Annotated in this window: 79 protein-coding genes, 3 pseudogenes and 1 riboswitch; of the genes and pseudogenes, 42 read left to right on the top strand and 40 right to left on the bottom strand. The window is 76.0% G+C overall.

Features of this window, described 5'->3' with window-relative positions; all coding sequences use genetic code 11:
- Positions 1 to 156 precede the first annotated feature (156 nt).
- On the bottom strand, positions 157 to 1,275 hold the full coding sequence (locus ACFVQZ_RS03835) for a glutamate--cysteine ligase (RefSeq protein ID WP_383619401.1): 1,119 nt from the start codon (positions 1,273 to 1,275) through the stop codon (positions 157 to 159).
- 193 nt (positions 1,276 to 1,468) lie between these two features.
- Here ACFVQZ_RS03835 and ACFVQZ_RS03840 point away from each other — a divergent pair, with 193 nt between their 5' ends.
- The gene (locus ACFVQZ_RS03840) at positions 1,469 to 2,134 is read left to right on the top strand and encodes a UdgX family uracil-DNA binding protein (RefSeq protein WP_383619403.1); all 666 of its coding nucleotides are present in this window, start codon (positions 1,469 to 1,471) and stop codon (positions 2,132 to 2,134) included.
- 25 nt (positions 2,135 to 2,159) lie between these two features.
- On the opposite strand, the gene ACFVQZ_RS03845 is transcribed toward ACFVQZ_RS03840, so the two are convergent.
- From ACFVQZ_RS03845 to ACFVQZ_RS03870, 6 genes are all read right to left on the bottom strand, one after another.
- The gene (locus ACFVQZ_RS03845; RefSeq protein WP_030497877.1) at positions 2,160 to 3,170 is read right to left on the bottom strand and encodes a DNA topoisomerase IB; all 1,011 of its coding nucleotides are present in this window, start codon (positions 3,168 to 3,170) and stop codon (positions 2,160 to 2,162) included.
- A gap of 86 nt (positions 3,171 to 3,256) precedes the next feature.
- Complete coding sequence (locus ACFVQZ_RS03850) at positions 3,257 to 3,493, bottom strand: DUF6213 family protein (RefSeq protein WP_051788402.1); 237 nt, start codon at positions 3,491 to 3,493, stop codon at positions 3,257 to 3,259.
- A gap of 158 nt (positions 3,494 to 3,651) precedes the next feature.
- Entirely contained in the window at positions 3,652 to 4,512 is an 861-nt protein-coding gene (locus ACFVQZ_RS03855; protein WP_383619405.1) for a MerR family transcriptional regulator, read from the bottom strand.
- 52 nt (positions 4,513 to 4,564) lie between these two features.
- The gene (locus ACFVQZ_RS03860; protein ID WP_383619406.1) at positions 4,565 to 4,972 is read right to left on the bottom strand and encodes a hypothetical protein; all 408 of its coding nucleotides are present in this window, start codon (positions 4,970 to 4,972) and stop codon (positions 4,565 to 4,567) included.
- A 78-nt stretch (positions 4,973 to 5,050) separates the two neighbouring features.
- Positions 5,051 to 6,898: a hypothetical protein gene (locus ACFVQZ_RS03865; RefSeq protein WP_383619408.1), complete on the bottom strand. Its 1,848-nt coding sequence runs from the start codon at positions 6,896 to 6,898 to the stop codon at positions 5,051 to 5,053.
- Positions 6,883 to 7,725 (bottom strand): ABC transporter ATP-binding protein, encoded by an 843-nt coding sequence (locus tag ACFVQZ_RS03870; protein ID WP_383619410.1) that lies wholly within the window; start codon positions 7,723 to 7,725, stop codon positions 6,883 to 6,885. The genes ACFVQZ_RS03865 and ACFVQZ_RS03870 overlap by 16 nt, the downstream gene beginning before the upstream one ends.
- 283 nt (positions 7,726 to 8,008) lie before the next feature.
- Here ACFVQZ_RS03870 and dhaK point away from each other — a divergent pair, with 283 nt between their 5' ends.
- From dhaK to ACFVQZ_RS03920, 10 genes are all read left to right on the top strand, one after another.
- Positions 8,009 to 9,001: a dihydroxyacetone kinase subunit DhaK gene (dhaK, locus tag ACFVQZ_RS03875; RefSeq protein ID WP_383619542.1), complete on the top strand. Its 993-nt coding sequence runs from the start codon at positions 8,009 to 8,011 to the stop codon at positions 8,999 to 9,001.
- 7 nt (positions 9,002 to 9,008) lie between these two features.
- Entirely contained in the window at positions 9,009 to 9,626 is a 618-nt protein-coding gene (dhaL, locus tag ACFVQZ_RS03880; protein ID WP_051788406.1) for a dihydroxyacetone kinase subunit DhaL, read from the top strand.
- On the top strand, positions 9,623 to 10,030 hold the full coding sequence (locus ACFVQZ_RS03885) for a PTS fructose transporter subunit IIA (protein WP_030497885.1): 408 nt from the start codon (positions 9,623 to 9,625) through the stop codon (positions 10,028 to 10,030). Before dhaL ends, ACFVQZ_RS03885 begins: the two co-directional genes overlap by 4 nt.
- A 196-nt stretch (positions 10,031 to 10,226) precedes the next feature.
- Positions 10,227 to 10,449: riboswitch (cobalamin riboswitch) on the top strand.
- A 28-nt stretch (positions 10,450 to 10,477) separates the two neighbouring features.
- A complete protein-coding gene (locus ACFVQZ_RS03890) occupies positions 10,478 to 11,173 on the top strand; it encodes an energy-coupling factor ABC transporter permease (protein WP_030497886.1) in 696 nt (231 codons plus the stop codon).
- A complete protein-coding gene (locus ACFVQZ_RS03895) occupies positions 11,173 to 11,541 on the top strand; it encodes an energy-coupling factor ABC transporter substrate-binding protein (RefSeq protein ID WP_383619413.1) in 369 nt (122 codons plus the stop codon). The genes ACFVQZ_RS03890 and ACFVQZ_RS03895 overlap by 1 nt, the downstream gene beginning before the upstream one ends.
- Positions 11,542 to 11,547: 6 nt before the next feature.
- On the top strand, positions 11,548 to 12,297 hold the full coding sequence (cbiQ, locus tag ACFVQZ_RS03900; RefSeq protein WP_030497888.1) for a cobalt ECF transporter T component CbiQ: 750 nt from the start codon (positions 11,548 to 11,550) through the stop codon (positions 12,295 to 12,297).
- Positions 12,294 to 13,136, top strand: coding sequence for an energy-coupling factor ABC transporter ATP-binding protein (locus tag ACFVQZ_RS03905; RefSeq protein WP_383619415.1), 843 nt, complete (start codon positions 12,294 to 12,296; stop codon positions 13,134 to 13,136). Before cbiQ ends, ACFVQZ_RS03905 begins: the two co-directional genes overlap by 4 nt.
- Before the next feature lie 242 nt (positions 13,137 to 13,378).
- Positions 13,379 to 15,403: an FAD-dependent oxidoreductase gene (locus tag ACFVQZ_RS03910; protein WP_383619417.1), complete on the top strand. Its 2,025-nt coding sequence runs from the start codon at positions 13,379 to 13,381 to the stop codon at positions 15,401 to 15,403.
- 46 nt (positions 15,404 to 15,449) lie between these two features.
- On the top strand, positions 15,450 to 15,989 hold the full coding sequence (locus ACFVQZ_RS03915) for a PadR family transcriptional regulator (protein ID WP_030497891.1): 540 nt from the start codon (positions 15,450 to 15,452) through the stop codon (positions 15,987 to 15,989).
- A 147-nt stretch (positions 15,990 to 16,136) separates the two neighbouring features.
- A complete protein-coding gene (locus tag ACFVQZ_RS03920) occupies positions 16,137 to 17,531 on the top strand; it encodes an FAD-dependent oxidoreductase (protein ID WP_383619419.1) in 1,395 nt (464 codons plus the stop codon).
- A gap of 30 nt (positions 17,532 to 17,561) precedes the next feature.
- Here ACFVQZ_RS03920 and ACFVQZ_RS03925 read toward each other — a convergent pair whose 3' ends face one another.
- Positions 17,562 to 18,902, bottom strand: coding sequence for a DUF2252 domain-containing protein (locus ACFVQZ_RS03925; protein WP_030497893.1), 1,341 nt, complete (start codon positions 18,900 to 18,902; stop codon positions 17,562 to 17,564).
- 182 nt (positions 18,903 to 19,084) lie between these two features.
- On the opposite strand from ACFVQZ_RS03925, the gene ACFVQZ_RS03930 reads away from it, so the two are divergent.
- Positions 19,085 to 19,969: a GntR family transcriptional regulator gene (locus tag ACFVQZ_RS03930; protein ID WP_383619421.1), complete on the top strand. Its 885-nt coding sequence runs from the start codon at positions 19,085 to 19,087 to the stop codon at positions 19,967 to 19,969.
- Between the two features lie 19 nt (positions 19,970 to 19,988).
- Here the strand turns inward: ACFVQZ_RS03930 and ACFVQZ_RS03935 are convergent, their stop codons facing one another.
- The 3 genes from ACFVQZ_RS03935 to ACFVQZ_RS03945 all read right to left on the bottom strand — a co-directional run bounded on the left by ACFVQZ_RS03935 (position 19,989) and on the right by ACFVQZ_RS03945 (position 22,720).
- A complete protein-coding gene (locus ACFVQZ_RS03935; protein WP_030497895.1) occupies positions 19,989 to 21,524 on the bottom strand; it encodes an amino acid permease in 1,536 nt (511 codons plus the stop codon).
- An 84-nt stretch (positions 21,525 to 21,608) separates the two neighbouring features.
- A complete protein-coding gene (locus tag ACFVQZ_RS03940) occupies positions 21,609 to 22,592 on the bottom strand; it encodes a hypothetical protein (protein ID WP_383619423.1) in 984 nt (327 codons plus the stop codon).
- On the bottom strand, positions 22,592 to 22,720 hold the full coding sequence (locus ACFVQZ_RS03945) for a hypothetical protein (RefSeq protein ID WP_321193433.1): 129 nt from the start codon (positions 22,718 to 22,720) through the stop codon (positions 22,592 to 22,594). Before ACFVQZ_RS03945 ends, ACFVQZ_RS03940 begins: the two co-directional genes overlap by 1 nt.
- Before the next feature lie 295 nt (positions 22,721 to 23,015).
- Here ACFVQZ_RS03945 and ACFVQZ_RS03950 point away from each other — a divergent pair, with 295 nt between their 5' ends.
- From ACFVQZ_RS03950 to ACFVQZ_RS03970, 5 genes are all read left to right on the top strand, one after another.
- Positions 23,016 to 24,476 carry an FGGY family carbohydrate kinase gene (locus tag ACFVQZ_RS03950; protein ID WP_383619425.1) on the top strand — a complete coding sequence of 487 codons (1,461 nt, stop codon included), beginning with the start codon at positions 23,016 to 23,018 and terminating at the stop codon, positions 24,474 to 24,476.
- Between the two features lie 20 nt (positions 24,477 to 24,496).
- Complete coding sequence (locus tag ACFVQZ_RS03955) at positions 24,497 to 25,918, top strand: FAD-dependent oxidoreductase (protein WP_383619544.1); 1,422 nt, start codon at positions 24,497 to 24,499, stop codon at positions 25,916 to 25,918.
- Positions 25,915 to 26,967, top strand: coding sequence for an FAD-dependent oxidoreductase (locus ACFVQZ_RS03960; protein WP_383619427.1), 1,053 nt, complete (start codon positions 25,915 to 25,917; stop codon positions 26,965 to 26,967). The genes ACFVQZ_RS03955 and ACFVQZ_RS03960 overlap by 4 nt, the downstream gene beginning before the upstream one ends.
- A gap of 46 nt (positions 26,968 to 27,013) precedes the next feature.
- Positions 27,014 to 27,490, top strand: coding sequence for an NUDIX domain-containing protein (locus tag ACFVQZ_RS03965; protein ID WP_030497900.1), 477 nt, complete (start codon positions 27,014 to 27,016; stop codon positions 27,488 to 27,490).
- Positions 27,491 to 27,552: 62 nt separating this feature from the next.
- Entirely contained in the window at positions 27,553 to 27,828 is a 276-nt protein-coding gene (locus ACFVQZ_RS03970) for a hypothetical protein (RefSeq protein WP_030497901.1), read from the top strand.
- Positions 27,829 to 27,931: 103 nt separating this feature from the next.
- On the opposite strand, the gene ACFVQZ_RS03975 is transcribed toward ACFVQZ_RS03970, so the two are convergent.
- Entirely contained in the window at positions 27,932 to 29,191 is a 1,260-nt protein-coding gene (locus ACFVQZ_RS03975) for a cytochrome P450 (protein WP_383619429.1), read from the bottom strand.
- A 242-nt stretch (positions 29,192 to 29,433) separates the two neighbouring features.
- On the opposite strand from ACFVQZ_RS03975, the gene ACFVQZ_RS03980 reads away from it, so the two are divergent.
- On the top strand, positions 29,434 to 30,669 hold the full coding sequence (locus ACFVQZ_RS03980) for a serine hydrolase (protein WP_030497903.1): 1,236 nt from the start codon (positions 29,434 to 29,436) through the stop codon (positions 30,667 to 30,669).
- An 18-nt stretch (positions 30,670 to 30,687) separates the two neighbouring features.
- Here the strand turns inward: ACFVQZ_RS03980 and ACFVQZ_RS03985 are convergent, their stop codons facing one another.
- Positions 30,688 to 31,251: a CGNR zinc finger domain-containing protein gene (locus tag ACFVQZ_RS03985; RefSeq protein WP_383619431.1), complete on the bottom strand. Its 564-nt coding sequence runs from the start codon at positions 31,249 to 31,251 to the stop codon at positions 30,688 to 30,690.
- Between the two features lie 183 nt (positions 31,252 to 31,434).
- On the opposite strand from ACFVQZ_RS03985, the gene ACFVQZ_RS03990 reads away from it, so the two are divergent.
- A complete protein-coding gene (locus ACFVQZ_RS03990; RefSeq protein WP_383619433.1) occupies positions 31,435 to 32,649 on the top strand; it encodes an MFS transporter in 1,215 nt (404 codons plus the stop codon).
- On the opposite strand, the gene ACFVQZ_RS03995 is transcribed toward ACFVQZ_RS03990, so the two are convergent.
- Entirely contained in the window at positions 32,558 to 32,785 is a 228-nt protein-coding gene (locus tag ACFVQZ_RS03995) for a DUF5133 domain-containing protein (protein WP_036416966.1), read from the bottom strand. The two genes, ACFVQZ_RS03990 and ACFVQZ_RS03995, sit on opposite strands and share 92 nt — an antisense overlap.
- Positions 32,786 to 32,934: 149 nt before the next feature.
- Between ACFVQZ_RS03995 and ACFVQZ_RS04000 the strand changes: the two genes are divergently transcribed.
- Complete coding sequence (locus ACFVQZ_RS04000; protein ID WP_030498716.1) at positions 32,935 to 33,972, top strand: SDR family oxidoreductase; 1,038 nt, start codon at positions 32,935 to 32,937, stop codon at positions 33,970 to 33,972.
- 9 nt (positions 33,973 to 33,981) lie between these two features.
- On the opposite strand, the gene ACFVQZ_RS04005 is transcribed toward ACFVQZ_RS04000, so the two are convergent.
- Positions 33,982 to 34,857: a glutathione S-transferase C-terminal domain-containing protein gene (locus ACFVQZ_RS04005; RefSeq protein WP_383619436.1), complete on the bottom strand. Its 876-nt coding sequence runs from the start codon at positions 34,855 to 34,857 to the stop codon at positions 33,982 to 33,984.
- A 585-nt stretch (positions 34,858 to 35,442) separates the two neighbouring features.
- Here ACFVQZ_RS04005 and ACFVQZ_RS04010 point away from each other — a divergent pair.
- Positions 35,443 to 35,898 carry an Rrf2 family transcriptional regulator gene (locus tag ACFVQZ_RS04010; RefSeq protein ID WP_030498714.1) on the top strand — a complete coding sequence of 152 codons (456 nt, stop codon included), beginning with the start codon at positions 35,443 to 35,445 and terminating at the stop codon, positions 35,896 to 35,898.
- Between the two features lie 234 nt (positions 35,899 to 36,132).
- Positions 36,133 to 37,398, top strand: a complete 1,266-nt coding sequence (locus tag ACFVQZ_RS04015) for an acyl-CoA dehydrogenase (RefSeq protein ID WP_383619438.1) — start codon at positions 36,133 to 36,135, stop codon at positions 37,396 to 37,398.
- 141 nt (positions 37,399 to 37,539) lie between these two features.
- Here ACFVQZ_RS04015 and ACFVQZ_RS04020 read toward each other — a convergent pair whose 3' ends face one another.
- Positions 37,540 to 38,409 (bottom strand): hypothetical protein, encoded by an 870-nt coding sequence (locus ACFVQZ_RS04020; RefSeq protein WP_383619440.1) that lies wholly within the window; start codon positions 38,407 to 38,409, stop codon positions 37,540 to 37,542.
- Between the two features lie 196 nt (positions 38,410 to 38,605).
- Here ACFVQZ_RS04020 and ACFVQZ_RS04025 point away from each other — a divergent pair, with 196 nt between their 5' ends.
- Positions 38,606 to 39,535, top strand: coding sequence for a universal stress protein (locus ACFVQZ_RS04025; protein WP_383619442.1), 930 nt, complete (start codon positions 38,606 to 38,608; stop codon positions 39,533 to 39,535).
- A 171-nt stretch (positions 39,536 to 39,706) separates the two neighbouring features.
- Positions 39,707 to 40,549 carry a CAP domain-containing protein gene (locus ACFVQZ_RS04030; RefSeq protein WP_383619444.1) on the top strand — a complete coding sequence of 281 codons (843 nt, stop codon included), beginning with the start codon at positions 39,707 to 39,709 and terminating at the stop codon, positions 40,547 to 40,549.
- 7 nt (positions 40,550 to 40,556) lie between these two features.
- Here ACFVQZ_RS04030 and ACFVQZ_RS04035 read toward each other — a convergent pair whose 3' ends face one another.
- The 7 genes from ACFVQZ_RS04035 to ACFVQZ_RS04065 all read right to left on the bottom strand — a co-directional run bounded on the left by ACFVQZ_RS04035 (position 40,557) and on the right by ACFVQZ_RS04065 (position 48,334).
- Complete coding sequence (locus ACFVQZ_RS04035) at positions 40,557 to 42,071, bottom strand: sigma-70 family RNA polymerase sigma factor (RefSeq protein WP_383619446.1); 1,515 nt, start codon at positions 42,069 to 42,071, stop codon at positions 40,557 to 40,559.
- A 151-nt stretch (positions 42,072 to 42,222) separates the two neighbouring features.
- A complete protein-coding gene (locus ACFVQZ_RS04040; RefSeq protein ID WP_030497472.1) occupies positions 42,223 to 42,513 on the bottom strand; it encodes a hypothetical protein in 291 nt (96 codons plus the stop codon).
- Positions 42,514 to 42,611: 98 nt separating this feature from the next.
- Positions 42,612 to 44,831 (bottom strand): NADP-dependent isocitrate dehydrogenase, encoded by a 2,220-nt coding sequence (locus tag ACFVQZ_RS04045; protein WP_383619448.1) that lies wholly within the window; start codon positions 44,829 to 44,831, stop codon positions 42,612 to 42,614.
- 43 nt (positions 44,832 to 44,874) lie between these two features.
- Complete coding sequence (locus ACFVQZ_RS04050) at positions 44,875 to 45,945, bottom strand: phosphatase PAP2 family protein (protein ID WP_383619450.1); 1,071 nt, start codon at positions 45,943 to 45,945, stop codon at positions 44,875 to 44,877.
- Positions 45,946 to 46,025: 80 nt separating this feature from the next.
- Entirely contained in the window at positions 46,026 to 47,060 is a 1,035-nt protein-coding gene (locus ACFVQZ_RS04055) for a LacI family DNA-binding transcriptional regulator (RefSeq protein ID WP_383619452.1), read from the bottom strand.
- A gap of 103 nt (positions 47,061 to 47,163) precedes the next feature.
- Complete coding sequence (locus ACFVQZ_RS04060; protein WP_030497476.1) at positions 47,164 to 47,493, bottom strand: putative quinol monooxygenase; 330 nt, start codon at positions 47,491 to 47,493, stop codon at positions 47,164 to 47,166.
- Positions 47,494 to 47,539: 46 nt separating this feature from the next.
- A complete protein-coding gene (locus ACFVQZ_RS04065; RefSeq protein ID WP_383619454.1) occupies positions 47,540 to 48,334 on the bottom strand; it encodes an IclR family transcriptional regulator in 795 nt (264 codons plus the stop codon).
- Positions 48,335 to 48,528: 194 nt separating this feature from the next.
- Here ACFVQZ_RS04065 and ACFVQZ_RS04070 point away from each other — a divergent pair, with 194 nt between their 5' ends.
- From ACFVQZ_RS04070 to ACFVQZ_RS04080, 3 genes are all read left to right on the top strand, one after another.
- Positions 48,529 to 50,268 (top strand): VanW family protein, encoded by a 1,740-nt coding sequence (locus ACFVQZ_RS04070; protein ID WP_383619456.1) that lies wholly within the window; start codon positions 48,529 to 48,531, stop codon positions 50,266 to 50,268.
- Positions 50,269 to 50,399: 131 nt separating this feature from the next.
- A complete protein-coding gene (locus ACFVQZ_RS04075; RefSeq protein ID WP_383619458.1) occupies positions 50,400 to 51,437 on the top strand; it encodes a serine hydrolase domain-containing protein in 1,038 nt (345 codons plus the stop codon).
- A gap of 118 nt (positions 51,438 to 51,555) precedes the next feature.
- Complete coding sequence (locus tag ACFVQZ_RS04080; protein ID WP_030497480.1) at positions 51,556 to 53,001, top strand: glyceraldehyde-3-phosphate dehydrogenase; 1,446 nt, start codon at positions 51,556 to 51,558, stop codon at positions 52,999 to 53,001.
- A gap of 81 nt (positions 53,002 to 53,082) precedes the next feature.
- Here ACFVQZ_RS04080 and ACFVQZ_RS04085 read toward each other — a convergent pair whose 3' ends face one another.
- The 8 genes from ACFVQZ_RS04085 to ACFVQZ_RS04120 all read right to left on the bottom strand — a co-directional run bounded on the left by ACFVQZ_RS04085 (position 53,083) and on the right by ACFVQZ_RS04120 (position 62,879).
- On the bottom strand, positions 53,083 to 53,799 hold the full coding sequence (locus ACFVQZ_RS04085; protein ID WP_030497481.1) for a GntR family transcriptional regulator: 717 nt from the start codon (positions 53,797 to 53,799) through the stop codon (positions 53,083 to 53,085).
- Positions 53,800 to 53,887: 88 nt separating this feature from the next.
- A complete protein-coding gene (locus ACFVQZ_RS04090) occupies positions 53,888 to 54,892 on the bottom strand; it encodes a proline racemase family protein (RefSeq protein WP_383619460.1) in 1,005 nt (334 codons plus the stop codon).
- Between the two features lie 18 nt (positions 54,893 to 54,910).
- A complete protein-coding gene (locus tag ACFVQZ_RS04095; protein WP_383619462.1) occupies positions 54,911 to 55,810 on the bottom strand; it encodes a dihydrodipicolinate synthase family protein in 900 nt (299 codons plus the stop codon).
- An 81-nt stretch (positions 55,811 to 55,891) separates the two neighbouring features.
- Positions 55,892 to 57,286 carry an NAD(P)/FAD-dependent oxidoreductase gene (locus tag ACFVQZ_RS04100; protein WP_383619464.1) on the bottom strand — a complete coding sequence of 465 codons (1,395 nt, stop codon included), beginning with the start codon at positions 57,284 to 57,286 and terminating at the stop codon, positions 55,892 to 55,894.
- Complete coding sequence (locus ACFVQZ_RS04105; protein WP_383619466.1) at positions 57,267 to 57,584, bottom strand: (2Fe-2S)-binding protein; 318 nt, start codon at positions 57,582 to 57,584, stop codon at positions 57,267 to 57,269. Before ACFVQZ_RS04105 ends, ACFVQZ_RS04100 begins: the two co-directional genes overlap by 20 nt.
- Positions 57,581 to 58,753, bottom strand: a complete 1,173-nt coding sequence (locus ACFVQZ_RS04110; RefSeq protein WP_383619468.1) for an NAD(P)/FAD-dependent oxidoreductase — start codon at positions 58,751 to 58,753, stop codon at positions 57,581 to 57,583. The genes ACFVQZ_RS04105 and ACFVQZ_RS04110 overlap by 4 nt, the downstream gene beginning before the upstream one ends.
- Positions 58,754 to 58,823: 70 nt before the next feature.
- Positions 58,824 to 61,196 carry a collagenase gene (locus ACFVQZ_RS04115; protein WP_383619470.1) on the bottom strand — a complete coding sequence of 791 codons (2,373 nt, stop codon included), beginning with the start codon at positions 61,194 to 61,196 and terminating at the stop codon, positions 58,824 to 58,826.
- 228 nt (positions 61,197 to 61,424) lie between these two features.
- On the bottom strand, positions 61,425 to 62,879 hold the full coding sequence (locus ACFVQZ_RS04120; RefSeq protein WP_051788316.1) for a tetratricopeptide repeat protein: 1,455 nt from the start codon (positions 62,877 to 62,879) through the stop codon (positions 61,425 to 61,427).
- A gap of 265 nt (positions 62,880 to 63,144) precedes the next feature.
- On the opposite strand from ACFVQZ_RS04120, the gene ACFVQZ_RS04125 reads away from it, so the two are divergent.
- Both ACFVQZ_RS04125 and ACFVQZ_RS04130 read left to right on the top strand, forming a co-directional pair.
- On the top strand, positions 63,145 to 65,100 hold the full coding sequence (locus ACFVQZ_RS04125; protein ID WP_383619473.1) for a bifunctional serine/threonine-protein kinase/glutamate ABC transporter substrate-binding protein: 1,956 nt from the start codon (positions 63,145 to 63,147) through the stop codon (positions 65,098 to 65,100).
- 63 nt (positions 65,101 to 65,163) lie between these two features.
- The gene (locus tag ACFVQZ_RS04130) at positions 65,164 to 65,652 is read left to right on the top strand and encodes a GNAT family N-acetyltransferase (protein ID WP_383619475.1); all 489 of its coding nucleotides are present in this window, start codon (positions 65,164 to 65,166) and stop codon (positions 65,650 to 65,652) included.
- Positions 65,653 to 65,664: 12 nt separating this feature from the next.
- Here the strand turns inward: ACFVQZ_RS04130 and bla are convergent, their stop codons facing one another.
- A complete protein-coding gene (gene bla, locus ACFVQZ_RS04135; RefSeq protein WP_383619476.1) occupies positions 65,665 to 66,594 on the bottom strand; it encodes a class A beta-lactamase in 930 nt (309 codons plus the stop codon).
- A gap of 155 nt (positions 66,595 to 66,749) precedes the next feature.
- On the opposite strand from bla, the gene ACFVQZ_RS04140 reads away from it, so the two are divergent.
- The 6 genes and pseudogenes from ACFVQZ_RS04140 to ACFVQZ_RS04165 all read left to right on the top strand — a co-directional run bounded on the left by ACFVQZ_RS04140 (position 66,750) and on the right by ACFVQZ_RS04165 (position 71,611).
- Complete coding sequence (locus ACFVQZ_RS04140) at positions 66,750 to 67,538, top strand: IclR family transcriptional regulator (protein WP_383619477.1); 789 nt, start codon at positions 66,750 to 66,752, stop codon at positions 67,536 to 67,538.
- Between the two features lie 241 nt (positions 67,539 to 67,779).
- The gene (locus ACFVQZ_RS04145; protein WP_383619478.1) at positions 67,780 to 69,168 is read left to right on the top strand and encodes a rhodanese-like domain-containing protein; all 1,389 of its coding nucleotides are present in this window, start codon (positions 67,780 to 67,782) and stop codon (positions 69,166 to 69,168) included.
- A gap of 49 nt (positions 69,169 to 69,217) precedes the next feature.
- On the top strand, positions 69,218 to 69,790 hold the full coding sequence (locus ACFVQZ_RS04150) for a rhodanese-like domain-containing protein (protein WP_383619479.1): 573 nt from the start codon (positions 69,218 to 69,220) through the stop codon (positions 69,788 to 69,790).
- Positions 69,787 to 70,527 (top strand): annotated as a pseudogene (locus ACFVQZ_RS04155) (sulfite exporter TauE/SafE family protein); the annotation flags it as partial. The gene ACFVQZ_RS04150 and the pseudogene ACFVQZ_RS04155, both read left to right, overlap by 4 nt.
- A gap of 129 nt (positions 70,528 to 70,656) precedes the next feature.
- Entirely contained in the window at positions 70,657 to 70,899 is a 243-nt protein-coding gene (locus ACFVQZ_RS04160; protein ID WP_383619546.1) for a metal-sensitive transcriptional regulator, read from the top strand.
- 121 nt (positions 70,900 to 71,020) lie between these two features.
- A complete protein-coding gene (locus tag ACFVQZ_RS04165; RefSeq protein WP_383619481.1) occupies positions 71,021 to 71,611 on the top strand; it encodes a TetR/AcrR family transcriptional regulator in 591 nt (196 codons plus the stop codon).
- Between the two features lie 20 nt (positions 71,612 to 71,631).
- Here ACFVQZ_RS04165 and ACFVQZ_RS04170 read toward each other — a convergent pair whose 3' ends face one another.
- Entirely contained in the window at positions 71,632 to 73,488 is a 1,857-nt protein-coding gene (locus ACFVQZ_RS04170) for a BCCT family transporter (RefSeq protein WP_081959584.1), read from the bottom strand.
- Between the two features lie 206 nt (positions 73,489 to 73,694).
- Here ACFVQZ_RS04170 and ACFVQZ_RS04175 point away from each other — a divergent pair, with 206 nt between their 5' ends.
- Both ACFVQZ_RS04175 and ACFVQZ_RS04180 read left to right on the top strand, forming a co-directional pair.
- Positions 73,695 to 74,408, top strand: a complete 714-nt coding sequence (locus ACFVQZ_RS04175; RefSeq protein WP_030497499.1) for a hypothetical protein — start codon at positions 73,695 to 73,697, stop codon at positions 74,406 to 74,408.
- Positions 74,409 to 74,459: 51 nt separating this feature from the next.
- Positions 74,460 to 75,218: pseudogene (locus ACFVQZ_RS04180) on the top strand (DUF817 domain-containing protein); the annotation flags it as partial.
- Here the strand turns inward: ACFVQZ_RS04180 and ACFVQZ_RS04185 are convergent.
- Entirely contained in the window at positions 75,212 to 75,865 is a 654-nt protein-coding gene (locus ACFVQZ_RS04185; protein ID WP_383619483.1) for a transcriptional regulator, read from the bottom strand. The pseudogene ACFVQZ_RS04180 and the gene ACFVQZ_RS04185 sit on opposite strands and share 7 nt — an antisense overlap.
- A gap of 175 nt (positions 75,866 to 76,040) precedes the next feature.
- Here ACFVQZ_RS04185 and ACFVQZ_RS04190 point away from each other — a divergent pair, with 175 nt between their 5' ends.
- Positions 76,041 to 76,292: an EF-hand domain-containing protein gene (locus ACFVQZ_RS04190; protein WP_383619485.1), complete on the top strand. Its 252-nt coding sequence runs from the start codon at positions 76,041 to 76,043 to the stop codon at positions 76,290 to 76,292.
- On the opposite strand, the gene ACFVQZ_RS04195 is transcribed toward ACFVQZ_RS04190, so the two are convergent.
- From ACFVQZ_RS04195 to ACFVQZ_RS04210, 4 genes are all read right to left on the bottom strand, one after another.
- The gene (locus ACFVQZ_RS04195) at positions 76,243 to 77,151 is read right to left on the bottom strand and encodes a hypothetical protein (protein WP_383619487.1); all 909 of its coding nucleotides are present in this window, start codon (positions 77,149 to 77,151) and stop codon (positions 76,243 to 76,245) included. The genes ACFVQZ_RS04190 and ACFVQZ_RS04195 overlap by 50 nt on opposite strands.
- A 77-nt stretch (positions 77,152 to 77,228) precedes the next feature.
- Positions 77,229 to 78,644, bottom strand: coding sequence for an amidase (locus ACFVQZ_RS04200; protein ID WP_383619489.1), 1,416 nt, complete (start codon positions 78,642 to 78,644; stop codon positions 77,229 to 77,231).
- Between the two features lie 121 nt (positions 78,645 to 78,765).
- A complete protein-coding gene (locus ACFVQZ_RS04205) occupies positions 78,766 to 79,845 on the bottom strand; it encodes a chitinase (RefSeq protein ID WP_383619490.1) in 1,080 nt (359 codons plus the stop codon).
- A 207-nt stretch (positions 79,846 to 80,052) separates the two neighbouring features.
- Entirely contained in the window at positions 80,053 to 81,258 is a 1,206-nt protein-coding gene (locus ACFVQZ_RS04210; protein WP_383619492.1) for a cytochrome P450, read from the bottom strand.
- A 382-nt stretch (positions 81,259 to 81,640) separates the two neighbouring features.
- On the opposite strand from ACFVQZ_RS04210, the gene ACFVQZ_RS04215 reads away from it, so the two are divergent.
- From ACFVQZ_RS04215 to ACFVQZ_RS04230, 4 genes are all read left to right on the top strand, one after another.
- Positions 81,641 to 82,159 (top strand): toxin-antitoxin system HicB family antitoxin, encoded by a 519-nt coding sequence (locus ACFVQZ_RS04215; protein WP_383619494.1) that lies wholly within the window; start codon positions 81,641 to 81,643, stop codon positions 82,157 to 82,159.
- An 89-nt stretch (positions 82,160 to 82,248) separates the two neighbouring features.
- Complete coding sequence (locus tag ACFVQZ_RS04220; protein WP_383619496.1) at positions 82,249 to 83,091, top strand: DUF4097 domain-containing protein; 843 nt, start codon at positions 82,249 to 82,251, stop codon at positions 83,089 to 83,091.
- 70 nt (positions 83,092 to 83,161) lie between these two features.
- A complete protein-coding gene (locus ACFVQZ_RS04225; RefSeq protein WP_383619498.1) occupies positions 83,162 to 84,172 on the top strand; it encodes an ATP-binding cassette domain-containing protein in 1,011 nt (336 codons plus the stop codon).
- A complete protein-coding gene (locus ACFVQZ_RS04230; protein ID WP_383619500.1) occupies positions 84,169 to 84,960 on the top strand; it encodes an ABC transporter permease in 792 nt (263 codons plus the stop codon). The genes ACFVQZ_RS04225 and ACFVQZ_RS04230 overlap by 4 nt, the downstream gene beginning before the upstream one ends.
- A gap of 92 nt (positions 84,961 to 85,052) precedes the next feature.
- Here the strand turns inward: ACFVQZ_RS04230 and ACFVQZ_RS04235 are convergent, their stop codons facing one another.
- Together ACFVQZ_RS04235 and ACFVQZ_RS04240 are read right to left on the bottom strand one after the other, a co-directional pair.
- The gene (locus ACFVQZ_RS04235; RefSeq protein ID WP_383619502.1) at positions 85,053 to 89,306 is read right to left on the bottom strand and encodes a HEAT repeat domain-containing protein; all 4,254 of its coding nucleotides are present in this window, start codon (positions 89,304 to 89,306) and stop codon (positions 85,053 to 85,055) included.
- Between the two features lie 93 nt (positions 89,307 to 89,399).
- Positions 89,400 to 89,631: pseudogene (locus ACFVQZ_RS04240) on the bottom strand (DEAD/DEAH box helicase); the annotation flags it as partial.

Genomic DNA, 89,631 nt, shown 5'->3' on the forward strand with positions numbered 1-89,631 from the left:
CCCGCGTGGGGTGCCCCCGGGGGGGCCGCGGGCGCCCCCGGGGGGCGGTGACCCCCGCGGCCAGGGGGGGGGGGGCGCCCCGCCCCCGGGGGGGGGGGGCGGCGGGGGGCGGGCCCCCGGGGCCCGCCCGCCGCTCAGCCCCGCATCCTCTGCCGCTCAGCCCCGCATCGTCGCCGCCGCCAGCGCGTCGACCACCGCGCTGAAGCGGCCGTACCGGTGGAGGACGGCCCGCTGGCGCGCGGCGCCGCCGCCGTCCTGGCGGATCCGGGCCCACTGCTCGCACGCCCACTCTGTGTCGCCGGTGGCGTCGAGCCCCGGCCGGGCGAAGGCGATCAGATCGTCCAGGAGCTCCGCCGCCGGGCGCTCGCGCCCGTCCACCGGGTCCAGGCCGAGGCCCGTGATGCCCTGCGCGGCGGCCAGCCGGTGCGCCCGGAGCAGGCTCGGCCCGGGGATCCGGGGCGGCGGCAGCCCGGCGTCGACGCGGGTGAGCAGGGTGGCGGCGAGTCCGCGCACCAGGATCGCGAACAGCACGACCGTGTCAAGGTCGGCGTTGGCGTCGGCGACCCGGATCTCCAGGGTCGGCACGTGTTCGGAGGGGCGGGCGTGCCAGTACACCATGCGGCTGTCGAGCAGGGTGCCCTCCCCGACGAGCCGGGCGACGTGCGCGAGGTACTGGGCCTCGTCGAGGACCGGTGTCGGTCCGACGGTCGGCCAGCGGGCGTGCTCGACGGCCCGCCAGCTCTGGTAGCCGGTGTCGCGGCGCTGCGCGAAGGGCGAGTTGCCGGCGAGCGCCTGGAGCACGGGCAGCCAGGGCCGCATCTGCTGGGCCAACGCGAGGGCCCGGCCGCGGTCGAGCGTGCCGACGTGGACGTGGCAGCCGCAGACGAGACCGTCGTCGCGGGTGACGCCGTCGGCCCGGGTGACCAGGGGCGCGAAGCGCCGGGCCATCAGCCGGTACCGGTCGGAGTCCGTCACGGTCAGCGGCTCCTCGGGCGGCAGGACGGGCGTCCCGCAGGCGACCGTCAGACAGCGGACCTCCCGGGCCGCCGCGCCCACCACGGCGCGCAGCCAGGCGAGTTCGTCGCCGAGGTCCCGGCGGTTCGCGGTGGCGCGGGTGCAGATCTCGACCTGCGCGTTGAAGAACTCCGTCTGGACCTGTTCGCCGAGTTCCCGGCCGGCCCGCCGGATGACCTCCGGCGCCCGGTTCACGGGGGCCCGGGTCACGCGGTCGACCAGGACGAACTCTTCCTCGACACCCATTGTCAGGATCTTCATCTCCGGCTCCTCGCCTCGGCGCGCGACTACCCGCCCCCGGGGCCCGCCATGCCGGGGCACGGGCGCGCGGGGCGGGGGCCGGCGCCGGCCGGGCGTTTCGGGCGGGCCGGGGCGGGCAGACGCGCGCACGTCCGCGGCGCCGCCCGGCGGGCGAGCCGGGCCGGGTCGCCGTGAGGCCGCGAGGAGGTGCGCCATGCCCGGAGGCGAGGAGCGGGAGGCCGCGTACGACGCCACGCCGTATCTGCCGGAGCGCGGCGGGCTCCCCGCGCACGGGCGGGCGGCGGCCGGCTGCCGGGGCTGCCCGCTGTACCGCGACGCGACCGGGACGGTCTTCGGGCGCGGCGGGACGGACGCGCGGGTGATGATGGTCGGCGAGCAGCCCGGCGACCAGGAGGACCGCGAGGGCGTGCCCTTCGTAGGTCCTGCCGGCCGGCTGCTCTTCCGGGCGGTGGCCGAGGCCGGGATCGACGAGGACGCGCTGTACGTCACCAACGCGGTCAAGCACTTCAAGTTCACGCGCGAGGAGACCGGGAAGCGCCGCATCCACAAGGCGCCGAGCCTGCGCGAGGCGCTGGCCTGCCGGCCCTGGCTGGAGGCGGAACTGCGGCTGGTCTCCCCCGAGCTGGTCATCACGCTGGGCGCGACGGCGGGGCGGGCGCTGCTCGGTCCGTCGTTCCGGGTCGGCACCGACCGGGGCGTGCCGAGGCCGCTGCCCGGTGACGGGAACGGCGCCCGGGTCCTCGCCACCGTGCACCCGTCGGCCGTCCTGCGGTCGCCGCGCCGCGAGGAGATGTACGCGGGGCTGGTCGCCGACCTGCGCACGGCGGCGGGCCTCTTCTCCGGCGCCGGCGACCGGTGAACGCCTCCGGCGCGGCGCCTCGCCTTCAGGCGAGGAGCCGGAGCACCGCCCGCTCCACCGGGCCGCGGGTCGCCGGGTGCCCGTAGCCGCCGTCCTCGCCGAGGTGGCGTAGGGCGGCGGCGACGGTGACGCCCTGCTCGAAGCGTTCGATGACGAGCGGGTCGATGTACGAGGCGCGGCAGACGGCCGGGGTGTTGCCGAGGTACTCGCTGACCTCGTGGACGGCCCGGCGGACCGCCTTGGCGCGGGCGGTGCGCGACGCGCCGGCGACCGGTTCGGAGACGGCGAGCGCGACGGCGGCGAGGACGGTGGCGTGCCAGGTGCGGAAGTCCTTGGCGGTGATGTCGCGCCCCGCGTTCTCCCGCAGGTAGGCGTTCAGGTCCTCCGCCCGCACGTCGTGCCAGGCGCCGCCCTCCCAGTACGCGAACAGCCGCGGGCCGCCGTTGCGGCGCGCGAGCAGCGCGCGGACCACCCGGTAGGTGGGCTCGTCGACGAGGGTGCGGTGCTGCCGGCGGCCCGCCTTGCCGGGGTAGCCGAGGCAGATCTCGCCGCGCGCGCAGGTGGCGTGCTCGCGCAGCAGGGTGGTGAGGCCGTACGAGGCGTTGTCCCGCAGGTGCCGTTCGCCGCCGATCCGGAAGAACCCCAGGTCGAGGAGGCGGGCCGCGCAGGCGAGCACCCGGTCCCGGCAGAGTCCGCGCAGGGCGAGGTCGCGGGCGACGGCTCTGCGCAGCCGGGGCAGTCCGCGGGCGGCCTGCCGGACGTGCGCGTGCTTCGCCTGTTCCTGCCGGCGCCGGAACTCCTCGTGGTACAGGTACTGCCGCCGGCCCGCCGCGTCCGTGCCGACGGCCTGGATGTGTCCGTTGGGCCAGGGGCAGATCCAGACGTCCCGCCAGGCGGGCGGGATGACGAGCGCCACCACCCGGGCACGGTCCTCCGGGCCGAGGGGCGCGCCGGAGGCGTCGAGGTAGCGGAAGCCGCGGCCGTGGCGGACCCGCCGCCAGCCCGGCCGGTCCGGATCGCTCGTCCGCAGCCGCATCCTTCCACTATGCCGCGCCCCGGTCGGCGGGGCCGTGCGCGCGGGCCCGTGCGAACGGCCGGCCCGCGTCTGCCCGGGCCCGTTCCTCAACCCTCGTCCTCCTTCACCGGCAGGAGCGCGATGCACTCGGCGTCGATGTTGTCGGCGACCTCGGAGAGCGCTCCGACCAGGGCGGCGACGGTCGCCGGCTCCAGGTCCGAGTCGTCGGCCTCGGCGGACTCGACCCAGAGGGCCGCGAGGTACCGGAGGAGATCGGTCACCTCGGAGGCGGGGAGCAGGAGGTGCCCGTCGGGGAGCCTGAGGAAGGACGTGGTCATGCGCATGAAATCCACCTCCGCGGGTGCGGTGCGGGCAGGTCGGGCGGTGGTGCGGGGGCTCCCTTCGAGGACCGTCGCGCCGGGGCGGGAGGGCGCCGGTTCGCCGCGGCGGCGCCCGTCGACGGCCCGCGCCGGTCGCGTGCGCGTCTCCCTCCTCCCGACCGCTACCCGGCTTCGGCGGCCGTACGCGCGGCCTCGGCGGCGGAGCGCGGGCGGAAGGGGACGGCGACGTCCGCGACGTGGTCGCCGGGCACGGCCGTGGCCCAGTTCGGGTAGTACACCTCCCGGTGGGAGCCGGCCCGTGCGTGTCCGCGCGCGGCGAGCCAGGCGGCGACGGCGTCGTGGGCGGGCACGGTCGGCGGGTGGCCCTCGGGCCGCATGACGAGGGCGGTGTACGCCTCGCGGTGCGCGGGTTCGCCGCGTACCGCGACCTGCCCGTCCGCCGCGACCTCGTTCCGCGTCGGCGCGCAGACCTCGACGGGCCCGTCGGAGTCCTCGCCGACCAGGCCGTGGTAGACGGCGAAGAGCGGTCCGGACAGGCACGCACCCGCCTGCCGCAGCCGGTCGAGCAGCAGGTCGCTCGCCTCCGCGAGGAAGCCGGGCAGCTCGGCGGCGGTCACGTTCCGGCGGACGCACAGCACCGTCCGCTCCGGCACGTCGCGCTCGGCGATCGCGTACGGCGCCGTACTCCGTCCCGTCAGGACCTCGCGGGCGTAGGCCAGCGCACCGAGGCGGGCGGCGTGCGCGGACTCCTGCTCGCGCCGGTACGTGTCGAGCAGCCGGTCCGCGTCCGCGCCGCCCGCGTCGAGCACCTCCGCGATCCGGGCCAGCGGCATCCCGGCGGCCCGCAGCAGCGCGATGCGGCGGGCCCGTTCGACCTGGGCGAGCCCGTACCACCGGACACCGGTCCGCGGATCGGTGCGGGCGGGCGGCAGCAGCCCCCGGTCGCCGTACAGTCGCAGGGCCTTGGGGCTGAGCCGGGTCCTGGCCGCGAGCTCCCCGATGCTGATCACGTCCTTCTGCACGCCGCCACTGTGCCCCCTGCCCCTGGGGCAGGCACAAGCCGCGGCCGTGGGCTCACGGCGCGGCGGAACCCCCGCCGAACGGCGCCTCGCCGTCGCGCAGCGCCCGGAACCGCAGCGCCGACCAGCGGTCGTCGACCGCGACCTGGGCGTTGGGGCGCAGCCCGAACGCGGCGGCGAGGGGCCAGAGCGTGTCCCGGTTGATGTCCGAGCGGTTGCCCTTGGGGTAGGCGATCCAGGCGACCGGCGCCTGCCGGAGCGCGTCGGCGTGCCGTGCCAGCAGCGCCCGGGCCGCCGCCTCGTCCTCGGCGAAGGCCAGGGCCACGTCCGCGTCACCGGGACCGGCCGCCGTGTCCGCGTCCGCCGGCAGCCCGGCGACGAGGGGCAGGTAGGCGGGGTCCGAGATCCACACCCGGGATCCGGGTCTGACGAGCAGCTTCTGCGCGACCGACTTCGTTGCCATGCGCTCATCCTCCCTCAGCACCGGCGCGCCCGCCGGGGGGCGTGGTACGGCCCCACGGGCCGGCCGGTCCCCGGCCGGTCAGCCGACGCGGTTCTTCTCGGCGCGGTAGAGGCGGTGCGCGGCCCAGAAGCCGGTGGCGCCGGTCAGGGCCATGGCGGCGATCACCGGCCACTGCCACGGCTCGGCGACGTGCAGGGCGAGGAACCACACCTTGTCCGGGGTGCCGCTGAGTTTGATGCCCAGCGGCACCAGGCTCTGCGGGAGGAGGCCGACGACGCCGACGGCCAGGGCGGTCCACATCAGCGTCTGGCGTCCGGCGGACATCGTCTCGAACGGCGACGGGCCGCTCTCCTCGGGGGCGGCGGCCGTCGACGCGGGCGCGCCCGAGCGCATCAGGTGCAGCAGTTCCGGCCCCTCGTCCCGCAGTCTGCGTGCCGCGACCGAGCCGAGCAGCACGTGGCTGAGCGTGCCGGTGAGCAGGGCGGCCGGGACGCTCGCCCACAGCAGGGCGGGCCGTTCCAGGGCGTGGCCGGCCCAGGCGACCGCGAGGGCGGGGCACAGGGAGAGGGCGACCAGGAAGAACATGAGGAACGACTGGCCGGTGACGTCGCCGTGGTCCATCGGCGCGTTCTTGCTCCGGTGCGGGTCCGGGCCGGGCACCAGGAACGCGACGGAGGCCCAGATCAGCAGGCCGGAGCCGCCGCCGAGCGCGGCGACGGTGGCGGCGAGCGCCCACGGCAGCAGGCCGGGGTCGCCGTGCAGGAGCACTCCGGCGCCCGTCAGCAGCAGCGTGAGCGGGCCGAAGACGATCAGCCAGGCGAGCTGGCGGGCGCGGACGTCGGCCTTCTCCTTCCCGGGCACCGTCAGGGTCAGCCACAGCGCGGTGCCGTCCTGGCCGTAGAGGTTGGCGCAGGTCGCGGCGGCCATCAGCGCGCCGGCGGCGCCGGTGAACGGGAACGCGGCGGTGAAGCCGAAGACCAGCGGGAACAGGGCGGTGATGACCGCGAAGGCGGGGCCGAGCACGATGCTCTGGGTACGCATCGGATCGCGCCACCAGGTGCGCAGTTCCTTGCGGCAGATCGTCCCCACGTCGCCGCGGAACAGCCTCGGCCGCCGTACGGCCGCCCGGGCGGAGGAGCCGCGGACGACGGGCCGGGCCCGCCGCTGCGGGCCGAGGAGCGCGCTCCACGCGGCGAACAGGGCCGCCACGACGGCGGCCAGGGCGACCAGCGGGCCCACCGTCCCGAGCCGGTCGCCGCGGCCCGCCGCCTCGACGGCGAGCAGGCCCCAGCTGGACGGCAGTGCTCGTACAGCGGTGGACACGGCGGGCGGCAGGCCGTGCTGGAGGAGCAGGGACACGCCGATCATCAGCACCCAGGAGAAGGAGCACAGCGAGACGATCGCGGCGGTGACGGTCGCGGTGACGGCGCCGCCGACGCGGGACCGGGCCAGGGCCCGGAACAGCAGGCTGACCACCCGGGACAGGATCACGGCGAAGAGCAGGAGCAGCAGCACGGCGGGCACCGACACCACGACGGCCCGCCAGTTCAGCCGGGCGGCGAAGGCGGTCGTCGCGCCGAACGCGAGGAGGGTGACCGCCGTGGTGCCGGCGAGCAGCGCTGCGGCCAGCAGCCCCGTGGCCAGGGTGCGGCGCGGGATCGGCTGGCGGTGGAAGTGCTCGCCGTTGAGGACCGGTTCGCCGGCGAACACGGGGCCGGCGACCCAGCCGAGCGTCCACAGCGCGAAGGTGACCGCGAGGACGTCCGTCAGCATCCGCGGCTCGGAGAAGTCGAGGAACGCCAGGACGACGGTGGCGACGGCGAGGCAGAGGCCGGCGGAGAGGCCGAGGCCGCTCAGCGCCCGCTTGGTGTCCGTGGCGCTGTGGCGCAGCACGGCCAGCTTCATCCGGATCAGGACGCCAACCACGACAGCCCCTCCCCGCCGCCGACGGTCTCGCCGACCAGGTCGACGAAGGTCTCCTCCAGCGAACGGCTGCCCCGCACGTCGTCCAACGGCCCCTCGGCGACGACGCGGCCCCGTGCCATCACGCCGACGGTGTCGCAGAGTTGCTCGACGAGCGCCATGACGTGACTGGAGATCAGCACCGAGCCGCCGCCGTCGACGAACCGCCGCAGGATCCGCTTCACGGTGGCGGCGGACACCGGGTCGACCGCCTCGAAGGGCTCGTCCAGCACCAGCGTCCTGGGGGCGTGCAGCAGAGCGGTGGCGAGGCCGATCTTCTTGCGCATGCCGGTGGAGTAGTCGACCACCAGGGTGCATTCGGCGGAACCGTCGAGCTCCAGCACGGCGAGCAGTTCCTCGGCGCGCCGGTCGGCCTCCGTGGCGTCGATGCCGTGCAACTGGCCCAGGTAGACGAGGAGTTCGCGGCCGGTGAGCCGTTCGGGCAAGGCCAGGCCGTCGGGGAGGACGCCGAGCAGGCGGCGCGCCTTCAGCGGTTCGTCCCAGATGTCGACGCCGTGGACCTCGGCCGTGCCGGCGTCGGGGCGGAGGAGGCCGACGGCCATCGAGAGGGTGGTGGTCTTGCCCGCTCCGTTCGGCCCCACGAGCCCGTAGAAGGATCCGGGCCGGACGGTGATCCGCACCCGGTCCGCGGCCGTGTGGTCGCCGAACACCTTGTGCAGGCCGTCGAGGCGGAGAGCGGGCACCTCCGCCGCGGGGGCCGGGGAGGCGGCGGAGGCCGTGGCGTCCGCGTCCGTCGTGGTCCTGTGCTGCTGCCGAGTGACGTCGTCCACCGCGTTCCTTCTCGTGCTCCGGCCGGCGAGCGCGCTCGGGCCGCCGTTCGGTCTCCGGGCGCGTGACCATGGTCGGGGGGCCGGGCCTCCCGCGTCGAGGGGCGCGAGGGAAAGAAGTGACGGCGGTGACCGCCCCTCCGGCAGGGACGGCGCTCGACGGGCCCGCCGGGGCCGATCCCCGTGCCCTCGTACCGGACGCGACGCACCGGTGCGCGGCCCCGCCCTCGCGCCGATAATTGCGCCATCATGCACCCATGCGACGAGCACGCACCGGGAGATGCCTGTGAAGATGCTGATCAACGTGCCCGAGACCGTCGTGGCCGACGGGCTGCGGGGGCTCGCCGCCGCGCATCCCGAACTGACCGTGGACGTGGAGCGGCGGGTGGTGGTGCGCAGGGACGCGCCGGTGGCGGGGAAGGTGGCGCTGGTGTCGGGCGGCGGGTCCGGGCACGAGCCGCTGCACGCCGGGTTCGTGGGGCCGGGGATGCTGGACGCGGCCTGTCCCGGGGAGGTGTTCACCTCGCCGGTGCCGGACCAGATGGTGCGGGCCGCCGCGGCGGTGGACAGCGGCGCGGGGGTGCTGTTCGTGGTGAAGAACTACACCGGGGACGTGCTGAACTTCGAGATGGCCGCCGAACTCGCCGAGGACGAGGGGATCCAGGTGGCCCGGGTCCTCGTCGACGACGACGTGGCGGTGACCGACAGCCTGTACACGGCGGGGCGGCGCGGGACCGGGGCGACGCTCTTCGTGGAGAAGCTGGCCGGGGCGGCGGCCGAGGAGGGCGCGCCGCTGGAGCGGGTGGAGGCGCTGGCCCGGCAGGTGGTCGCGCGGTCACGGTCGTTCGGGGTCGCGCTGAGCGCGTGCAGCACGCCCGCGAAGGGCGGTCCGACGTTCGATCTGCCGCCGGGCGAGCTGGAGTTGGGCGTCGGCATCCATGGCGAGCCGGGGCGGGAGCGGCGCGGGATGATGACGGCGGGGGAGATCGCCGAGGTCGCCGTCGAGGCCGTACTGGACGATCTGCGGCCCTCGGATCCGGTGCTGCTGCTGGTGAACGGGATGGGCGGCACGCCGCTCCTGGAGCTGTACGGCTTCAACGCGGAGGTGCGGCGGGTGCTGGACGCGCGCCGGGTGCCGGTGGCGCGGACGCTGGTCGGGAACTACGTCACCTCCCTGGACATGGCCGGCTGCTCGGTGACGCTGTGCGCGGCGGACGAGGAGCTGCTGCGGCTGTGGGACGCGCCGGTGGCGACCGCCGCGCTGCGCTGGGGCCGGTGAGCGGGCCATGACGGAGACGGCGGAGACGTACGGGGCCGGGGTCGTGGTGCGGTGGATGGGCGCGGTCGCGGCGGCGGTGGAACGGGAGGCCGGGCGGCTGACCGAGCTGGACGCGGCGATCGGCGACGCGGACCACGGGGCCAATCTGAAGCGCGGGTTCGCCGCCGTGGCGGCGGCGCTGGCGAAGGAGCCGCCCGCGACGCCGGGCGCGGTCCTGGTGGCCGCCGGGCGGGAGCTGATCTCCACGGTCGGCGGGGCGTCCGGGCCGCTGTACGGGACGCTGCTGCGGCGGGCGGGCAAGGCGCTCGGCGACGCGGAGGAGGTCACCCGGGCCGGGCTCGCGGACGCGCTGGGCGCCGGGGTCGCGGCGGTCGGGCAGCTCGGCGGGGCCGTACCGGGCGACAAGACGATGCTGGACGCGCTGGTTCCGGCGGTGGCGGCGCTGCCCGGGTCCTTCGCCGCGGCGCGGGCCGCCGCCGAGGAGGGCGCGCGGGCGACCGTCCCGCTGCGGGCGCGCAAGGGCCGGGCCAGCTATCTCGGCGAGCGGTCGGTCGGGCACCAGGACCCGGGGGCGACGTCGGCGGCGCTGCTGTTCGCGGCGCTGGCGGAGGTGACGGCCGGATGAGCGGAGGCAGGGTCGGAATCGTGCTGGTCTCGCACAGCGCGGCCGTCGCCGCGGCGGTGGCGGAGCTCGCGCGGGGCCTGGCCGGCGGCGGCGACCTGGCGCCGGTCGCGGCGGCTGGCGGCACCCCGGACGGGGGGCTCGGCACGAGCGCGGAGCTGATCGCCGCGGCGGCGGAGGGCGTCGACGCGGGGGCCGGGGTGGCCGTCCTGGTCGACCTGGGGAGCGCGGTCCTCACGGTGAAGGCGCTGCTCGCGGAGGGCGACGAACTCCCGGAGGGGACCCGGCTCGTGGACGCGCCGTTCGTGGAGGGCGCGGTGGCCGCCGTGGTGACGGCGAGCGCGGGCGGCGACCTCGACGCGGTGGCGGCGGCGGCCTCGGAGGCGTACGCCTACCGCAAGGTCTGACACCGCAAGGTCTGACACCGCAGGGTCCGACGCGGGTCCGAGGGGTGCCCCGGCCGGGTTCCACGCCGCCGGGGCGCCCCTCGTCGTCCGAGCAGCAGCAACGCACTGGGACGGGGTCCACGCTAGTGCGGGGGTCTGACAACGCGCCCTCTCCCGCCCCGGCCGGCGCCCCGCGGCGGAGCGTGGGTGACCGATGCCGCATTGTGATGAGGCAGGTCAACCCACTACTGTCGCAGGGCCTTGGTGTTCGGGAAACCGGTGCAGTACCGGTGCGGCCCTCGCCACTGTGATCGGGAGGTCCGGCTCCATCCCCCAGGGGAAGCCACTGCTCCGCCGCGGGAGACCGTCGTGGGGTGGGAAGGCGGAGTCGGGCGGCACTACCGTCAGCCAGGAGACCGGCCAGGGCGCGTTGTCCATCCACGAGGTGCTGGAGAGGGTCTCCCGATCATGCATATCGCCGAGGGGTATCTGCCCCCCGTCCACGCCGCCGCCTGGGGCGTCGCGGCGGCTCCGTTCGTCGTCCACGGCGTCCGCGCGCTCACCCGCGAGGTGCGCGCCCACCCCGAGTCCACCCTGCTGCTGGGCGCGTCCGGCGCCTTCACCTTCGTCCTGTCCGCGCTCAAACTGCCGTCGGTGACCGGCAGTTGCTCCCATCCGACGGGTACGGGCCTGGGTGCCATCCTGTTCCGGCCGCCGATCATGGCGGTGCTCGGCACGATCACGCTGCTGTTCCAGGCGCTGCTGCTCGCGCACGGCGGACTGACGACGCTGGGCGCCAACGTCTTCTCGATGGCGATCGTCGGCCCCTGGGCGGGATACGGGACGTACGCGCTGCTGAAGCGGTCCGGGGCGCCGCTGATGGCGGCCGTGTTCTGCGGCGCGTTCGTCGCCGACCTCTCCACGTACTGCGTGACCAGCGTCCAGCTGGCGCTCGCCTTCCCCGACCCGGGCAGCGGGGTGGCGGGTTCGCTCGCCAAGTTCGGCGGCATCTTCGCGCTGACGCAGATCCCGCTCGCCGTGAGCGAGGGGCTGCTGACCGTCCTGGTGATGCGGCTGCTCACCCAGTCCAGCAAGGGCGACCTGCTGCGGCTCGGGGTGCTCGGCCGGCCGGAGGAGAAGCGACGCGAGGGGGCGGCGGCGTGATGAGCCGGAACGCGAAGATCAACACGCTGCTGCTCGCGCTGGTGGCGGCGCTGGCGGTGCTGCCGCTGGCGCTCGGCCTCGGCGACCACAAGGAGGAGCCGTTCGCCGGCGCCGACGCGGAGGCGGAGACGGCGATCACCAAGATCGAGCCGGACTACGAGCCGTGGTTCAGCCCGCTGTACGAGCCGCCGTCCGGTGAGATCGAGTCGGCGCTGTTCGCGCTCCAGGCGGCGCTGGGCGCCGGTGTCCTCGCGTACTACTTCGGGCTGCGGCGCGGTCGGCGGCAGGGCGAGGAGCGGGCGGCGGCCCGGGGCGAGGGCGGCGCGCCGGGCGCGGACGCCGGCGCGGACGCGGACCGGGGCGCGTAGCCGCGGATGCTGCCGATCGACGCGGCGGCGCACAGCAGTCGCTGGCGCCGCCGCCATCCTGTGGAGAAGGCCGTCCTCGGTTTCGGTCTGACGCTGTGCGCGGTGTGCCTGCCGCCGTGGCCGGGCGCGGTCCTGGTCGCCGCGGCGGCGCTCGCGGTGCTGCTCGGTCCGGCCGGGGTGCCGGGCCGGCAGCTGTGGCGGGCCTTCCGGATCCCGCTGGGCTTCTGCGTCACGGGCGCGGTGCCGCTGCTGTTCGCGGTGGGCGGTGCCGGAGGGTTCGTGGCCTGGGCGCCGGACGGGCCGGTCCGCGCCGGTGAACTGCTGCTGCGGACGGCCTCGGCCTCGCTGGGGGTGCTGCTGTTCGCCTTCACCACGCCGGTGTCGGACGTGCTGCCGCGGCTGGTGCGGGCCGGGGTGCCGGCGCCGGTGGTGGACGTGGCCCTGGTGATGTACCGGATCGTGTTCCTGCTGCTGGACGCGCAGGCGAAGGTGCGGCAGGCGCAGGCGGCGCGGCTCGGGGCGACGACCCGGGGCGCGGTGTGGCGGTCGCTGGCCGGGCTCGGCGCGACGTCGTTCGTCCGCGCCTTCGACCGGGCGCAGCGGCTCCAGACCGGTCTGGCCGGGCGGGGGTACGACGGGACGCTGCGGGTCCTGCTGCCCGAGGCGCCCGTCTCCCGTCCGTTCCTCGCGGCGACGGGCGGTCTCCTCGCGGGGCTCGTCGCCCTCACCCTCGTCCTGGAAAGGTTCCTGCCGTGACGTCTCCCACCCCGGTCGTGGAGCTGGTGCGCGCGGGTTTCGCGTACGAGGACGGGCCGCCCGTCCTCACGGACGTCGGGTTCGCCGTGCCGGCGGGCCGGGCGGTCGCGCTGCTCGGGCGGAACGGCGGCGGGAAGACGACGCTGCTGCGGCTGCTGAGCGGCGGGCTGCGGTGCGGGAGCGGGACGCTGCTGCTGGACGGCGCGGAGGTGGTGTACGACCGGAAGGGGCTGACACGGCTGCGGACCTCGGTGCAGCTGGTGACGCAGGACCCGGACGACCAGCTGTTCGCCGCGTCGGTGGCGCAGGACGTGTCGTTCGGGCCGATGAACCTGGGGCTGCCGGAGGAGGAGGTGCGGCTGCGGGTCGCGGAGGCGCTGGAGGCGCTGGACATCACGGCGCTCGCGGACCGGCCGACGCACCTGCTGTCCTTCGGCCAGCGGAAGCGGGCGGCGATCGCGGGCGCGGTGGCGATGCGGCCCCGGGTGCTGATCATGGACGAGCCGACGGCGGGACTGGACCCGCACGGGCAGGAGCGGCTGCTGGAGACCCTGGAGCGGCTGCGGGCGGCGGGCACGACGGTGGTCATGGCCACGCACGACGTGGACCTGGCGCTGCGCTGGGCCGACGACGCCGCGGTGCTCTCCCCCGCCGGGCTGCGCACCGGCCCGGCGCCGGAGCTGCTCGCGGACGACGCGCTGCTGGAGGCGGCCCGGCTGCGGCGCCCCTGGGCGGTCCCGGTCGGCCGGCTGCTGCGGGCGCGGGGTCTGCTGCCGGAGGGCGTACCGGCGCCGCTGACGGCGGAGGAGCTGGATCTGCTGCTGGACCGGGTGGGCTGAGCGGGGCGGCGGCCTTCAGTCGTCGGCGCCAGGAGCCGAGCCGCCGGCTTCCGGCCGACGGCCTCGCGAAGGCGCCGTCCTCGTGCGTGAGCGTCGTGCCCGTGAGGCCCGGGAGGACAAGGCGGGGAGCCGCCTCTACCGAGTAGTAACCATCACACCCCGAACCTTCTGCAACTAGTTGCATAAGCAGGGGCGCGCCCCGTACAACAGGATTCGACGATCCCTGCGCGAGGAGGCGCCCCGTGACCGCCACGACCCCGTACCCGCATCTGCTCAGCCCGCTCGACCTCGGCTTCACCACCCTGCCCAACCGGGTGATCATGGGGTCGATGCACGTCGGCCTGGAGGAGACCGAGCACGGCTTCGAGCGGATGGCCGCCTTCTACGCGGAGCGCGCCCGCGGCGGCGCCGGCCTCATCGTCACCGGCGGCATCGCCCCCAACGAGGCCGGCCGGCCGTGGGACGGCGGCGCCAAGCTCACCACCGCCGAGGAGGTCGCCGAGCACCGGCTGATCACCGGCGCCGTGCACGCTCAGGGCGGCCGGATCGCGATGCAGATCCTGCACTTCGGGCGGTACGCCTACCACCCCGGCCTCGTCGCCCCCAGCGCGATCCAGGCCCCCATCAGCCCCTTCGTGCCGAACGAGCTGACCGACGCCGAGGTCGAGCAGACCGTCGAGGACTACGCCCGGTGCGCCGAGCTCGCCCGCGAGGCCGGCTACGACGGCGTCGAGGTGATGGGCTCCGAGGGCTACCTCATCAACGAGTTCATCGCCGCCGCCACCAACCAGCGGACCGACCGCTGGGGCGGCTCCTACGAGAACCGGGTCCGCTTCCCGATCGAGATCGTGCGCCGGATCCGCGAGCGCGTCGGCACCGACTTCATCATCGTCTACCGCCTGTCCATGCTCGACCTCGTCCCCGGCGGCTCCACCCTGGAGGAGGTCGTCCGGCTCGCCCGGGAGATCGAGGCGGCCGGCGCCACCATCATCAACACCGGCATCGGCTGGCACGAGGCCCGCATCCCCACCATCGCCACCTCCGTGCCGCGCGGCGCCTACACCTGGGTGACGAAGAAGCTCATGGGCGAGGTGAGCGTCCCGCTCGTCACCTCCAACCGCATCAACACCCCCGAGGTCGCCGAGGCGATCCTCGCCGACGGGCGCGCCGACCTCGTCTCCCTCGCCCGGCCGTTCCTCGCCGACCCCGCCTTCGTGAACAAGGCCGCCGCCGGCCGCGCCGAGACCATCAACACCTGCATCGGCTGCAACCAGGCGTGCCTCGACCACACCTTCAACCTCAAGATCACCTCCTGCCTCGTCAACCCGCGCGCCTGCCACGAGACCGAGCTGGTCCTCTCCCCCACCCGGCTCGCCAAGCGCGTCGCGGTCGTCGGCGCCGGCCCCGCCGGCCTGTCCTGCGCCGTCTCCGCGGCCGAACGCGGCCACCACGTCACCCTCTTCGACGCCGCCGACGAGATCGGCGGGCAGCTGAACGTCGCCAAGCGGGTCCCCGGCAAGGAGGAGTTCGACGAGACCCTGCGCTACTTCCGCGTCCAGCTCGCCGAGCACGGCGTCGACGTCCGCCTCGGCACCCACGTCACCGCCGCCGGCCTCGACGGCTACGACGAGATCGTCGTCGCCACCGGCGTCACCCCCCGCAGCCCCGGCATCGAGGGCCAGGACCACCCCAGCGTGGTCAGCTACCTGGACGTGCTCCGCGACGGCGCCCCGGTCGGCGAGCGGGTCGCCGTCATCGGCGCCGGCGGCATCGGCTTCGACGTCGCCGAGTTCCTGACCGACGGCGGCGAGGGCGCGAGCCAGGACCCCGAGACGTACTTCCGCCAGTGGGGCGTCGACACCTCGTACGAGAACCGCGGCGGCCTGCGGAAGCCTGAGCGGAACGCCCCGCCGCGCCGGGTCCACCTGCTCCAGCGCAAGACCACCAAGGTCGGCGCCGGGCTCGGCAAGACCACCGGCTGGATCCACCGCACCGAACTCAAGCACCGCGGCGTCACCATGGTCGCCGGCGTCACCTACGACCGCATCGACGACGAGGGCCTGCACCTCACCGTCGACGGCGAGCGGCAGCTGCTGCCGGTCGACACGATCGTCCTCTGCTCCGGCCAGGAACCCCAGCGGAGCCTGTACGACGAGCTGGTCGCCGCCGGCCGCACCGCGCACCTCATCGGCGGGGCGGACGTCGCCGCCGAACTGGACGCCAAGCGGGCCATCGACCAGGGCACCCGGCTCGCCGCCACCCTGTGACGCCCGCACCGTGAGCACCGCGGCCGGCCGATCCTAGGATGCGTGCATGTCCCTCCCGCACGCGATCCTCACCGCGCTGCTCGAAAAGCCGTCCTCCGGCCTCGAACTGACGCGCCGCTTCGACAAGTCGATCGGCTACTTCTGGTCGGCGACCCACCAGCAGATCTACCGTGAGCTGGGGCGGCTGGAGGAGGCGGGGCAGATCCGCGCCCTGCCCTCCCCGGTGCCGGTGCGCGGGCAGCGCAAGGAGTACGAGGTGCTGCCCGCCGGCCGGGAGTCGCTGCGCGCCTGGGTCGGCGCCGCCGAGGACCCCAAGCCGCTGCGGTCCGCGCTGCTGCTGCGGATGCGGGCCGCCGCGGTGGTCGGCTCGGCCGGGCTGCGCGCCGAGCTGGAGCGCCACCTCGCGCTGCACCGTGCCCAGCTCGACGCGTACCACCGCATCGAGGAGCGGGACTTCCCGCCCGAGCGGCGCGCCGCCGAACCCGACCGGCTGCGCCACCTGGTGCTGCGCGGCGGCATCGACCTGGAGCGCTTCTGGGTGGAGTGGCTGACCGCCGCCCTCGCCGAACTCGGCCCCGGGGACTGACCGGAAACGGACCCCCGGCCGGGTCCCACGCGTCTCCCGCGCCCCCGCTCCGCGCCCTTCCGCCCCCGCCGCGCGCCCGGCCGCGCCCCCGTCGCCGTGGATACTGGACGGTACAGCTTTCACGGTCCACGACAGGAAAGGGCGGGTATGGCCGACGACTTGGGGGGCCGCCGGACGCGTCACGCGGTGGTCATCGGGGGAAGTCTCGCCGGACTCCTGGCGGCACGGGTCCTCGCCGAGCACGCGGAACGGGTCACGGTGGTCGAGCGCGACCGCCTGCCGGAGGGGCCGGACGCCCGGCCCGGCGTGCCGCAGGGCCGGCACCTGCACGTCCTCATCGAGGGCGGCCGGCAGGCGCTCGACGAGCTGCTGCCCGGATTCACCGACGAGTTGCGGGGGCTCGGCGCGCCGAAGGTGGCCATGCCGACGGACATGGTGCAGTGGCAGTCCGGCCAGTGGTTCACCCGGCTGCCCGCCTCCGCGCACTTCTACAGCGGCCCGCGGCCCCAGCTGGAGTGGCTGGTGCGGCAGCGGGTGCTCGCCGATCCGCGCGTCGAACTGATCGAGGGCACCGAGACGGTGGGCCTGACCGGCACCGCCCGCCGGGTCACCGGGGTCCGGCTGCGCGAGCGCGGCGCGGGCGCCGGGCGGGAGCCCCGTACCCTCGACGCCGATCTGGTGGTCGACGCCTCCGGGCGGTCCACGAAGGCGGCGGACTGGCTGGCGGCGATCGGCGCGGAGGCGCCGCACGAGGAGACCCTGGACACCGGCCTCGCCTACAGCTCGCGGGTGTACCGGCCGACGGACGCGGTGCCGGACACCGACGCGCTCGGCTACTACGTCGTACCCGGGCCCCGGCAGCCGTACGGCGCGGTGATCGTCCCGCTCGGGGACGACGGGCGGCACATCGTCACCCTGTCGGGGCTGCGCGGCGACGAACCGCCCACCGACGAGGGGGCGTTCGAGGAGTACGCCAAGCGGATGCCGCACCCGGTGATCAGCGAGTGGCTGGCCGCAGCGGAGCCGGCCGGACCCGTGCACGGCTTCCGGCAGACCGCGAACATCCGCCGCCGGTACGACCGTCCGGGCCGCCGCCCGGCCGGCTTCCTCGCCACCGGCGACGCGCTGTGCGCCTTCAACCCCATCTACGGGCAGGGCATGGCGGTGGCGGCGCTCACGGCGGTCGCGCTGCGCCGGGCGCTGGCCGACCCCCGGCGGACGCCGACCACGCTGCGGGTGCAGCGGGCGCTGCTCGACGCCTCCCGGCAGGCGTGGGACATCTCGGCGGGCGCCGACAAGAAGATGCCGGGCGCGACGGGCGACGCGGCCCGGTCGAAGCCGGCGGACCGGGTGGCCGGCTGGTATCTGGCCCGGGTGCAGGAGCGGGCGGCCGGCGACGCCGTGGTGGGCGTGCCGTTCCGGGCGGTGCTGACGCTCACGGCGCCGTTCTCCCGCCTGTTCGCGCCGGACGTGCTGCGGGCGGCGCTGTTCGGGCCGGTCCCGGAGACCCCGGCGGAGCCGCCCCTGCGTCTCGGCGGGTGAGGCGGGCGGCGGCTCCGGGCCGGGGCGGGATCAGAGGCCCGGGGCCGCCGTGACGACGCCCGCGGCGATGGCAGCGCCGAGGCTCGCGTAGTCGTCGGCGTTCTGTCCGGCGTAGGCGAGGGCGAAGTCGGCGACGGCGCGGTCGAAGACGTCGGAGGAGCCGAGGTAGGCGGCGATGGCGATGCGGTCGCCGGAGCGGGCGTGGGCGCGGGCCAGGGCCCGGCCGCAGAGCCGGGCGTAGTCGCGCAGCAGCGACGGCGTCATCGTCTCGACCTCGGCCGAGCCCTTCATGTCCCGCAACTGGCGCCAGTAGAAGTGGCGCTGCTCGGGCCCGGTCATCCAGCCGAGGAAGATGTCGCTGGCGGCCTGGGTGAGGCGCTGGCCGCAGACGACCCGCCGGCCCTGGTGGGGGTGGACGGTGGGCGGCAGGTACGCCTCCAGGACGGAGCGGCCGGCCTCCTTGACCTGGAGGATCAGCGGGTCGCCGTCGTCGCGGCCTTCGAGGAGGACGACGAAGCAGCGGGTGCCGACGCTGCCGACGCCGACGACCTTGCGGGCGGCGTCGCGGAAGGTGTAGCGGTCGAGGAGGATCCGGCGTTCCTCGGGGAGCGAGCCGCGGTAGTCGCCGAAGACCGCGCCGAGGGTGATCCGGTCGAGGTCGGTGACGCGTTCCAGGAGCGGCGGGTCGTCGGCGAGGCGCCGTCCGCCTGCGTCGTCCCGGACGGTGAGCTTGTCGAGCGCCTGGAGGCTGGTGCGGCGGCGGGCCTTGGCGAGGCCGCGGGCGACCCGGTCGCGTGCGCGGGGGCGGGCGAGGGCGGCGATGTCGTCGGCGTCGATGCGCTCGTACCAGACGGCGAGTTCGCCGAGCCCGGCGAGGCGGCGCATGGTGGCGCGGTACGACTCGGCGGCGGTGAGCGCGGCGCGGTGGGCCTTGGCGCGGGGGCAGCCGTTCTGGAGGGCGGCGACGGTGACGCTGGCGGCGAGCCGCTTGACGTCCCATTCGAAGGGGCCGGGCAGGGTCTCGTCGAAGTCGTTGACGTCGAAGAGGAGCGTCCGTTCGGGTGACGCGTAGACGCCGAAGTTGAGGAGGTGGGCGTCGCCGCAGAGCTGCACGGTGAGGCCGGTGTTGCGGGTGGCGGCGAGGTCGGCGGCCATGACGGCGGCGGCGCCGCGCAGGAAGGCGAAGGGGGAGGCGGCCATCCGTCCGTACCGGACGGGGGCGAGGTCGGGGAGGCGGTCGGCGGCCTGCTTCTCCAGGACGGTGAGCGGGTCGGGGCGCTGGGAGCTCGGTATCCATCGTCCGTGGGAGGAGCGCGGGACCCTTTTGCGGGCCGCACGGCCGTGGCGGGCGCGTTCCGAGGGCGTCGTCATCCGGCCTCACCCCTGTTCCACCGCCGGCATCGGCCGGTCCTGTCGCCTGGTCCCCATTACAGGGCGCGACGCGGGTTTCGGCCACTCTGCACGGCCGCACTGGCGGAATGGTTTAGACCAATGATAGGAAGTGATCACCCATACGGCCCACGCTGTCACGCTGAGCGAAGAAGGGGTGGATCATGGCCGTACCCGATGCCGTACCCGACGCTGTATCCGACGCTGAATGCCACCGCGCCGTACCCGACGCCGTACCCCACCGCGCCGTACCCGGCGCCGCGTCCCACCGCGCCGGCGCCGGCGCCGGCGCCGAACCCCCGGACGGGGAGGTCCCGCGCTATCTGCGGGTCGCCGCCGCCCTGCGGGACGACCTCGTCCGCCGCACCCTGGCCCCCGGCGGCCGGCTGCCGTCGGAGCGGTCCCTGGCGCAGCGGTACCACGTGAACCGGCAGACCGTCCGGAGCGCGCTCCAACTGCTGCGCGAGGAACGGCTGGTGGTCACCGACCGGCGCGGCACGTTCGCCGCGGACGGCCCGGCCGACGACGGACTCCCGCCGTCCGGGCCGCCGTCGGCGCCCGCCGCGGCCCGGCCGGTCTTCCCGGGCGGTTCGCGCGCGGCGGACGCCCTGGTGCGGGCCTCGCTCGGCTGGGAGCCGCCGCCCGCTGCGCTGGCCCCGCGGCTGCACCTCGCGCCGGGCGAACCGACGCTGGTCCACCGGCACCGGGTGCTCGCCCCGCAGGGCCGGGAGCTCCAGCGCGCGGTGTCCTGGTTCTCCCGGCCGGCGCTCGACGAGATCCCGCAGCTGGCCCGCTACCGGCGGACCCGGTCCTGGGGCGGCCGGCCCGACCTGCGGCTCCTGTACCACTGGATGCACCAGGCGGGCCTGCGGGCCACCCACCGGGAGTCGGTCCGGGTCCCGGCCGGAGCCGCGGGGGCGGCGGCCGGCGGAGCGGCCCGGCTGAGCGTCCACCGGGTGGTGAGCGACCAGCACGGGCACGTCCTGGAGGTCACGGACATCGACTTCTCCGCCCAGGAGGCGGCCTGGACGTACGAGTACAGCCTCTGAACGGCCGGACCCGCGGGGCTCAGACGAGCCCGTCGGCGATCTCCGCCTCCTCGCGGGCACTGCCGCCGTACGCGGTCGGCGTGCCGTACGAGCGCCGGGCGGCGTACCACCACACGGTCGCCAGCAGCAGCACGGCGGCCAGGGCGATCACCGCGTAGTTCATGGTGTCGACGGTCACCGGACTCTTCTGGGGCAGGCAGAAGAGGACGGTCACCACCGCGACCCAGGCGACCGCGGTCCAGCCGATCGGCCTGCTCCAGCGGCCGAGGCTCCACGGGCCGGGCGTGAACGCGCGCCCGGCCCTCAGCCGCAGGAAGATCGGGATCGCGTAGGCGGGGGTGATGCCGATGACGTTGATCGCGGTGACCGCGCCGTAGGCGGTCGCCGAGTACAGCGACGGCAGGGCGAGCACGGCCGCGGCGCCGACGGAGAGCCAGACGGCCGGCACCGGGGTGCGGGTGCGGCGGCTGACCTTCCGCCAGGTCGCGGACGCCGGAAGGGCATTGTCGCGGCTGAAGGCGAAGACCATGCGGCTGGCGGCGGCCACCTCGGCGTTGCCGCAGAAGAGCTGGGCGACGATGACGACGAGCAGCAGGGCGGTCGCGCCGCCGGTGCCGAGCGCGTCGAGCAGGATCTGCGCGGGCGGCACCCCGGTCGCGCTGCCGACGGTCCCGGCGTAGTCCTGGATGGCGAAGGTGAGTCCGGCGAGGAGCGCGAAGCCGGCGATCCAGGAGACCCAGATGGCGCGGACGATGCCCTTGGCCGCCGCCACCGAGGCATTGGCGGTCTCCTCGGAGAGGTGGGCGGAGGCGTCGTAGCCGGAGAACGTGTACTGGGCGAGGAGCAGGCCGATCGCGGCGACGTAGAACGGGTTGGCCCAGCCGGTGTCGTTGACGAACTCGGTGAAGACGAAGGAGGCCGGCTGGTGCCGGTCGGGGACGATCGCGAGCGCGCCGACGATGACGGCGACGCCGGCCAGGTGCCACCAGACGCTGATCGAGTTGAGCACGCTGACGAGGCGGACGCCGAAGAGGTTGAGGGCGGCGTGCAGCAGCAGGATCGCCAGGAAGATCAGGAAGGTGGAGCCGGGGGTGGGCTCGAAGCCCCACTGGAGGTTGAGGAAGGCGCCGGTGAAGAGGGCCGCGCCGTAGTCGATGCCGGCGATCGCGCCGAGCAGACCGAGCAGATTGAGCCAGCCGGTGTACCAGCCCCAGCGCCGGCCGCCGAGCCGGTCGGCCATGTAGTAGAGCGCCCCGGAGGTGGGGTAGGCGCTGGTCACCTCGGCGAGCGCGAGACCGACGCAGAGGACGAAGAGGCCGACGCCGGCCCAGCCCCACAGCATGACGGCGGGGCCTCCGGTGCCGAGCCCGAAGCCGTACAGGGTCATGCAGCCGGAGAGGACGGAGATGACCGAGAAGCTGATGGCGAAGTTGCCGAAGCCTCCCATCCGGCGGGCGAGCACCGGCTGGTAGCCCAGCTCGCGCAGCCGGGCCTCCTCGTCCGGTAAGCCGGCGGGCGGGGTGGTCGGCGCGTCCGCGGGGGTGGTGCGGGACATCGGGGCACCTTTCGGAGGGGGACGGGACGGAGGGACGAGCGGTACGGGCGGGGGCCCGGCCCCCGGCGGCGGGAGCGGGCGGGTTCAGCCGGCGAGGCAGCGGGCGCGGGCGCGCAGGAAGACCTCCTCGGCGAGGGCGCGGTCGTCCGGGCGCGGGGTGCGGTACGCCCAGGGCGCGGGGGTGTAGTACGCGCCGAGGGCCTCGAAGACCCGCGCGGCGTCGGTGAAGCGCAGCGCGCCGAAGAGGGCGTGCGCCAGGTGGTTGAGGTCCAGCTGGGACGCCTCCGGGGGCGCGCAGAACAGGAACCAGGCGTCCATCGCCCGCTGCGCCTCGCGGACCGCGTCCTCGGCGACCCAGTGCAGGTCCAGCGCGTGCTCGTACCCACGGTCGCGGCGGTAGCGCTCGACCCGCACATAGAGCGGCAGGGCGTGCAGGGCGGAGCCGCGCGGCGCGGAAGAGGTCGCCCACTGCGCGTAGTTGACGGCCTCGGTGAGCGGCCCCTCGCGGCGGGCACAGAGGTACTGGAGCATCCGGTGGTACGCCTCGCGGTTGTACGGGTCGCGCTTCTGGACCTCGGCGAGCAGCCCCCAGGGGCCGGGCGGCAGCATCGGCGCGGGCGGCGGGACGCGGTGGGGTCCGGCGCCGGGGGCGGCGGCGTCGAGCGCGGCGAGGGCGAGGAAGCCGATCCAGGGCACCGGGTCGGCGGGGGCGCGTTCGGCGGCCTCGCGGCAGGCGGTCCACGCCTCCTGCCGGAGCGGGCGGGAGCGGGCGTGCCCGGAGCGGTGGGCGCGGACGGCCCGTTCGACGGCGACCCGGCCGTGCATGACGGCGGCGGCGGGGCTGTCGGGCTCCTCGGTGCGCCAGGCGTGGACGACGTCGGTGCCGGCGGCGACGGTGGCGAGGATCTGGGTGCGGCGGGTCCAGCTGTCCCAGCCGGTGCCGGCGGCGTCCGCGAGCAGGCGGGCCATCTCGCCCCAGCGGCCGGTGCGCAGGTCCTGGAGGGCGTGCCGCAGGGCGTGGTCGTGACCCGCCGGGTGGAAGACGGGCCGGAAGGCGGGACCGGGCATCAGCGGGCGGTGCGGCGGGCCCGCGCCGGCCGGGCGGCGCCGGGCGGCGGGGACCCGGCGGGCCGGACGGGGCGGCCGGGCGGGGTGGTGCGGCCGGACGGGGCGGGCCGGGCGGTCGGCGTGATCATCGGTCCTCGGTCGGGCGCGGGGTGGGGCGCGGCGGTGTGGGGCGGGTGGTGCGGGTGTGGCCCGCCCCTCGGCGAGCGCGCTCACTATAGGCGCGACCGAAGGTGATCGTCCGTATCGCTGCGGTGATCGCAACTATCCGGCCAGAGTCGTTATTTGAGCTACTCTCAGGTACTGGTGCCCTACCTGACAGGTTCACGGGGACGCACTTGACGGGCGGGCGGCGGGCCGCGAGCCTGACCCCTTTCCGTGACCCGGTGATCACCGGGCGGTGGACTCCAGGACGGGAGCAGGTTCATGACGGGCGGCCCGGTACTCGCCGTCGACCAAGGCACGTCCGGCACCAAGGCGCTCGTCCTGTGCCCCCGGCGCGGGGTCCTCGGCAGCGGTACGGCGCCGGTCACGCCCCGCCATCTGCCCGGCGGGCGCGTCGAGGCCGACCCCGGCGAGCTGTACGGATCCGTCGTCGCGGCGGGCCGCGCGGCCCTCGCCGACGCCGGCGTCCCGGTGGTCGCCGTGGGCCTCGCCAACCAGGGCGAGACGGTCCTCGCCTGGGACCCGGCCACCGGCGCGCCGCTCACCGACGCCCTCGTCTGGCAGGACCGCAGAGCGGCCGGCATCTGCGCCGAACTCGGGGCGCATGAAGAGGAGTTGACGGAGCTGACGGGCCTGCCCGTCGACCCGTACTTCGCGGCCCCGAAGATGGCTTGGATCCGCCGCCACGCCACCGGCGCCGGCGTGGTGACCACCAGCGACGCCTGGCTGGTCCACCGTCTGACGGGCGCCTACGTCACCGACGCCGCCACCGCCGGCCGCACCGGACTCCTCGACCCGGCCGCCGTCGCCTGGTCCGCGCCCGCCCTCGACCGCTACGGACTCGGCGGCGAGCGGCTGCCCCGGATCGTCGACTGCGACGAACCGGTCGGCGTCACCACGGCGTTCGGCCCGCCGCTCCCCCTCACCGGGCTCGTCGTCGACCAGCAGGCCGCCCTCCTCGCCCAGAGCGCCACCGCGCCCGCCGCCGCCAAGTGCACCTACGGGACTGGCGCGTTCCTCCTCGCCCGCACCGGACCGCGGCCCCGCCGCACCACCACCGGCCTCGTCGGCTGCGTCGCCTGGCGGCTGCGGGGCCGTACCGAACACTGCCTCGACGGGCAGGTGTTCGCGGTCGCGTCCGCCGTCCGCTGGCTCACCGACCTCGGCGTGATCGGCGGCGCCGGCGACCTCGACGCCGTCGGCGGCTCGGTGCCCGACAGCGGCGGCGTCGCCTTCGTGCCCGCGCTCGCCGGGCTCGCCGCCCCCTGGTGGCGCGGCGACGCCCGCGGCACACTCACCGGTCTGGGCCTCGACACCGGCCGCGGTCACCTGGTGCGGGCCCTGGTCGAGGGCATCGCCGCCCAGGTCGTCGAACTCGCCGGGGCCGCCGCCACGGACCGGGGCGCGCCCCTGGAGTCGCTGCGCGCGGACGGCGGCCTCACCCGGTCGGCGCTGCTGATGCAGACCCAGGCGGACCTCCTCCAGCTGCCGGTGGAGGTGGCCGCGCTGCCGGACGCGACGGCGCTCGGCGCCGGCGCGCTGGCCCTCCTCGGCCACGACCCGGACCTCGCCGTCCCGGAGGCCGTACCGCCGTGGAAGCCGTCCGCCGTGTACGAGCCCGCGATCTCGGCGGACGAGGCGGCGGACCGGCTCGGCCGGTTCCGCGCGGAGGTCACGGCCCTGCTGGACCGTCCGGCGCCGGCCCCCGAGGGGGCGGCGTGACCACGGCCCGGGCGGGCAGGATCACCGACGGCCGGAGCCGGGCCCCGGACGGAGCGGGAGCCGCGTACGACGTCGTGGTCGTGGGGGCCGGTGTCGTCGGGTGCGCGATCGCCCGCGCGCTCGCCCGGTACCCGCTGCGGGTCGCGCTCGTCGAGGCGGCGGACGACGTCGGCGAGGGCACTTCGAAGGCCAACACGGCGATCCTCCACACCGGTTTCGACGCCGTGCCCGGCACCCTGGAGGCCGGGCTGGTCCGCGCCGGCCACCGGCTGCTCACCCACTACGCCGCCGAGACCGGCATCCCCGTCGAACCCGTCGGCGCGCTGCTCGTCGCCTGGGACGAGCAGCAGCGGGCCGCGCTCCCCGGGCTCGCCGCCAAGGCGGCCCGCAACGGCCACCACGCCACCCGGATCCTCGGCGCGGCCGAACTCCGCCGCCGCGAGCCCCACCTCGGCCCCGGCGCGCTCGCCGCGCTGGCCGTGCCGGGCGAGTCGCTGATCTGCCCCTGGACCACCACCCTCGCGTACGCCACCCAGGCGGTGCTCTCCGGCGTCGACCTGCACCTCGGCCGCCGGGTGACGCACGTCGCCACCGCCCCGGACGGGCACCGGCTGACGACCACCCGCGGCCCGCTCACCGCCCGCTTCCTCGTCAACGCCTGCGGGCTCGCCGCCGACTGCTTCGACGCCCTGCTCGGCGTCGGCGACTTCACCGTGACGCCCCGCCGGGGCCAGCTGCTCGTGTACGACAAGGCCGCCCGCGACCTCGTCCGCCACATCCTGCTGCCCGTGCCCGGCCCGCTCGGCAAGGGCGTCCTGGTCGCGCCCACCGTCTACGGGAACGTCCTGCTCGGCCCGACCGCCGAGGACCTGGACGACCGCACGGCGACCGGCACCACCGCCGACGGTCTCGCCGGGCTGCGGGACCGGGGCGCCCGGATCGTGCCCGCGCTGGTCGAGGAGGAGGTGACGGCCGCGTACGCCGGGCTGCGGGCCGCCACCGGCCGGGACGACTACGCGTGCGCCGCCCGACCCGCGCTGCGGTACGTCACGGTCGGCGGGATCCGCTCCACGGGCCTGTCCGCCTCCCTCGCCCTCGCCGAGCACGTCCTCGGCCTGCTCGCCGAGTGCGGCCTGCGGACCGGACCCGAACAACCGCTGCCGCCGGTCCGGATGCCGAACCTCGGCGAGGCGTTCCCCCGCCCCTACCGGGACGCCGCGGCCGTCGCCCGCGACCCGGACTTCGGGACGGTCGTCTGCCACTGCGAGCACGTCACCCGCGGCGAGGTGCGCGCCGCACTCGCGTCGGTGGTGCCGCCGGCCGGGCTCGGCGGGCTGCGCCGCCGCACCCGCGCCGGGGCCGGCCGCTGCCAGGGCGCCCACTGCCGGCCCGCCCTGCGCGCCCTGTTCGAGGAGTACCGGAAGGGGGCCCGGGCCCGGTGAACACGCGGCACCCGGACGGGAGGACGGTGGGCTCCGTCGACGTGCTGGTCGTCGGCGCCGGCCCGGCGGGGCTCGCCGCGGCGGCGGCGCTCGCGGCGGCGGGCGCCGGACGGGTCGAGGTGCTGGAGCGCGAGCCGGAGGCCGGCGGCGTGCCGCGCCACTGCCCGCGCCCCGGGTTCGGCGCCGACGCGCGCGGCCGCGCCCTGGACGGCCCCCGGTACGCGCGGCGGGCGGTCCGCGCGGCGATCCGGTCCGGCGCCGTCGTGCGCACCGGCGTGTCGGCCACCGGCTGGGCGGGCCCGCTGCGGCTCGACACGACCGCGCCGACCGGCCTGGGGACCGTCGAGGCGCGCGCGGTGGTCCTGGCGACGGGCGCCCGCGAACGGTCCCGCGCGGCCCGGCTGCTCCCCGGCACCCGCGCGCCGGGCGTCCTGACGACCGGTGAGCTGCAGCGGACGGTGGCCATGACCGGCGCCCGCCCGGAGCAGGTCGGGCGGCGCGCCGTGGTCGTCGGCGACGGTCCCGAGGCCGGACACGCCGTGCGGCTGCTGCGCCGGGCGGGCGTCGCGGTGGCGGCCGTGGTGGCGGAGGCGCCGCGGGCGGCGGCCGGCGTCCGGGGCGTCCCGGTGCTCACCCGCACGACGGTGACGGAGCTGACGGGCCGGGGGCGGTTGGAGGGGGTGACGGTACGGGACCGGGACGGGCGGACGCGGAGCCTGCGGTGCGACACGCTCGTCCTCACCGGCGACTGGGTCCCGGAGCACGAACTCGCCCGGGCGGCCGGCCTGGCGTCCGCGCCCGGCGGGCGGGGTCCGGCGGGCCCGCCGATGCCGGGCGTGTTCGCGGCCGGCGGCCTGCTGTGCGGCGGCCGGCCGGCCCTGCGGGCGGCGGCCGACGGGCGCGCGGTCGCCGCGGCCGTCCTGGCACACCTCGCGGGGCAGGCCCCCGGACCGGGCCCAGGACTGGGCTCCGTACCGGGCTCCGTACCGGCGGAAGACCGTGGACAGGGCTCCGTGCCGGCGGACCGCCCCGGGGACGCGCCCGCCTGACCCCTCCTCGGCTGCGGGGCGGGGCCCGCGCGGGCAGACTGACGGCATGCCGGTCACACGCAGTGCGGGTCTACTCCTCTTCCGACGGACGGCGGACGACGGGATCGAAGTGCTCGTCGGGCACATGGGCGGGCCGTTCTGGGCGCGCCGCCACGAGGCCGCGTGGACCGTGCCCAAGGGCGAGTACGGGCCGGAGGAGGATCCCCGGGACGCGGCGCGGCGCGAGTTCCGGGAGGAGCTGGGACTGCCGGTGCCGGACGGCGACTGGCTCGACCTCGGCGAGGTGCGGCAGGCGGGCGGAAAGACCGTCACCGTGTGGGCGGTGGAGGGCGACCTGGACCCGGCGGACGTCGTGCCGGGCACCTTCACGCTGGAGTGGCCGCCCCGTTCGGGGGCGCGGGTCGAGTTCCCGGAGCTGGACCGGGTCGGCTGGTTCGCGCCGGAGGCGGCGGAGCCCCTGCTCGTCGCCGGGCAGCGGGTGTTCCTGGAACGGCTTCTCACGCGGCTGCGCGGGCGGGCCTGAGGGGCGTTGTCAGACCCGTACGAGAAGGTGGGGTGCGTCAAGCCGTCGAGAGGGAGCCCGACATGACCACGACCATCAGCGCCACCGAGCGCGCCGCGGCCCAGGCGTATCTGCGCCTCCTCGAATCCACCCAGGCCGTGCTGACGGACCCGCGGCTCGCCCCGTACGCGGGGATGATGCTGACGAACCCGATGGCGGAGGCGGACGCGGCGCTGCGCGCGGCGGGACTCGCCGGGAACGAGGACCGGCTGCTGCGCCTCGTCTCCGCCCTCCGGGCCTCCCCCGGCTCCCCTCCCGGCGCGGCGGCCCCCTCGGCGGACCGGCGCCGCCGCGCCTGAACGGCCGCCGCCCCGGGGGCCGGACGGCCCGGGCGAGGGGCGCCGCGCCCGGCCGTCGGCCCGCCGCCGACGTCCTCGACCGGCCGGCGCCGGGTCCGGCCGGCTACCGGGCGGGGGTTCCTAGCCGGACGGGCAGGGCGCGCACGCTGTTGCCGACGAAGCCGGCGTGCCGCGCCAGGCCGGTCTCGGGGACGGCCAGGTCGAGCGCGGGGAAGCGGGTGAAGAGCGCTTCGAGCGCGATCGCCGCCTCCATCCGGGCCAGCGGGGCGCCCAGGCAGTAGTGGGGGCCGTGGCCGAGGGAGAGGTGCTTGGCGGTCCCGGCGCGGGTGACGTCGAAGCGGCCGGCGTCCGGGCCGTGGGCCGTGGTGTCGCGGCCCGCCGCCGCGTATCCGGCGAGGACGGGGGTGCCCCGGGGGATCGGGGTGCCGTCGATCGTCAGGTCCCGGGTGGGGTAGCGGAAGGGGAAGTAGCTGACGGGGCTGTCCCAGCGCAGGGTCTCCTCGACGGCGTCCGCCCAGGTCGCCCGGCCGTCGGCGATCAGGGCGAGCTGGTCGCGGTGGGCGCACAGGGCGCGGACGGCGTTGGTGACGAGGTTGAGGGTGGTCTCGTGGCCGGCGACGATCAGCAGGAGCAGGGTGCCGATGAGCTCCGGCTGGGTGAGCCGGTCGCCGTCCTCGTCGCGGGCGGCGAGGAGCGCGCTCGTCAGGTCGTCGCCGGGCGCCGCCGCCTTCGCGGCGGCGATGCCGGCGAGCAGGTCCAGCAGCTCGCGGTTGGCGGCGACGGCCTGCTCGGGCGGGGTGTCGGTGGCGACGACCAGGCTGGAGAGGCGGTGCAGCCGGTCCTGGTGGGCGGGGTCGACGCCGAGGAGTTCGCAGATGACGCCGAGCGGCAGCGGCAGGGCGTAGTGGCGGCGCAGGTCGGCGACGCCGTCGCCGGCCGCGGCGGCGCCGGCGAGGCCGTCGAGCAGACCCTCCGTCACCGCCTCGACGCGCGGGCGCAGCTCCTCGACGCGGCGGGCGGTGAAGGCGCTGCTGACGAGGGTGCGCAGCCGGCGGTGGTCGGCGCCGTCGGCGGTCATCATGCCGGGGAGGGTGGCGAAGGTGCGCAGCGGCCACCCCTCGGGTATGCGGCCCTCGGCGAGCGCGGTGAAGTGCCGGGGGTCCTTGGCGACGTCCGGGTGGGCGAGGAAGTCGCGGAGGGCGTCGTGGCCGAGGACGGCCATGCCGTCGATGCCGCCGGGCAGCACCACCGGCGCGACGGCGCCGCGGGCGAGCAGCCGGGCGTTGGCGGCGTGCGGGCATCCGCCGGCCGGGTCGAGCCGGTACGGACCGGGGGCGGGGGCGGCTCCGGGACGTGCGTCCATGTCCATCCACTCCTGACGACGGGTGAGGCCCCCGGGCGGTCGCCCGTTCGGGGCAAGCCCGCATCCTAGGGTCAACCCGGTTGTCCGCGCGCCGGGTTAGGGGCGCGTACGGCTCCACCGGAAGGGCCGCTGACTGTCCGTCACCCGCCCGGCGGCACGACGCGCCGCCGGGCGTCGCGTTCGCTACGCCGGGTGGCGCACTTCGTCCTGCGGGCTCCTCCGCCGCTTCCTACGGTGGCCGAATGATCGTCACGTCAGCTCTTCGCCATGCCGCCGCGGGCTCCGCCGCGATGCTGCTCGTGCTCTCCGCCCCCGTGGCCGGCGCCACGCCCCCGCTCCGCACCGCCGCGTCCGCTCCCGTCCTCGGCCCGGGTGCCGCCGGCGAACCGACCCCTCCCGCGCGGCGGTTCGTGGACCCGGCGCGGCTCGACCGGCCCGGGACGCAGGTGCAGCGGCTGGCCGGCGCGCCGGCCGTGCCGGCCGTGTCGGCGCTGTCCTGGGTGGTGGCGGACGCCGGTACGGGAGAGGTGCTCGCCGCCCGTTCGGCGCACCGGAAGCTGCCGCCGGCCAGCACGCTGAAGGCCCTGTTCGCGCTGACCGCGCTGCCGCACCACAAGGCGGACGCGCGGCACACGGTCGCCGACGAGGAGCTGAGAGGGATCGGGGAGGGCAGCAGCCTCGTCGGGGTGAAGGAGGGGTACACGTACCGCGTCTCCGACCTGTGGAACGGCGTCTTCCTCAGCTCCGGCAACGACGCCGTGCACGTCCTCGCGGCGATGAGCGGCGGCTGGGAGTCGATGGCCCGCCAGATGCAGGAGAAGGCCCGGTCGCTGGGGGCGCGGGACACCCGGGTGGTCTCGCCGGACGGCTACGACGCGCCGGGCCAGGTGTCGTCGGCGTACGACCTGGCGGTCTTCGGCCGGGCGGGCCTCCAGGACCCGGAGTTCACCCGCTACTGCTCGACCGCCTACGCGGACTTCCCGGCGGGCTCCTGGTCGTACGGCATCGCCAACACCAACCGGCTCGTCACCGGCGCGGACGGCGTCGGCCGCTACCCGGGCATCATCGGCATCAAGAACGGCTACACCAGCAACGCGGGCAACACGCTCGTCGCCGCCGCCCGCCGCGGCGACCGCACCCTGGTCGTGTCGGTGATGAACCCGCAGTCGGGCGGCGGGCTCGCCGTGTACGAGGAGGCCCGCTCGCTCCTCGACTGGGGCTTCGCGGCGGCGGGCAAGGTGCAGCCGGTCGGCTCCCTGCTGCCGCCGAAGTCGCCGCCGGCGGCCGAGTCCGGCACCCGGCCCGTCACGGTGCGCGGCGGAGCCGGCGCCCCGCCGGCCGCGGCGCCCGGGCCGGCCCCCGCCGCCGCGCCCGCCGGGGAGACCCCGTCGGTGGCGCTGCCGCTCACCCTGGTCGCCTCCGCCTGCGTCTCCGCCCTCGCGCTGTGGGCCTGGCGCCGCCGGGCGGCCCGCCTCTGACCCGGCGCCCGTCCGGACTCACGACAACCTCGGTGCGCGGGCCCGCCGGTGGGCGGCGACGCGCTCGCGGGTGGCGCACCGCCGCGAGCAGTACCGGCGCTCGGGCCCGCTGCCGTGGGCGACGAACACCCGCCCGCAGGCCGGGGAGGCGCACGTCCGGCCGGGCGGGGCCTGCCGCTCCCACAGCAGGACGGTGAGCGCCAGGCAGACGGAGGCCAGGAACCACGGCGTCCAGGGGGCGTCGTCGGAGGCGTCCGCGTGCGGGTGCCAGGGGGCGGTGCCGGCGTGCGAGGTGAGCCGGAGGGGCCCGGTGTGGGCGGCGAGGAGGGTGTTGAGGAGGGCGGCGGCCTCGTCGGCCGAGCCGGCGGCGAACACCTCCCGGAGGTGCACGGCGGCGCCGCGCATCAGGGTGACGTCCTCGGCGGTCACCTCGACGGGGGCGGGCTCGCCGTGGGCGAGGAGCACGGCGGCGATCTCGGCGGGGCCGGCCGCCGGGTCGGCCAGCGCGTTGACGAGGGCGGCAGTGCGCAGGGCCATGGCGACGGTGGAGTGCCGGGTGGACCGGTCAGGGAGCACGGGCATCCGTGGAATGTAACGCATATTGCGCGCTTTTGAGTTACCTCCGTAGGGTCCGGCGCCATGCGCATCCGTTCGCGAAAGCCTCGCCGCCCCTCCCCTCGCCGTCCCTCGCCCCGCCGTCCCTCGCCTTGCCGAGGAGTCGCCGCCCATCTGGCGGGGGCGCTCGCCGCCCGCACCGGGGACGAGATGTCCGGGCCGGCCCTGGCGCTCGCCGGGTTCGCGGTCGCCGGCTCGACGGCCCGCGCCGGGACGCTGCTGGCCTGCGCCACCGTCGCGGCGGCGGTCGGCGGCCCGCTCCTCGGGGCGCTCCTGGACCGGTCGCGGTGGCCGGGGCGGCTGCTGGCCGGCGCGCTCGTCCTGTACGCGGCAGGGCTCGGCGCCGTGCTGCTGGGGCTCGGCCGGCTGCCGTTCGCGGTGACGGCGCTGCTCGCGGTGGCCGCCGGGCTGACGGGTCCGGCGCTCGCGGGCGGGTGGACGGCTCAGCTGCCGCGGCTGGCGCCCGCCGGCCGGATGGCCCGGCTGCACGGCCTCGACGCGCTGACGTTCTCCCTCGCGGCGCTCGCCGGCCCGGCGCTGGCCGCGGTCGCGGCGCTGCTGCTCGGGGCGCCGGCCGCCCTGGTCCTCGCGGCGGCGCTGGTCGCGGCGGCGGCCCCGGTCGCCTGGACCCTGCCCGCCGCCGCCCCGCCGCCGCGCGGTGCGGCGGGCGCCGAAGGCGTCGGCGCCGTGTTCCGGCGCGGGCCGCTGCTGCGGGCGACGCTCACGTCGGTCGGCTGCGCCACCGCGCAGGGGATGGTCGCCGCCTGTCTCCCGGCGCTCGGGGCGCGGGCGCTCGGCGGTTCCGGGCGGGGCGCGCTGCTGCTGTCGGTGGCGGCGGGCGCGGGGCTCGCCGCCACGGCGGCGCACGCCCGGTGGGGGTGCGCGGTGCCGCCGGGGCGGCTGCTGTGGGGCGGGGCGCTGGCGCAGGCGGCGGCCTGGGCGGCGGTGGGCGGGGCGGCGGGCGGGACGGGGCCGGCGGGCGGGGCGGTGGCACTGGGGGCGGCGGCGGTCCTCGGGGTGGCGTTCGCGGTGGCGGGGGCGGCCGAGGGCCCGCAGCTGACGGCCCTGTTCGCGGTCCGGCACGCGGAGACGCCGTCGCGGCTGCGGGGCCGGGTGTTCACGACCGGCGCGAGCCTGAAGATCACCGGCTTCGCGGTCGGCGCGGCGGTGGCCGGTCCGGTGGCGGCCGGCTCCCTGTCCGCGGTCCCGCTGCTCGCGGCCGCGGTCTGCGCCGTGTCGGCGCTGCCCTACGCGCCGCGCGCGGGCGGCGCCGTCACAGGGGTGCGCGGGGAGCCCGGGCGGTGCCGGGGGCGACGTAGCGTTCGGCGGCGTGCAGGGCTTCCTGGATGGAGCGGACGCCCATGAGGACGCAGAGGGTGTAGGCGGTGTCCTCGAAGCGCCGCCGGACGGTGAGGTCGCCGGGGGCGGCGCGGACCGTGCGCTCCTGGTCGCGGTAGTGCCGGAGGAGCCGTTCGACGGTGTTCCGGTCGGGCAGCAGCATGGGGTTCCTCCGTGGCGGGCCCCCCGGTCTCGCGTGCGTCGCTCCATGGTGCTCAGGGACGGTCACTTGCGCTACCCAGATGGTCACGTTCCGTCACCTTCGGGCGGGTCGAGGTGCGGACACCGCCCGGATGGCGGAGTGTCGAAGACATGAACCCGAGTTCGCGACTGAGGGTGGTCGTCACGGGCGCCACCGGGAACGTGGGCACCAGCGTGGTGCGTGCCCTGGCCGCCGAGGAGCGGGTCGGCTCCGTCCTGGGGCTGGCGCGCCGGCTGCCGGGCCTGGAGGTCCCCGGCGTCGAGTGGGCGGCCGTCGACCTGTCCGACGACGGCGACGGGCCCCGGCTCGCCCAGTACGTGGCCGACGCCGACGCCGTGGTGCACCTGGCGTGGCGGTTCCAGCCCACGCACGATCCGGTGACGACCTGGAGCACCAACGTGCTGGGGACCCTGCGGGTCTGCGACGCGGTGGCGGCGGCCCGGGTGCCGGCGCTGGTGTGCGCGTCGTCGGTGGGGGCGTACTCCCCCGGCCCGGAGAGCGGCGCGCCGGTCTCCGAGGCGTGGCCGACGCACGGCTGGCCGGACGCCGCGTACAGCAGGGAGAAGGCGTACCTGGAGCGGGTCCTGGACACGTTCGAGCGCGACCACCCGCAGACCCGGGTGGTACGGATGCGGCCGGCGTTCCTCTTCAAGGAGGAGGCGGCGAGCGAGCAGCGCCGGATCTTCGCGGGCCGGTTCCTGCCGGGGCAGCTGGTCCGGCCCGATCTGCTGCCGGTGCTGCCCGAGCCGGCGGGCCTGCGCTTCCAGGTGCTGCACACCGACGACGCCGCCGACGCCTACGTGCGGGCGGTGCTGCGGGACGTGCGGGGCGCGTTCAACCTGGCGGCGGACCCGGTGGTGGACGCGGCGCTGCTCGGCGAGATGTTCGGGGCGCGCCCGGTGCGGGTCCCGGCGGGTGCGGTGCGCGGCGCGCTCGCGGCGGCCTGGCACCTGCGGCTGGCGCCCGCCTCCCCCGGCCTCTTCGACCTGCTCCGGCACATCCCGGTGATGTCCACGGACCGGGCGCGCGAGGAGCTGGCCTGGCAGCCGGAGGCGACGTCGGTGGAGGCGCTGGAGGCGTTCCTGCGCGGGGTGCGCTCCGGCGGGGGCGACGACACGGCGCCGCTGCACGGGCGCCGGGTCGCCTGAGCCCCGGGGTCAGCGGCCGGCGCCTCCCCAGTCGACGATGCGGATCGCGGCGCCGGCCGCCTCGCGTCCCCGGCAGTGGGCGCGGTGGCGGCGCAGCACCGCGTCGACGTCGAGGTGGCGCGCGAACGCCGGGTGCGCGGCGAGCCGTTGGACGTACGCCCAGAGCGCGCGGGGCCGGGCGACCCGGTGGAGGGCGGCGGCGTCGAGGTGCCAGCGGTGGACGGTGTCGAGCCGCAGCAGGGCGCCCCACACGTGCACGTCGGCGAGGGTCGGGGCGGCGCCGAGGAGGTAGGGGCGGCCGGTGAGCCGGGCGTCGAGGGCGTCGAGCGCCGCGAAGAGCGTGCCGAGCGCCCGGTCGGCCTCCCGCCGGGCGTCGGCGTCCGGGTGGAGGCCGAGTTCGCCGGCGCGCTGCGCCGCCCGGTGGACGCCGTCGGCGCAGAGCGCGGCGAGGGCGTCGATCTCGGCGCGGTGCTCCTCGGGCAGCAGGTCGGGGCCGTCGCCCCGGAAGCGGAGGGCGAGGTCGCGGAGGATGTCGGGGACGTGGTTGCTGACGATCCGTCCGGTCCAGGCGTCGGCGAGGACGGGCGCGGTGGCGGGGCCGGTGTAGAGGTGGGCGCCGGCCTCGTAGAGCGGGCGGAGGGCGGTGTACGAGCCGTCGGCCGTGTCGGGGACCTCGGGGAGGAGCCGCAGCGGCAGGACGGGGTCGAGGCCGAGGAGTCCGTGGGTGACGGCGAGGCTCAGACAGCCGGGGTCGGCGGGGGCGAGGTGGAGCCGGTAGCGGTGCGGGACGGCGTAGTGGCCGCTGTCGGCGGACGGGCCGATCCGGCCCCGGAAGGCGGGTGCGGCGGAGGCGGGCAGCAGCGCGGCGGGGACGACGACGGACATGGTGCTCCCAGGGTGGCTCGGTGCTGGGTCCGGAGGGGCGGAGTCCACGGGGAGGCGGCGGAACGCCCGTACGGCGGCAGCGGAGTGACGGGAAGACGGAGGGCCCGTGAAGGCGGCGGAGCGGAGCGGGAACGGCCCGGGACGGGCGTGCCGCCGGTGCCCGGAAGAACGGTGCCGGGAAGGACAGGGCACGACGGGCGGGGCACGACGGCGGGGGCGTTCCGCGACGGGTGGGACCGGGTGCCGGGCGCGGTCAGGCCGCGCTGCACACCCGCAGCAGGTCGATGTGGCGGCGCGAGGTGAGCGACAGGGGGCGCGGCAGGGGGCGGGCCGGGTGGCCGTCGAGCCCGTCGCCGTGTCGCATGCCGTTCCCTACCTGTCCGCTCGGGTTTCCTGTCCCGAGTGTCCGGCGGCCGGCGGACGCCGTCAAGGGTGCGGACCGGACGTCCTCCGGCGCCGCGACGCCGCCCCGGGGACCGGCCGCGCGCCCCGCGGACGGCCGCCGCCGGGCCCGGTACCCGGGGCCGCGGGGCCCGCGCGACCGCTGTCCGGCGCCCCTCGGAGCCGTACGGAATAATGCACCGCATGCGCATTTCAGCCAGGGCGGACTACGCCGTGCGGGCCGCCCTCCAGCTCGCCGCCGCGGGCGACGCGGGGCCGTTGAAGGCCGAGGCGATCGCCGAGGGGCAGGGCATCTCCCACAAGTTCCTGGAGGGCATCCTCGGCGACATGCGCAAGGGCGGCCTGGTCGAGAGCCAGCGCGGCGGGCGGGGCGGCTACTGGCTGGCGCGGCCCGCCGAGTCGATCTCGGTCGCGGACGTGATCCGCTGCGTCGACGGCCCGCTCGTGTCGGTGCGCGGCCAGCGTCCGCCGGACCTCGCGTACACGGGCCCGGCCGCGTCGCTGCTGCCGCTGTGGATCGCGCTGCGGGCGGAGGTGCGCGACGTGCTGGGCGTCTCGCTCGCGGAGGTCGCGTCGGCGCGACTGCCCGCCGAGATCGCCGCGCGGGCGGACGACCCGGACGCCTGGACCAACCCCTGACAGGACCGCCACACCGCCGCGCGGGCGGACGACCCGGATGCCTGGACCAACCCCTGACCGCACCGCCACACCGACCACCGGACGCCGTCAACACCCCTCACCTGCGGCGATCTGACACCGTCTCACCCTTCGAACCCTCGCCATCCACATCGCGGACGCCCCTTGGGGCCCCGGCTTCCGCTCTGCCACTATCCCTACTGATCCAGTGGGATTACGGAGAGCGGGTGGGACGGTATGAGCGCGCAGCAGAGGACGCCGAGGGACGACACGCTCTGGCGGCGGGTCGTCCGAGAGGTCGCCGACGACCTCGCCGTCGACGCGTTCGCCCGCGACCGGGCCGGCCTGACCCCGCGCGACGAGGTGGAACGGCTCCGGGAGGCGGGCCTCCCCGCCTTCCTCACGGCCGCCGACCCCGCCGCCGGCCGGGGCGGGCACGGGACCGGCCTGCGGACCGCGTGTTCCGCCGTACGGGAGCTCTCCGCCGCCGACAGCTCGGTCGGCGAACTCCTCGCCCACCACTACGCCCTGTCCTGGACGAGCCGCCTCCTCGCCGCCCCGGCGGGACGGCCCGCCGGAACGTTCCCGCCCCTCGAGGCGCGGACGGCGGCGGAGGGCTGGCTGCTCGCCGGCGCGACCGGCCCCGGGCCGGCCGGCGACGGCCTCACCCTCACCCGCGCCGACCGGGGCGGCTGGCTCCTCGACGGCCGGCGCGCCTTCGACTCCGCCGTGACCGTCGCCGACCGGCTGGTGGTCGCCGCCCGCCCCGCCGGCACCGCCGACCAGCTGGTCGTCCTGGTGGACCCGGCCCGTCCCGGGGTGTCCGCCGAACCGGCGGCGGACCGGGTCGGGCAGCGGCTGACCGGCGCCGGGACGGTCGTCTTCGACCACGTCCCGGTCCCCCGCGCGCGGGTCCTCGGCACGCTGCCGGCGGACGAGCACGCGGTCGCGCCGTTCACCGCGCTCGCACCGCTCGTGCTCCGGCTGCTGCTCGTGCACGTGGCGCTCGGCATCGCGGAGGGAGCGCTCGCCGAGGCGCGGGACGTCAGCCGCGCGGTCGCCCCGGAGCCGGGTGCCGCGCCGGGCGGCCGGGCGCCCTCGGGCGACCTGCCGGACCGGGACGACGACCCGTACCTGCTGCTGTCCTACGGCGAACTGGCGTCGGCCGCCCACACCGCCGCCGCCGTCGCCGAACGCGCCACCGACGCCCTCACCCGCGGACTGCGGTCCGGCTGGGCGCTCGGCTTCGAGGAGAGCGCCGACCTGGCGGTCCTGGTGGCCGCCGCCGAGACCGTCACCGGCCGCGCGGCGGTCCAGCTGACCACCCGCATCCTGGAGCTCGTCGAGGGCGCCCCGCCCGCCGGGGGCGGCGGCCCCGGCTTCGACCGCTTCTGGCGCAACGCCCGCGCGCTCACCGCCCGCACCCGCCCCGCGCACCGCCTCCGCGACATCGGCGACCACTACCTCAACGGCACCCACGCCCGTCTGGCCCGCAGCGCCTGACCGGCCCGCGCCGCCCGGGACCCGCCGGACGAACCGGCAGCCGCCGGACGAACCGGCACCCGCCGGACGGCCCGGGACCCGCCGGACGCCCCTGCGGCCGGCGCCGGACGCCGGGCGGCCCCGCCCCTCACGGCACCCGGGTCAGCTCCACCGCCCGCTGCCCCTCGTGGTCCCACCGCACGAGGACGAGCCGCCCGTCCGCGCCGTCCAGCTCCCACGGGGTGTCGTCGCAGCCCGGGAGACCGATCGCCACGACCCTGTGGCTCCCGCACCGAGCGCGTACCGCCAGACGCCGGACGCCGTGCACGTCCGCTCGGCGTCGTCCGGGCGCGGCACCTCCCGGGACGGGTCCCGGACGCCCCGGGCCGTCGCCGTGCCGTCGACGGCCAGCTCCAGGGTGCCGCCGCGCCCGTCCGTCCAGGCGCCGACCAGATGCTCCCGGGAGGCCGGCGGCCGCTGCTCCGCGCCGAACGCGCCGCTGCCGAGCAGCAGCACGCCCAGGACCGCGACGCCCGCCACGACGACCGTTCCCCAGAGGGCGATCCCGCGCAGCAGCCACCGCCGGCGGAGCCGGGCGACCAGCGCCGCCGGCACGATCAGCGCGACGAGCGCCGCCCAGACGGCGAAGGCCGTACCGGCGGAAGCGCCGGCGTGCAGGACCGGCAGCACGCCTGCGACGGCGACGGGCGCGGCGGCGGCCGGGACGCACCACCACGGCTCGGGTCCCGTCTCCGGCGGGTGGCCGGTCCACGCTCCCAGGGCCATCGCGAGCAGGACCGCCGGCACGACGAGGACCAGCGCGGCGAGGACCACGACGAGCGACGCCTGCAGCGCCACCGCGGGCAGCATCATCACGGCGAACCCGTAGCCGTCGGTCGACTCCGCCCACACGGTCACCGTGCAGAACGCCGACACCAGCGCGGCGAGCGTCAGCTCCAGCATGAGCATGCCCGTCGCCACCATCAGGATCCGGCCGAACGAAGGCGGGCCGGTCCGCGTCGCCGTCGTCATGGCGATCACCCCCGCGAGCATCCTGCCACGCGCCTTGAACGCGTTCAACACTGCTCCCCCGAGGGCCCCGGGGCGGACAGACCGGCATGTCGGGACCTCCGGCCCTCATCCGGGACGGCCGATGGCCCCAAGCTGGAGGTGAGCGGGGAACGGCCGCGCGGCCGGACCCCACCGCCACGACCAGGGAGGACGTCAGATGACCCGTCACGACACCCAGCGGACCGAGGCAGGGACAGCGGCCGGGGAGGCGCGCGCGGGCCGGGAGATCGTGGCCGGGGTGGACGGCTCGCCGGAGAGCCTGGCCGCCGCCGACTGGGCCGCCCGGGAGGCCGAGCACCGGGACCTGCCGCTGCGGCTCGCGCACGCGTGGCGGTGGGAACCGCTCGACCTGCCGCTCGTGCAGGAGCGGGAGTCGCAGGAGCGCGCCGCCGAGGAGGTCGTCCGGAACGCCGCCGCGGAGATCACCGCCCGGCACCCGAAGCTCGCCGTCACCTCCGACGTGCTCCCGGACACCCCCGTCGCCGCGCTGCTCGACACGATCGGCGCGGCGGAGATGCTGGTCATCGGGTCGCGCGGGCACGGAGCCGTCGCCGGCTTCCTGCTCGGCTCGTACGGCCAGCAGGTCATCGCCGCCGCTACCGTGCCGGTCGTCGCCGTCCGCGCCCGCGACGACCGGGCGGCCGAACCGCCCACCGGCGAGATCCTGGTGGGCCAGCAGGGCACGCCGGAGGACAGCGAGGCCGTGCTGCGGTTCGCGTTCGAGACGGCGCACGCCCGGGGCGCCGCGATCCGCGCCGTGCGCGCCTGGAGCCTGCCGCCGCTCTTCGCGTACAGCCCGGCGTCGCTGCGGCTCGCCGACGACGCCGGCGGCCTGGTGCCCTTCGAGGAGAAGGCGCTTCGCGACGCGCTGGCCCCGTGGCGCGAGCGGTACCCGCACGTTCCGGTGACCGAGCACGTCGAGCTCGGCAGCGCCGGCCAGGTCCTGCTCACCACCTCCGGCAACGCGCAGCTCCTGGTCGTCGGCCGGCGCGCGAAGCGCGGCGCGCTCGGCGGGCGGATCGGCTCGGTGGCGCACGCCGCGCTCCACCTGGCCCCGTGCCCGGTCGCGGTGGTCCCGCAGGGCTGAGGACGGACGGGGGCGGCCCGTCAAGCCGGCGCGGCGGGTTGACGCAGGGAGTTGACCCGCCGGGTTGACACGGGGTGTCGGGGCGGCGGACCGCGGAAAGCCTTGACCCCGTCGCCCCGGCGGCCCGCCCGGGCCCCGGACCGCACGGCGACGCGAGCAGAGCGGAGCCCCATGCCGTACGACGCCCCCGCCCCTTCCACCCCGTCCCCCGACCCCTCCGACCGTTCCGCCCCGTCCCCCGACCCCTCCGACCCTTCCGTCCCCTCCCCCGCCGCTTCCTCCGGCCGCCACCGCCGCGGCGGGCCGGTGCGCCGCCGCGCGCTGCCCCGGCCGGGCTTCGCCGCCGCGGTGCTCGCCACGGGCACGACGGCGGCCGTGGTCACGATCCTGCTCGGTCTGTACGCGGCCATGCCGCCCTCCGCTCCCGCCCCCCGCGCGGCCCCGCCCCCGACCCCCCAGGCCCCACCCCCCACCCTCCCCACCCCGGCCCCCACCTCGCCCCGGGCCCTCGTCGAGGCCCCGCGGGCCCCGGCCGCCGCCCGGGGAGACGGGGCCGGCACGGCCGCCGGCGGGCTCGTCCCGCAGACCGGCACCGCCCTGGCCGCACCCGTGAAGACGCCCTCCCGGGCGACGCGTTACGGCCAGGAGGTCGTCGCGCTCGTCAACGCCGAACGGGGCCGGGCCGGCTGCGGCCCGCTGCGCTCCGAGGCCCGGCTGGCCAGGGCCGCGCAGGGCCACGCCGACGACATGGCGGCCCGTGACTACTACGCCCACGCGAGCCCGGAGGGGCGGGACGGCGGCGACCGGATCAGCGCGCACGGCTACGACTGGTCGGCGTGGGGCGAGAACATCCACAAGGGGCCGAAGACGCCGGAGCGGGCGATGGAGGAGTGGATGGGCAGCGCGGCCCACCGGGCCAACATCCTCAACTGCTCGTTCCGCGACATCGGCGTCGGCGTCGCCCTCACCGCCGACGGGCCGTGGTGGGTCCAGGACTTCGGCACCCGGGGCTGAGGCGCGGTCAGGGCGCGGGCGCGGCCAGCTTCTGCACCCAGACCGTGCCGGACGGGCCGGGGACGGCGGCCACGCCGGTGTCGCGGTAGGAGCAGTCGAGGAGGTTGCGCCGGTGGGCGGCGTCGCCCCGCCAGCTCGCGACCACGTCCGCCGGGTCCCGCTGCCCCTGGGCCAGGTTCTCCGCCCAGGCCGACCAGCGGTACCCGGCCTCGGTCATCCGGGTGTCCGCGAACTCGCCCTCGGGGCTGGCGTGTCCGTAGTAGCCGCGGTCCGTCATGTCCCGGGCGTAGGCGCGGGCGGCGGCCGTCAGCCGGGCGTCGGTCCGCAGCGGTCCGCAACCGGCCTCCGCCCGCAGCCGGTTGACGAGGGCGGTGACCCGCTCGCCCGGGTCGGCCGGGGCCGGCGCGACGGTACGGGACGGGGTCGGCGCGGCCGTGGTGGGCGCCGGGCGGGTGGCGGTGGCGGTGACCGGCGCGGGCGTCGGGGTGGGGGTCGGCGTCCGGGACGGGGTGGGGGTCGGAGCGGGGGTGGTGGCGGGCGGGGCGGCGGCGGGCCGGGTGGGTGCGGGGCCCGGGTCGGCGGGTTCGGGCAGGGTCAGCACGAGCGCCCCGAGGACGGCGACGGCCGCGACTCCGGCGGCTCCGGCCCCGGCCCGGCGCCCGGCGGTCCAGGCGGGCGCGGTCGGCGGTATCGGCTCCGCCAGGCCGACCGGTTCGGCCGCGTGGGCCGGGGCCGTACCGGCGTCCAGGAGGACGGCGACGGGCGGGACGAGGCCGATGCCGGCGAGCAGGCCCTCGACGGGGGCGAGGCCCCGGCGGTCGCGGCCGGCCGCGCAGGCGCGGCAGTCGCGCAGGTGGCGGGCGAGCCGCTTGCGCCACAGCGGGGAGGGGCGGCCGTCCCACGCGGTGAGGGCGGCGGCGAGATCCGGGCAGCGGGGGCGGGCGTCGAGGGCGCCGACGACGGCGCGGCCGGTCTCCAGGCGTTCCTTCATGCGCTGCACGCGGACGGCGGCGTGCGCCGGTTCCAGACCGAGGGCCTCGGCGAGTTCCGCGCGGGTGAGTTCGCCGGCGGCCTCCAGCCACCACAGGGACAGCAGCTCGCGGTCGTCCTCGTCGAGCCAGCGGGTGGCCCGGGCGACGTCGCGGCGCTGGCCGGTCAGGCCGAGGCGCAGGATCGTGAGGTCGGTGAAGTCGCCGGCCGGGTCGGCGAGGCCGACGGCCCGGTCGAGGCCGGGCACGGGCGCCTGCCGGCGCTCCCGCCAGCGGCGGCGGACGCCGTTCATGGCGATGGCGACGAGCCAGGACCGGAAGCGCGCCGGGTCCCGCAGCGCGGGCAGCCCGTCGAGGGCGCGGACCAGGGTCTCCTGGACGATGTCGTCGGTGTCGGCGTGCCCGTCGAGGGCGCGGCCGACCACGTTGTGGACGAGCGGCAGGCAGGCGCGGACCAGCTCCTCCCTGGCGTGCGGGTCGCCGTCGCGCGCCGCCTCCACCAGGGCGGTGGTGCGCTGCTCGTCGCTGTGCATGAATGGTGCTCCCTTGTCCCCGGTTCCGCGTCCCCGTCCTGGTGGAGACCCGTGGGACCGGGCAGGGGTAACACTTTTTTCCGGCTCCGGCCGGCTCCGGAAGCCTCAGGCCGGCCCCGGAAGGGTGTGGCCGGCTCCGCTCCGGACGGCTCTAGCCGGTCGGATGGGGCAGCCGTGGGACGGTCGCCCCGTGGCCCTCTCTGACGGCTTCCACCACGACGTCGTGGAGGTCTCGGCTCTCCTCCTCGGAGGCGCAGGGGACGGGACTGCCCGACATGGTGAACCAGTCGGATGCGCCGCTGTACTGCACGGCCACGCGTGCCTCACCGTCGGCGAAGGTCGTGTGCACGGTCAGGTCGCCCGTGACGATTCCGCCTTCGACGGTCAGCACCCCACCACGCCCGGTGTAGACACCGGCGGTCGTCCAAGATGCCCAGCTCATGCCCTCCAGGGTCACACCCGGATGGCCTACGCGCCACCGACGGGGCCGCCCCGGCCGGAAGGGGTTCCGGCCGGGGCGGCGACGCGTCGGGTGCCGGATCAGGCGAGGGACGCGACGGCCTCGTTGAACGTGGCGGACGGGCGCATGACGGCCGCGGCCTTGGCCGGGTCGGGCTGGTAGTAGCCGCCGATGTCGGCCGGGGAGCCCTGGACGGCGTTCAGCTCGTCGACGATCTTCTGCTCGTTCACCGTGAGGGTCTCGGCGAGCGGGGCGAACGCCTTGGCGAGCTCGGCGTCGTCGGTCTGCGCGGCCAGCTCCTGCGCCCAGTACAGGGCCAGGTAGAAGTGGCTGCCGCGGTTGTCGATGCCGCCGATGCGGCGGGTCGGCGACTTGTCCTCGTTGAGGAAGGTGCCGGTGGCGCGGTCCAGGGTGTCCGCGAGGACCTGGGCGCGGGCGTTGCCCGTGGTGGTGGCCAGGTGCTCGAAGGAGGCGGCCAGGGCGAAGAACTCGCCGAGGGAGTCCCAGCGGAGGTAGTTCTCCTTGACGAGCTGCTGGACGTGCTTCGGGGCGGAGCCGCCGGCGCCGGTCTCGAAGAGGCCGCCGCCCGCCATCAGCGGGACGACCGACAGCATCTTGGCGCTGGTGCCCAGCTCCAGGATCGGGAAGAGGTCGGTCAGGTAGTCGCGGAGGACGTTGCCGGTGACGGAGATGGTGTCCTCGCCGCGGCGGATGCGCTCCAGGGAGTACTTGGTGGCCTCGACCGGGGCGAGGATCTTGATCTCCAGGCCCTCGGTGTCGTGCTGCGGCAGGTACTCCTTCACCTTGGCGATGAGCTGCGCGTCGTGGGCGCGGTTCTCGTCCAGCCAGAAGACGGCCGGGGCGCCGGTGGCGCGGGCGCGGGTGACGGCGAGCTTGACCCAGTCCTGGATCGGGAGGTCCTTGGTCTGGCAGGCGCGGAAGATGTCGCCCTCGGCGACCTCCTGCTCCAGGACCGTGGTGCCGGAGGCGTCGACCAGGCGGACGGTGCCGGCGGCGGCGATCTCGAAGGTCTTGTCGTGGGAGCCGTACTCCTCGGCCTTCTGCGCCATGAGGCCGACGTTCGGGACGGAGCCCATGGTCGCCGGGTCGAAGGCGCCGTTGGCCTTGCAGTCCTCGATGACGGCCTGGTAGACGCCGGAGTAGCTGTGGTCCGGGAGGACGGCGAGGGTGTCGGCCTCCTGGCCGTCCGGGCCCCACATGTGGCCGGAGGTGCGGATCATGGCCGGCATCGAGGCGTCGACGATGACGTCGGACGGCACGTGCAGGTTGGTGATGCCCTTGTCGGAGTCGACCATGGCGAGGGCCGGGCCGTCGGCGAGCTCGGCGTCGAAGGACGCCTTGATCTCGGCGCCGTTCGGGAGGGCGTCGAGGCCGTTGAGGACGGTGCCGAGGCCGTCGTTGGCGGAGAGGCCGGCGGCGGCGAGGTCGGCGCCGTAGGCGGCGAACGTCTTCGGGAAGAAGGCGCGCACGACGTGGCCGAAGACGATCGGGTCGGAGACCTTCATCATCGTGGCCTTGAGGTGCACGGAGAAGAGGACGCCCTCGGCCTTGGCGCGGGCGACCTGCTCCGAGAGGAAGGTGCGCAGCGCGGCGGCCCGCATGACGGCGGCGTCGACGACCTCGCCGGCGATGACCTTCAGCGGGGCGCGCAGCTCGGTCACGGTGCCGTCGGCGGCGACGTGCTCGAAGCGGAGGGTGGTGTCCTCGGCGGCGACGAAGGACTTCTCGGTGCCGGCGAAGTCGTTCTCGCTCATGGTCGCGACGTTCGTCTTGGACTCGGAGGTCCAGGCGCCCATGCGGTGCGGGTGGTTCTTGGCGTAGTTCTTCACCGAGCCGGGGGCGCGGCGGTCGGAGTTGCCCTCGCGCAGGACCGGGTTGACGGCGGAGCCCTTGACCTTGTCGTAGCGGGCGCGGACGTCCTTGTCCTGGTCCGTCTTCGGGTCGTCCGGGTAGTCCGGGAGGGCGTAGCCCTGCGCCTGCAGCTCGGCGATCGCGGCCTTCAGCTGCGGGATCGAGGCCGAGATGTTCGGCAGCTTGATGATGTTGGCCTGGGGGGTCTTGGCCAGGTCGCCGAGCTCGGCGAGGGCGTCGCCGATGCGCTGGCCCTCCTCCAGGAACTCGGGGAAGCTCGCGATGATGCGGCCCGCGAGCGAGATGTCACGCGTCTCGACCGTGACGCCGGCCGTGGAGGCATACGCCTGGATCACGGGCAGGAACGAGTACGTCGCCAGGGCCGGCGCCTCGTCGGTGTGGGTGTAGATGATGGTCGAGTCAGTCACCAGGTGCTCCGCTCCACGTCTGCGTATGCGAGATTGCTCGACATCAAGATATCTCGTGATCGCGGTTCTCCGTAAAGGGCCCCACGAGCTCTCCTTGCTCGGGGGCTCCGGAATCCTCGATGAGGGGTCCGCCGAGCCGGTACGAGGCGGGGCCGCCGGACAGGTCGACGTGGCGGACCAGGAGGAGCAGGGCCAGGCCGCAGGCGGCGCCGACGCCGGCGGCGAGGGCCTGGCCGCAGCGGTGGGCGAGGCGCAGCTCGTCGGGGTCGTACGGGGCGGTGGCGGGCAGTCCGAGGGTGTCGCCGAGCAGCAGGAACCCGGTCGCGAGCCCGCCGGCGGCGAGCAGGGCGAGCGGCAGCGTCACCGGCAGGCCGCGCGCGGTGGTGCCGTGCCGGATGCCGGGGCGGACCTTGCCGCGGCGGGCGAGCAGGGCGATCAGGCCGCACTGGACGGCGAGGGCGAGCAGGGCGGCGGCGATGACGTCACCGGGGCGGTGGTCGCCGGCGGCGACGGAGTACGCGCCGAGGACGACGGCCCACAGGGTCGCGGCGCCGACGACGAGCTCGCGGGACCGCCGGGGCACGACGAGCGCGAGGGCGAAGGCGGTCCCGAAGGCGAGGGTGGCGGTGACGCTGGGGAAGCCGCTGGGCACGAGCGCCCCGGCGGTCTCGGCGGCCCGGGGGCGGGGCGCGTACCGCTGGAGGAGTCCGGCGACGGCGACCGCGACGGCGACGGCCCCGGCTGCGGCGCCGGTGGGCGCGTACCGTCGGCGCACCAGGCCGAGGCCGAGGAGGAGGACGCAGGCGAGGACGAGGGACAGGGTGGCGGCCCCGTCGAGGGAGGGGTGGTCGCGGAGGAAGGCGGCGATCCGGGTGTCGGCGCGCCGGCCGGTGACGGCGGCGTCGCCCCAGCGGCGGCCGGTGGCGGTGAGCACGAGGCCCGCGTAGACGACGGTGAGGAGCAGGACGGCCCCGAGGCAGGCCCGCCGGGTGCGGGCGCGGACCCGCGCGCTGAAGGAGCCCGCGGCCTCGCCGGCCACGGCGGCGTACCACCAGGTGTCACCGGCTCGGGGCGGCTTCGGGGAGCCGCCCGTGCGCCTGTCGTTGGAAGCCATGACCCGATTCGAACCCACGGGCGGCCGGGGCGCCTGCTGGGATCACCCGAACGACACGCCGGGGCGGTGGGCGGCCGTCGTCAGGAGGATCTGCGGACGACGAGGTCGGTGGGGAGCATCCGGCGGGGCTGGTCGTCGGGCTCGCTGGGGGCGGCGATCTCGGCCAGCAGCAGCCGGGCCATGGTGCGGCCCATCTCCTCGATGGGCTGGCGGACGCTGGTGAGCGGCGGGTCCATGAGGCGGGCGACGGCGGAGTCGTCGACGCCGACGAGGGCGACGTCGTCGGGGACCCGGCGGCCGGCCTCGCGCAGCACGGCCAGGGCGCCGGCCGCCATCACGTCGGAGGCGGCGAAGACGGCGTCGAGGTCGGGGGCGCGGCCGAGGAGTTCCCGCATGGCGCGTCGGCCGCCCTCCTCGGTGAAGTCGCCGGTGGCGACGAGGGCGTCGTCGGCGGGGAGGCCGGCCTCGGCCAGGCCCTCGCGGTAGCCGTCGAGGCGGCAGCGGGCGCCGTACATGTCGAGGGGGCCGGTGATGGTGGCGACGCGGGTGCGTCCGCGGGCGGCGAGGTGGGCGACGGCGGTGCAGCCGGCGCCGGTGTTGTCGGAGTCGACGAAGGCGACCGGCTCGTCCTCGCGGCGGCGGCCGTTGAGGACGGCGGGCAGGCCGAGGGCGCGGACCTGGTCGGGCAGCGGGTCGTCGGCGTGCACGGAGACCAGCAGGACGCCGTCGACGCGCTGGGCGGCGAGGTACTGCTCGAAGCGCTGCCGCTCCTGGTCGCTGCGGATCAGGGTGAGCAGCAACTGTTTGTCGGCGTCGGCGAGTTCGGTGCTGACGCCGCGGATGATGTCGAGGAAGTACGGTTCGGCGAAGAGCCGGGCCTCGGTCTCGGGGACGACGAGGGCGACGGCGTCGGTGCGGCTGCCGGCCAGGGCGCGGGCGGCCCGGTTGGGGACGTAGCCGAGTTCGGCGACGGCCTTCTCGACGGCGGCCTTGGCCTGTGCGCTGACCTTCGGGGAGCCGTTGATGACCCGGGAGACGGTGCCGCGGCCGACGCCGGCGCGGGCCGCGACCTCCTCCAGGGTGGGCCTGCCGGTCTGTCGCCCGCTCACCGCCATCTGCCGCTTCTCCCCTCGGCCCCGGGACCGCCGCCCGCCCGTGCTGTGCGGCGAACCTATCAGGCGGGCGGGCGGGTGCCGGTGGGTTCGGCGAGCGCCGGGATCAGGCGCCGGCGGGGGCGAGCTCCGCCATCGGGCCCCACCCGTCCTGGTCCGACTTCACGTGGATGATCTCGGGGGTGGCGGCGACGGCTCCGGCCATGGCGGCGAGTCCGGCGGTGAAGTGCGCGGAGGCGACGTGGGCGGCGCCGGCCTCCTCGTCGGCGAAGCCTTCCAGGAGGGTGTAGACGTTCGGGTCGTCGACCCCGCGGGACCAGTCGAAGAAGAGGTTGCCGGGCTCGGCGCGGGTGGCAGCGGTGAAGTCGGCGACCAGGTCGGGCCACTGGTCGGCGAGGTCGGGGCGGACGGTGAAGCGTACGGCGATGAAGATCATGCCGTCAGGCTGCGCCGGGCGGCCCGGCGCGGGCCAGGCGGGCCGGTCAGGTTTCCGGCAGGGCCGGAAAGTCCGGCACCGCGCGGGCCAGCGCGGCCCGGACGGCGCCCTGGCGGCGGGCGAAGTCGGCGGTGGGCAGGGAGACGGACAGGGCGTGCACGATGCCGTCGCCGCGGTCGGGCACGGCGACCGCGAGGCAGGTGTACGCGAGGTCGGCCTCGCCGACGGAGACGGCGTAGCCCTGGCCGCGGACGGCGGCCATCTCGGCCTCGAAGCGTTCGGCGCCGGTGATGGTCCGCTGGGTGAAGCGGGCCATGCCGTGCTCGGCGAGGTAGCGGCGGCGCCGGGCGCGCGGCAGGGCGGCGAGGAGCGCCTTGCCGTGCGCGGTGGCGTGGGCGCGGGCCTCGGGGCCGGGGGTGAAGGGGTGGGCGGTGTCGGTGACCGGGGCGGTGGTGTCGACGACGGTGATCAGCCCGTCGCGGTAGGCGGTGTGGTACGCCTCCGCTCCGGTCGTCCGGCGCAGCCGCCCGAGCAGTTCGCCGGTGGGGGCGCCGAGGCCGTGGTGGCGGAGGTGGGCGCGGTGCAGGGCGGGGACCCGGGGCCCGGGCGCGTACCCGTCGGCGGTCCGGACGAGGTGGCCGCGCGCGAGCAGCGGCCCGGCGAGGTGGTACACGGTGGACAGCGAGCAGCCGAGCGTCCGCGCGAGCGCCTTGGCGCTCACGGCCCGTTCCGCGTCGGCCACGAGGTCCAGCAGCTGCAGCGCCCGCTCCACCGACCGCGGGCCGCCGCCGCTCGGGGGCGACGCGGACGGCGGGGAGGGGAGCGGGACGTCGGCGGGCATCCGCCCAGGGTAACCGCGTCCGGCGGGGACGGGCGGGGCGGGTCCGGGGGCCCGGCGCGGGCGGGCGGGCACGCTGGGTGACGGGGACGTTCCGGGGCGTATCATCGCAGGTCAGCACAGCTTTATGTGCATTTGGCACTCTTTCGGCGTACCGTCGTGAGGATCCCCCGTCCCCGACGCACCCGGGAGAGCGTGTGCCCCGCCCCAGGACCGACCATGCCCCGACGACCTCGGCCGGTGACCGCCCACGCCGGCGGACGGCCGTGATCGCCGCGGGTGTCGTCGCCGTCGCGGCGGGCGGGCTGTACGTGGCCGGTCTCGTGGCCACCGGCGACGACATATCCGCCGGCACCCGGGTCGCCGGCGTGGACATAGGCGGCCTGAGCAAGTCCGAGGCCGCCGAGCGGCTGCGGGCGCAGGCGCCCGCCGCGTGGACCGCGCCGATCCCGGTGCGGATCGGCGAGCGGGCGGAGAGCGTGGTCCCGGCCGCGGCCGGACTGTCCGTCGACGCGGAGGCGACCGCCGAGCGGGCCGCCGACCCGTCCAAGGACCCGGTGACCGTCATCGGCCGGCTCTTCTCGCCCGGCGACCGCGAGATCGAGCCGGTCCTCGCCCACGACGCCGCGAAGACCGACGCGGCCGTCGCCGCGCTGGCGAAGGAGAACGACCGGGCCGTCAAGGAGGGTTCGGTGGCGTTCCGGGACGGCAAGGCCGTCGCCACCCGCTCCGTCGCCGGGCAGAAGCTCGACACCGCGAAGGCCGCCGAGGCGCTGCGGTCCGCGTATCCGGCCGCCTCCGGCGCCGCCGCGGTCAGCCTCCCGGTGTCGGTGACCCAGCCGAAGCTGCCCGACGCCGAGATCACCCGCTTCCTCGACGCGTACGCGAAGCCGGCCGTCTCCGGTCCGGTGACGCTGACCGTCGGCGACGAGCGGCTGCGGATCACCCCGGAGACCCTCGGCGACCACATCGCCGTGAAGAAGAAGGACGGGCGGCTGTCCGGTTCCCTCGACACCACCGGCCTGCTGCGCGACCCGGACGTGGCGCGTCCGCTCGCCGCCATGACGGGCGCGCCGGTGGAGGGCACCCTGGGCGTGCGGGACGGCAAGGTCGTCGTGGTGAAGGAGGGCCGGCCGGGCCGCGAGGTGACCGAGCGGGCGCTGGGCACCGCGGTGGAACCGCTGCTCACCCGGACCGGTGACGCGGCCCGTACCGCCGCCGTGGCGACCAAGGTCACGCAGCCGCAGGTGAGTTCGGCCACGCTCGCCTCCCTGGGCCTCAAGGAGCAGATGTCCTCGTTCACCGTGAACTTCCCCACGGCGCCGTACCGGACGGTGAACATCGGCCGGGCCGCCGAGCTGATCAACGGCTCGCTGGTGCAGCCGGGCGAGGTGTGGAGCTTCAACGAGACGGTGGGCGAGCGCACTGAGGAGAACGGTTTCGTCGACGGCACGATGATCCTCGACGGCCGGTACCAGGAGGCGCCCGGCGGCGGCGTGTCCGCGGTGGCGACCACGGTCTTCAACGCGGTCTTCTTCGCGGGCGTGCAGCCCGTCGAGTACGGCGCCCACTCCTTCTACATCGAGCGCTACCCGGCGGGCCGGGAGGCCACCGTCGCCTGGGGCAGCCTCGACCAGCGGTTCCGCAACGACACGGGCAAGCCCATCTACATCGCGGCGAGCGCCACGGACTCCTCGGTGACCATCACCTTCTACGGCACGAAGAAGTACGACTCCGTGGAGGCCGTCGCCGGTCCGCGCACGAACATCACGAAGCCGGAGAAGCGCGAGGCCACCGGCGAGAAGTGCGTGCCGCAGGCGCCGCTGGAGGGCTTCGACATCGCGGTCGACCGCGTCTTCAAGAACGGCGGCGAGGAGGTCAAGCGGGAGACCTTCAAGACCCACTACACCCCGCGCGACGAGGTCGTCTGCAACTGACGCCGGCCGCCGGCCGCCCGCCGTGCCTCCCCGCGGGCGGCCCGCCCGGAACGGTGTCCTCCCCGTCGCGGGCGGGCATGCATCCCGGGTGCGGCCGGACCGGGCCGCTCCGAGCCCTGCCGGAGGCGTCCGTGGCGGAGCGCAGCGAGGTTCCCCCCTACGCCCGGCTGCTCGCCGGGGCGGTCCGCGACGGCGTGTGCCCGGGGGCCGTGTGGGCGGTCGGTGACGCCGCCGGCACCCGCTCGGCCGGCGCGGTCGGCCTGCTCGACCCGGCGCGCCCCGAGGAGCCGGTCCGCCCGGACACCCTCTACGACGTCGCCAGCCTCACGAAGATCCTCTCGGTCTGGGCGGTGACCGGGACCCTGGTCGACGCCGGGAAGCTGGACCTGTCCGCGCCGCTCGGCACCTTCTGGCCGGCGGCGGCCGGCCGGCCCGTCGGCGCGGTCACCGCGCACCACCTGCTCACCCACACCGCCGGGATGCCGCTCCGGGCCAATCTGCGCTTCCTGTACGGCTCCGACCCGCAGGACGTCCGGGACGGGGTGCTCGCGGAGCCGCTGCGGCACCCGCCGGGCGCGGCCGTCGCGTACACCGACCGGGCGGCGCTGGTGCTCGGCTGGCTGGCCGAGCACCTGACGGGCCGGCCGCTGGCCGCGCTCGCGCGCGAACGGGTCTGGGGGCCGCTCGGCATGCGCGACACCCGCTGGGGTCCGCTGCCGCCCGCGGAGGCGGCGCGCTGCGCGCCCACCGAGTACGACGAGGAGACCGGCCGGCACCTGCGGGGCACGGTCCACGACTTCTCCACCCGGCTCCTCGGCGGGGCGTGCGGGATCGCCGGCGTCTTCACCACGGCCGGCGACACCGGCCGCTTCCTGCGCGGGGTGCTGTCCCCGCCGCCCGGCACCTTCTCCGCCGCCTGGACGGCCGCCTCCCTGCGCGTCGGCACCGGCGCCCTCGCCCCGCCGCGCGGACTCCTGTGGCACCCGGCGCCCGGCACCGGGCCGGCCGACGACGTCTGGGCCCACTTCGGCTTCACCGGCACCGCGATGTGGGTCTCCCCCGCCCGCGCGCGCTGGGCGGTGCTGCTCACCAACCGCCTGTACGTGACCCGGGACCCGGCGCCGCTGGCGCGCGTCCGGGAGGCCTTCCGCGCGTACGCCTTCGCCTGACATCCCCCGGCCGCGACCCGCGAGTGTGAGCTGGGGGACAGACGTTCGGGCCCCCTTGTGGGGGCCGAGGACCCCCGGGTTACCATATGAGCGCCGTCTAGCTCGAAAGATAACTCTTGTGACTGTCAATGATGACTCGTTCACCAGCTGGAAGAACCGTGAGGAGATCGCGGAGTCGATGATCCCGATCATCGGGAAGCTGCACCGGGAGCGGGACGTCACCGTCCTGGTCCACAGCCGCTCCCTGGTGAACAAGTCGGTCGTCAGCATCCTCAAGACGCACCGCTTCGCCCGCCAGATCGCCGGCGAGGAGCTCTCGGTCACCGAGACGCTGCCTTTCCTGCAGACGCTCACCACGCTCGACCTCGGCCCGTCGCAGATCGACATCGGCATGCTCGCCGCCGAGTACAAGGCCGACTCGCGCGGCCTGACGGTCGAGGAGTTCACCGCGGAGGCCGTCGCCGGCGCCACGGGCGAGAACAAGATCGAGCGCCGTGACGGCCGGGACGTCGTCCTCTACGGTTTCGGCCGCATCGGCCGCCTCGTCGCCCGCCTCCTCATCGAGAAGGCCGGTTCGGGCAACGGCCTGCGCCTGCGCGCCATCGTCGTGCGCGGCGGCGGCGAGCAGGACCTCGTGAAGCGCGCCTCGCTGCTGCGCCGGGACTCGATCCACGGCCAGTTCCAGGGCACGATCACGGTCGACGAGGCGAACGGCACGATCGTCGCCAACGGCAACACGATCAAGGTCATCTACGCCAACGACCCCTCCGAGGTCGACTACACGGCGTACGGCATCGAGAACGCCATCCTGATCGACAACACCGGCAAGTGGCGCGACCGCGAGGGCCTGTCCAAGCACCTGCGCCCCGGCATCGACAAGGTCGTCCTGACCGCGCCCGGCAAGGGCGACGTGCCGAACATCGTGCACGGCGTCAACCACGACACCATCAAGCCGGACGAGCAGATCCTGTCCTGCGCCTCCTGCACCACCAACGCCATCGTCCCGCCGCTCAAGGCGATGGACGACGAGTACGGCGTGCTGCGCGGTCACGTGGAGACCGTCCACTCGTTCACGAACGACCAGAACCTGCTGGACAACTACCACAAGGCCGACCGCCGCGGCCGTTCCGCGCCGCTGAACATGGTGATCACCGAGACCGGTGCCGCCTCGGCCGTCGCGAAGGCGCTGCCGGAGCTGAAGGCCCCGATCACGGGCAGCTCGATCCGCGTCCCCGTCCCGGACGTCTCGATCGCCATCCTCAGCCTGCGCCTGGGCCGCGAGACCACCCGCGACGAGGTCCTGGAGTACCTGCGCGACGTGTCGCTGCACTCGCCGCTGAAGCGCCAGATCGACTTCACCACGGCCCCCGACGCCGTCTCGATGGACTTCGTCGGCTCGCGCCACGCCTCCATCGTGGACGCCGGCGCGACCAAGGTCGACGGCGACAACGCGATCCTGTACCTGTGGTACGACAACGAGTTCGGCTACTCCTGCCAGGTCATCCGGGTCGTCCAGCACGTCTCGGGCGTCGAGTACCCGACCTTCCCGGCCCCGGCGGCCTGATCTCCGCCCGCACCGGAACGCGCGAACGGCGCGCCGCGCTCCCCGGGGGGAGGGCGGCGCGCCGTTCGCGTGCCCGGGGGTTCAGCCCTTGCGCACGGAGCGCAGCGCGCCGGCCGCCGGCTCGACCGGCTCGTCACGGGCCTCGGCCCACAGCGAGCGGACGTGGCCGAGGTGGCGCATCATGCACGCCTCGGCGCCGGCCCGGTCGCGGGCGATCATCAGGTCGAGGAGTTCGACGTGCTCCTCGGCGGAGGAGACCAGCTTGCCGGCCTCGTCCAGACCGGTCAGGCCGTAGAGGCGGGACCGCTTGCGCAGGTCGCCGACGGTCTCCACCAGCCGGTCGTTCCCGGACAGGCCGAGGAGGGTGAGGTGGAACCGCCGGTCCGCCTCCAGATAGCCGATCAGGTCGTGCTCCCGGGCGCTGACGACGATCTGCTCGGCGAGCGGGCGCAGCGCCTCCAGCTGCTCGGCCGTCGCGGTCTCGGTGACCCGGCCGACGGTCGGCACCTCGATGAGCATGCGCAGCTCGGTGCACTGGTCCAGCTCGCGCTCGCTGACCTCGGTGACCCGGAAGCCCTTGTTGCGCACCGGTTCCACCAGGCCCTCGCGGGCCAGGTCGAGCATGGCCTCGCGCACGGGGGTGGCCGACACGCCGAGCTCGGCGGCGAGGCCCGGGGCGGAGTAGACGGACCCGGGCTTCAGCTCACCGGCCGTCAGGGCGGCGCGCAGCGCGTGGCCCACCTGGTCGCGGAGCCGCTCCTGGGCCTTGATGAGACTGTGCTGCTTCAGGTCACCCACGCCGTTCACCCACGCCGTTCCTCCGAGAATCCGCAGGCGCCCAGCGTACAATGTCACGTTTCTCACCCGGGGCGGGCCGGTGGAGCGGTCACAGCAGGAAGCCGGCGGGGAAGGGGTCGGTGGGGTCGAGGAAGTACTGGGCGGTGCCGGTGATCCAGGCGCGTCCGGTGACGGTGGGGACGACGGCGGGCCGGCCGCCGACGGTGGTCTCGGCCACGAGCCGGCCGGTGAACTCGGTGCCGATGAACGACTCGTTGACGAAGTCGGCGTCCAGGGCGAGCTGTCCGCGGGCGTGCAGCTGGGCCATCCGGGCGCTGGTGCCGGTGCCGCACGGCGAGCGGTCGAACCAGCCGGGGTGGATGGCCATGGCGTGCCGGGAGCGGGTGGCGCCGGAGCCGGGGGCGGCGAGGTAGACGTGCTTGACGCCGGCGACGGCCGGGTCCTCGGGGTGGACGGGCCGGTCGTCGCCCGCGTTGATCGCGTCCATGATCGCCAGTCCGGCGGTGAGCAGATCGTTCTTGCGGGCGCGGTCGAAGGGGAGGCCGAGGGCGTCGAGTTCCACGAAGGCGTAGAAGTTGCCGCCGTAGGCGAGGTCGTAGGTGACGGTGCCATGGCCGGGGACCTCGGTCTTGAGGTCGAGTCCGGCACTGAAGGCGGGGACGTTGGTGAGGGTGACGGAGCGGGCGGCGCCGTCCTCGACGCGGACGGCGGCGGAGACGATGCCGGCCGGGGTGTCGAGGCGGACGGTGGTGACCGGTTCGGTGACCGGGACCATGCCGGTCTCGACGAGGACGGTGGCGACGCCGATGGTGCCGTGGCCGCACATCGGGAGCAGGCCGGAGACCTCGACGAAGAGGACGCCGTAGTCGGCGTCGGGGCGGGTGGCGGGCTGGAGGATCGCGCCGCTCATGGCGGCGTGGCCGCGCGGCTCGTACATGAGCAGGGTCCGCAGGTCGTCGCGGTGCTCCGTGAAGTGGAGGCGCTTCTCGGCCATGGTGGCGCCGGGGATCACCCCCACTCCGCCGGTGATCACCCGGGTGGGCATGCCCTCGGTGTGGGAGTCGACCGCGTGGTAGACGTGTCGGGTGCGCATGGGCTGGGTCTCCCCTGGTCAGCGGAGTCCTTCGGCGAGGACCTTCTCGGTGGCGGCGCGGACGGCGGTCGCGGCGGCGCCGGTGAGCGGCAGGCGCGGCGGGCGGGTGGGGCCGCCGGGGCGGCCGGCGAGGTCCATGGAGAGCTTGATGGCCTGGACGAACTCGGTCCTGGAGTCCCAGCGGTAGAGGGGATGCAGGGCCTTGTAGAGCGGCAGCGCGGTGGCGAGGTCGCCGGCGACGGCGGCGCGGTAGAGGGTGGCGGCGGACTCGGGCAGGGCGTTGGGGTAGCCGGCGATCCAGCCGACGGCGCCGGCGAGGGCGAGTTCCAGGAGGACGTCGTCGGCGCCGACCAGGAGGTCGAGTCCGGGGGCGAGTTCGGCGATCTCGTAGGCGCGGCGGACGTCGCCGCTGAACTCCTTGACGGCGACGATGTTCCCGTCGGCGTGGAGGCGGGCGAGGAGGGCCGGGGTGAGGTCGACCTTGGTGTCGACGGGGTTGTTGTAGGCGACGACCGGCAGCCCGGCCCGCGCGACCTCGGCGTAGTGGGCGCGGACGGCGTCCTCGTCGGCCCGGTAGGCGTTGGGCGGCAGGAGGAGGACGGAGCCGGCGCCGGCCTCGGCGGCCTGCTCGGCCCAGCGGCGGGACTCGGCGGAGCCGTAGGCGGAGACGCCGGGCATGACGCGGGAGCCGTCGCCGGCGGCCTCGACGGCGGTGCGGACGACCGCGGCGCGTTCGGCGTCGGTGAGGGTCTGGTACTCGCCGAGCGAGCCGTTGGGGACGACGCCGTCGCAGCCGTGGGCGAGGAGCCACCGGACGTGTGCGGCGTAGGCGTCGAGGTCGACGGAGAGGTCGGCGCGGAGCGGCAGGGCGGTGGCGACCATGATGCCGTGCCAGGGGCGGGTGCGGGTGTCGGGCATCGTGACGTACTCCTTTGTAGTGTGTGACATTTTATTGAGCGGCGTACGGCGGCCACAAGGGCGCGGCGGCGCGAAAAGGGTCTATTCGGCGGGGAGTTCGGCGAGGTCGCCCAGGCGGACGGGGCAGGCCAGCGGGCGCCGGTCGGGCGCGGGCGCGCCGCCGGCCAGCGCGGCCACGGCCGGGCCGCACATCCGGCCCTGGCACCAGCCCATCCCGGCCCGCGTCAGCAGCTTGACCGTGCGCGCGTCGGTGGCGCCCAGCTCCTCCACCGCCTCGCGGACGCGCCCGGCGGGCACCTCCTCGCAGCGGCAGACGGCGGTCTCCTCGCGGAGCCAGCCGGTCCAGCCCGCTCCGGGCCGGTGCACGGCGCCCATGGCGTCGGCGAAGGCCCGGAGCCTCGCGCGGCGCCGCGCGAGGGCGGGCGGCGCGGGCCGCCGCGCGATCGAGTGGGCCGCGATCTCGCCCTCGGTGAGGGCCAGTTGAGCGCCGCCGACGCCGCCGGTCTCGCCCGCCGCCCACACGCCCGGCACCGAGGTGCGCAGGCCGGGGGTGAGGGCGAGGGCGACGGTGCCGTCGGCGGCGGTGCGGGTGGAGCAGCCGAGGGCGGTGGCGAGGGAGAGCTCGGGGACCAGGCCGTGGCCGACGGCGAGCGCGTCGCAGGGGATGCGCCGGGCGGTGCCGGGGACGGGCCGCCAGTCGCGGTCGAGCCGGGCGACGGTCACCGCCTCGACCCGGTCGGTGCCGTGCGCCTCGACGACGGCGTGCCGCAGCAGCGGGCGGACGTGGTGGCGGAGCAGCGCGCCGCCGTGGCGGGCGCCTTCGGCGAGCTTGGCCGGGTTGCGCAGCAGGGCGCCGGTGTGGCGGGCGTACGGCGCGTACCCGGCGGCCTCGACGACGGCGGGAACGCGGGCGCCGGCTGCGGCGAGCGAGGCGGCGACGGCCAGCAGCAGCGGCCCGCTGCCGGCGACCACGACCCTGCGCCCCGGGAGGACGAGGCCGCTCTTGAGCATGGCCTGGGCTCCTCCGGCGCCGACGACGCCGGGCAAGGTCCAGCCGGGGAACGGGAGCTGGCGTTCGTACGCCCCGGTGGCGAGGAGCACTGCCCGGGCGCGGACGGGCGCCGCGGCGGTCTCGTCGGTGCGGGAGTGGACGGTCCAGTCGGTGCCGGAGCCGGTGACGCTCCACACCTGATGACAGGCCAGATGACGTACGCGGCCCGCTCGTTCGTACGCGCGGAGCTCGGCCTCGCGGCGGGCGAAGGCGTCCCAGTCGTGGTGCAGGGCCTGCGGGCGGGTGGCGCCGAGGGCCGGGTCGGGGTGGCGGTAGTACTGGCCGCCGGGGCGGGTGCCCGCGTCGAGCAGGGTGACGGTGAGGCCGAGCGCGGCGGCGGTGACGGCGGCGGCGAGCCCGGCGGGCCCGGCGCCGACGACGGCGAGGTCGGTGCGGGCGGCGGGGTCAGACGGCGAGGTCGTCATGGCCGGTTCCCTCCTGGCTGGTGACGAGGCCGCCGGGGCGGGCGGGGACGAGGCAGGCGCGGCGGTTCGGGGTGCCGTCGACGGTGACGAGGCAGTCGAAGCACTGGCCGATCCCGCAGAAGGCGCCGCGCGGTTCGCCGCCGTGCCGGGTGGTGCGCCAGGCGAGGATCCCCGCGCCCCAGAGGGCGGCGGCGACCGTCTGGCCGGCGGCGGCCGGGATCTCCCGCCCGTCGAAGCGGAAGGTGAAGGTCTCCTGCGGCGCGCCGCCGACGAGGGCGCGCGGGGTGCGGTGGCTCAACTCTGCTCCTGGAGAGGGGTGTCCACGGGCCCGGAGGCGCGGTCGGGGCGGAACGGCCGGGGGTCGAGCGGCGGCGCGGCGCCGGTGAGGGCGGCGGCGACGAGGACGCCGGTGGCGGGGGCGAGGCCGATGCCCGCCCCCTCGTGGCCGCAGGCGTGGTGGAGGCCGGGGACGCGCGGGTCGGCGCCGATCGCCGGGAGGTGGTCCGGGAGGTACGGGCGGAAGCCGTGGTACGCGCGGAGCACCTGCACGCCGGCGAGGACCGGGAAGAGCGCGGCGGCCTGGGCGGCGAGCCGGCGCAGCGCCTCGGTGGAGAGCGTGCGGTCGAAGCCGACGCGTTCCCGGGTGGCGCCGATGAGGACGGGCCCGCCGGGGGTGCCCTCGACGACGGCGGAGGACTGGAGGGCGGCGGAGCCGCTGGCGACGTCCGCGATGTAGTCGGCGGCGTACACCTTGTGGCGGACGACCCTCGGCAGGGGTTCGGTGACGAGGACGAAGCCGCGGCGGGGCAGCACGGGCAGGTGGGCGCCGGCGAGCCGGGCGACCTCGCCGCCCCAGGTGCCGGCGGCGTTGACGACGGCGGGGGCGAGGAGTTCGCGGCGGGCGGTGCGCACCCCGCGGACGGCGCCGGACGGGTCGCGGAGGATCGCGGTGACCTCCTCGCCGAGGTGGAGCGCGGCGCCGGAGGCGGCGAGCAGCCGGGCGGCGGCCTGCGCGGGCTGGACCTGGGCGTCCTGCGGGTAGTGGAAGCCGCCGGCGAGGCCGGGGGCGAGATGGGGTTCGAGGTCGGCGAGCCGGTCGGCGGGGATCTCGGCGGCGTCGACGCCGGCCGCCCGCTGGCCCTCCGCGAAGGTGCGGAGGGCCGTGAGGGCGGGCTCGTCGGGCGCCACGACGAGCCCGCCCTTGGGCTCGTACTCGGTCTCCGGCGGGAGTGTCGCGGAGAGTGCGCGCCAGAGTCTCGTGGACAGCAGCGCGAGGTCGAGCTCGGGGCCCGCCTCCTTGTCGGAGACGAGCAGGTTGCCTTCCCCGGCGCCGGTGGTGCCGCCCGCGACGGGACCGCGGTCGACCACGGCGACGGTAAGTCCCGAGCAGGCCGCGTAATAGGCGCACGCGGCACCGACGACGCCCGCGCCGATGACCACGACGTCCGGGGAGTGTCTCCTGGGCACGACAGTAAGATGTCACATTCTTCTAGGGGTGCCCAGGGGGTGCGGCCCCCTGGGCGCGGGGACGGTGCGGTCAGCTGCGCAGCGGGCCTTCGCAGCGGAAGTCCGAGGTGCCGGCGACCTTGTTGGGCCAGATCTCGACCGGGCCGAAGCTGCAGTTCATGTCGGCCAGGTTGTTCAGCGCCACGCCCGCGCGGTCGAGGAGGAAGTAGTCGACCGTCTCGGACATGTCCTTGAAGGTGCGGTCGTCACTGGCCGCGTCCGTCAGGTTGGCGGTGATCCGGCCGGTGCAGACGAAGCGCCGCTTGCCGGGCTCGCCGTTCTCGCCGCAGGCCGGGGTGTTGTACGTGGCGTTCGCGAAGGCCGTCCGCACGGCGGCGACGGTCGAGGCGGTGAGCTGCGCGTTCGGCGTGAAGGTGGTGTTCGGCACGAAGAGCCGGTCGACCTGGGCGATCTGCGCGTCCAGGAAGCGGTCGTACGCCTGCTGGAGCGCCGCGTCGGAGCTCAGCCGCTCCCGCCAGGCGTCGTAGCCGGCGACGTCGTCGGCGCGCAGCCGGGTGTACATCTCGCGGATCAGCGAGGGGCGTTCGGTCCACAGGAACGTGAAGAAGGTGCCCGCGTAGTCGTAGAAACGGAAGCCGTCGCCGTCGTAGGTGGCGTGCAGGATCTGCCGGACGGTCATGCGCGGGCCGCCGCCGGCGGTGTCGTCGATGATGCCGCGGACCAGCGACTTGCGGACGGCGATGCCGTCGTCGCGGGTGGCGCCGTCGAAGAACTCGGCGGTGCCCTCGTCCATGAAGGTGGTGCGGTCGCCCTGGTACCAGGGGCCCTGGCCGAAGAAGCCGGGGACGGCGAAGCGGCCGTTGAGGTAGTGGGTGTACTCGTGGCGGAACAGCTCCTCCAGGGTGAGGGAGGAGTCCTGCGGGACGCGGCGCTGGTACGTGTAGAAGGTGGCGCCGTTCTCGATGTAGATGCCGCCGTTGTCGGTGTCGTACCCGGTGAGGATCGGGTGGTAGTTCTCGTAGTCGGCCCGCGAGCCGTACAGGACGATGTTCAGGGTGGTGTTGGGGTCGCCGGCCAGCGGCTGCTCGCTGCCGACCACGCGGTGGAACTGCGCCTTCACCTGCTTGCTCGCGTAGTAGAGCTGGTCGACGGTGGCGCGGTCGAGGCCGGTGCGGACCTTGAGGGCGGCGCCGGTGCCGGTGTCGTAGGTGTAGGTGTACGGGAAGATCCGGGCCTCGATGTCGGCCTTGCAGACGCGGTACGGGGCGCAGGCGTCGTAGAAGTTCAGCCAGGAGACGATCTTGGCCCAGGGCTGGCTGCCGGAGCCCCAGGCGGACTCGACGGGGCCGATCAGCGCGCCGAGGTCGGCGACGATGCCGCCGCGCAGGCCGGCGACCTCGCCGAAGCGGCCGTACTCGCTCAGCGCGTCGCGGACGACCCACGCGTTGGCGGTGCCCTTGAGGTGGGTGTGGCCCGCGAACGCCTTGAAGACGGCGCGGTAGGCCGGGTCGGCGGCGACGGCCGCGTGGAAGGCGGCGTCCTGGTTGCCGGAGTGGATGCCCAGGTAGTTGACGGAGAGCGCGGCGAGCGCGGCGCCGGCCCAGGTCGGGTCCCGGTGGGTGGCGGGGTGTGCCGGGTCCATGGTGGCGAGCACCTTGGTGATGAGGCCGAGCTGGTGCTGGCGCAGGCCGGGGGCGCTGCCGGCGTACAGTGCCTCGCGGAGGGTGCGGGCATTGGACGCGGTGACGTCGAAGGTGCGGGCGGCGGAGCCGAAGGCGGCGATGGCGCGGCGGACGGCGTCGACGGTCGGGGCGTCGGTGATGTCGATCTCGGGGCGCGAGAAGTCGTGGTAGGCGACCGCGTGGAGGTAGGTGAACATCTCCTCCAGGTGGGAGGAGTTGCGGCCGTCGTGGGTGGCGGCCAGGGCGGATATGCGCTGGGCGACGGCCTGCACGTGGGCGTCGGACATCACCCGCGCGAGGCGCGCGTCCCAGGTCCAGATCAGGCCGTTCAGACAGCCGTCGGCGGTGACGGCGGGGTCCGCGAGGAAGTCGGCGAACGCGGTCGGGGAGAGCCCGGCGACCCCGTCCAGGGTGCACGGGACCCCTGCCACGAGGGTGGTGGCTGCGGGGGCGGCCTGCTGCTCGGCCGTGCCCTTGGCGCTCTTCTCGGCCTGGCCGGGGACGCGGGCCCGGGTGTCGCCGGTGCCGCCGGGGGCGGGGGCCGGGGCGGGCTTGGCCGACCGTGCGTTGGCGAATCGTTCCACCTCGTCGAAGGGGTGCGGCTCGGCGGCGGGCGCGAAGGCGCCGGGCAGGGCCGCGCCGGCGGCGCGCGGCGCGGGCGCCTCGGCGGCCTGGGTCGCGGCCTGGCCGGCGGAGGCCACCAGGGTCACCGCGATCGCGGTGGCGAGGAGGGAGGAGCGCACGACTCTGTGCTGGGACACGAGGTCTCCTGGATGAGGGTGGGGATGAGGGGGGTTGGTGCGGCCGATCGGCGGAGCCTGAACGGGAGGTGACGGACAGACGACCACCGCGCGAGGTGTAACATAGTAATGTGAAATTGCACTGACAACCCTTGTGCACGGGTCAGTTGCGCCGGCCTGGCGTCCGCCTCCGCGAGGGAACGCGGGGAGGCGGACGCCAGGCCCCTCATCCGGGACCGAATGGGCCGCTCAGCGGCGTGCGTTCGGTACGGTTCCGAGCCCGGGCGCCGCCGGTCGCAACCCCTTCACCGCACCCGCCGCCCGCTCCCGCGCCACCGCCGCGAGCGCCGCGTCGCCGAGCGCGTCGGCCAGCCGGGCCCGCCCCAGCAAGGTGTACGGACTGTCCGGGCGCAGCCCGTCCCGCTCGCTCAGCAGCAGCCGCGCCCGGTCGTGGTCGCCGGCGGCGAGCGCCGATTCCAGCAGCGTCCGCTGCACGGCGTCCCGCTGGGCGTGACTGCCCCCGAAGACCTGGATCCGGCGCCGTACCGGCCACAACAGCTCCACCACGGCCGCGTGGTCGCCCTTCCCGTGCGCCACCAGCGCCTCGCAGACGGGCAGGCCGACCTCGGCCGTCATCGCGTGGTTGGCGACCGTCCGCCGCTCCGCGCCGCCCTCGGCCAGCCAGCGCCGGCGGTCGGCCACCAGCGCCTCCGCCTCCGCGATCCGGTCCGCCCCCACGTAGGCCATCACCGCGTGGGCGTCGTTGAAGGCGTAGAACGGCGGGTCGGCCCGCCCCGCCCACGCGTCGGCGAGCCGCGCCCAGCGCTCCGGCTCCTCCCGCCCGGCCAGCCGCAGCCGCCACAACAGCGCGGCGGCGTCGAGGAGTTCCATCGCGAGACCGGCCGACTCCGGAGGGTGGACGGCGGCGTCGTAGACGCGCAGCGCGGTCTCCTCGGCGCCCGCCTCCAGGCAGAACAGGGCGTAGTGCCACCAGTTGTGCACGGTCAGGTAGTTGCCGCGGGTCCAGTCGTCCGTCCGCGCGTCGAGGAAGGCCACCCCCTCGGCGACCCGGCCCTGCATCTCGTACGTGTGGGTGACGGCGTGCACGGCCCACACGTCCGCCGGATGCCGCTCGACCGCCGCCAGTCCCACCTCCTCCGCGCGCCGGTAGTGCCCGCACTCCTCCAGGCCGAACGCGTACATGCCGTGCAGCGGCCCCCAGGCGGGGTCCGCCCTCCCCCACGCGGACAGGGCGCCGCCGATCCGGTCCCGCAGCCGGACCGCGTCCCCGGTGAGGAAGTCCAGCTGGTGCCCGGCGAACAGTGCGAGCACGTCCCTCGGGTACGCCAGCGACAGCTCCTCCAGCAGGTCGCCGGCCCCGTGCAGGTCCCCCGCGAGGCAGGCCCCGGCGGCGGCCAGATGGAGCCGTTCGCGTGCGGGCAGGGCGCTCGTGTCGCGGTCGGCGAGATACCGCCCGAAGCGTGTGCGGGCCGCCGCGGCGGCGGTGTGTTCGGTGCCCAGCACCCCCAGATAGACGGCGAACGCCTGGGCGTCGGGCGATGCGGGACTGGCCGCGAGCGCGTCCTCGACGGCCCCGGAGACCTCGGGCCGGAAGAAGAGCAGGGCCTCCACGGCCCGGTCCAGGTGCGCGGCCCCCTCGGGCGTGCAGGCGTGCAGGGTGGTGCCGTGACGGTCGGTCGCCAACGCGGTTCCTCACCTCGGTTCCTCGGTACTGCGACGGGTGCGTGCCGGGCCGGGCGGGGCGGGGCCTCCTCCCGCCGGCACCGGGAGCGTGCCCCGGCCGCGGTCGCCGCACTCCCTCCGCGCCCCCGCGCGCCCCGTCCGGGCGCGGGCCGTCCCTGGGGTGCCGGTCAACGGCCGCGCCACCGGGCCGGGTTGTGGCAGAGTGCGGCGCGGGGCCCGCGACCCGGGAGGGGGACGGGCGGGACGGCTGGACGGGGGGCGGCGCGTGGCGCGGGTGGTGGACGGACGGTTCGAACTGCTGGACCGGCTCGGCGGCGGCGGGATGGGGCTCGTGTGGCGGGCCCGGGACCGGGTGCTGCACCGCGAGGTCGCGGTCAAGGAGGTCCGGCCCTCCGACCCCGGCCTCGCCGAGCACGACCCGGCGGCGGCCGCCGCACTGGCCTCCCGGGTGCTGCGCGAGGCCCGGGCGCTCGCCCGGCTCGCCCACCCCAACGTCGTGACGATCCACCACGTCGTCGAGGCGGCCGGCCCCGACGCCCCGTACCCCTGGATCGTGATGGAGCTGGTCCCCGGCGGCTCCCTCCAGGAACGGCTCGACCGGGGTCCGCTCGGCCCGGCCGAGGCCGCCGTCCTCGGGCGGGGCCTGCTCGCCGGACTGCGGGCGGCCCACGCGGCGGGCGTCCAGCACCGCGACGTGAAGCCGCCGAACGTCCTGCTCCGCCCCGACGGCACCCCCGTCCTGACGGACTTCGGCATCGCGTCCCTGCACGGGTCGACCGCGCTGACGCCCACCGGTTCGGTCATCGGCACCCCTGACTACATGGCGCCGGAGCGGGTGCGCGGCGAGGACGGCGGGCCCGCCGCCGACCTGTGGTCGCTGGCGATGACGCTGTACGTGGCGGTGGAGGGCCACAACCCGTTCCGGCGCGCCCACACGCTGGCCACGCTCGCGGCGGTCCTCGCGGAGGACGTCCCGCCGCCGCACCGCGCGGGCCGGCTGGGTCCCGCGCTGATGGCCGTCCTGGTGCGGGACCCGGCCGCCCGCCCCGACGCGGCGGAGCTGGACCGGCTGCTGGCGGAGGCGGCCGGCGCGCCGGACACCGGCCCGCGGGACGCCGTCCCGGCCCGGGAGCCGGCACCGACCTCGTACCGCATCGCCCCACCGCCCCCGCCCGTCCCGGCGAACCCGCCTGTCCCGCCCGAGGGGCCCGGCACCACGGGCACCTCCGGTCCACCCGGCCCGGCGGACCCGCCCCCTCCGTCCGGTCCGCCCGCTCCGTCCGGCGCCCCCGCCCGTCCCGGCAGGCCGCGCAGGACGACGGTGCTCCTCGCGGCGGGCGTCGCGCTCGCGCTGGCCGGCGGCGGGGTCACCTGGGCGCTCTGGCCGGAGGACGAGCCCGGCCAGGGGGCGCGGGGCGCCGCCGGCCCGTCCGCCTCCTCCACCCCTCCCCCGGCCTCCGCCTCGTCCTCGCCCTCGCCCTCGGCCTCGGACTCCGGAAGCGGCGGCGGCGGTCCGAAGTTCGTCATCGGCGTGAAGGCCGACCAGCCCGGGCTCAGCGTCCGGCGCCCGGACGGCACGTACACCGGTTTCGAGATCGCCGTCGCGACCTACGTGGCCCGCGCACTGAAGCACGACCCCGCCGACATCGTCTGGAAGGAGGTCTCCAGCGCCGAGCGCGAGACGCTGCTCGGCAACGGCACCGTGGACATGGTGGTGGCGACGTACACGGTCAACGACCGGCGGGAGGAGCTGGTCGACTTCGCCGGGCCCTATCTGGTGGCCCATCAGGACGCCCTGGTGAGGAGCGGGGACACCGCCGTGCGGAGGCCCGGCGACCTCGCGTCGCGCACGGTGTGCGCGGTCACCGGCTCCACTTCCTACTTCGCCGTGCGCCAGGTGGCCCCCGACGCGGTGCTCACGGGCTCCGACTCGTACGAGCAGTGCGTCGCCGGCGTGGCGAGCGGGCAGTTCGACGCGGTGTACACCGACGACGCCCTGCTCGCGGGCTACGCGGCCCGGGCGGCGTACCAGGGGAGTTTCCGGCTCGCGGGGTTCGCCCTGAGCGAGGAGCGGTACGGCATCGGCCTGCCGGAGGGCAGCCCGCTGCGGGGCCGCGTGCAGTCGGCGATCGCGGCGATGGTCTCCGACGGATCGTGGGCGAAGGCGCTCCGCGAGCACCTGCCGCTGATCGAACCCGACCCCTCCTCCCTGAAGCCCTGAACCGGCGCCGTGATCCACTGGTCGCGCACCGCAGGGCGCGGTGCGTGAGGAGAGTGAGCGTTCATGTCCGTCACCGACATCGACACCAACAACGGCACCGCCGCCGTCCGGGTCCGTCCGGTCCGGGAGGAGGACTTCGACCAGTGGCGCGCCCTGTACCGGGGGTACGCCGACTTCTACCGGGTCGAGCAGACCGAGGAGGCCGCGCGGCGCGTCTGGTCCTGGATCCACGACCCGGCGCACGAGGTGGAGGGCCTGGTGGCCGAGGACGCCGGCGGGCGGCTCGTGGGGCTCGCGCACTTCCGGCCCTTCGCCCGCCCGCTGTCCGCCAGCGTCGGCGGCTGGCTCGACGACCTGTTCGTCGACCCGGCGAGCCGCGGCACCGGCGCGGCCGACCAGCTGCTCGCCGCGCTGCGCGGGATCGGCGCGGAGCGCGGCTGGAGCGTCGTCCGCTGGATCACGGCCGACGACAACCACCGTGCCCGCTCCAAGTACGACCAGGTGGCCACGCGCACGATGTGGATCACGTACGACATGGCCACCGAGGTCTGATCCGGCGTCCCGCTAGCGGAGTTCGTCCGCCACGATCGCCGCGGCGGCGGCCACCAGCTCGTCCACGCCCGTGGCCTCCCGCTCGAACCGGGTGGTGAGGACGGACAGCAGGATCGGGCCGCCGTCCGGCGGCCAGACGACGCCGACGTCGTTGTTGCCGCCGTACTTCCCGCCGCCGGTCTTGTCGGCGACGGTCCAGTCGGCCGGCAGGCCCTTGCGGAAGCGGGTGACGCTGGTCGTGTTGCGGAGCAGCCAGTCGGTGAGGAGGGCGCGGTCGGCCGGTTCCAGGACCCGGCCGAGGACCAGCCGGCCGTAGGTCCTGGCGATCGCGCGCGGGGAGGTCGTGTCGGTGATCCGCCAGGGCTCGGCGGAGTTCAGCTCCGGCTCCCAGCGGTCGAGCCGGGTGACGGGGTCGCCGATCGAGCGGGCGAAGCGGGTGATGGCCGTGGGACCGCCGAGCTCGCGCAGGAGGAGGTTGGCGGCGGTGTTGTCGCTGAACCGGATGGTGGCGTCGCAGAGCTGGGAAACCGTCAGACCGGCCGCGATGTTGTCGGGGTGCTCGGTCACCGGCGAGTAGCCGGAGCGCTGGACGTCGTCGGCCGTGTAGGTGAGGCGGCGGGCCAGGAAGGTGCCGTCGTGGTCGAGGTCACGGAGGACGGCGGCGGCGGCGAGGGGCTTGAAGACCGAGCACATCGGGAAGCGCTCGCGGTCGCGGTGGGCGAGGGTGCGTCCGCTGCGCACGTCGTGGGCGTGGACGCCGAGGCGGGCGCCGTACTGCTCCTCCAGGGCGCGGAGGCGGGCCACGACGGGCTCCTCCGTGCGGCGGGGCGCGGCGGCGTGGGCGGAGCCGGCGCCGACGAGTCCGAGGGCGGCGGTGAGGGCCGTGCCCGCTCCGAGGGCGAGGGCGGTCCGGCGGGAGGCGCCGGAGTGCTGGGTGTTCACGAACGTCCTTTCGGAAGTGATCGTTTCCGCAGTGCACCACGTGGAGGGGGCGCGGCCGGTTCCGACACCCCGGTTACCTGACGGTATGTGATGCGGGGTTCACTGTCCGATCATGGACCCGGAGCACAGTGCTCCGCGCGCGGGAAAGGACACGCATGCGCGAACGCGAGGGGGAAGGCGGCACGGCACCGACCCTGATCCAGTCGGTACGCCGGGCCGTACGGCTGCTCGACGAACTGGAGCGGCGCGGCGGCGCGGGCAACGCCAAGCAGCTGGCCCGCGAGGCGGTGCTGCCGCTGCCGACGGCGTACCACCTGCTGCGGACGCTGGTCCACGAGGGCCTGGTCCGCCACGACAACGGTGTCTACACGCTCGTCGCGCCACTCCGCCGGGGCCCGGGCGCCCCGGCGCACCAGCCGGCGCTCGGGGTCCAGGCCTGGGTGGACGCCCTCAGCCTGGACCTGGACGCGGCCGTCTACTTCGTCCAGTACCGGGACGGGGAGGTCGAGCTCGGAGCGGTCTCCGGCAACCCGGCGCGGCCCCCGGTCGAGGAGTGGGCCGACTTCCGGGCGACCGCGCACGCCCACGCCGCCGGCCAGAGCCTGCTCCTCCAGCTGGAGCCGGAGCAGCGCGGCGACCACCTGAGCCGCCACCCGGTCTCCGCGCTCACCCCCTACACGGTGCGGGTCCGGCGCGACTTCGAGCGGCGGCTGTCCGCGCTGCCGCGGCGGCTCCCGGTCCTGGAGCACCAGGAGTACGCGCTCGGGACGGCGTGCGCGGCGGTGCCGATCACCGTCGGCGCGGAGACGGCGGCGGTGGCGCTGTCGATCCCCGCCTCCGAGGGGGCGCGGCTGCGCGCGCTGGCGGACCGGCTCCAGCGGCGGGCCGGGCAGGTGCTGCTGGCCCAGACGTTCGCGGTGACCTCGCACGCCCACGAGCCCTGACCCGACATCGGGGGACGCGACGCGACGCGCACGGGAAGGGGCATCGCCGGAGGGGGTGGCGGTGCCCCTTTTCGCTGCGCGCCGCAGGTCAGAATACCCCCACCCGTATGACCACGTGACGGCGACCCCGGTGACTCTTGATACCCAGGGGGGTATTTGACGCGACGCGGCGCAGCCCCGTACGGTCGACGGCATCGATACCCAGGGGGGTATTTCGTCAGCGTCTCCCGGAGGTTCCGCCGTGATCTTCGCCCAGTACTACCTCGACTGCCTGTCGCACGCCTCGTACCTGATCGCCGACGAGGGAACGGGCCAGGCCGTGGTGGTCGACCCGCGCCGCGACGTGTCCGAGTACCTCGCCGACGCCGAGGCCCGCGGGCTCACCGTCACCGGCGTCATCAACACCCACTTCCACGCCGACTTCGTCGCCGGCCACCTGGAGCTGGCCGACCGCACCGGCGCCTGGATCGGCTACGGCCGGCGCGCCGAGACCGAGTACCCGATCCGCCCGCTCGCCGAGGGCGAGCGGATCCCGCTCGGCGACGTCGTCCTGGAGATCATGGAGACCCCCGGGCACACCCCGGAGTCGATCAGCGTCCTCGTGTACGAGCACGCCGACGACGAGGTGGCGTACGGGGTCCTCACCGGCGACGCCCTCTTCATCGGCGACGTCGGCCGGCCCGACCTGCTCGCCTCGGTCGGCGTCAGCGCCGAGGAGCTGGGCGGCATGCTCCACGACAGCGTCCAGAACAAGCTGATGGGACTGCCCGACGCGGTCCGCGTCTTCCCCGCCCACGGCGCCGGCTCGGCCTGCGGCAAGCACCTGTCGGCGGAGAAGTCCTCCACGATCGGGGACCAGCGCGCCACCAACTACGCCTGCGCGCCCATGAGCCGCGAGGACTTCGTGGCCCTGGTCACCGCCGGCCAGTCCGCCGCCCCCGGCTACTTCGCCTACGACGCCGCGCTCAACCGGCGCGACCGCCGCCGGTACGACGCCGGGACCGCCGCCCGCCCGCTCGACCTCGCCGCGTTCACCGCGCTGCGGGCGGCCGGGGCGGTCGTGGTCGACGCCCGCGACCCGCAGGAGTTCGCCGCCGGGCACCTGCGCGGCGCGGTCAACGTCCCCGCCGACGGCCGCTTCGCCGAGCAGGCCGGCACCGTCCTCGACCCCGCCGACCGGCTCCTCGTCCTCGCCCCGGAAGGGCGCGAGGAGGAGGTCGTCACCCGCCTCGCCCGCGTCGGCTTCGACCGCGCCGAGGGCTACCTCCCCGACCCCGGGACGGCCCTGGTGGCACTGGCCGCCGAGGTCGCCCCGGCGAGCCGGATCACCGCGGCCCGGCTGCGGACCGCCCTCGCCGGCCCGCGCCCGCCGCTCGTCGTGGACGTCCGGACCGAGGGCGAGCGGGAGGCCGAGGGCTTCATCGACGCGGCCGTCCACCTGCCGCTCGCCGAACTCCCCCACCGCACCGCCGAACTCCCCGCCGACCGGCCCCTCGTGCTGCACTGCGCCGGCGGCCACCGCTCCTCCATCGCCGCCAGCCTGCTGCGCCGGCGCGGCTTCCAGGACGTCTCCGACATCCTCGGCGGCTACGCGGCCTGGGCGCTGACCGCGCCCCGCGACGCCGCCTGACCGCCCACCTCCGCCCCTCTTCTCTCTCCCCCCGACGAACGGAGCCACCGTGACCACCGCCACCCCCCTCTCCCCCGCCGTCCTGCACCGCCTCGTCCAGGAGGGCCGCGCGCCGCGCCTCGTCGACGTCCGCACGCCCGGCGAGTTCCGCACCGCCCACATCGCCGGCTCCGTCAACGTGCCGCTGGCCACCCTCCGCGCGCACCGCGCCGAGCTGCGCGACCACCTCAGCGGGGACGTCGTCCTGGTGTGCCGCTCCGGGCAGCGGGCGCGCGAGGCCGAACGGGCCCTCGCCGAGGCCGGCCTGACGGAGCCCCGGGTCCTGGACGGCGGCATCACGGCCTGGGAGGCGGCCGGGGCGCCCGTCGAGCGCGGCCCCGAGCGGTGGGAGATGGAGCGCCAGGTCCGGCTCGTCGCCGGGTCCGTCGTCCTGGTGACCGGCCTCGCCGGGCTCGTCGTGCCAGGGGTCCACCTCGTCGGCACCGCCGTCGGCGCCGGCCTCACCTACGCCGCCCTCAGCAACACCTGCGCCCTCGGCGTCCTGCTGTCCCGGCTGCCGTACAACCGCGGCCCGCGCACCGGCCTGGACACCGTGCTCGCGCAGCTCCGGAGCGCCCGGTGACCGTACTGGTCGTCGCCGCCTCCCTGCTCGTCGGCCTCAGCCTCGGCGTCCTCGGGGGCGGCGGCTCGCTCCTCACCGTCCCGATCCTGGTCCACCTCGCCGGCCAGGACGCCAAGGAGGCCATCGCCACCTCGCTCTTCGTCGTCGGCGTCACCAGCCTGGCGGCCCTCGCCGCGCACGCCCGGGCCGGACGCGTGCGCTGGCGGACCGGGCTGCTCGTCGGCGCCCTCAGCATGGCGGGCGCGTACGGCGGGGGCCGGGCCGCCGCGTACGTCCCGGACACCGTCCTCCTGGTGGCGTTCGCGGTGATGATGCTCGTCACGGCCGCCGCCATGCTGCGGCCCGCGCGCGGCGCCCGGCCGGCGCGGGTGCGGGACGGCGACCCGCCGCTGCGGCTCCTCGCCGCGGTCGGACCGGCGGTGGGCGGGGTGACCGGCTTCGTCGGCGCGGGCGGCGGCTTCCTCGTCGTCCCGGCCCTCGGCCTCTTCGGCGGACTGCCGATGGCCGCCGCCGTGGGCACCTCGCTCCTGGTCATCGCGATGAACTCGTTCGCCGGGCTCGCCGGCCACCTCGCGGGCGCCTCCCTGGACTGGGGCCTCACCCTGATGGTCACGGGAACGGCCGTGGCCGGCAGCCTGACCGGGGCGCGGCTCGCCGGCCGCGTCCCGCAGAGCGCCCTCCGCACGGCGTTCGGCTGGTTCGTCATGGCCATGGGCGTCCTGGTCCTCACCCAGCAGTGAGCACCCCGCCCCCTGACACCGAAACCGACATGAGCGATACAAGCCGTTTTGATACCCCACGGGGTATTCTGGGGCACCGGGGGCCTAGCAGAAGGGAGAACGGCCGTGCAGGTCGACGACGAGGCGATGGCCCCGGTGCTGAACCGGCTGCGCCGCGCCCAGGGACAGCTGGCCGGGGTGATCGCGATGGTCGAGGCGGGCCGCGACTGCAAGGACGTGGTGACGCAACTGGCCGCCGTCTCCCGGGCGCTGGACCGGGCCGGGTTCAAGATCGTGGCGAGCGGGATGCGGCAGTGCCTGTCGGACGACGCCGACGCGCCGCCGATGAGCGAGGCGGAGCTGGAAAAGCTGTTCCTGGCCCTCGCCTGAGCCCCCGGTCCGGCCCGGCTCCGCAGCGCTGCGGGATCCGGCGCCGTCCGCGCCTCCTATGCTGACCTGGTACGGAACAACCGGCCAGGGATGGCACACGACGTAAGGGGCACCCCGCTCGATGAGCCCGAAGCAGCAGCGCGGCGAAGCCACCGTCGAGCGCGTCCTCGACGCCGCGCTCGACCTGTACGCGCGCGACGGCGAGGCCGGCCTCACCGTCTCCGCGCTGACCCGGCTGAGCGGGGTCAGCACCGGCAGCGTCTACCACCACTTCGGCAATCTCCACGGGGTGATCACCGCCCTCGCCCTGCGCTGGCTCGGCCGTCTCCTCGGCGAGGTGGGCGGCGCCCTGCTCGCCCACCGGGAGGCCCGCCCGGGCATCGAGGCGGTGGTGCACGCGTACCTCGACTTCGTCCGCACCCAGCCGGCCGCCGCCCGCCTGCTGCACTCCCCCTTCGCGGACCAGGAGGGCGCGGCCCGGGCCCAGGAGATCCGCGACAACCAGGAGGCCCGGCTCACGCCGATCGAGCAGTGGCTCGACGGGCACCGCAAGGCCGGCACGCTGGCCGACCTGCCCACCCCGGTCATCGAGTCCCTGGTGCTGGGCCCCGTCGTCGGCATGGCCCGCCGCTGGCTCACCCTCGGCGACGTCGACCTCGAAGAGGCCGCCCGGCTCCTCCCGGACCGCATCTGGCGCTCCGTCAGCCCCTGACGCCCGCCCGGCACCCGGGGTCAGCGCGGGCCCGTGGTGCCGGCCGGCGCCGGCGGCCCGTCCGGGGAGCCGTCGGCGGCGCCCGGGCGGCCCGGGGCGCCGCCGGGAGAGCCGTCGGCCGTACCGGGGCCGATCCGCAGCTCGAAGTCGCCGTCGTACTTCTCGTGTCCGGCGATCACCGCGACCTCGACGATCTCCTTGCCGACCCGGCCGCGCACGATCAGCGGATCCTCGCGCAGGTCCCGCATGAGCGCCACGCACATGCCGGTCATGACGAGGACGAACGGGGCGGCGACCAGGATCGTCAGGTTCTGCAGGCCCGCGAGCGCGTCGCCCTGGCCGTCGCCGACGAGCAGCATGACGGCGGCGACGGCGCCGGTGACGACGCCCCAGAAGATCACCACCGGTCGGGTCGGCTCCAGCGCGCCGCGCTGCGACAGGGTGCCCATGACGATGGAGGCGGCGTCCGCCCCGGAGACGAAGAAGATGCCGACGAGGACCATCACGAGCAGGCTCATCGCGCCCGCCGCCGGGAACTCCTGGAGCAGCCCGAAGAGCTGCCCCTCCGGGGTGGTCTCGCCCGTCAGCTCGCCCTGCTCGCCGAGCCGCATCGCCGTGCCGCCGAAGATCGCGAACCACACCAGGCTCACGGTGCTCGGCACCAGGATGACACCGCCGATGAACTGACGGATCGTCCGGCCCCGGCTGATCCGGGCGATGAACATGCCGACGAAGGGCGTCCAGGAGATCCACCACGCCCAGTAGAAGACGGTCCAGCTGCCCAGCCAGGCGTGGATGTTCTCGCCACTGGTGGCCTCGGTGCGGCCGGCCAGCTGGGGCAGGTCGCCGAGGTAGGCGGCGATCGAGGTCGGCAGCAGGTCGAGGACGATGACGGTGGGCCCGGCGACGAGGACGAAGACGGCCAGGAGCAGGGCCAGCACCATGTTGGTGTTGGAGAGCCACTGGATGCCCTTCTCGACGCCGGAGACGGCCGACAGCACGAAGGCCACGGTGAGCACCGCGATGACGCCGACGAGCAGCCCGGTGCCGGTCTTCTCCAGCCAGCCCAGCTCCTCCACGCCGCTGCCGATCTGGAGCGCGCCGAGCCCCAGCGAGGCGGCGGACCCGAAGAGGGTGGCGAAGATGGCGAGGATGTCGATGACCCGGCCCGGTCCGCCGAACGCCCGGCGCTCGCCCATGAGCGGGACGAAGACGGCGCTGATGGTCTGCCGGCGCCGGCGGCGGAAGGTCGAGTACGCGATGGCGAGGCCGACGACGGCGTAGATCGCCCACGGGTGGAGCGTCCAGTGGAAGAGTGTGGTGGCCATCGCCGTCTGCATGCGCTCGGCGGAGTCGGCCGGGGAGGTGCCGGGCGGCGGGGTGCCGTAGTGCGCGAGCGGCTCGCTCACGCCGTAGAACATCAGGCCGATGCCCATGCCGGCGCTGAACATCATCGCGATCCACGAGACCGTGCGGAACTCCGGGCCCTCGTCCTCCTGGCCGAGGGTGATGCGCCCGTACCGGCTGACGGCCAGCCAGAGCGCGAAGACGACGAATCCGGAGGCCGCGAGCATGAACGCCCAGCCGCCGTCCCGGATCAGCCCGTCGAGCAGGCTGCCGGAGGCCGACTCCAGGCTGTCCGTCGCCGTCGCGCCCCAGACCAGGAAGGCGAGGGTGAGGACGGCGGTGACGCCGAAGACGACCCGGTCGGTACGGGCCGGATGGCCGCCCTCGGGATCGGGCAGGTCCGCCGTCACCGGCAGGCCGCCCCACCGGTTGCCGCCCCGGACGCCGATCCGGCGTGCGCCGGGCTTCCTTCCGCCGGTCCGTCTGCCGCCGCCCCGCCGGCCGTCCGGCCCCTGTGCGTCCTGCGCCATCGACGACCCCTTTTCCCACCAGAACGGGACGAACTCCTCGATCCCTGCTTAGGCAATATCACGGGATCGACCGGACTTGTCGGATCAACAGACCCCGGTCGGCGACGGGTTGGGCGCCGCCGGACGCCGCCGCAGGAGTTCTGGACAGCCCCGGACCGGGTTGGTTAGGTTAGCCTTACCTAAAATCCTGACCGAGGAGAGTCACCGTGAGCGCCGCCCCCTCCCCCGTCCTGCCGCAGCAGACCGCCGCGGAACAGGTCCGCTCCGTCCTGGCCCGGGCCATCTCCCTCTCCCTCACCCTCGACGGACAGACGTACGACCTCCTCGGCGCCCACACCGTCGGCGCCCGCGGCCGGATCACCCTCCACCCGCCCGCCGACACCCCCCTCACCGACCACCTCGACCACGCCCCGCTCCGCGTGCTCGACGTCCGCGTCGACCTCACCGACATCGCCCCGACCGCCCTCCGCGACCGGGTCCGCGCGCGCGTCGCCCTCACCGGCCGGCTCGCCCCCGCCGTCCCCGGCGACCTCGGCGCGCTCCGCCTCGACCTGACCCGCGTCACCCTCCGCACCGGCGCCGGGACCGTGGAGGTCGACCCCGCCGCGTACGCCCTCGCCGCCCCCGACCCGCTCGCCCTCGAAGAGGCCGCGCTCCTCACCCACCTCGCCGACGCCCACCCCGACCTCGTCTCCGACCTGGTCGTCCTCGCCGGCTCCCGCCTCCCGCACGGCGTCGTCCGCGCCCTCCCGCTCGCCATGGACCGGCACGCCGTCTCGCTCCGCTGCGAGTACGGCGAGGGCCACTGCGACCTCCGGCTCCTCTTCCCCGCCGAGGCCCGCGACGCCGCCACCGCCGGCGACATGGTCCGCCGGCTGCTCACCGCCCCGCGCTGCGCCCACCACCACAACCACCCCTGACCGGGCCGCGGTCCGGAAACCGCACACCCGGGCGAGCGCGTCCCCTCCCGCATGGACCGGATCACCCACGGCCTCCGCCAGCTGCTGCGCTTCGCGCTCACGGAGGCGCGCTGCTGCGCCTTCGCCGTCGCGCTCATCGGCGGCATCGCCGTCTCGACGCTCCTGCCCGACCTGCCCGTCGCCCGCTACGACCTGCTCCTCGGCTACGGCGTCGTCCTCACCGTGCTGGCCTGGCGGCTCGGCTGGGACAGCGGGCGCGACATCGCCGTCATCGCCGTCTGCCACCTCATCGGCCTGCTCTTCGAACTGGTCAAGGTCCGCATGGGGTCCTGGAGCTACCCGGAGGACGCGGTGACCAAGGTCGGCGGCGTCCCCCTCTACGGCGGCTTCCTGTACGCGGCCGTGGGCAGCTACGTCTGCCGCGCCTGGCGCCTCTTCGACCTGCGCCTGACCGGCTACCGGCCGCGGATCATGGCGGTCCTCGCCGCGGCGGTCTACCTCAACTTCTTCAGCCACCACTGGCTGCCGGACGCCCGCTGGGTGCTCGCCGCCCTGCTGCTGATCGCCACCGCCGGCACCTGGGTCCGCTTCCGCGTCGGCGAGCAGGACCTCCGGATGCCGCTCGCGCTCTCCTTCGTCCTCATCGGCTTCTTCCTCTGGATCGCGGAGAACGCCGCCACCTACGTCGGCGCCTGGAGCTACCCCGACCAGCTCGACGGCTGGCGGCCCGTCTCCGTCGCGAAGTTCGGCGCCTGGGCCCTGCTCATCACCGTCACCTTCGTCCTCGCCGCCGCCCGGCGCGCTCAGCCGGCGGACGGCGGCACGGGCTCCTCGCCCCGGCGGATGCCGAGGGTCGCCAGAAGGTCCTCGTGGAGCTCCATCCAGACGGTGTGGCAGGAGTCGGCGCGGGGCCGGTCCACCCACGAGAACTCGCCCCGCCGGACCCGCGCCAGCGCCGTGGTGAAGCGGTCGCCGTAGCCGGAGAACCGGTCCAGCCGGGAGCCGAGCTCGGCGGCGAGGGTGTCGATGACGCCGCCGAGCACGGTCAGCTCGTCGAGGATCCGCCCGTCCCAGGCCGGGTCGGCGTGGGTGTTGACGGCCAGCCGGCCGTTCCCGTCGGGCCGCAGCTGCCAGTCGGTGCAGGCCGTGAGGCAGCGCGCGTTGTACGCCAGGAACGTCTCGTACCGCTCGCGCACGAACGGCCCGTGCCCCGACCGGGCCAGCTCCGCGGCGAGCAGCCGCTCCCCCTCCGTCCGGCCCGCGTCCGTGAGGCTCCAGCCGGAGGTGCCGGCGAAGGCGCCGCGGGTCACGCGCCCGTACGCCTGGAGGTCGAGCAGCAGCTCGCCGACGGCGTCCGCGTCGAGGCCGTAGCGGGCCGCGGCCTCCGCCTCGGTGGTCATGCCCCGCAGCCGTACGGCGTGCAGGACCAGCAGCTCGGGGTCGGAGGAGGTCGCCATGGGCAGAGCCTAGACAGTCCCCGGCGCCCCGGGCGAGCCCCGGCCCGGCGCGGCCCGTGGCGTCCGGCCCGCTCCGCCCGTACGCGGTCCGGCACCGGCCCCCGGGCAACCCGTCGGGCGTCCGGCGCGTCCTCCCCCGTACCACCCCGGCCCCGGACCGACCCAAGGACACCCGATGAGCGACAAGGCCCGCATCCTCTTCGACGCGCTCGACCTCGACCAGGACGGCACCCTGACCCGGACCGAGGTCATCCGGGCCCTGCGGGAGAAGGGGCCCACCCTGGCGGCCCGGGGCGTCATCCCCTTCTGGGGCGTCGGGGGCGACGACGACTCCGCCGCCCTCTTCGACGCCGCCGACCAGAACGGCGACCGCGTCCTCAGCTTCGAGGAGTTCGCCGCCGTCGTGGACCGCCGCTTCGGCTGGTGACCCCGGCCGCCTCGGCCGCCTCCTGCGCCTGCTCCAGCGCGCGCTCGGCGGCCCGGAGGTCCGTGGCGGCCCGCTCCGCCGCCTCCCCGGCCGCGGCTGCCGCCCCGGCGGCCTCGTCCCGCTCCCGCTCGGCGCGGCGCAGCCGGTCGGCGGCCTCCTCGGCCGCCGCCGCCGCGGCCCGTGCCGTCTCCCGGGCGGCGTCCCGGTCCCGCTCCCGCCGGGCGAGGACGGCCCGGGCCTCCGCCGCCTTCGCCTCCGCCTCCGCCTCTCTCGCCTCTTTCGTCTCTCTCGGCTGTTTCGTCTCTCTCAGCTCTTTAGTCTCCCGGTCCTTCGCGGCCTTCGCCGGGGCGGCCGGGGGCCTGGACGGCAGGGTCCCGGGCGGGACGGCGGGGAAGCCGACGGCGGTCTCCGGCATCTCCGTCAGCCGCCCCGCCGCCCACGGTCCGGCCACGTCCGGGAGGGCCAGGACGGCGTGCAGGATCCCCTCGACGTCACCGAGCACCGGGTCGCTCAGCGGCTGCCCGGACCGCTCCGCGAGGCCGGCGGCCGTGCGGACGAGCGCGGCGACCAGCCGGTGCTGCTGCCGGCTCGCCTCCCGCAGCCGCTCGCCGTCGAGCGTCCGGTGGGCGTCGCGCAGCGCCTCGCCGAGGGCGAGGAACCGCCCGGCGTCGTCCGGCCGTTCCCGGGCGAGCAGGTTCGCCGCCCAGACGGCGAGCGGTGGCCGCCGCAGCGCCGCGATCGCCTTCGCCGCCGCCGTGTCCTTCGCCCGGCGCGCCTCGGCGACGTACGCGTCCCTGGCCGCCGTGAACTCGGACGGCCGCAGCCCGTACAGCTCACCGGTCACCTGCTCGACATCCATGCGCCCACTCTGCTGCGCGCGGCGCGGGCCGACGGGGCGAACCTCCGCCACGGGCCCCCGCCGTCACCCGCTCGACGTCACGGCCGGACGTCCTGGACGCGCCGGAAGGGCCGCTCGGCTTCCAGGGCGAACGCGGTCTCCAGGAGGACGCGTTCGCTGCCGGGGCGGCCGGAGAGGAGGACGCCGACCGGGAGGCCGTCGGAGGTGGTGCGGGTGCTGGGCAGGGAGAGGGACGGGGTGCCCACGACGTTGTCGACCGGGGTGAAGGCGACGTACTCCAGGATCCGCTCGACCAGGACGGGATACGGGACGGAGGGCGCGAGGTGCCCGAGCGGAGGGGTGGTGCGGGCGAGGACCGGGGTGAGGACGAGGTCGAGGCCGCGCAGGGCCGCCGCGTACGCCACCTTGGTCCGCCGCAGCCGCCGGACCACGCCGGGGGTGTCGCGCCAGCGCTTCACGTACTCCTCGCGCAGCCCGCGGCTGAGGCCGTCCATGCGGCGCCGGTCGAAGTCGGCGCCGAACGTGCGGCCGGTGGCGCCGAGCAGGAAGGAGAGCATGCCCCAGTAGGTGAGGAAGTCCTCGGTGAAGCGGGGGTCGAGGTCCATCGTGACGGGTTCGACGGTGTGGCCCATGCCCCGCAGCGTCGCGACGGTGTCGGTGACGGCGGCCCGGGTGTCGTCGTCGCAGCGGACGCCGTTGGGCGAGTCGAGCAGGTAGCCGATCCGCAGCCGGCGGTCGGAGGGCCCTTCGACGAGGCCGACCGGCGGCAGCTTCGGGTTGCGGTGGTGGCGTTCGGCGGCGGCGAGGAACGCGGCGGAGTCGCGGACGGTGCGGGTGACGACGCCGTCGACGACCAGGTCGACCGGCAGGTGCCGGCTCTGCTCGTTGGGCACCATCCGGCCGCGGGTCGGCTTGAGGCCGACGAGACCGCAGCAGGCCGCGGGGATGCGGATGGAGCCGCCGCCGTCGTTGGCGTGGGCGAGCGGTACGGCGCCGGCGGCGACGAGCGCGGCGGCTCCGCCGGAGGAGCCGCCCGCGGAGTGCCCGGTGTGCCAGGGGTTGCGGACCGGTTCGGCCGCCTCGTACTCCGTGGTCGGGCTGAACCCGAACTCGGGCAGCCGGGTCTTGCCGAGGACGGTGACGCCGGTGCTGAGGAGCTGCCGCACGAACGGCGCGTGCCGGCGGGCCGGGCGGGGCGTGAAGGCGCCGCTGCCGTGGCCGGTGGGCAGGCCCGCGTAGTCGGTGTTGTCCTTGACCAGCGTCGGTACGCCCGCGAAGGCCCCGCCGGTCCCGCCGCCGAGCGCCGGCAGGTCGAGCGGGGTCTGCACCGCGTGGAGTCCCGCCGCGGCCTCGACGCGGGCCGCCGCGTCCCGGGCGACCTCGGCGGGGCTCACCTCGCCCCGCCGGAGCGCCCGGGCGAGACCGACGGCGTCGTGCTCGCCGAGGGAGTCGTCCCGGAAGACGTGCACCGTGGTCCGCTTCTCGATGGTCACCGCTGCCTCAGCCCCCGGGGTCGGTCGTCGTCGGATGCCGCCATCATGACGTACCCACGGGTAACACGCGAGGGCCGGGCAGCAGGCGCGCGGCGGGAGGGAGCGCGCCGGGAAGGCGGCGCTAACGGCCCTGGAGGCGCTTGACGTTGTCGCCGAACGTCCAGTTCTTCGACCCGTCCCAGTTCGCCGACCAGGTCATCAGGCCCTTGAGGCGCCCGCCGTAGTGGTTCCACGCCTGGGCGACGAGGGAGGGCGCCATGTAGCCGCCGCCGGCGCCGGGCTGGGCCGGCAGGCCGGGGACCTGCTTGTCGTACGGGACGCGGATCGTGGTGCCCTGGACGACCAGGCCCCGGTCGAGGCAGTCGGTCTGCGCGGTGAACCCGGCGACGGTGCCGGCGGCGTACGAGTCACCCGCGCAGCCGTACATGCTGCCGTTGTAGTACTGCATGTTCAGCCACCACAGGCGCCCGTTGTCCGCGTACTTCTTGATGACCGGCAGGTACGCGCCCCAGATCGAGCCGTACACGACGCTGCCGCCGGTGACGTACGCGGTCTCGGGGGCCATGGTGAGGCCGAAGCCGGCGGGCATGCGGGCGAGGACGCCGTCGATGATGCGGATCAGGTTGGCCTGCGAGGCGGAGAGGGTGGTGATGCTGCCGCTGCCGACGAGGCCGGTCTCGATGTCGATGTCGATGCCGTCGAAGTTGTACTTCTGGAGGATCGGGACGATCGTCTCCACGAAGCGGTCGGCGACGGCCCGGGAGCTGAGGTCGATCCCGGCGGCGGCGCCGCCGATGGACATGAGGAGGGTCGCGCCGGCGGCCTTGGCGCGGCACATCTCCGCCGGGGTGGAGACGCGGACGGTGTTGTCCATGCCGTCCTCCCACAGCACGGTGCCGTCGGAACGGATCACGGGGAAGGCGGCGTTGACGACGTTGTACCCGTGGGCGGCGAACCGGGGGTCGTCGATCGGGACCCAGCCGAACGGCGGGTGGACGCCGTTGGCGGCGCCGTCCCAGTTCTCCCAGTACCCCTGGAGCACCTTCCCGGCCGGCCGGGGCTTGAGGGCGCAGGTGTCGGCGGTGGCGCTCGCCGCCGGGGTGGCGGCGGCGGGGGCGGAGCCGGCGGTGACGGTGGCGAGGAGGGCGGCGAGGGCGGTCGCGCCCGCGCCGAGGGCGCGGGCGATCCGTGAGCCTGGCATGCGGTGCTCCTTGGGACGTGGGGGGGGCGTTCCGGGGCAGGGCGCGCGCTCCCGCCGACCGTAGATTGGTCCAGACCTGACGTCAACCACACTTCAGGGGAGGGGAGTTGACGGTATGGCCGACGGCTCGGGGCCAGGCCGGTGCGAGCCGGGGGACGGGGGCGGCGACCGCCGCTCCCCGTCCCGCTCGGCCCCCGCGCCGCCCGCCTACCAGGTCACGGGCAGGCTGACCGGGAAGCGCCGGATGGTCGCCGCGTCCCAGCGCACCTCGTCCGCGGGGACCGCCAGCCGCAGTCCGGGGAACCGCGCCAGCAGCCGCCCGAAGGCCACCTCCAGTTCCGCCATGGCCAGGGGCACGGCGATGCAGCGGTGGTTGCCCCAGCCGAAGGTCATGTGGGGCAGCGGGGTGCGGTCCGGGTCGACGGTGTCGGCGGCCTCGAAGCGTTCCGGGTCCCGGTTCGCCGTCAGGTACGACACGTGGACGAAGTCGCCGGCGCGGATCTTCACCCCGTCCAGCTCGACGTCCTCCAGCGCCACGCGCGGAATGCCGACGCCCTTGCGGAACGGGATGAAGCGGAGCAGTGCGTCCAGGACGGCGGGCAGGGACTCCGGACGGCTCCGGAGCGGGTCCGCCAACTCCGGCCGGGACAGCAGCAGATAGGCGATGTTGCTGATCTGGCAGGTGGCCGTGTCGTGCCCGCTGAGCATCAGCGTCAGCGCCATGACCGCCGCCTCGCCGTCGTCGAACGTGTCCTCGCCGTCCCTGGCCGCGACCAGGGCGCTGATCAGGTCGTCACCGGGGGCGCGCCGCCGCGCGTCGACCAGGTCGCCGAAGTACGCCCGCAGCGCGGCCTTGGCGTCGGCGGCGGCCCGGCGGCTCTCCTGGTCGGTGGCCAGCATCCGGTGCGCGTACTCCTGCATCCGGGGCCGGTCGCCGCCGGGAATGCCGAGCAGTTCGCAGATGGTCTCCTGCGGGAGCCGGTCCGAGAGGTGGCGCACCAGATCCGCCGGCCTGCCCGCCGCCTCCATCTCGTCGAGCAGGCGGTCCGTGAGCTCCACGATCGCCCCGCGCATGCCCGCCACGCGCCGGGGCGCGAAGGCCTGCGACGCCAGCCGCCGCAGCCGGCTGCTGCGCGGCGGGTCGATCACGTTGATGGACTCGGGCGAGACGATCGGCTCCGGCGTCAGCCGCGGGTAGTCGCGGTGGACGATGCCCGCCCGGCTGAACCGGGCGTCGGTGGTCACCTGCCGTACGCCGTCGAAGCCCGTGACCAGCCAGGCGTCGGCCTCGCCGTACGGGAGCCGGATGCGGGACGGGGACGCGCGGGCCATGAGCGCCGTGAGCGAGGGGTCGAACTCCAGCGCCTCGCTGAAGTCGAACGGGCAGGTGATCGCGTCACCGGTGTCGGTCATCGTGTGCAGCTCCGGTCTGAGGCCGGCGGGCGCGGGGCGCGGTGCCGCCGACGGGCAGGGGGACGGGGCGGGACGACCGCCCCGGGCGCCCCGCATAGCGTTCTACGCGCCGCGTCGGCGCCGGACACTCGCGGACGCCCGGTTTGACCTGGACGAGTGACGGCCCGGGGGCGGCGGTCGCGGTACGCCGCCTGGGCGCCGCCGAACTCACCGCGGGGCGCCGACACAGGCACCACGTGACACCACTGCACCAGCAAGCGGCGCCATGCGGCGCCATCGCGACACCGATCGGTGCCATCCATGGCTCCACTTGGCGCCACGCGGCGCCACATGGCACCACCAAGGGTTGCGCATGGCGCCATAGTGGTGCCATGATGGCGTCATGGACCTCAACCCGTACGTCGACAGCCTCCGCCGCGAACTCGCGGTGGCCGCCGAAGCCGGCGGCGACGAAGCGCGCGAACTGGCCGAGCGGCTCACCGCCCCCCTGGAGTCGGCGACCCGCCTGACCATGCTCAACGTGCTCTCCGCCGCCATGGACGAGATCACCCGCGAACTCGCCCCCGGCTCGGTCGACGTACGGCTCCGCGGACTCGACCCCGACTTCGTGGTGACACCGCCGCCCACCGACAGTGCCGCCCCCGCCCAGCCGGCCCCCGCCGCCGAACCGGTCCCGGCCCCGGCCGCCCCCGACAGCGACGAGGGCGGCACCGCCCGCGTCAACCTGCGCCTGCCCGCCCACCTCAAGGCCCGCGCCGAGGAGGCCGCCGCCCGCGAGGGCCTGTCGGTCAACGCCTGGCTGGTACGGGCCGTGTCGACGGCGGTCGCCGGCGGCACCGCCCCCCGTACCCCCGAGAAGAGCCGCGCCACCGGACAGAGCATCACGGGCTGGGTCCGCTAGGCACCGCCCGGCACCCGCCCGCCCGCTTCCACCCCTCACGGCCCCCACCAGCGGGGACGGACCCGACGACCCAAGAGGACGGCACAGCCATGCCTTCTTTCGACACGCCCGCACCGATCTCCGTCACCGCCTACCTGTACGCCGGCTCGCTCCAGTTCACCGCGGGCGACCGCCCCGACACCGTCGTCGAGGTCCGGCCGCGCAACGCGAAGAAGGACCTGGACGTGCGGGCGGCCGAGCAGACCGAGGTCACGTACGCCCGCGGGGTCCTCACCCTGAAGACCCCCAAGCCCAGCCTGCTCGGCCGCGGCGGCATCGTGGACGTGACGGTGGACCTGCCGGCCGGCTCCGCCGTCGACGTCAACAGCGCCGCCGCCTCCCTGATCGGCGAGGGCCGGCTCGGCGAGTCCCGCGTCAAGATCGCGGCCGGCGACGTCCGGCTCGACACCACCGGCCCGCTGACGCTGAACGCCGCGCACGGCTCGACCAGCGTCGACCGGATCGAGGGCGCGGCCGACCTCACCGCCAGCAGCGGCAGCCTGCGCGTCGGTACGATCTCCGGTCCCGCCGTCCTGAAGAACTCGCACGGCAGCACGATCGTCGACACCGTCACCGGCGCACTGCGGGTGAACGGCGCCAACGGCGCCATCGAGATCATGCGCGCCGGATCGGACGTCACCGGCACCGCGACCAACGGCAGCCTTCGCGTCGCCGAGGTCGCGCGCGGCGAGGTCCAGCTGGAGACGTCCAACGGCTCCATCGAGGTCGGTGTCCGACAGGGCACCGCCGCCTGGCTCGACGTCAGCTCGAACCACGGCCAGGTGCGCAACGCGCTCACCGCGTCCGACGCCCCGGAGGAGTCCGAGGAGACGGTCAGGATCCGCGCCCGCAGCAACTGGGGCAACATCGACGTCCGCCGCGCCCGCGCCTGACGCCCCCTCATCCCCTGCCCGCACCACCCCCTGCACTTTCACCCTTCACCCCCTTCGACCGGAGGGCCCCATGCCTTCTTCTGTCATGCCCATGATTAGCGCGGCGGACGGCCGACCCGTGCCCGCCGCCATCACCGCCACCGGCCTCCGCAAGGCGTACGGCGAGAAGACCGTCCTCGACGGCGTCGACTTCGCCATCCCGGCCGGATCGGTCTTCGCCCTGCTCGGTCCGAACGGCGCCGGCAAGACGACCGCCGTGAAGATCCTCTCCACCCTGATCTCCGCCGACTCCGGCCGCGCCACCGTCGCCGGCCACGACCTCACCACCCACGCCCACCAGGTCCGCGCCGCCATCGGCGTCACCGGCCAGTTCTCCGCCGTCGACGGCCTCATCACCGGCGAGGAGAACATGCTCCTCATGGCCGACCTCCACCACCTCACCAAGACCGAGGGACGCAGGACCGCCGCCGAACTCCTCGCCCGCTTCGACCTCGTCGACGCCGCCAGCAAGCCCGCCTCCACCTACTCCGGCGGCATGAAACGCCGCCTCGACATCGCCATGACCCTCGTCGGCGGCCCCAGGATCATCTTCCTCGACGAACCCACCACCGGCCTCGACCCCCGCTCCCGCCACACCATGTGGCAGATCATCCGCGACCTCGTCGCCGACGGCGTCACCGTCTTCCTCACCACCCAGTACCTCGAAGAAGCCGACGAACTCGCCGACCGCATCGCCGTCCTCAACGGCGGCCGCATCGTCGCCGAAGGCACCGCCGACCAGCTCAAGTGCCAGATCCCCGGCGGCCACGTCCGCCTCCGCTTCACCGACCCCACCACCTACCGCAGCGCCGCCGAGGTCCTCCAGGTGGCGACCCCCGACGACGAGGCCCTGACGCTCCAGCTCGCCAGCGGCGGCAGCCAGCGCGAACTGCGCGCCATCCTCGACTGGCTCGACGCGGCCGGCGTCGAGGCGGACGAACTCACCGTCCACACCCCGGACCTCGACGACGTCTTCTTCGCCCTGACCGCCACGGACACCCCGACGCCCGTCCCCGCCCAGCCGCAGGAGAACGCCCGATGAGCAGCGCCCTGTCCCTCGCCGTCCGCGACTCGTCCACGATGCTCCGGCGGAACCTCCTCCACGCCCGCCGCTACCCCTCCCTCACCCTCAACCTGCTCCTCACCCCCGTGATGATGCTGCTGCTCTTCGTCTACGTCTTCGGCGACGTGATGAGCGCGGGCATGGGCGGCGGCGCGGACCGCGCGGCGTACGTCGCCTACGTGGTGCCCGGGATCCTGATGATGACCGTGGGCGGCACGGTGGTCGGCACGGCGGTCTCCGTCGCCAACGACATGAACGAGGGCATCATCGCCCGCTTCCGCACCATGGCGATCCACCGCCCGTCGATCCTCGTCGGACACGTCGCCGGCAGCGTCCTCCAGTGCCTGATGAGCGTGGCCCTCGTCGGCGCCATCGCCGTCGCCGTCGGCTTCCGCTCCACCGACGCGACCGTGCTCGAATGGCTCGCCGCGTTCGGCCTGACGGCCCTCGTCGCCCTCGCGCTCACCTGGATCGCCGTCGGCATGGGCCTGGTCTCCCCCAACGCCGAGGCCGCGTCCAACAACGCCCTCCCGCTGGTCATCCTGCCCCTGATCTCCAGCGCGTTCGTCCCGATCGGCTCGATGCCCGGCTGGTTCCAGCCGATCGCCGAGTACCAGCCCTTCACCCCGGCCATCGAAACCCTCCGCGGCCTGCTCCTCGGCACCGGGATCGGCCACAACGGCTGGCTCGCGGTCGCCTGGTGCCTCGGCCTGACGGCCCTCGGCTACCTCTGGTCGACGTCGGTCTTCCGGCGCGACCCCTCCTGATCCCCTTCTTCCTCACCGCGACCCGCGCGGCCCCCCACCAGGGCGGCGTACCCGACACCCGTCGGCGTACGCCGCCCCGCGGCGCGTCCGCGTCACGTCCGCCCCCGGCCGCCGCCGTCCCGCTCCGCCTCCGTCTCCGCTTCCCTCTCCGCCTCCCGGATCCGCGCCAGCAGGCGCTCGTACCGGGCCCTGCGGTCCGGGCGGGCGCGGGACGCGGACCTGCGCAGCGCGGGCACCGTTTCCGGCCCGGCGCGCAGCACGGCCTCCTCTGCCGCCCGCCGCACGACGGCCCGGCCGTGGTCGAGGAGCGCGACGAAGAGCGGCACCGCCTGCCGCCGGCCCGCCTGCGACAGGACCCGGATCGCGCCCCGCACCACGTCGGGCTGCGGGTCGCGCAACAGGTCCTCGGTCAGCCGCAGGTGCGCGTCCCGGTCGAGCAGCGCCCGCGAGGTGCGGTGCGCGTGCAGCCGTACGCCGGCCTCGGGATGCCGCAGCAGGTCCCGCAACGCGGCCTCCAGGGCGGCCGGTTCGAGTGCGCCGGGTCGTTCCTCCAGGCGGGCGAGGGCGCGCCGGATCCGCGCGGGCTCGGGCGAGCGCAGCAGGGCGGCCAGGTCGCCGTCCGCGTCCGCGGAGGACGGCGGGGGTACGGGGAGGGGCGCGCGTTCCCGCAGGGCGCGGAGGGCCGCCGCGCGCCGTTCGGCGGTCTCGGGGTCGTGCAGCGGTCCGTCGACGAGCCGGAGTCCCGCCCCGGGGCGCCGGTCGCGCAGCCGGTCCAGCACGGGGGTGCGGAGCAGGGGGCGGTCGGCGACCAGGGCCAGGAGGCCGGAGGCGCCCGCGGCGAGCCGGGGTTCCAGGTGCGCCGCCAGGGTGTCGGCGGGCAGGCGCCGCAGCGCGTGGAACGCGTCCGCCCGCGTGCCGTCGTCCGGCCCGTGCTCCCACAGGTGCAGGAGGACGGGGAGGAGCGGCTGGAGCGCGGCGTCGTCGGGGGCCGTGGCGGCGATGCGGGCGATCCGGTCGGGGCGGAGTCCGGGGTCGAGCGGCATCGCCGGGCCGGCTTCGGTGAGCGCCCTGCCCAGCGCGGCCCGCAGGACGGGGTCGTCGGGCGCGTCGGTGCCGCCGCGCAGATGGGCGTCGAGGGCGGCGGCACGAGCCTCCGGTTCCGGCCAGGCGAGGAGGGTGTGCGCGGCGGTGTTCCGCTGCTGCCGCAGGCCGGAGCCGAGCAGGGCCAGCAGCCGCTCCCGCTGGGCGGCGGACCGGGGCTGGCCCAGGTCGGCGGGGTGGGCGCGGCGCGGTGCGGAGTCCGCGGCGCGGGCCTCCTCGGCGAGTGTCCACGGTGGGGCGCCCGGCGGCTGGAGGTCCGTCATCCAGTCGAGGAGCGCGGTCCGCACGTCCGGTGCGGCGCCGGCGTGGAGGTCGGCGAGGGCGGTGAGCAGGGCGCGCGAGCCGCCGGTCGCGTGGCGCCGCCGGTACGCCGACAGTTCGCGCGCGCTCCGGGTGGCGGCGGCGAGTTCGTCGTACCAGGGTGGCTTGGGCTCGGGCGGGGCGGTGGCCGGGGTGATCCCGAACGCGTCGCGCAGTACGGTCCGTCCGGTGCCGGCCGGGTCGGACGCCCGGTCGGCGGCGGCGAGTTCGCGGTCGAGGTCGGCGCGGACGAGGACGGCCCCGGCGCGCCGGAGCAGCGGGAGCGCCGACCGGCGGCCGGCGGCCCGCGGCGGCAGCGCCCGTACGGCAGCCGTCACGTGACCGCCCGGCCCGGGGCGGTCCGCGATCTCCTCCAGGAGCGCGAGGATCCCGTCGCGGGTGCCGCCGTCCGCTTCCGCGAGCCCGTCGAGGAGCACCGTCACGTGCCGGGCGAGCACGCCGCGCTCCTGCGCCGTGCGGGGGCCGGGGCCGATCGCGTCGGGCAGGACGGCGAGGACCGCTCGCCGGGCCCGTTCCGTGGTGGCGGCGAGGGCGAGCCAGTCGGCGAGGTACGCGCGGGTGGGGCGGAGCCGTGCGGCGGGGGCGGGCCGTTCGGCGAGGCGCAGGGCGGCGGCGGGGTCCCAGCCCTGCTCCGCCAGGACCGCGAGGTCGGCCGCGTCCGGGTCCGGGGCGGGTTCCCTGGGGAGCCCGGCGAGCAGCCGGTCGCGGACCCGGGCGTCCGCCGCGTGGTGCGCGGCGGCGGTGACGGCGGCGGGGAGGGTGTCGCCGAGGAGGGCGCGGAGGGCGTCGAGGAGGAGGGCGCGCAGGCCGGGGTTGTCGCTGCGGCCGAGGCCGTGGAGGAGGCGGGGGACGGCCCGGGGGGTGCCGGCGGTGGCGAGGGCGCGGGCCGCCGTCTTGCGGACGTTCATCCGGGGGTGGTCGAGGCAGGCGGCGATCGCGTCCGACGCCCAGTGGGCCCGCGCCTCGCCGAGCGCGCTCAGGGTGCCGCGTACGGTCTGCGGGTCGCGGTCGGGCCCGGTCAGCGCGAGCAGCGTCGCGGAGACGGCCTCGACGCCGTGGCCGTCGGTGTCGCGGGCGAGGAGCGCGACGGCGTGCTTGCGAACGTGCCGGTCGGGGTGGCGCAGGAGGGGGTGCACCCGGCGGCGGACCGTCGCGGGCGGGGCCTCCGGCAGGTCGGTCAGCAGGCGGAGCAGCACGGTCTGTTCGCCGGCGGTCAGCCCCGGCCGGTCGAGCAGTCCGAGGGTCAGGTCGGTGACGAGGGCGGGGCCGGCGGCGTCGGCGTCGGGGGCGTCCAGGAGGCACACCGGGCGGATCCGGCCGCGTGCGTGCAGCCGCCGCCCGAGGTCGCACAGCGCCGTGACGGCCTCCGGCGGGACGGTCGGCTCGGCGTCGGGGACGGGCGGCGCGCCGTCGGGTTCCCAGGCGGCGGCCGCCTCGCCGGCGATCCGCAGCAGCAGGTCGGCGAGGACGGGCAGCAGCTCCGGGCCGGCGTGCGCGGCGAGCCGGGTCAGGGCGGCGACGGGCCGGCCGGGATCCAGGTGGGCGGCGAGGAGGGCGAGTTCGCGCGGGTCCGGGCCGCCGAGGTCGGCGGCCACCCGGGCGGGCAGTGCGGCGGCGTCCATCCGGGCGAGCAGTTCCCGGCGCACCCGCGGGTCGGTGGCCAGCAGCCAGACCAGTTCCAGGGCCCGTCCGCGGTGGGCCCGCAACGCCCGTTCCACCGCCGCCGGTTCGGGTGCGGCGTCCGGGGGCGAGAGGGTGGCCAGGCCGAGGGCGGCGCCGAGGACCCGTACCGTGCGCTCGCCGCCGACGGCCTCCAGCGCGTCGAGCGCGTCGGCGGGCGCGTGCGGGAGGGCGGCGAGGACGGCGTCCTCGGTGCCGGGGTCGCGGAGCGCCCGCAGCGCCCGCAGGAACGGCCCCGGGACGGCCGCGTCCGGCAGGACGCGGGCGATCGCCGGCGCCACCGGCAGGCTCCCGACGCCTTGTTCGTCCAGCGCGACGAGCAGGTCGAGCCGGCGCGGCCACGACGGATCGCCGGGCGCGGCGCCCTCCAGCAGGCGCAGCACGTCGTGCCGGACGGTGTAGAGGACGGTCGCGACGGCGCGGGCCGGGACGGTGTGGTCGGCGAGGGCGAGGGCCAGGACGGCGGGCACGTCGGGCGCGGTGACGAAGTGGCCGCGCCGGTGCATCGCGCGCAGGCAGTCGACGGCGGGACCGGCGAGCAGCAGCGGGTCCTCGGCGGCGAGCCGCAGCACGGCCGGTACGTCGCCGCGCCGCGCGGTCTCCCCGTACAGGGCCAGGGCCCGCCTCCGTACGCGCGGCGCCCGGTCCGGATCGGCCGCCGCCCGCCACAGCGGCTCCCCGTGCCCGTGGGCGGCGGCGGTGGTGAGGGCGGCGTCGGCGGTCGCCGGGCCGAACAGGCCGTCGAGCCGTTCGGCCGGCAGCGGTGCGACGGCGGCCCAGGGCTCGGCGAGCGCGGCGAGCGCCCGGTTCACGACGGCGGCGGAGCCCGAACCGAGCAGTCCCGTCAGCGTCTTCCGTACGAACCCGGGGTCGAGGGCCCGCGAGCGCAGCCCCTCCCCCGCCAGCCGCAGCGCCTCCCCCTCCAGCACGGCGTCCCCGCTTCCGGCGAGCGCCCCGACGAGCAGGTCCGCCCGCGCGCACCGCACCACGCCCGTGCCGCGCACCGCCTGGTACAGCGCCTCCCCGCGCTCCTCCCGCTCCACCACCCCGGGATCCCGGGCCAGTTCGGCGCGGAGCAGCGCCACCCGCACCGGCGCGGGCAGCAGTTCCGCGGGCCAGTCGCGCCACCCGCCGGGAGGCCCGCCGGGTGCCGCCGCCAGGGCCAGCGCCTCCTCGGGGCTCGCCGGGACCGGTCCGGAGGGCCGGGAGGCACTGCTGGTCTGCGCTGTCGCCGTGGGGTGCACCCCGGGATCGTACGACCCGGGGCGCCGCGGAGACCGGGACGAGCCGGCCTCGGTCCGTCCGGCTCGCGTGGGGGGCGGCGTGCGGGCCCGGGGTCAGCGCTCGGTCGTGCCGCCGCGGCCGGCGGTGCGCCGGCGCGGGCGCCGGTCGCCGCCGCTCCGGCCGGCGGACGGGGCGGCGGTCTCGCCCGCCTTGCCCGCTCCGCCGGATCCCGTGCGCCGGGCGGGGGCGCGGCCCCCGGTCGCGGTCTTCGTGGCCGTGGTGGCCGCCTTGCCGCCCTTCGGCGCCTGCGCGCCGCCGGCGGAGGTGCGGCGGCCGGTGCCGCGC

This window comes from Streptomyces sp. NPDC057854, assembly GCF_042797055.1.
Taxonomy (GTDB): Bacteria; Actinomycetota; Actinomycetes; order Streptomycetales; family Streptomycetaceae; genus Streptomyces.

What these genes read in the sequence shown, in the direction of transcription:
- ACFVQZ_RS03835 (WP_383619401.1), bottom strand. Translation starts at nt 1,275, where the DNA reads ATGAAGATCCTGACAATGGGTGTCGAGGAAGAGTTCGTCCTGGTCGAC.
- ACFVQZ_RS03840 (WP_383619403.1), top strand. Translation starts at nt 1,469, where the DNA reads ATGCCCGGAGGCGAGGAGCGGGAGGCCGCGTACGACGCCACGCCGTAT.
- ACFVQZ_RS03845 (WP_030497877.1), bottom strand. Translation starts at nt 3,170, where the DNA reads ATGCGGCTGCGGACGAGCGATCCGGACCGGCCGGGCTGGCGGCGGGTC.
- ACFVQZ_RS03850 (WP_051788402.1), bottom strand. Translation starts at nt 3,493, where the DNA reads ATGCGCATGACCACGTCCTTCCTCAGGCTCCCCGACGGGCACCTCCTG.
- ACFVQZ_RS03860 (WP_383619406.1), bottom strand. Translation starts at nt 4,972, where the DNA reads ATGGCAACGAAGTCGGTCGCGCAGAAGCTGCTCGTCAGACCCGGATCC.
- dhaL (WP_051788406.1), top strand. Translation starts at nt 9,009, where the DNA reads ATGACGGAGACGGCGGAGACGTACGGGGCCGGGGTCGTGGTGCGGTGG.
- ACFVQZ_RS03885 (WP_030497885.1), top strand. Translation starts at nt 9,623, where the DNA reads ATGAGCGGAGGCAGGGTCGGAATCGTGCTGGTCTCGCACAGCGCGGCC.
- ACFVQZ_RS03890 (WP_030497886.1), top strand. Translation starts at nt 10,478, where the DNA reads ATGCATATCGCCGAGGGGTATCTGCCCCCCGTCCACGCCGCCGCCTGG.
- ACFVQZ_RS03895 (WP_383619413.1), top strand. Translation starts at nt 11,173, where the DNA reads ATGAGCCGGAACGCGAAGATCAACACGCTGCTGCTCGCGCTGGTGGCG.
- cbiQ (WP_030497888.1), top strand. Translation starts at nt 11,548, where the DNA reads ATGCTGCCGATCGACGCGGCGGCGCACAGCAGTCGCTGGCGCCGCCGC.
- ACFVQZ_RS03915 (WP_030497891.1), top strand. Translation starts at nt 15,450, where the DNA reads ATGTCCCTCCCGCACGCGATCCTCACCGCGCTGCTCGAAAAGCCGTCC.
- ACFVQZ_RS03920 (WP_383619419.1), top strand. Translation starts at nt 16,137, where the DNA reads ATGGCCGACGACTTGGGGGGCCGCCGGACGCGTCACGCGGTGGTCATC.
- ACFVQZ_RS03925 (WP_030497893.1), bottom strand. Translation starts at nt 18,902, where the DNA reads ATGACGACGCCCTCGGAACGCGCCCGCCACGGCCGTGCGGCCCGCAAA.
- ACFVQZ_RS03930 (WP_383619421.1), top strand. Translation starts at nt 19,085, where the DNA reads ATGGCCGTACCCGATGCCGTACCCGACGCTGTATCCGACGCTGAATGC.
- ACFVQZ_RS03935 (WP_030497895.1), bottom strand. Translation starts at nt 21,524, where the DNA reads ATGTCCCGCACCACCCCCGCGGACGCGCCGACCACCCCGCCCGCCGGC.
- ACFVQZ_RS03940 (WP_383619423.1), bottom strand. Translation starts at nt 22,592, where the DNA reads ATGCCCGGTCCCGCCTTCCGGCCCGTCTTCCACCCGGCGGGTCACGAC.
- ACFVQZ_RS03945 (WP_321193433.1), bottom strand. Translation starts at nt 22,720, where the DNA reads ATGATCACGCCGACCGCCCGGCCCGCCCCGTCCGGCCGCACCACCCCG.
- ACFVQZ_RS03950 (WP_383619425.1), top strand. Translation starts at nt 23,016, where the DNA reads ATGACGGGCGGCCCGGTACTCGCCGTCGACCAAGGCACGTCCGGCACC.
- ACFVQZ_RS03965 (WP_030497900.1), top strand. Translation starts at nt 27,014, where the DNA reads ATGCCGGTCACACGCAGTGCGGGTCTACTCCTCTTCCGACGGACGGCG.
- ACFVQZ_RS03970 (WP_030497901.1), top strand. Translation starts at nt 27,553, where the DNA reads ATGACCACGACCATCAGCGCCACCGAGCGCGCCGCGGCCCAGGCGTAT.
- ACFVQZ_RS03975 (WP_383619429.1), bottom strand. Translation starts at nt 29,191, where the DNA reads ATGGACGCACGTCCCGGAGCCGCCCCCGCCCCCGGTCCGTACCGGCTC.
- ACFVQZ_RS03980 (WP_030497903.1), top strand. Translation starts at nt 29,434, where the DNA reads ATGATCGTCACGTCAGCTCTTCGCCATGCCGCCGCGGGCTCCGCCGCG.
- ACFVQZ_RS03985 (WP_383619431.1), bottom strand. Translation starts at nt 31,251, where the DNA reads ATGCCCGTGCTCCCTGACCGGTCCACCCGGCACTCCACCGTCGCCATG.
- ACFVQZ_RS03990 (WP_383619433.1), top strand. Translation starts at nt 31,435, where the DNA reads ATGTCCGGGCCGGCCCTGGCGCTCGCCGGGTTCGCGGTCGCCGGCTCG.
- ACFVQZ_RS03995 (WP_036416966.1), bottom strand. Translation starts at nt 32,785, where the DNA reads ATGCTGCTGCCCGACCGGAACACCGTCGAACGGCTCCTCCGGCACTAC.
- ACFVQZ_RS04000 (WP_030498716.1), top strand. Translation starts at nt 32,935, where the DNA reads ATGAACCCGAGTTCGCGACTGAGGGTGGTCGTCACGGGCGCCACCGGG.
- ACFVQZ_RS04005 (WP_383619436.1), bottom strand. Translation starts at nt 34,857, where the DNA reads ATGTCCGTCGTCGTCCCCGCCGCGCTGCTGCCCGCCTCCGCCGCACCC.
- ACFVQZ_RS04010 (WP_030498714.1), top strand. Translation starts at nt 35,443, where the DNA reads ATGCGCATTTCAGCCAGGGCGGACTACGCCGTGCGGGCCGCCCTCCAG.
- ACFVQZ_RS04015 (WP_383619438.1), top strand. Translation starts at nt 36,133, where the DNA reads ATGAGCGCGCAGCAGAGGACGCCGAGGGACGACACGCTCTGGCGGCGG.
- ACFVQZ_RS04020 (WP_383619440.1), bottom strand. Translation starts at nt 38,409, where the DNA reads ATGACGACGGCGACGCGGACCGGCCCGCCTTCGTTCGGCCGGATCCTG.
- ACFVQZ_RS04025 (WP_383619442.1), top strand. Translation starts at nt 38,606, where the DNA reads ATGACCCGTCACGACACCCAGCGGACCGAGGCAGGGACAGCGGCCGGG.
- ACFVQZ_RS04030 (WP_383619444.1), top strand. Translation starts at nt 39,707, where the DNA reads ATGCCGTACGACGCCCCCGCCCCTTCCACCCCGTCCCCCGACCCCTCC.
- ACFVQZ_RS04035 (WP_383619446.1), bottom strand. Translation starts at nt 42,071, where the DNA reads ATGCACAGCGACGAGCAGCGCACCACCGCCCTGGTGGAGGCGGCGCGC.
- ACFVQZ_RS04040 (WP_030497472.1), bottom strand. Translation starts at nt 42,513, where the DNA reads ATGAGCTGGGCATCTTGGACGACCGCCGGTGTCTACACCGGGCGTGGT.
- ACFVQZ_RS04050 (WP_383619450.1), bottom strand. Translation starts at nt 45,945, where the DNA reads ATGGCTTCCAACGACAGGCGCACGGGCGGCTCCCCGAAGCCGCCCCGA.
- ACFVQZ_RS04055 (WP_383619452.1), bottom strand. Translation starts at nt 47,060, where the DNA reads ATGGCGGTGAGCGGGCGACAGACCGGCAGGCCCACCCTGGAGGAGGTC.
- ACFVQZ_RS04060 (WP_030497476.1), bottom strand. Translation starts at nt 47,493, where the DNA reads ATGATCTTCATCGCCGTACGCTTCACCGTCCGCCCCGACCTCGCCGAC.
- ACFVQZ_RS04065 (WP_383619454.1), bottom strand. Translation starts at nt 48,334, where the DNA reads ATGCCCGCCGACGTCCCGCTCCCCTCCCCGCCGTCCGCGTCGCCCCCG.
- ACFVQZ_RS04090 (WP_383619460.1), bottom strand. Translation starts at nt 54,892, where the DNA reads ATGCGCACCCGACACGTCTACCACGCGGTCGACTCCCACACCGAGGGC.
- ACFVQZ_RS04095 (WP_383619462.1), bottom strand. Translation starts at nt 55,810, where the DNA reads ATGCCCGACACCCGCACCCGCCCCTGGCACGGCATCATGGTCGCCACC.
- ACFVQZ_RS04100 (WP_383619464.1), bottom strand. Translation starts at nt 57,286, where the DNA reads ATGACGACCTCGCCGTCTGACCCCGCCGCCCGCACCGACCTCGCCGTC.
- ACFVQZ_RS04130 (WP_383619475.1), top strand. Translation starts at nt 65,164, where the DNA reads ATGTCCGTCACCGACATCGACACCAACAACGGCACCGCCGCCGTCCGG.
- ACFVQZ_RS04140 (WP_383619477.1), top strand. Translation starts at nt 66,750, where the DNA reads ATGCGCGAACGCGAGGGGGAAGGCGGCACGGCACCGACCCTGATCCAG.
- ACFVQZ_RS04160 (WP_383619546.1), top strand. Translation starts at nt 70,657, where the DNA reads ATGGCCCCGGTGCTGAACCGGCTGCGCCGCGCCCAGGGACAGCTGGCC.
- ACFVQZ_RS04165 (WP_383619481.1), top strand. Translation starts at nt 71,021, where the DNA reads ATGAGCCCGAAGCAGCAGCGCGGCGAAGCCACCGTCGAGCGCGTCCTC.
- ACFVQZ_RS04170 (WP_081959584.1), bottom strand. Translation starts at nt 73,488, where the DNA reads ATGGCGCAGGACGCACAGGGGCCGGACGGCCGGCGGGGCGGCGGCAGA.
- ACFVQZ_RS04185 (WP_383619483.1), bottom strand. Translation starts at nt 75,865, where the DNA reads ATGGCGACCTCCTCCGACCCCGAGCTGCTGGTCCTGCACGCCGTACGG.
- ACFVQZ_RS04190 (WP_383619485.1), top strand. Translation starts at nt 76,041, where the DNA reads ATGAGCGACAAGGCCCGCATCCTCTTCGACGCGCTCGACCTCGACCAG.
- ACFVQZ_RS04195 (WP_383619487.1), bottom strand. Translation starts at nt 77,151, where the DNA reads ATGGATGTCGAGCAGGTGACCGGTGAGCTGTACGGGCTGCGGCCGTCC.
- ACFVQZ_RS04205 (WP_383619490.1), bottom strand. Translation starts at nt 79,845, where the DNA reads ATGCCAGGCTCACGGATCGCCCGCGCCCTCGGCGCGGGCGCGACCGCC.
- ACFVQZ_RS04210 (WP_383619492.1), bottom strand. Translation starts at nt 81,258, where the DNA reads ATGACCGACACCGGTGACGCGATCACCTGCCCGTTCGACTTCAGCGAG.
- ACFVQZ_RS04215 (WP_383619494.1), top strand. Translation starts at nt 81,641, where the DNA reads ATGGACCTCAACCCGTACGTCGACAGCCTCCGCCGCGAACTCGCGGTG.
- ACFVQZ_RS04220 (WP_383619496.1), top strand. Translation starts at nt 82,249, where the DNA reads ATGCCTTCTTTCGACACGCCCGCACCGATCTCCGTCACCGCCTACCTG.
- ACFVQZ_RS04225 (WP_383619498.1), top strand. Translation starts at nt 83,162, where the DNA reads ATGCCTTCTTCTGTCATGCCCATGATTAGCGCGGCGGACGGCCGACCC.
- ACFVQZ_RS04230 (WP_383619500.1), top strand. Translation starts at nt 84,169, where the DNA reads ATGAGCAGCGCCCTGTCCCTCGCCGTCCGCGACTCGTCCACGATGCTC.